The organism is Rhizobium sp. Leaf262, assembly GCF_001422245.1.
GTDB lineage: Bacteria > Pseudomonadota > Alphaproteobacteria > Rhizobiales > Rhizobiaceae > Agrobacterium.
This window is the reverse complement of sequence record NZ_LMMM01000016.1, coordinates 111,624-224,090: the sequence shown is the minus strand read 5'-3', so window position 1 is coordinate 224,090 and position 112,467 is coordinate 111,624. Positions and strand designations below refer to the sequence as shown.

The window sequence follows — 112,467 nt, the reverse complement described above, 5'->3', positions numbered from 1 at the left end:
GACGTCCTTACGCCAACATCGCTGAACTGGGCGAGCGTATTGCTGCGGCGGCTGCTCAGACGGGCATCGCGCTGACGTTGCTTCCTGTTCTCTATGCACATTCGGGCTTTGGTGGGTCGGAGCCGGTGGATGGCCAGCGCCGCTTCACTAACTCGATGGATGACTTTCACAGATTGTTCGAGGGGTGCAGGGCGGCCGTGTCGTCCGTGCCACACAGTATTGTCGGTGTCGCTCCCCATAGCCTGCGGGCCGTCACGCCCCAGGAATTGCAATTCGCCTCGGAGCTTTCACCGCTGTCGCCGTTGCACATCCACATCGCCGAACAGGTCAGGGAGGTCGAAGATTGTTTGGCGTGGTCCGGCAGGCGTCCGGTGGAATGGCTGCTGGACAATGCCGAGGTGACGGACCGCTGGTGCCTGATCCACGCGACACATATGACGGCTGAGGAAACTGCTGGTGTGGCGAAACACGGCGCAGTGGCGGGACTTTGCCCCATTACCGAAGCCAATCTGGGCGACGGCATTTTCCCTGCGGTCGATTTTCGAAAGCATGGCGGCCTTTTCGGTGTCGGATCGGATGGCAATGTGCTGATCGGCTTGGCCGATGAATTGCGCCAGTTGGAATATTCCCAACGTCTGCTGCACCGTGCCCGTAACGTTATCGCTCCCCAGAACGGCTCCACGGGCCGCACGCTTTTCGAGGGCGCTCTGGGAGGCGGCGCCAAGGCTCTGGGTGCCTCTGCGGGCATCATGGAAGGCAATCCTGCCGACTTCGTCTCGCTCGATAGTTCAAAGGCACCCTATCTGGACGGCGATGATCTGCTGGATGGCTGGATTTTCGGCGCATTGCTGAGGCCGGATACGGTCTGGATCAACGGAGATACCGTGGTGCGTGACGGCAGGCATAGAGACCGCGAAGCCATAACGCGCAGGTTCCATAAGACGATGGCGGGTCTTTTGTCTGCATAGTCGATGTGGCAAGCCCGAACCGGTCAGCGTCGGGCTTGACTTGCGGCGCGACGTCGCGGAGTCATGGACGTTGAGGGGAGTTCACGTCAAGATGTCCAATTTCATTCGCCAGCTCTCGCCCACGGGGCAGGGCGTCGCCATCATGCTGCTTGGCATGTTCCTGTTCGCGCTCAACGACGCGATGGGAAAACTGCTGGTATCGACCTATAGTCTCGGACAGGTGGTCATGGTTCGCAGCGGTGCGGCCGTCATCGTTCTGCTGATCCTCCTGTGGCGTTCTGGCCTGGATAAGGTCGTGCGCGTCGAACGGCCCGCTTTGCAGGCTGCGCGCGTCTTTTTTTCGACAGCGGAACTTTTCTGTTTCTATTTCGCCGTAGCGGCGCTGCCGCTGGCCGACGTCATGACCTATTGGCTGGCGGCGCCGATCTATGTGGCGGCGCTCTCCCCGTTTCTTCTGGGTGAAAAAGTGGGCTGGCGTCGGTGGACGGCCATCGCCATCGGCTTTATCGGCGTTCTCGTCGCTCTTCAGCCGAGTTCCGCTTCGCTCACGTCAGCGGCCCTCTTTTCCATTCTCGGAAGTGCTGCTTTTGCCTTCATGATGTTGTCGGGGCGGCAGTTGCGCAATACGCCCGATACCGTGCTGGCATTCTGGCAGGTCGTCGGCGCGGGGGTTGCGGGTGTGCTGGCGATCGCAGTCGTACCGTCAGGTTGGGTGCCGTTGAAGTCGGCATTCGACCTGTCGCTTCTGTGCCTTCTGGGCATCGTGGCGATGACTGCGCATATACTGGTCAATCGTGCCCTGAAACTGGCCGACGCCGCAACGGTGGCCCCGCTTCAATACACATTGCTGCTGTGGGCCGTTGTTTTCGGCTGGCTCATGTTCGGCGATATTCCACAAACCGGCATCGTCGTCGGCGCAGGCCTGATCGTGGTGTCCGGCCTTTATATCTTCTTCCGCGAGAATGCCCTGAAGCGCAAGGCGGACAGATCGGCTCGCCCGCCTCTGGACGACGTGGTCTGACCCGCCGCCCTCATCTGCGCACCATGCTGCCTATCGGGCCAGCCAGCCACCATCGACGGGCAGAACCGTCCCGTGAATATAATCCGACGCCTGGGACGCCAGAAACACGGCTGCTCCGCCGAGCTCTTCCGGCTTGCCCCAGTGACCGGCGGGGATACGGGCGAGAATAGCCGCGCTCCGCTCTGGGTCGTTGCGCAGCGCCTCGGTATTGTTGGTGTCGAAATAGCCCGGCGCTATGGCGTTGACGTTGATGCCTTTCGAAGCCCATTCGCACGCCAGAAGGCGGGTGAGGCCTGCCAGTCCGCTCTTAGACGCGGTGTAGGAGGGGATGCGGATGCCGCCCTGGAAGGAAAGAAGCGAGGCGATGTTGATGATCTTGCCCGGCTTGTTTTCCGCAACGAGATGGCGGGCAAATGCCTGTGAGAGGAAAAACACCGTCTTGAGATTGACGTCCATCACCGCGTCCCAATCGGCCTCGGTAAAGTCAAGGGAATCTGCGCGCTTGATGATGCCCGCATTGTTGACGAGAATATCGACGGTTCCAGAAAAACGCACCGCTTCCGCTATCACGTCACCGACGGGCGCAATTGTGGAAAGATCGGCTTTGATGCTGTGGCTTTTCCCGCCAATGGCGGCAATGGCGTCTTCGGTTTCCGTCATCGACGAGCGTCCGACGAGTGCTACGGTCGCGCCTGCGCCAGCAAGGGCCTTCGCAACGCCCTGTCCCAAACCAGTGTTTGCACCGGTGACGATGGCCGTTTTGCCGGTCAAGTCGAAGGAAATCGTCATCAAGCTCTCCGTCAGAAATTATTGCAGTTCTGCTCGTTATCTAACGCAAGCGCCACCAAGTCGCAACAAACAAATAATATCTATTTTTGAAATGGTACTATGACATGGTCCTTACACAACTCCTGTTTTGTAAATGCAGCTTTATTTCCCGATGAAACGCCTCTCGCGAGCCCCAAAAACAACTTTCAACTTGACGAAATCACAAAGTTGAGAGACTAAAGAGGCATTCCCAGCCCCTGACATCGGGCTATGGGTAAGGAACTTTGGTGCCGGGCCCCTCTGGCGAGAGTTTTACGGCGCTCTCGCGATGTCGGTACCGCCTGCTTATTACGCCGGCGGATTTAAACCCATGAGAAATCTGACCATGCATTCTGTGCGTGCGCTTTCTGCCACGCCTGCTCCGCGTTTCCCTGTTCGCAAGACGATTCTGGGAGCGCTGTGATGACCACTTCGACGAAATCCACACTGACCTATTTCAAATGGGCATTCATCGTGACGGTTGTCGGCCTGCTGCTCGGCGGCTATCTCGGCTGGCAGATGACCGGTACGGTCAGCGGTACGGCCACGATCTTCTTCATCTGCGCGGTTCTGGCCGTGCTGGAAATATCGCTTTCTTTCGATAACGCCATCGTCAATGCCAACAAGCTGAAAGAAATGACGCCGGAATGGCAGCATCGCTTTTTGACCTGGGGCATCCTCATCGCCGTTTTCGGCATGCGTATCGTCTTTCCTTTGCTCATCGTCGTCGTTGCGGCCAATGTCGGCCCCTGGACGGCTATGGTCATGGCGGCAACTGAGCCAGACCGCTATGCGCAGATCATGAAGGATGCGCATCTGCCAATCGCCGCCTTTGGCGGCACCTTCCTGATGATGGTGGGCCTCAGCTTCTTCTTCGACCACGAAAAGGACATTCACTGGGTCCGCTGGGTTGAAGAAAAGATTGCGACCTATTCCTCGATCAAGGGCATCGAAATTGCCTTCGTTCTGGTCATCATGCTGGTGTTTTCCCGCATCATCGCCAACAGCGACGATCCCGCGCTCGGACCGGAAGCAGCCAATGTCTTCTTCAGCGCCGCGATCTGGGGCCTGCTCACCTTCCTTCTTGTCGAAGTTCTGGGCGGTATTCTCGATCGCAGCCAGCAGATGCTGGAAGGAGCGGCAAAAGGCGGTTTCGGAGCGTTTCTCTATCTCGAAGTGCTGGATGCCAGCTTCTCGTTCGATGGCGTCATCGGCGCTTTTGCGCTGACGTCCAATCTCTTCATCATCGCCATCGGCCTTGGCATCGGCGCAATGTATGTACGCTCCATGACCATCATGTTGGTCGAAAAGGGGACGCTGGCGGAATACCGCTATCTCGAGCATGGCGCCTTCTACGCCATCCTCATCCTGTCGGTCATCATGTATGTCCAGAGCCTGTTTCACATCCCCGAGGTTATCACGGGTCTGGGTGGCGCAACGCTCATCGGCATCTCGCTCTGGTCTTCGATCCGCTACAACAAGCGCGAAAGAGCCAATGAGATCGAAGCCGGACATGCTGCGAAAGTGTGACCTCTGCCAAACATGGTCTCCAATCGGCAGCGCTTAAAATTTAGCGGGCCGCTTAAAAAATCAGCCTCGGCATGTCCTGTGCCGAGGCAATTCTGCAGAATAGGCCTGGTTTGCTGTCCGCCAAGCAGGTGGATATGATCTGGCACGCTTTATGCATCTTCTTCTGTAAGTCCAGAGGGGACGCATAGCTCGCAAAGGGCATGAAAAGCCGCCGACGTCATTCGGGCTCCAAGCTTGAAGGATGTCGGCGATTTTGTTTTGTTCACTGATTTGAGCCAAGATGTGCTTTTCTTGTCGAAATGAGAGAGCAAAATCGCGTGTCTGTCGAGTTATCCCCTTCACAAGCACTCAGTCTTTGGCATCGTGTCGTGCTTGCGCAGGTCGAAGAGGATGCACCGGATCTGACGCTGCGACAGATGGCGATCCTCCTGCATATCTATTTCGTGCCGCCACCCCACACCGTCAGAGGATTGGCTTCCGTGCTTGGCGTGACCAAACCCGTTATCACACGTGCGCTCGATAGTATGGGCCTTATGGGTCTGGTGGAGCGCGAGCGCGATCAACGCGATCGCCGCAACGTGATTATCAAGCGCACGGTCGCAGGTGCCCTCTATCTGGAAAAATTCGGTGACCTGATTATCGATCAGGCAAGAGAGACCTGATCTTCCCGTCTGCTGGATATCCATGATAGGTTCGACCAGATGCCATTCGACATGTGAGCAGGGTAGCGCTGATGACAGCCATGGATACGACACTCGACCGCCGACTGAATGTTTTTCGGGCAGACCTAGCAAATGAAGCGCTGGAAGGCCAGGTGACGGCGGAGCGCTTCACCCGTGGCACGCCAGCCCAGGTTGCCATCCCTGTCGTCGGTTTGCGACCCCAACCGGCACTTTCGAGCGGGATCGATACCGAATTGCTGCTTGGTGAAACACTGCGCGTCTTCGACCGGGCTGATGGTTGGGCGTGGGTACAGGCGGACGCTGACGGATATGCCGGATATGTGCCGGAGGATGCCGTCGCGGAGATCGTGGCACCCACCCATCGCATCATCAGCACCCGCACGTTTCTCTACCCGGAGGCCGAGTTGCGAAAGCCCCCCATTGCGGCGCTGTCCATGGGCAGCAGTCTGACCTTCGTTGGTGAAGAAGAGACACGCGGCACGCGCTATCTGATGACGGCCAAGGGCGAAGGCGTCATCGCTGCCCACTGCATTGCTATCGGGGATGTGGTTGCCAGCGATTATGTCTCCGTCGCACTGCGCTTTCTGGAAACGCCATATCTTTGGGGCGGACGCTCCGGCTTCGGCATAGACTGTTCAGGCCTTGTGCAACTATCCGCCGCCATGACTGGGAAATCCGTCCTGCGCGATACGGACATGCAGTTTCGCACTCTCGGCACCGACATAAGCCGGGAAGAACTGGGGCGTGGGGATCTCGTCTTCTGGAAGGGGCATGTCGGCATCATGGAAGACCCGGACACGCTGCTGCACGCCAATGGACATACGATGAATGTCTCGCGGGAAAATCTCGATGACGCCGTCAAGCGGATCGGATGGCTATATGAAAGGCCAACGGCCTTTCGTCACGTTCCGCTGTTTCACGAAAACGTTTGACGTGACGGCTGTTTTGCCGCCTTCGCGGAACTATATGTGAGGGCAGGTTACGGTTAGGACAAAATGGACATGGCAACATCGGCAAGACGCATCGCAACATTTGTGTTCGCCGTTCTGTCGTTTGCCGCGACCGGGCATGCGCAAACAATCTACGAGAACGGTTTCCTGCCCGCACCGGATGCTTATGCGAACCTTCCCGGTGTGAAGGACCCCAAAACCCTTCAGCCGAAAGAGCGCTATAACTGCCATTCGACCACCGTCATATCAGGCTATTCTGATGGGCCCTATCGGGACGTGTTCGGCAATAGCGGCCTGCCGGTACAGGGATATCGCTGCACCGGGTCTGCAGGTGCTTCCGCAACGGGAACGGGCAACCCGATATCCAAGGATTGGTATCCTGGTATCAATCCTCCCGCGGTCGATTTCTGAGACGGTTGCGAACCGTGTTGACCGCGACCGGTCTGGACTTGAGTGTTTTTTCAGATAAGTCTTTGTCCCTGGAGCGGATCAGGCTCTCGAAGGCGTCATGCCTAAAGACAATGCGGAAGGACGTCGGCTTCACCGGCGTGAGGGATTTCAGCAGCAATGACGAAGACAGATATCGCAACCCGTGTCCACAACCACACCTGGAAGCTGGACCCCATCGTCCGCAGCCTGATAGATACGGATTTTTACAAGCTTCTGATGTTGCAAATGATCTGGAAGCTTTACCCCGAGGTCAATGCCACCTTCTCGCTGATCAATCGCACCAAGACCGTTAAACTGGCCGATGAAATCGATGAGATGGAGCTGCGCGAACAGCTCGACCATGCCCGCAGCCTCAGGCTGTCGAAAAAGGAAAGCATCTGGCTTGCCGGTAATACCTTTTATGGTCGCGCACAGATCTTCGAGCCGGAGTTTCTGTCATGGCTGGACAGCTACCAGCTTCCGGAATACGAGCTTTTCAAACGGGACGGTCAGTACGAGCTCAATTTCCACGGTCGCTGGATGGATACCACGCTATGGGAAATCCCGGCGCTGGCCATCATCAACGAACTGCGCTCACGCAGCGCCATGCGTTCGCTCGGTTACTTTACGCTTGACGTTCTCTACGCTCGCGCCAAGGCCAAGATGTGGGCCAAGGTCGAGCGTTTGCGCGAATTGCCGGGATTGCGGATTTCCGATTTCGGCACGCGTCGTCGCCACAGCTTCCTGTGGCAGCGCTGGTGCGTAGAGGCGTTGAAGGAAGGTATTGGTCCTGCCTTTACGGGGACCAGCAACGTTTTGCTGGCCATGGATTCCGATCTTGAAGCGGTGGGCACCAATGCGCATGAACTGCCGATGGTCGTCGCCGCCCTTGCGGAAAACGACGAGGCCCTTGCGGCAGCTCCCTATCAGGTCATGAAGGACTGGAACCGCCTCTATGGTGGCAACCTGCTGATCGTCCTGCCGGACGCCTTCGGCACGGCCGCCTTCCTGCGCAACGCGCCGGAGTGGGTGGCCGACTGGACGGGTTTTCGTCCTGACAGCGCGCCGCCTATCGAAGGCGGTGAGAAGATCATCGACTGGTGGCAGAAGATGGACCGCGACCCGAAGAAGAAACTGCTGATCTTCTCCGATGGCCTGGATGTCGATGCCATCATCGATACCTACAAGCATTTCGAGGGGCGGGTCAGGATGAGTTTCGGCTGGGGCACGAACCTCACCAATGATTTCGCGGGATGTGCACCCAAAACCATCGAAAGCCTGAAGCCGATTTCCATCGTATGCAAGGTCATCGATGCCAACGGTCGTCCGGCCGTCAAGCTGTCCGATAATCCGCAAAAAGCAACGGGAGAGGCGCGGGAAGTTCAGCGTTACCTGAAGTTCTTTGGTCATGAAGACCGTCACGATCAGGACGTGCGCGTCTAAGAAAGCCGAATGGGTGCATGCATGCTTTGAAAGGGGCGGTAAACCGCCCCTTTCAGGTTCATTTCTTGGCGAAGTTGCGCGAGATGTAGTGAAACAGGGCGCGAATGGCCTGCGCTTCGCCGCCGATCGACGAATGTGGGCGCTCGCTTAGCGACCAGCCATAAATGTCGAAATGCGCCCATTTCTTCGTCTGCGTGACGAATCGCTTGAGAAATAGCGCAGCGGTGATCGATCCGGCCATGCCGCCGGCAGGCGCATTGGTGATATCGGCGGCGCGAGAGCGGATATCCTTGTCGTAACCCATGTAAAGCGGCAGGCGCCATACCGGGTCGTCCACATCCATGCTCGCATCGCTGATGCTATGCGCAAGGTCTTCGTCATCCGTAAAGAAAGGTGGAACATCGGGGCCAAGCGCCACGCGGGCTGCACCGGTCAGTGTCGCCATATCGATCATCAGGTCCGGCGCATCCTCGTCGGCATAGGCCAGCGCGTCGGCCAGCACGAGGCGTCCTTCCGCATCGGTATTGTCGATCTGAACGGTCAATCCTTTTCGGCTCTGGTAGATGTCGCCCGGACGGAAGGCGTTGGACGAGATCGAGTTTTCGACGGCGGGCACGATGACGCGCAGATCGATGGGCAGGCGGGCATCCATAATCATCAGCGCCAGACCCAGCACATTGGCCGCGCCACCCATATCCTTCTTCATCAGCGCCATGGACGAAGACGGCTTGATGTCGAGACCGCCGGTGTCGAAGCATACCCCCTTGCCAACAAGCGTCAGACGCGGATTGCCCTTCTTGCCCCAAGTCATTTCCAAAAGACGCGGCGCGCTTTCGCTGGCGCGACCGACGGCGTGAACCAGCGGAAAGTTTTCTTTCAGAAGATCCTCGCCGGTTACCACCGAGACCTTTGCCTTGTAACAAGCAGCCAGACTGCGGAACGCAATCTCAAGCTGGTCCGGTCCCATGTCGTTTGCCGGGACATTGATGAGGTCACGCGCCAGATAGACACCCGCAAGAATGCGCTTGATTTCCGCATCTTCCGCATCCCGGGGAATGAGCAGTTTGGCACCGTTGCTTTTCAGCGTGCGATACTTGTCGAAGCGATAGGCCCCCAGACCGAAACCGAGCATCAGGCGGTTGACCGTCAGCGGAGCCGTTTCGATATGCCAGTCTCCTTCCGGCAGTTCGCGTGCCAGCTTGCCGGTGATGAAGGGCAGTTCCGATGGATTGGTGCCGAGCCCGAGAAGGGCGCCGCCGAGAGCGCCTTCTGCCGATGGTATCAGAAGTATTGCTCCCGCATCTCCCTTGAAGCCGGCCTTTCGTGCCCAGTCGAGAGCGATAGGGTCAATTGCACCCTGCTCGATATGGGCGGGTGTGACCGCAAAAACTGGCAGCGTTTTCCCTGCTTTTGAACTGAAAGGCGTGTCTCGGTCAATAAATTGATAGGAAGGCATGGGGTGCTTTCATAAAGGCGGGAATCGGCAAATTAACACTCTGTTAGGGTTAACAGATTATTGCTGGAGCGAGGGTTGCGTCGAGCAGAATCGCGTCGCTTCGCCTGTTTCGACCATAACAGAGAGCCGGGGGCAATGTCGTGATTGCTGTTTCTTCCCTTCATGCCCGCCAAAAGATGCTGGTACGGGGCGTCTGCGCGGCGGTGCTTGTGCTTGCATTGACCGGTTGTTCGACCAGCAAGCCGGATCGGATGTCGACAGGTTCCATTGCTCCGGTTTCCAGATCCTACGACCAGATGAACATGGAGCAGTTGCGACAGGCCGAAGCCTCCACCGGCAGAGCCTATGAGCACAATCCCAAGGATCGCAATACGGGGCTAAACTATGCCAACCTGTTGATGATGACAGGCAAGAATACGCAGGCGCTTGCGGTCATGCAGCAGGTCGCTATTGCCTATCCATCCGACCGCGAAGTTCTGGCATCCTATGGCAAGGCGCAGGCCGCTGCCGGCCAGTTGGAGCAGGCACTTAACACCATCAATCGCGCACAGACCCCGGATCGCCCGGATTGGCGTCTTTATTCCGCCGAGGGTGCGGTGCTGGACCAGCTTGGCCGTTCGGCCGAGGCGCGGGCGAAGTATCGTCAGGCGCTCGACCTCAAGCCGAATGATCCCAGCATCCTTTCCAATCTGGGCATGTCCTACGTCCTCCAGAGCGATCCGCGCACGGCCGAGACCTACATGCGATCAGCGGCGTCTCAGCCAGGTGCAGACAGCCGTATCAGACAGAACCTTGCCTTGGTCGTGGGCCTTCAGGGCCGGTTCGAGGAAGCCGAGCGCATAGCGATGCAGGAGCTTTCCGCCCAGCAGGCGCAGGCCAATCTGACCTATCTTCGCGGCATGCTGTCCCAGCAGAACGCATGGTCGCAGCTGTCCGACAAGAACAAGAAGACGGCGACCAACTAACGAATGGGCTTGGTATGTGCAACGGAGGCGACCATCGCGGTCGCCTTTTCTGTCTGGCCCTTGCTCAAAACGAATCCGAAATACGAATGCCTGCCGGTCCCAGAATGACGGCAATCAGCACCGGCAGGAAGAACAGGATCATCGGCACCGTCAGCTTGGGTGGGAGTGCGGAGGCTTTCTTCTCCGCCTCATTCATGCGCTCGTCGCGACCCTCCTGGGCCAGAACCCGCAGCGCCTGTGCCAGCGGAGTGCCGTAACGTTCTGCCTGGATGAGCGCCTGCACAACGCTCTTGACGCCATCCAGCTGCGTGCGAAGCCCCAGATTTTCGAGCGCCGTGCGCCTGTCCTGCAGAAATGACAACTCCGCCGTGGTCAGCACCATTTCTTCGGCAAGCTCGGGCGATTGATCGGCCATCTCTTCCGCGACCCGGCGCATGGCCGCCTCCATCGAAACGCCCGATTCCACGCAGATCAGCATCAAGTCCAGCGCATCCGGCCATGCTCTTTTGATGGATTTCTGGCGCTTCGACATCTGGTTCGAAATGAAGATATTGGGCGCATAGAATCCCAGATAACCGAAACCGAGCACCGCCATCAGACGAATCCCGAAGGGTCTGGTGTCCAGATTGCCCATCACGAATACCCACAGAAAGGCCAGCAGCAGAAACACGAAGGGCAGAATGAAACGTGCGGCAAGGAACGTATTCAGGGCATTCTGGGATCGATAGCCAGCCGCACGAAGCTTGTTGACCGTGTTGGCATCGACCAGCGCCTCACGCAGGTTGAAGCGCTCGACAATCCGCGTGGCAGATTTGTTGTTGGTGGCGCGTAAGGAGGCTTTTTCACCCTTAGTCGCCTCGCTCATGCGGCTGCGTTCCCGGCTTCTGATCTGGTCGCGCTCGGTCGAGACAGCCTTCATGCGCTTGTTGAGATCGCCCTTTTCGAAATAGGGAATAGCCAACGTGTAAAATGTCGCAAAGACGGCTACCGCGACAAGGATGGCTATGATCAGGTGCGGATTGTTAAAGCTGGATACGAGCTGCTGTGACATGGTTTCCGCCTCAAATATCGAAATTGATCATCTGACGCATGACGACGATGCCTATGGACATCCAGATGGCGGATGCTCCCAGAACCAGGTGACCGCGCGGATCTGTGAACAACACCATGATGTAGTCCGGTGACGTAAGGTAGACGAGGGTCGCCACGATGAAGGGCAGGGCACCGATAATCACTGCGGACGCCTTGGCCTCCATGGAGAGCGCGCTGACCTTGGCCTTCATTTTCTTGCGCTCGCGCAGGACCTTGGAAAGGTTGGCCAGCGCTTCGGAGAGATTTCCGCCAGCCTGTGCCTGAATGGTGATGACGGTGCCGAAGAAGTTCACTTCCGGCAGCGGCATGGTCAGCATCATGCGGTTGATGCCTTCGGGAATGGTCATGCCGACCTGCTGCGCCTCGACGACCCGTTGAAACTCCGTCTTGACCGGCTCCTGCCCGTCCGATGCGATCAATCTCACGGAATCATTCAGTGGCAACCCCGATTTGATGGACCGATACATCACGTCCAGCGCATTGGGGAATTCTTCGAGAAACTTGTTCTGGCGGCGTTTGACCAGAAAGTTCAGAATCCAGCGCGGCAGTCCCAGCGCACCGACGAAGCCGATACCCAGGGCCAGAAAGATGTGTGCGCCGTAGAGCAGGGCAACCAGAAACATGGCCAGCCCGAGCCCGGTGCCCATCAGATAGAACTTCTGGATGGAGATCGACAGGCCAGCCTGAACGAGCTTGCCACGCACCGTCGCGTCGCGTCGATCCTTCGATTTCTCGTTCTGTTTCTTCTCTAGGTCCTTGAGCGTGTCCTGAACGGACTTGCGCCGTTTGCTCAATTCCTGAACGCGGTCTCGCGCAGCCTTGATCTTGGTGTGATCTGTTTCCGCTGCCTTGACCCGGCTCACGCGGTTTGCGGTCTTCTTCTCGACCTCGATCTGCGAAAACAGGAAGACATAGGCCATCGCTCCTGCCGAGACGGCGACGAGGATTACGAGCAACACGACCGTCATGTTCATTACCGTTCCGCCCTGGCCTTGCTTATTGGGATTGAATTTCCATTTCATCGAGAGCGGCAGCCAGCCGCCTGTCCTCGTTGAAATAGCGCGCACGATCCCAGAAGTGTGGTTTGCTGATCCCGGTGGAGACATGGCGACCGATGATCCGGCCGTTTGCGTCCTCGCCTTCCATTTCGTAACGCATCAGATCCTGCGTGATGATGACGTCGCCTTCCATGCCGAGCACTTCCGTGACCTGCGTGATCCGGCGGGAGCCGTCCCGGAGGCGTGCGGCCTGAATGATGACATCGACAGAGGATGAGATGATTTCACGCACGGTCTTGGCGGGAAGGCTGAAGCCACCCATGGCAATCATCGATTCCATACGGCTCAGGCACTCACGCGGCGTATTGGCGTGGATCGTGCCCATGGAACCGTCATGGCCGGTGTTCATCGCCTGCAACAGGTCGAAAACTTCAGGGCCACGGACTTCGCCGACGATGATGCGTTCAGGGCGCATACGCAGGCAGTTCTTGACGAGATCACGCATGGTGATTTCGCCTTCGCCCTCGATATTGGGCGGACGCGTTTCCAGACGCACCACATGCGGCTGCTGAAGCTGCAGTTCGGCAGTGTCTTCGCAGGTGATGACGCGTTCGGTCTTGTCGATATAGCTTGTCAGGCAGTTCAGAAGCGTGGTCTTTCCCGAACCTGTTCCGCCGGAAATAACCACGTTGCAGCGCACCCGCCCGATGATCTGGAGCAGAACCGCACCTTCCGGCGTGATTGCGCCGAAGCGTACAAGCTGGTCGAGCGTCAGCTTGTCTTTCTTGAACTTGCGGATCGTCAGTGCCGGGCCATCGATGGCAAGCGGCGGGGCGATGACGTTGACGCGCGAACCGTCTGGCAGACGCGCGTCGCAGATCGGGCTCGATTCATCCACGCGGCGACCGACCTGGCTGACGATGCGCTGGCAGATCGACAGAAGCTGGGCATTGTCGCGAAACCGGATATCGGATTCGATCGTCTTGCCGCCGACTTCGATGAAAGTCTGGCCGGAGCCATTGACCATGATGTCGGCGATGTCGTCACGCGCCAGTAGCGGCTCCAGCGGGCCATAGCCCAAAACGTCGTTGCAAATGTCCTCCAGCAGCTCTTCCTGCTCGGAAATCGACATCGCGAAATTCTTGATGGTGATGATATCGTTGACGATATCGCGGATTTCCTCACGCGCGCTCTCGGTGTCGAGCTTGGCCAGCTGCGACAGATCGATGGTGTCGATCAGGGCGGAGAAGACCTGCGCCTTCGTCTGGTAATAATCGTCGGTGCGCACGCGCTTTCGCGCCTGTGCAGGCGGTGCATGTGTGGGCGGCGCCGGTGGCGCGAGCACCATGGTGTCGGCAGGTTCGGCCCGTGGCGTGGTGACGACGGGAGACGGGGCAGGAGCGGAAGCTGCCTGCCCTGAGGGTGTGGCTCTGGAGAAGCCTTCGTTGCCACGTTTTCCGAACATATGTTTCTTCCGGCAGGCCGCTGCAGTGGCAGCGCTGCATTACTTGCGTTTTATAAGGTCCATGATTTTGCCGAGCCCTGCGCGCTTTGCCTTGCGCGTTGAAGAACGGCCCGTCACGATATGGGATATTTGCGAGAAGGTTTCGGCAATCGGGGATTTTGCATCGATTTCGCTGATCATACGCCCGCTATTGGCCGCATTGCCGAAGAGCTGGACGTCGAAGGGAATGATCGCAATCGGCTCGATTTCCAGCGGCTCGAAGAAATCTGCAGGAGCGATCTCCGGGCGCTTGACCATACCGACCTGATTGAGCACCAGATGCGGAACCTTGTCGTTTGGCCGCAGCTTCTTGAGCGCATCCAGAAGGTTCTTGGTGTTGCGAAGATTGGCGAGATCGGGCACGGCGGTGATCACCACCTCGTCTGCCTCTGACAGTACGGTCTGCGTCCACTCCGACCAGATATGCGGGACGTCCAGCACGGCCACGGGTGTACTTCGCTGAAGAAGCTCGAGAAGTGGCTGGAAGGTCAAACGCTCGAAGTCATAGGGGCGGTCGAGAAGCGACGGTGCGGCAAGCAGCGACAAATGCTCCGAGCATTTCGTCAGCAAACGATCGAGAAAAACCTCATCCAGGCGCTCTGGCGCAAAGACCGCTTCGGCAATGCCCTGTGCCGGGTCCTGATCGAAATCGATATTGGCTGTCCCGAAAGGCAGGTCCAGATCGGCCAGGATCGTTTCGGTCGAAAACAGGTTGGAAATGCCGAAAGCGCAATTATGCGCTATCGTAGACGAGCCCACGCCGCCCTTTGCACCGATGAAGGCGATGTTGCGGCCAAGCGGCTCGGCTTCCGGGTCGACGAAGATCGCCGAAATGGAGGCCAGCAGATCCGGCATCTTGACGGGCGCGACGAGGTATTCGGAAATGCCGTTGCGGATCAGATCGCGGTACAGGGTGATATCGTTATGGCGACCGACGATGATGACACGTGTCGTCGGATCGCAGACCTCGGCCAGCGGTGCCAAGTCATTCAGGAGAGTGGACGGGTCGCGTGCCGTCTCGAGTATGATGAGGTTCGGCGTGGGACTGGATGAGAACATCGTCGCTGCCGCCTGGATTTCGCCATTGGTCACACGAAGGCTGACCTTATTCATCCGCCGGTCGCTGGATAGCCGCTCCATCAGCCGTTGCATGCCCTCGCTCTCACAGAATGTGTGGATCGAGATGCGGGGCAAAGGTCTCAGACTATCCAGATCGCCCGTTCGTAAAGGCTCATCGGCATAGGTCTCGTCCGGATTTGTGTGTTGAATGTCGTAATTTACCGGGTTCATCGTGTTTCCTGTTGCCGCTTGCGGTCGCGCTTCACGTCACTCTGTCGTCGCGGTGGTTTTGCCTGCGCGGTAATTGCCGATCACCACCGAGCGGCGTTCTGCATCGATCGGGCTCATGCCGCGCGGTCCAACGAGATCCATCGGATTTGCGACCTGTGCTGCCAGATTGTTTTGCGAGGCGCAGCCGAAATTGTACCAGTTCTTGTTGGAGTAGGTGTTGTTCGACAAATCCTCAGGCCACTGCCCGCATTGCCCGGTCATGGCAGTGATCGCGACATAGCTGAGCCGTATTGGGGCGGCATCGCCCGACGGCGCCGCGCCATAATGCGTTTCCACGACCTTGGCCGCAGGAATGCCGGAGGAGGCCAGAACCGAACGTATCTGCCTTTTCAGGATGGAAGCAGCCGCCGAATTCGCAGAGCCCGTTGGTATCTGCATTTGCACGACACCGGATGAGGTGGCGGAATAGCTCTGGGCAAATCCCTTGATGCTGTCGGCCATGCCGACCGTCAGGCGGTTGTCACCTGCAGAGACGGGAATATCCAGCGAATGCTGCGCTTCCGAAAGCGTGATGGGATGGCGTGTGCGATAGTCGTCGGGAATGGCGCCGGTCGACATCGGATCGCGGGCGCAGCCCTGCGCTAGCGCCGCCGTTGCCAACAGTGCGGTAATCAGCGCGGTCTTGCGAAAGGATGTGCAGCGGTTCATCGAAGCTGTTTTCGTCATTTGTAAATAAACCCTACCGAGCCCTGATAGGGCTGTGTGTGAGCCTGCTGCCGGTTGCCGTAAACCTTGTTGACGCGGTTCATGAAATACATGGCGGCATCGTTTTCCGGATTGAAATTGTCGTCGGGCCGGGCGATTTCACTGCGGGCGACGGGACGAACCAGATAAGGTGTGGCGATGATGACGAGTTCGGTCTCGTTACGAATGAAGTCCTTGCTGCGAAACAGCGTACCCAGCACCGGCACCTTGGAAACGCCTGGGAGACCTGACATCGCCTGACGCACATTGTCCTGCACCAGACCAGCAATAACGATGGAGCCGCCCGAAGGAAGCTCGACGCTGGTGGAGGCTTCGCGCTTGCGGATCGAAAGATAGGTGCTGCCTGGAACCCTCGTAGAGCTGCCATTGCCGGTCACGGCACTGCCTTCGTAGGTCGGCTCGGAAACATTCGTTTCGATTTTCAGGCTGATGCGCCCGGGCGACAGCACGACAGGACGGAAATTCAGTTCGATACCATAATCTACCGTATCTGTGGCGCGTGTGACGGTCGGTTGCCCGGTTGTGCTGTCGAAGGCCACTTCCTGTTCGGCAGGAAGGCGGAATTCTCCGCCGACATAGAACTTGGCCTGCTCGCCGGAAATCGCCGTCAGGCTCGGTTCGGCCAATGTGCGCATGACGCCGGCCTGCTCCATGGCGTTGAAGTAGCTGCCGAGGGTCAGCTTGCCGATGGTGCCGGTTATGTTGCCTGTTCCCGCAAGTCCTATTGCGTTGCCGAGGTTCGCCGGATTGGAGAACGCAATTCCTCCGGACGGATTGCTGCCCGAGGCGGTGCTGAGGGAGCCATTGAAACCAAGCTGCTTCAAGACCTGGCGGCTGACCTCCGCCACCGTCACCTTCAAGGTCACCTGGTCTTCACCTTCAATCGTCAGCATATTGACGATAGATGACTGCTGGCGGTCTTCGGCAAAGATGGCGACCGCCCCATCGCCGTTGCTCTGGCTGGTCTCGGTAATGTTGCGCGTGGTCGCTTCACCACCTTTCAGGAATGCGGATGCAAGCTGAACGGCACGGGCGGAGTCTTGCGGTGTCCGAACACTTCCGGACAGCACGATATTGTCCGACACGATCTCTACGCGAATGTCGGATTCGGGGATAAAGCGGCGCAAATTTGCCTGCAGTCCGGAAATATCGCGTTCGACTTCGAGGTCGAGACTGACGATTTCCTGGCCCTGATCCCCGAAGATGAAGATGTTGGTCTGGCCTACGGCCTTTCCAAACAGATAGATACGGCGCGAACTGCGGGTGACCGCGTCCGCCATAGAGGGATCGGCAACGAGAATGTCGTGTGCATCCTGCGGCAGATCGATGACCAGCGCCTTGTTCAGACCCAGCTTCACCCGTTTGCGAACGCCTTGGCCGCTTTCGTTGATGCGGACGATGCTCGCGCTTTGGGCAAGAGCTTCGCGGGTCGAGAGGCCAAACGGTACATGCGTTCCGGGAAAGCCTGAAAAAGCAATGCAAAATACCAACCCGCCCGTGACGGATGAGCGCATAGCCTTTTGAAAACGATCGAGCGCGTGATGTCTGATCATTGTGCCAACCCTCCTTGTCCGTCCTTGACGATAGAACCGGATTTGATGACCTGAATGGCCGGTCTTCCGGCGCCGCCGCTCAAAAGATAGTCGGCCGATGTCGTATCGCTGTCCTGAGCATCGGCAACCGAGCGCAGCGACAGCGTCAGACGATCCGCCATCTGTTGCGCAACGGTCATGATTTTTGCCTGTTCCGGTGTCAGTTCCAGTGTTGCAGTTGCGCCGACAACTGCAGTGGTGCCGTCTTCACCTTCTTTGATCTGCTGATCGATCGCGAGGACGCGCACGTTGTTGAGAACATTTTCCGTTAGAAACGTTCCTGAATCACCTTTTCGAACCATGATCACATCCACACGGTCGTTGGGCAGCACGAAGCCGCCTGCTCCGGTTGCGACCGAAATTTCCGTCGCCACGGCGCGCTTGCCGGCTGGCAGCAGTGCAGACATAATGCGGGTGCTGGAATCGACAACCTTTTCCGGCCGTAGTGGCTCACCCTCGAAGAGGGGCAGTCGCACGACCGAGCCCGTCAGTTCGGTTACGGCATCCGGTCGCTTGGCCTCTGTCACGAAGTTCTCGTTGATACTGCCTTGGGGCCAGGGTGCCCAACGCACCGAATCGGCGCTCAGCCTGCTTCCGACAGGAAGGTTGACGGCAGACACCAATACGTTGACCGTCGGTTCTTTCTGGATGATGGCCTCGGCCTGTTCAACCACCTGTTGAGGGGCGCCCAGCTGCATGGCAAGCAAACCGGCAAGACCGGCGGCAACCACAGCTACGGAAAGAATGACGACACGCGACGGTTTCATGCTCAGGCCTTGAAGGAGTCAGAATCTCTGCCCTCACCATGGCCCGCCATTGGTGTAATTATGGTTAATAAAATCTGTCTGCTTGTGGTTAATGAGAAATAAACGCGGCTGTTTTTGTAAGAAAAGCTTTACATCATGTGTTGCATTGCAAGTTGCACGATGGGTGCTTCAGGATACGTCACCAGTCCGCCGATGGCGATTGCGATGCCGTAGGGGACCTTTTTGGCGACCAGCAGGGAGTCGGGAATGGGCAAGCCGCTTGCCATGATTTCCTGGGACCGGGAGCGCAGCATGAGGATCGCGATGGTCAGCAAGCCTCCAAATACGGCGACGCTCAGGACAAAGACCGCGAGAGAGAGATTGAGGCCGAACCATACAGAACATGCCGTCAGTAACTTGGCGTCGCCGCCGCCCATGACGTTGAGAGCAAACAGCGAGAAGCAGATCGAGAAAACAAGCATTGCCGCCAAAAAGCTTAGCCCGATATCCCCCCAACTCAGGGACGTGAAGGGACTTATCGCGAAGAAAGAAACAAGGAGAATTGCTGATACCCTGTTCGATATCTTCATACTGATCAAATCAGTCAAAGCCGCAAAAGCCAAGCATAGAGGCAAAATCGAGAAGATCGCAAAGTCCAGCAAATCTTTTCTCCTGGCAGTTCATATGCTCGGAAGCCGTGGTGACGCCTCCGGGTGAGTGGCGTCACCAAATTACAGAGTATTTTACTGGGCAGAACGCGTCGCCGCTGTAGTCATCCGTGTGCCGAGATTGGTGAAGAGAATACCAATCTGCGTTCCGACAACGCCAGCACCAGTGATAATAGCAACGGAAATCAGAGCTGCGATCAGGCCGTATTCGATGGCGGTCGCGCCGGACTCGTCTTTCAGGAAACGAGTGAAAATCTGTGTCATGCGGGTTCTCCTAAACTTTTCAATTGTTGTTCAGCACGCCGACAACTGTTTTCCGTTGTTCGGTTGCCCACAAACTAGCGAAAGTGGATTTCCAACCACTTAAAAAAACTGATTAAAAAATGATTAAGCAGTAGTGAAATCCAGCATAGTAAACAATAAATCAAAGTAGAAATTCAAATTTTATGGGATGTCGCAGCGCCTTATTCTTAAGGGTTTCGGAGAATTTTGAGGTCGCTCATGCCTTTTAATGAGACGTTTTTTCTGTTCTGTTTTGAGGCATGACGCATAATGGCGCAGGCTGGTTCAATAAAAATTCGAGCCTGTGAGCCATTATGAGATTCTTGCTTAACGCTTCGTTCACCAATCCCGCGCATGGTGTTTTGGATCATCATAATGACCGCATCAATCAAGGCTGCTCATATCCATGCTGTCCGTTTCAATGGCGAGAATTGCTGTTACCGTGACGCTGCTGCTCGCAACGTCGGCGGTGAGCGCTTCGGCCGAGGACGAAATGTTGCGCGTCTCGATGAACCATGCCCGAGTCCTGAAACTGGACAGGCCAGTCAGCAAAGTCATTATCGGCAATTCGAAGGTGGCCGACGCCACCGTTGCAGACGCAACGACCATCGTTCTCACCGGTCGCAGCTTCGGTACCACCAATCTTGTTCTTCTGGATGCCGACGGCAACGCCATTGTCGATGAGCGTGTGCTCGTCTCCATCGATGAAGGAAACACCGTCCGCGTCTTCCGCCAGACGGCCCGCACCGTGCTGTCCTGCACGCCCAATTGTGAAGAGCATTCACCCAATGAAGGTGCTTCGGCAACGACCGGGCAGTAACCGCACCTGTTTTCCCGAAAACAAACAAAGCCCTGATAACGAGCTCGTCTCACGTGCCTTAGCGGGTGCCGTCGTCGCATGGACAAAGGCGTGACAGACACATCGATGCATCGCCCAAGGGGCGAAAATTCTGTTATTTTTTTGCTAAGTGATTGATCTGGCTAAGATCAAAAATGGAATGGTGCCCAGAAGAGGACTCGAACCTCCACACCCTTTCGAGTACCAGCACCTGAAGCTGGCGCGTCTACCAATTCCGCCATCTGGGCGACGAGGAGCGATGTACGGGGGGAGCCGTTCGGTGTCAACAGCCATTTTGAAGTTTTATGACGATCTTTGATTTTTCTGCAGAAAAATCTTGGATGCCCGAACCGGGCGCCTGAGCGGCGGGACCTTGGGAGAGTATTTTGGTCCATTTCAGAGGGCGCGATTCGAGAATCAGCTATCGAGACCTTCATTCTTTGAACGGTCGAGATGGCCAAGATCGCGGTCGGGATCGATGACATCACGCACGCGCTGTTTGAGTTCTTTCGGCCCAGGAAATCCGCCGTCGCGCTTTCGCTCCCAGATCGGGGTGCCGTTTACGAGAATCTCGAACCGTCCGCCTGTCGCCGGCACCAGCGATACCTCCGCAAGACTATCGGCGAATGTGTGCAGCAGTTCCTGCGCCATCCATGAGGATCGCAGGAGCCAGTTGCATTGGGTGCAATAGATAATGGAGATGCGCGGCTTATCGGTTCGATCTGTATCTGCCATCATGTCCTCACGGGTGCGGTCGAGAAACTGTCGAGACATGTTCGGTCAGCAGCGGCACGTTTGCAAGCGCTGCTCTATGTCGATGGCTGCGCTGCGTGCACATCGGCATCAACCGATTTTCTTGTAGAAGAACGTCGTGCTGCAATGGCGACCATCGGGATGCAGCGCGTAATCCGGGATTACACCGACACGTTGCCAGCCCAATCGAGGGTAGATCGATTCCGCAAGGCTGCCTGTTGAAGTGTCCAGAACCAGAAGCGTTTTCCCCCGTTTCGCGGCCTCCGTCTCGATCCTATCCATCAGCTTGCGTGAAAGACCCAAGCCGCGGGCATCACGATGCACCAGAAGTTTCATCAGGTCGCCGCGGTGAGGCTGGTTGGTTTTGGTTGAAAACCCGACCTGGACGGTTCCAACGATTTTGCCATCCACCTGCGCGACCATATGAAGAGTGTCACCCTTCGTCACGGACTGAGCAACGCCCTGCCAGAAGGGTATCGCATCAGGTGGCGCAAATGGCAGCATGAAGCCGACAGAGGCGTCGCCATTGACGCAATCGGATAGGACGTCGCAAAGGTCGGGTAGAGCGGCAAGGGTCTCTTCGCCGTTCAGCATTCGAATATCTGTCATTCAAAACTCCTGATGTGTCAGCGCTTTCGCTGGTCCAGTACGACTGCGTAGCGGGCGGGCTGGCCGGACGGATTGTGAAATCTGTGCCCTTCGCCCACGGGCATGAACAGGCAGTCTCCCGGTTCCATACGGAAGACCTCCCCACCGGTGGTCATCTCCAAGCATCCCTCCAGCAGCCAGACATATTGCGTCATGCCATGGCTGGCGGTGTGCGGTGGAAAGCTGACGCTGGCGTGAGGCGGAAAATCAACCTCGACGATATCGACCTCGGATCCCGTTCCTGCTGGTGAGACGGCACGCCGCACATAGCCCGTTTCGGGGTCTTTCCATGTGGGTTGATCGCGTTTTCGCACCAAGGGCGAAATATCGGTTTCGTCTTCGGCAAAGAAGCCGGAGAGGGAAAGCCCCAGTGCGGCGCAAATTCGTGCAAGAAGCGCTGCGGTAGGGCTGGCCTCTCCCCGTTCGATGCGTGATATCATGGCTCGACTGACACCCGAAGCGCTGGCCAGCTGGTCGAGCGTGAGTTGAGCCGAGGTCCGCAAATGCCTGATACGATCTGCGATTGACCGCTCGAAAATTTCCTGATCATTTTCCATCATCTAAGATTATATTTCTCAGATGATGGAGTCAATGGGCATGTCCCCGAATTTGAGACGAGCCCGACCATGGAAATAGCAATGTTTGAAACGGCAAGCTCATCAAGACCACCGTCTTGCCTGCTGAAAAGCCCGATTTAAAAGACTTTTAGCCAAATTCCCGCTTTTCCAGCGCAAGAGCCCCTGCTATAGCGCGGGGCATGAGCACACATTCGACCCGCACTCCGCTTGACCATATCCGCAACTTCTCCATCGTTGCCCATATCGACCATGGCAAATCGACCCTGGCAGACCGGTTGATCCAGTCTACCGGCGGCCTTGCCGAGCGCGATATGTCCGAGCAGGTGCTCGACAATATGGATATCGAGCGCGAACGCGGCATCACCATCAAGGCACAGACCGTGCGCCTGCATTACATGGCGAATAACGGCGAAACCTATGTGTTGAACCTCATCGACACGCCCGGCCACGTCGACTTTGCTTACGAAGTCTCGCGTTCGCTGTCCGCCTGCGAAGGCTCGCTGCTGGTCGTGGATGCATCCCAGGGCGTGGAAGCGCAGACATTGGCCAACGTTTATCAGGCCATCGACAACGACCACGAACTGGTCACGGTTCTGAACAAGATCGATCTGCCCGCTGCCGAGCCGGAGCGCATCAAGGAGCAGATCGAAGAAGTCATCGGCATCGATGCATCTCAGGCCGTGCTGATTTCGGCAAAGACCGGTCTCGGTATTCCCGACGTTTTGGAAGCCATCGTCCACCAGTTGCCGCCACCAAAGAGCGAGCTTGGCGAAAAGGGTCCGTTGAAGGCTCTGCTGGTCGATAGCTGGTACGATACCTATCTCGGCGTCATGGTTCTCGTGCGCGTGCTCGATGGTGTGCTGACCAAGGGCCAGACGATCCGCATGATGGGCACGGACGCGAAATATCAGGTGGAGCGCGTTGGCGTGCTCACACCGAAGATGGTGGCTGTCGATAGCCTCGGTCCGGGCGAAATCGGTTTTATTACCGGCTCGATCAAGGAAGTGGCCGATACCCGCGTCGGCGATACCATCACCGAAGACAAGCGCCCAACCGCGCAGGCTCTGCCCGGCTTCAAGCCTGCCCAGCCCGTGGTGTTCTGCGGCCTGTTCCCGGTCGATGCCGCCGACTTTGAAGATCTGCGCGCCGCCATGGGTAAGCTGCGACTCAACGATGCGTCGTTCTCTTTCGAGATGGAATCATCCGCCGCTCTCGGCTTCGGTTTCCGCTGCGGCTTCCTTGGCCTCTTGCATCTCGAAATCATTCAGGAGCGCCTCGAGCGTGAATTCGATCTCGATCTGATCGCGACCGCCCCATCGGTGGTCTATCAGTTGACGATGACGGATGGTTCGGAGCGCGAGCTGCACAACCCGGCTGATATGCCTGACGTCGTCAAGATTTCCGAGATCCGCGAACCGTGGATCAAGGCGACCATTCTGACACCAGACGATTATCTCGGTGGTATTCTAAAGCTCTGTCAGGACCGTCGCGGCATTCAGACCGAGTTGACCTATGTCGGCAAGCGCGCCATGATCACCTATGAGCTGCCGCTCAACGAAGTGGTCTTTGATTTCTACGACCGTCTGAAATCCATTTCCAAGGGCTATGCATCCTTCGATTACCATCTCGATGGTTATCGCGAAGGCAATCTTGTGAAGATGTCGATCATGGTCAATGGGGAGCCGGTGGATGCGCTTTCCATGCTGGTGCACCGTATGGCTGCCGAAAAGCGTGGCCGTGACATGTGCGAAAAGCTGAAAGACCTCATTCCGCGCCACATGTTCAAAATTCCGATCCAGGCCGCCATCGGCAGCAACGTGATCGCGCGCGAAACCATTTCGGCCATGCGCAAGGATGTGACCGCCAAGTGTTACGGCGGCGATGCCACCCGTAAGCGCAAACTTCTGGACAAGCAGAAGGAAGGCAAGAAGCGCATGCGCCAGTTCGGTAAGGTGGACATCCCACAGGAAGCCTTCATCGCGGCGCTGAAGATGAAGGACGATTGATCCGAACGTCTTATTTTAATACAAAAAAAGACCGCTTGCCCGAAGGACAAGCGGTCTTTTTATTTAGACAATCATGACCCTTAAGGCTGGGTCTGCGTGCCATTTGTCGTTGGCGAAGCAGGGGCCGTGTTGTTGGCTGGTGCTTCCGGCGTCATTGGCGCAGGCGCTGGTGCCTGGTCAGATACCGCTGGCGGTGTCGTGGACGATGTCGTCGTCGGATCGGTCGTGGACGGCGCGCTCATCTGCATCCAGATGAAGCCACCGACCAGGAGGACCGCGATAACGGCAACCCATGGTGCCCATCCGGCGGACTTGCGAGCGGCTTCCGGTGTGGTGCGCAGCTCTGGACGGTCTGGGCGAAGATTAGGGTCGCGGGGCAGGTTTGGATCGAATGTCATGGTGTTTTCTCCTCTTGCTACTGGGGAGGAAATGCAAATCTGCGTGATTGGTTCCGACCATGTAAGAAAGACATAATAGACTAAAAAATCACTTTGCCGTTTCGGCAAGTGCTCCGTGCAGAATTTCGATCAATCTGGGATCGTCGCATTGAGAGACATTGAAGCGCATGAAGTTGGATGCAGCCTGCGCCTGGCTGAAGATATTTCCTGGCGCAAGCACCACATTTCGGGTCAGGGCGTGGCGGGCAACGGTCGCAGCGTCTGCGCCGTTTGGCAACCTACACCAGAGAAAGATGCCGGCATCCGGCTCGATCCACGGTACGATTCCAAGCGTGCCGAGGCTCGCTACAGCGGCTTGTCTGGCCCGTGCCAGCCTCGCCTTGACCGCATCTATATGACGTCGGTACTGGATGTCTCTTAGAGCGGAATAGACCAATACCTCCGATAGCTGGCTGCCGGAAAAGCCGGTCGCGATCTTCATGTCCGTCAACGGCTCCACCCAGTGTTTCGGCGCGGCGATGTAACCGCAGCGCACGGAGGCCGAGAGCGTCTTCGAAAAGCTGCCGATCTGGACGACATGCTGCAAGCCATCGAAAGCGGCGAGCCGGGGCGCTTTATCCTCTTCGAAATCCGCAAAAATATCATCTTCGATGATTGTCATGTTTGAACGCCCGGCCAGCATCAGGACACGATGTGCTGTCGCTGGCGACAGCACCGCCCCCGTTGGATTGTGGATTGCAGAATTTGTGATGTAGAGCCGAGGGTGGTGGTCTTCCAAAGCCTGCTCGAACCGCGTCAGATCCGGTCCGGTCGGCGCGTAGGGCACGCCGACGATCTTGACGCGGTGGGCGCGCAGAAGGGCATGGAAGTTGAAGTAACAGGGGTCGTCGACCAGCACTGTCTGTCCCGGCTCCAGCAGAAAACGGCACAGGTGGTCTATGGCCTGTGTCCCCGACTCAACCAGCATGATTTGCTCGGCGCCCGCATGAATACCCTGATCGGCAAGGCGTCCTGACAGAAACTGACGAAACGGTGCGTAGCCCAGGGGCGTGCTGTAGTCCGTCAGATGGTGGGCATCGCTTCGCCCCAGAGTGCGCATCGCACGGCGGAGAACCTCCTGCGGCATCCAGGAGGCGGGCATCCATCCGCAGCCAGGTTTGGCAAGGTCGGGCCCGTCTTCCAGTGCCAGCCGCGAAACCCAGAACGGGTCCACCGCACGGTCGAGCCTGGGTCCGATATCGGCAAGGGACAATGGAGCGACCGCATTGGCAACATAGAAACCGGAGCCCGGGCGCGAGCGGATGGCCCCGTCCGCCGCAAGCCGCTCATAGGCTTCGACAACCGTTGAGGTGGAAACCTGCATGACTTTCGCAAAGGCTCGTACGGATGGCAGCCTCGCCCCCTGTGTCAGTTGGCGCGATGCGATGCGACGGCGAATTTCCACCATCACGCGGTCTATCCGGGGTGAGGTGCTCTCCCGCACCGCAGCCGATATGTCCATCTGTACTGCTCCATGAACCAATACGGTTTTGAGTAACTGTATCGCACTGTTGCTGGTCACGCCATCGTCGGCAGGGCATAGCTGCGTGAAATTGGAGCGACGGCATGGACAAGGCGACAGGCGGCTGGTGGAGCGGTCTCATAGGGGTTATGATATTCAGCGGATCATTGCCCGCGACGCGGCTTGCTGTCGCGGGCTTTGACCCCACTTTTCTAACCGTTGCACGTGCCAGTATTGCCGGGTTGATGGCGGGCGTGTTGCTGATGGTTTTCTGTCAGGCGCGTCCGGCAAGGCGTGATCTCCTGCCGCTCGCCGTCGTTTCGCTTGGTGTCGTCGTCGGCTTTCCGCTGCTGACCGCACTCGCCCTCAAGCACATCACATCGGCTCATTCCATCGTTTTCATTGGGCTATTGCCGTTAGCAACTGCCCTCTTTGCGGTTCTGCGTGGTGGAGAGCGGCCGAGACCCGTGTTCTGGCTTTTCTCCTGCCTCGGCAGCCTCCTCGTTGCCGGCTTCGCCTTCATGCAGGATGGGGTCGCATCGCTGACCGGCGATCTCCTGATGCTCGCGGCCATCGCCGCATGCGGGCTCGGTTATGCCGAAGGTGCCGCCCTGTCTCGGCGTCTGGGCGGCTGGCAGGTTATTTCCTGGGCGCTGGTTCTGTCGCTGCCCGTCATGCTTCCGCTTGCAATGTTCACCATGCCCGCATCTTTGGCCAACATCACCGGCACGGCTTGGGGCGGCCTGTTCTACGTGTCGCTGTTCAGCATGCTGATAGGCTTTATCTTCTGGTATCGCGGGCTGGCGCTTGGTGGCATTGCAGCCGTGGGACAGTTACAATTGCTCCAGCCATTCTTCGGCCTCACACTTGCCGCCACGCTTTTGGGCGAGCCAGTGAGTGCGGCGATGATGGTCGTCACACTCGGTGTTGTGGCCTGCGTGGCGGGGGCCAGGAGATTTTCGAACTAGGCCGTCGGCCTCGATATCAGCCGTTACCGCGTGTCCAGCGGTGCCAGGCCTCTTCACTGCCTCCGAAGACGTTCAGGTCGATCTTGCCTTCCACACCATGCGACAGGCCAGAGCCGGAATATTGCCAGAACAGCCACTTGCGGTCGGGATAGACCTTGGACGGGTGCTGAGCCACGGCCCGCAGCCAGAAAGGATAGTTCTTGAACTCACCCGACAGGTGATCCTTGTAGAAATCCGGGGCGGTGTAGATGATGGGTCGCTGACCGTAGTGGCGTTCCAGCATGTCCATGAAGACCTGCATCTTTTCCAGAACCTTGGCGCGCGGCAGGCGCATCTTGCAGCTGGATTCGCCGTTATATTCCACGTCGATGACCGGTGGCAGTGCATCCGGGTCACGCGGTACATTGCGAATGAACCATTCCGCCTGGTGGCTGGCAGGGCGGCACCAGTAGAAGAAATGATAGGCACCCCGGCGCACGCCGGCGGCCTTGGCGCGGTTCCAGTTTGTCTTGAACATCGGGTCCAGATGGTCTCCGCCATCCGTTGCCTTGATGAAGGCGAAGTTGGCGCCCCGCGACCTCAGCCGTTCCCAATCGATATTGCCCTGCCAACGCGACACATCCACGCCATGCACGGGGAAATGCCGGGGGGTTACCTTGCCGAAGTTGATCGGCTTGGCATCGCTGAAATTGGACCTGAAGATGCGGGAACGGACCGCTGGTCCGGCATTGACCGCAGGGGCTGCAGCCATCGCCATCTGTACGGGCCGTTCATTCGGCATGGCAACGCCTGCCTGCGGTGCAATCGGCGCTTCGATCTGCGGCATGGAGCGTGGCGCAGCGGTCTGGTGATCGACGGCTGCAAAGGCAGGGGACTCCGCTGGCATTGGTCCACCCCAGGCCAGAACGTTCTGGGCAGGTTCGGCCCGAAGCGGTGCACCGACACTGGCTTGAGGCACCGGTGCAGAAGGTGTGACGGAACTCGTCGTTTCCTTCGATGGAATACCGGCCATGAGACCATCCGGTCCGGAACTGGACGTACAGCCCACGAGGGATAGGCAGGCGAGTATAATGGCTGGCGCTGTCGATCGATGCATGAGAACCCGTACGCAAAACAAGCGGATAAGCACGAAATGCGCCATCCTGAGACCATGAAAAAATATGACTAACGACAAATTATCAAAAAAGGCTGAATCCAATCTTTACGGCGGGCAGAGGATAAAGGAAGGCCGATCACAGCTGCGCGAGGATTGTTTGATCGCGTTGAATGCAAAACGCGCGGGCGAAACCGCCCGCGCGTCTGGAAAGTCTGGATAAGACCCGATCAGGCCGCGATGCGGTTGTCGCGCTGGCCGCTTTCGATGTGGAACTGCTCGAGCAGATGCAACAGCTGATCCGTTTCCTCGTTCAGCTGTTCGCTGGCCGCGCTGGTCTCTTCCACCATCGCTGCGTTCTGCTGCGTCAGCAGATCGACTTCCCCGACGGAGCTGTTGATCTGTTGCAGCGCGACGGCCTGATCCTGTGTTGCCTGGGTGATCTTTTCGACATGTTCGCTGACATGGGCAATCTGGGAGCCGATCTGCGCCAGTGCGTCACCCGTCTGGTTCACAAGGCTGGAGCCGGCTGCCACCTCTGTGGAGGAGACCGAGATCAACTGTCGGATTTCCTTGGCTGCAGAGGCTGACCGCTGCGCAAGCTCGCGCACCTCGTGGGCAACAACGGCAAAGCCCTTGCCTGCTTCGCCGGCGCGGGCGGCTTCCACCCCTGCGTTGAGCGCCAGAAGATTGGTCTGGAAGGAGATGGAGTCGATGACCTCGGTAATATTGCCGATCGTCTGGGACGCGTTTTCGATACGCTGCATGGCCAAAACCGCATTGCGCACGATGACGAGCGATTCTTCCGTATTGCGGCGTGTCTTGTCGACGATTGTGTTGGCTTCGCGGGCGCGATCAACGGCATTGCGCATATTGGAGTTGACCTCGTCAACCGCTGCTGCGGTTTCTTCCAGCGATGCCGCCTGTCGTTCGGTACGGCGAGAAAGGTCGACTGCAGACTCCGACATCTGCTGGGCATTGCCCCTGATGACACTGACGTTCTCCTGAATGCCGCCGATGGTTTCGCGCAGGCGCAACATCGACTGGTTGAAGTCGACGCGCAGTTGCTCGAGACGATCGTTGAAAGGCGTGTCGATCGTGGTGGAGATGTCACCGGAGGAGAGCCGCTTGAGACCGCCTGCCAGCGCGTTGACGGCAAACTGGATCTGGCGATCCAGTTGCTCGCGTTCAGACTCGTTGGACTGCCGTTGAGCTTCCGCTGACGCGCGCTGTTCTTGCGTCGCCGCTTCCAGGCGAATGCGCTCTTCGGCGGTTTCCTTGAAGACTTCGAGAGCACGGGCCATATCGCCAATTTCGTCATGACGGTTCTTGCCGTTCAGCGCAATATCGATGTCGCCCTTGGCCAGTCGCTTCATGGCGCTGACGATGCCGAGGATCGGCCCCTTGAAGGTCATCACCAGACCGATGCCCGCGAAAATCGCGACCAGAACACCGATCACCATGGCGGAAAGCGAGATGCCATCGGCCTTGCTGCGTTCACTGTCGGCTGCGGTTCTCTGCTTCCCGGCAAAGTCCGTCAGGCTGATCCACACCCGGCGAATTTCCTCTTCCGCCATTCCGAAGGCGACTTTACGCTGCTCGGACACCGCAAGGAGGTCGGACGCCGAGCGGTCCAGCTTGGTTGCCATATCGTCGATGGCTTTGGCGCTTTTGCGGGTCGTTTCGGACATGGTGGCATCGGCCGTCATGGCGCCCGCAGATACATTGAGCCGGAAGGCGGCATCGCTGAATTTTTCGAGCGCAGCCTTGCTGGGTTGCGCCACATAGCCTGCCATTTCAAGCTCGAGGTTCTTGGCGTCGTCGCCAATCTGGCGTGCCGTTGCAAGAAAGCTGGTTGCCTGTTCGATGGGCTGATCCAGCTGTCCGAATACTTCCGTCGCCTGTCTCGACTTGACGGTCGCAAACCCCTGGAGGCGAATGGTGGCCGGGCGCATGAGATTGACGACGCGATCGATGGTACCCACCGTACTGTCGTTGATCATGCCGATGTTGAGCTGGGTACGAATCTGCGCTACCGCATCTGCGATTTGCTCGATCAGCACCTTCTGGTCGATGGAGGCGATGGCGACGAGTTCCTTGGCTGTAGCCTCGAGGTTATCGATAGCTGCCTTGACCACCGCGATCTTTTCTTCCGGTACCGTCACCTTGTTGAAGTCGGTCACAACGGTTGCGATGAGTGTCGCACCACGATTGAGCTTGTCGGCTTCGCGCAACAGAAGCTTGGCTCTCGCCTCATCCGTCTGGAGCGTATTGCGGGTGTTGGTGGCATTCGACAGGAGACCGTTCAGTTCTTTGAGAACGACCGACAGGTCGGTGTTCATGCCCGTCCGAAGCACCTGCTCTTTCTGATGGCTCGACCACAACTCGTTCACCTGATCATCGATAATTTTCGTGCGGTCGATGGCATCTTTTATTTCAGGCGAAGCGCTGTCTGCCGTCGAGCGAAGAAAATTGGCCTGCTCGGACAATTGGCGATGCAAAGCTGTGCGTGTTTCATCATTAGTATTGTTGAGAAACGACGTCATGCCGCCATAGACTTCCTTGAAGCCCGTGAGCGATTGCAGAATGGTGTTGGAAACATCCATCCGACTCTGCAGCAAATTCGATGCGTATAGTCCTGAAAGTCCGACTGCAAGAATGCTTGCAATGAACGGAGCGATGAAAACAATGACTTTGGTTTGTATCTTGAAGCGCGCTAGCAAACTATCGATAATCATAATTTTCCCCAAGGCCCGGTCTTGATTTTTAATTTGCTTTTTGTCGGCTTGAACGCCGCTCCTAACTTCTGCGATTGAGGTTTGAAAAAACAGTTAAGAGGCTCGCCACCGAAGATCAGACCAGGAAGAAGACCGGCACGATAATGCCGGTCTGTTCTGTTCAGATGGGCGGGCAGGCGAGATGTCAGTGGCTGGACTTCAATGACCTGTCGAAAGCACCCACGATCAACGCGGCGAGTTCCCTGTGAATGTCCGCCCTGTCGCGTGGTCCGGCAGGCTCGCAGATTGGATCGATCTCGCCCACTGACTTCAAAAACGCGGCAGCGTCATCCTTGCAGAGCGGCAAAAAGCTGAAATGGTTGGCATCGTCGACTTGCGCATAAGTCGCTCCGGGCACGTCCTTCGCCAACTGATCGGACAGCACGGAAACGGGTATCTGGCCAACGCTACCCAGATTGATGAAGGACAGGGGAATAGCGATGGCCTTCAGGCTCTCCTTTTGGAATGCAACCTCCAGCCCTGGATCGACAAGCACGGCAGCCCGCAGGCGTGGGTCGCGGTTGGATTGTTCAAATCGCGCCTTGTCAACACTGCGCAGATCGAAGGGCGGCACATCGATCCTTTGATTGTTGCGGTAGCCCCGCCCGCCGGAGAACCAAGTGCAGTCCATGGATGTTGAATAGTCCACGCAATATTGCACATAGGCGTCGAGATCGGCGCGTGCGCCTGCCAGTTCCAGCGCCGCGCTACCACCCAGCGAGAAACCCAGAACGCCGATCCGGTCTACATCTATCACTTTCGACCACTGGGCGTCGGTTGAAAGTGCGGTGATGATCGTCGAGAGATCATCTGTGCGTTCCCAGATTTTTGGCGTGTCTTCAGGCGTGGAATCGCCGCTCGTCGTGCCGGGATGATCTGGTGCCGCAACGAAGAAACCGGCTTTCGCCAATTCCGTTGCGATCCACGCCATTCCGATGCCGCGAGAGCCGGAACCGTGCGACAGGAGTACCAATGGCCTGCGCGTAGGCTGAATGCCTGCATTCCTGAAGCCGGCGGCACCTTTGAAAATCCTGTTTTCGCCGACCTTGACCGTCTCGCCCTGGCCATCAGATGGATACCAGACGGTCACGGCCAATTCCTTGGCGCGGGCAGGGGAGTGGATGGTGACATCACGAGTGCCGACACTTTCACCCGCAAGAGCAGATTGCAGGGTAAATGCCGACAGAAGAAGGGTTGCGGAGATGATGGAGCGCATGGAAAAGCCTCATGGTTTGTAACAACGAGGTTGGTTTCGACCCATCGCAATTTTTCCACGCCCTGAAACATGTTTGAGGTCGTCCGCAAACGCGATCTGGTCCATGTAGGAGGCAGCACTCTCGTTATGTCAGGTCGCTTGCCGTGGTTTTCATTCCCCTGCCCATCGTCGTCGCGCTGTTGCTGTTTCTGATGCTGGCATCGATCCTTCGCGGCAATGGCGAAGGTAAAGCCAACCGACCGTTTCTGGCCTTGATTGCACTCAGCGCCGTGCAATCCACCCTCGTCGGCCTGCGTTGGGGGTATCAGATCGACTCACTGAAATTTGCGCTGCCGATCATGGCGTCATTCTTGCCGCCGCTCGCCTACGCCAGTTTCCGCAGCCTGATGAAGGACTGGAACGTCAAGAGTGCTGCAAACATCGCCAGCATCGCGGGGCCGCCCATTGTTCTCGCCTTCGCGATCGTCGTGTTTCCTTTCGCCATCGATCTCATGCTGATCATTCTCTTCGTCGGCTATGCAATTGCCATCGTGCTGCTCGGGCGTCGAGGTCCGGATGGGCTGGAGGAGGTGCAGTTTGCCAGCGTCACTTCTGTACATCGCGCGCTCTACATCGCTGCCGCTGCTCTCTGCCTGTCGGCAGTATTCGACATTCTCGTCCTGCTCGATTTTCACTGGGCGCGGGGTGAAAATGCAGGCGTGATCGTCAGCAACGGCAATCTGCTCGGTCTTCTCCTCATCGGCCTCACCGCATGGGTCGCCGGAGACAGCAAGCCGGATACATTGCCAAACGCCAACGATCCGGCCACGGAAGCACCCAGTCCGACCGCTGAAGATCACGAGATCATGTCACGGCTGGATGATCTGATGGCGCGGCAAAAATTTTATCGCGACGAAAATCTCACTCTGACCCGGCTGGCGCGCAAGCTGTCTTTACCCAGCCGTCAGCTTTCCAATGCCATCAATCGCGCCACCGGCGGCAACGTATCGCAATATATCAACCAGTTGCGGATCAGGGATGCCTGCCGTCTGCTGGAGGAAACGGATCAATCCGTGACCTCGATCATGCTTGAAAGCGGGTTTCAGACCAAATCCAACTTCAATCGCGAATTCCGCCGCATCACCGGCATGAGCCCGGTGGCATGGCGAGAGCGGGAAGTGTGGAAGCTTGTCGCGGCCACCAACAAAAATGGCCACCCGGCTTAGTCGGGTGGCCATTCGATGCGATCAGAAGCGGATGATTACAGATTGCCGTTGCGCTGCTGGATCATCATGTAGGTGTCATATGTGTATTCAGCGATCTGCGCCCAGAGATATGCGTCTTTCTTGAATGCCTGCTGGCTTTCGTAGATCTTCTTGAAGTTCTCGTTGACGGCGGAAATCTCCGCGTAGGTCTCCAGCGCCGCCTTGTGGCAGACGTCGAGGATTTCCTGGCTGAAAGGCCGCAGGATGGCGCCCTGGGCGACCAGTTCTTTCAACGCCTTGGGATTGCGGGCGTCGTACCGCTCCAGCATGGACGCGCTGCCTGCAGCACAGGCATCCTTGAGGATGCGTTTGTAATTCTCCGGCAGGCTGTTGAACTTTTCGAGGTTGACGAAGGCGTGGCATGCGGGGCCACCTTCCCACCATGCGGGATAGTAGTAGTATTTCGCGACCTTGTAGAAGCCCAGCTTCTGGTCGTCGTAAGGACCGACGAATTCGGTTGCGTCGATCGTGCCCTTTTCCAGCGCGGCATAGACGTCGCCACCGGCAATCTGCTGCGGCGTGATGCCGACCTTCTGCATGACCTGACCGGTGAGGCCGGCGATGCGCATCTTCAGGCCCTTCAGGTCGTCGATGGTGTTGATTTCCTTGCGGAACCAGCCGCCCATCTGCGCGCCGGTGTTGCCCAGCAGAATGGAGTAGATGTTGTGCTTGGCCAGAAACTCGTTCAACAGCTCGTTGCCGCCCGCCTGATTGAACCATGCGTTGGTCTGGCGTGCATTGAGGCCGAAGGGAACGGATGTGCCGAGTGCAAAGGTCGGGTCTTTACCGACATAATAATAAGAGCAGGTATGGGCCATTTCGACCGTTCCGGAGGTCACCGCGTCTGCGGCCTGAAGGGCAGGCACGATTTCGCCACCGGCAAAATGCTGGATGGTAAAATTGCCGCCGGAAGCTTCCTTCACATGATCCGCAACGATCTGGCCCGCACCGAAGAGGATGTCGAGGCCCTTGGTGAAGGATGACGTCATGCGCCAGGTGATCTTGGGATTTTCCTGCGCAATGGCAGGCGCTGCAAGAGCGGTTGCGGTCACGCCAGCGCCCATGGCACCAGCGTTGCGGATGAATGATCTGCGATCCATGTCGATTTAGCCCTAACTCTTAGGATTTAAGGCGAACCGCCTGGTACGCCTCCCGCGAACTACTAATCATGTCCGGTGGAAGCCTTCAAGAAAATCTTGGTGATAATGCGTCGCGGCCCAGCGTTTTCCAGAAGCGAAACCTGTGATGTCAGCGCCTGAGTGAAGGGTCGTCCAGTGCTGGGTTGTAAAACAGGGAAAGGGTCAGGCTGCGTGCGATCCGCTCGGCGGTAACCATGAACCAGTCATGGGCTGCCTGTGTTGGGGCAATCTCGTCCAGCGTGCTTGAAAACAGCGCCAGCCATTGCCGGAAAAGGTCCTCATTCAACCCACTTACGCCGTGGTGCGCCTGTACGGGTTTCCCACCATAGGCTCCAGTCTTGAAGGCGATGGCCGACCAGAAGCCTTTCATCTTCTCCAGATGATCTGGCCACTTTCCCGCCAGCCGGTTTTCGAAGACGGGGCCAAGTGCCTCATGAGCTCTGATGCGCGCGTAAAAGACGTTCACCAGCTTCTCCAGGAAGGCAGGGTCCACTCCCATACGCGCCATATCGGCTTCGGCACGCATTTGTATCTCGGCACTGTGGGCGGCGCGACCGCGTATGTGTTCGTTCATGGAGTACCCTTCGATCCGCGTCCATTATGTGTCTGTTCCAACCCTTTGCGCAATGCGACCTTTTAACCGGTATATGTGTTATTAGAATGGTTCTAAACTGACTTGCGTCCTCACGGAATTCGATTTATTTAGAATTATTCTAAAGGAGCATTCCATGTTTCGCAGCCTGTTCTCTCTGTCCAAGCGTCCATTCACATCCCTCAACGAGCAGGAAATTCTCGCTCTTGCCATCTCGTCCGAAGAGGATGATGCGCGGATTTATCGTTCCTATGCGGGGCATCTGCGTGCCCAGTATCCGCAATCGGCCAAAGTGTTCGAGGATATGGCCGAAGTCGAGCAGGCGCATCGCAACATGCTCATCGGCATGCATCAGGACAGGTTCGGCGATATCATCCCGCTGATCCGCCGCGAGCATGTGCGCGGTTTTTACGAGCGCAAGCCCGATTGGCTGGTCCAGAATCTATCTCTCGAAACCATCCGTGAGCAGGCTGAACTGATGGAGGCACAGGCCATTCGTTTCTACGAAGAGGCGATGAAGCATGTCTCTGACGCGTCCACGCGCAAACTTCTGGGCGATCTGGCAGAGGCCGAACGCGGCCACGAAGACATTGCCGCCATGCTGGACGGCAAGCATTTGCCGCAGGAGGTGAAATCTGAGGAGGAGGAAACCGCCAAACGGCAGTTCCTGCTGACCTATATTCAGCCCGGCCTCGCGGGACTGATGGATGGTTCGGTGTCTACACTTGCTCCCATCTTTGCAGCCGCTTTCGCCACCCAGGATACATGGCAGACCTTCCTCATCGGCCTTTCGGCATCGGTGGGTGCAGGCATTTCCATGGGCTTTACCGAGGCGGCGCATGACGATGGCAAGCTGTCCGGCCGAGGTTCGCCGTTCAAGCGTGGCCTTGCCTCCGGCATCATGACGGCCATCGGCGGCCTGGGGCATACGCTGCCCTATCTCATCCCGCATTTCTGGACAGCAACCGCCGTTGCAGCCATCATCGTTTTCGTTGAACTCTGGGCCATCGCCTTCATCCAGAACCGGTTCATGGAAACGCCGTTCCTACGCGCGGTCTTCCAGGTCGTTCTGGGCGGATCGCTGGTTCTCGCCGCAGGCATTCTCATCGGCAATGGCTGACGGAGGGCAGGGGAATACCCCCTCCCTCTGCCTGTACATCAAGCGGCGTGTGGAACACGGGCGATCACCTTGATTTCGAAATCGAACCCGGCCAGCCAGTTTACACCGACTGCAGTCCAGTTCGGATAGGGCTTTTCGCTGAAGGCCTTCTCCTTGATAGCCATGATCGTTTCGAACTGGTTTTCAGGGTCGGTATGAAAGGTGGTGACATCGATGATGTCGTCATAGGTCGCACCGGCAGCGGCAAGCACCGCCTTCAGATTGTCGAAAGCAAGCTGCACCTGCTTTGCGAAATCAGGCTCGGCGGAGCCATCGTCGCGGCTCCCGACCTGACCTGACACAAACAGAAGGTCGCCGGAGCGGATGGCGGCCGAATAGCCATGCTTCTCATAGAGTGCATGTCGATGGGCCGGAAAAACTGCTTCGCGTGTGCTCATTGTCATCATCCTTTGCATTGGGCAGCCGCCTCCTGTTCCGCTCAACGTGTCATGCGATGAGCGAAGATCGAACTGAACGGCCTTTGAATGTTTTCCTTTTGGGCGATATTTGATATACGCGCCGTATGTTCAAATAGTATACATACGGCATGTATGTCAATAAGCATACGGAGTGTATGTTAAAAGGGGTACGAAATGGCGGCAAGAACAAGAGCACAGATGGTGGAGGAGACCCGCGAAAAACTCATCAGCGCGGCTCGAAAAGCCTTTGCCACAAAGGGTTACGCCGCATCGTCCATGGATGACATCACTGCGGATGCGGGCCTTACGCGTGGCGCTCTCTACCATAACTTTGGTGACAAGAAGGGCCTGTTCCAGGCGGTAATCGACCAGATCGATGCCGAAATGCTGGCGCGTCTGCGCGTCGTGCAGGAGGGCGCGGAAACACCGTGGCTTGGTCTGCTCTCGGAAAGCGCGGCCTATATCGAGATGGCGCTGGAGCCGGAAATTCAGCGCGTGATGCTGCTCGACGGACCGGCAGTCCTGGGCGATCCAGCCAAATGGCCCAACCAGACCGCTTGTCTGCGCCGCATCGAGACAACAGTACAGGCACTTGTTGATGACGGGACACTCAAACCCGTGGATGCAAGGGCTGCGACATGGCTGCTGAATGGTGCCGTATTGAACGCTGCGCTATGGATTGCCGCAGCCGACGATCCGCGTGAGGCTTTCCCGAAGGCCATCGAGGCCTTCAGATCGATGGCCTCTGGCTTGTTGGCCAAAGGCTGAGGCGCAACCTATTTCAGCGCGCCGACCAGAACGTCGCGACCGTCTTCGATGGAGACCCAGCGACCCGTATTGAACGACGCCTGACGCTTGAGATAGGTGTAGTTCGTATCGGTCCAGAGCTTCACGTCATCCGACAGGTTGTCGAGGATGAAATCACCCTCGTTGGTGCGCAGCGTCAGCACCGCGTGGCCTTCGCCATCCGGCTTGCGAACAACAGTGATCAAGAGATCGGACACGGCGAAACCGCGCTCCATGAGCTTGCGGCGCTTCAGCAGCACGAAATCCTCGCAGTCGCCAGCGGTCTTGGGATATTCCCAGACTTCGTCCTTGCCGTAAACTTCCAGATCGGTCATTGCGACGATGGTGGAGTTGACCTCCTTGTTGACGTCGCGAACGACCTGCCAGCCATATTCCGTCACGCGCGGCGGCGGGGTCAGCTTGCTGCGAATGTCGCACTCGGACACGTATTTCTGGCAAAATTCGTAGTGACCGATGGGTTGGGACGTTATGCCTCCGGTGACCATGGACAGGCTGCCCTTGTTTTCCGCCTGCGCAGAGGCCGCAGAAAGTATTCCGGTCGCAAGTGCTACAAGCAGAGCACGCGCCCACGGTGCGTTCTTCATGAAACCCGTCCCTTAAAATCTTAATGAAAAGTTAAGAGAGGAAGGGGGTGCAAGTCAATCGGAACTCGGCGTCATGAATGCAAGATGAATAATATGGTTAAGATCGTTGCGTTTTTCCCGACGACACAAGGCTTCTGGCCGCTGCCAGCATGCGTTCTATGTCCTGTGGACGAGACAGTCTGTGGTCTCCATCGCGCACGAGACTGAGCACGACATCGTCGGCAGGCAGGTGATTGAGCAGCTTGAGCGCATGGTTATAAGGAACGTCGTCGTCTTGCATACCCTGTAGAATATGCACCGGGCACCCTGTTTCGATGATCCCTTTCAAGACGAGATTGTCGCGACCGTCCTCGATCAGCGCTCGGGTGAAGATATTGGGCTCGCTGCTATACTCTGATGGCTCTTCGAAATAGCCGCGCTCTATCAGCGAGGCCTTTTCCATCTCTGACAGATTGGGTTCGATGAGGTCTGCCGTGAAATCCGGGGCGGGCGCTATGAGAAGCAGACCCGCGACATGCGGCCCCTCCTTGCTCCTGCGAAGTTCCTCGATTGCTCTGAGGGCGATCCATCCCCCCATCGATGAGCCGATGAGGATGATGCGCCGTGCTGTCTTGTGACGCAGAACCGCAAGCGTCTCTTCAAGCCAGCGCGAGATCGTGCCCCTGTTGAAGTCGCCACCCGATGCACCATGGCCGGAATAATCGAGGCGGATGCATCCCAGCCCGTTCTCTGCAGCGAAGCGATCGAGTTCCACGGCCTTTGTGCCGGTCATGTCGGAGCGGTAGCCGCCGAGCCACACCAGCACCGGGGCATCGTCGCTGCTGCTCGCGTCGCGGGAAAGAATGGCGATCTTGCGCGCATCATCATCTGTGCCGACCACGATATACTCGATGCTTTGCTCAGTCATGGCGATGTGATTCTCCTCATGTTTGCTGTCCATGTAGTGCAAATTCAGAAAAAGCACGACAGGAGGTGATTTTTTTGACGGGCTGTGCTATTGACTTCGCGGCGGCATTCACGACATTTCCGCCATTTGCACCGACAAGCTGGTTTTTGCCGACGCGATCCCGAAACAGATCAGGAGAATACGACCATTCGCAGACCGTTCAAAGCCGATGCCCCCGTCAAAGAGGGCCCGCGCTCCAACAGGGAAATTCGAATTCCCAAAATTCAGCTTATTGATGAAGAGGGCCAGAACCTCGGCGTGATGCCGACGGACCAGGCCTTGAAGATGGCGGAAGACGCCGGTCTCGATCTCGTTGAGATTTCGCCGAACGCGGAACCGCCGGTCTGTAAGATTCTCGATCTCGGCAAGCTGAAGTATTCGACCCAGAAAAAAGCGGCCGAAGCGCGTAAGAAGCAGAAGATCGTCGAAGTCAAAGAAATCAAGATGCGTCCCAACATCGACACCCACGACTACGAGGTGAAGATGAAGGCGATGAACCGTTTCTTCGACGAAGGCGACAAGGTAAAGGTAACACTGAAGTTCCGTGGCCGCGAAATGGCCCACCAGGAACTCGGCATGAAGCTTCTTCTTCAGGTCAAGGAAGACACTCTGGCGATTGCCAAGGTTGAAGCCGAACCGAAGTTGGAAGGCCGTCAGATGATGATGGTTCTGGCGCCAAAATAAGTCTGAAACGTCTGAATCGCAGGCGTTTACGTCCCGTCGCAGGGGAATTTATCATTCCCCGTTGCTCTTTTTCATAACTGCGGTTATAGGAGCGCGTCCGAACGGTCCGGCAGGGCATGCCGTGGCCGTTCTAGAATAGCTTGAAAGCAGGCCTCGTCTGCCTGCCTTTCGATACAAAATAATGGAGTAGCAAAATGCCCAAGATGAAGACGAAGTCCGCCGCAAAAAAGCGGTTCAAGATCACAGGCACCGGCAAGGTTCTCGCAGCCGCCGCTGGTAAGCGCCACGGCATGATCAAGCGTTCCAACAAGTTCATTCGCGACGCGCGCGGAACCATGGTTCTGGCCGAAGCTGACGGCAAGAAAGTCGTCAAGAACTACCTGCCGAACGGTCTCTAAGACTTTTCCGCACATTTGGACATTTTAAGGAGATCATGACATGGCACGCGTAAAACGTGGCGTAACTTCCCGCGCCAAGCACACCAAGACACTCAAGGCAGCCAAGGGCTTCTACGGCCGTCGCAAGAACACCATCCGCGCAGCCAAGGCTGCTGTGGACCGTTCCAAGCAGTACGCTTACCGCGACCGTAAGGTCAACAAGCGCAACTTTCGCGCTCTGTGGATTCAGCGTATCAACGCTGCTGTTCGCGAATTCGGCCTGACCTATGGCCGCTTCATCGACGGCCTGAACAAGGCTGGCATCGAAGTCGACCGCAAGGTTTTGTCCGACATGGCTATCCATGAGCCAGCAGCGTTCGGCGTTCTCGTCGACACAGCAAAGAAGGCTCTTGAGTATCTCAAGGACGCAGGCACGACCAACGAATTTGAAGCTGCTGTAAAGTAATTACGGCGCGGACAAACTGTTGTTCATTTTGAAACCCGCGCCGGGCTACCGGTGCGGGTTTTGTTATTGTCGCTTTCCGCCGTGCGGAACAAAAGGGGCGGGTGCGACGATCCGCAAAGGTATGGCGATCATGCTGGCAGCCAATGCAGATGAAATAGCGCAAGGCTTCGAGGTGCATCTCGAGGACGAAGACGTGACTGCGGTGATGCACGCTCTGCTCAACAGCGAGCGCCGCATTCAGAAAATCAATCTGTCCACCGGCTCGGTCTGGATCAAGCGGCAAGGCACAGAAAAGCCGTCCTGGGGTCCGAAAGCACAGTCCTTTCTAGCGAAGCTTCTGCCCTATTCCTTCATGCGGCCATCCCCGATGCTAGACCCTATCGGTATGATGCGCCGGGAGGTCGATACGATGCGGCTGTTTGAAGCGCGCGGTTTCCCGGTGCCGCAAATCATCTATGCATCGCCAACCGCAGTTGTCCTTGAAGATGTCGGACTGACCATCGCTCAGCAACTGGATCGTTTAGAAAAGACTGACGTGGAAGCGCACGACGCGTTGCTCATCGGTGTGGCGGCCGGGCTTGGCGATCTGCATGCCGCCGGTCTGTGTCACGGGCGTCCGCACGTGCGCGACTTCTATATGCTTGACGGGCGGCTTGGTTTTATGGATTTCGAAGAGACGCCGCAAGCCGTCATGCCGCTTGAAACCGCGCAGGCGCGTGATCTGTGGCTACTGTTTTTGCCCCTGTCGCAGAGGGCCATCAAAGGAAAGCCATCCCTCGATGCTGCCTATGCCGCATGGGCATCGCGCGCGCCACATGCGACGATTGTCGAATTGCGGCGCTTGGTGCGTATTCTCAGTCGTTTTTTGCCGCTCGCCCGGTTGATTGGGCGCGTGCGGATGGGTAGTGATCTGCAACGCTTTATCGAGGCGACCGACTATCTGAAGAACGCCGTTGAAACCGAAGCCGCAGGCTAAAGCCCGGCGAGGCAGGAAAATATGACCGAACTGGATACTTTGAAATCGCAATTGATGTCGGACATCGCCGCCACTGGGGATGAAGCGTCCATCGAAGCCGTGCGCGTGTCTGCGCTGGGCAAAAAGGGTTCGGTCTCCGAGCTTCTGAAAACACTGGGCTCTATGACACCAGAGGAGCGCCAGACGCGCGGTGCAGCCATCAATCAGCTCAAGAATGAGGTGACGGATCTCATCACCGCTCGCAAGGCCGAACTCAAGGACGCCGCCATTACCGCGCGCCTGAAGGCGGAAACGCTGGATATCAGCCTGCCGGTGCGCCAGTCCCCTGCCGAGCGTGGCCGTATCCATCCGATCAGCCAGATCGTTGACGAGATCACCGCCATTTTCGCCGATATGGGTTTCTCCATTGCCGAAGGCCCGGATATCGAAACCGACTATTACAACTTCACGGCCCTAAACTTTCCCGAGGGGCATCCGGCCCGCGAAATGCACGACACTTTCTTTTTCCAGCCGGATGAGAATGGTGAGCGCAAGGTGCTGCGCACTCACACCTCGCCGGTGCAGGTGCGCACCATGGAAGCCCAAAAGCCGCCGATCCGCATCGTCATTCCCGGCAAGACCTACCGTCAGGACTCGGATGCCACGCATTCGCCGATGTTCCATCAGGTCGAAGGCCTCGTCATCGACAAGACGTCGAATGTCGGCAATCTGCGCTGGGTTCTGGAAGAATTCTGCAAAACCTTCTTCGAAGTCGACAGCGTCGTCATGCGCTTCCGCCCCTCCTTCTTCCCCTTCACGGAACCGTCTTTCGAGGTGGATATCCAGTGCGACCGCTCCGGCCCCATCGTCAAGTTCGGCGAAGGCAAGGACTGGATGGAAATCCTCGGCTGCGGCATGGTCCACCCTAATGTGCTGCGCGCCGGTGGTCTCGATCCGGATGAATATCAGGGCTTCGCCTGGGGCATGGGTCTCGACCGCATCGCCATGCTGAAATACGGCATGCCCGACCTGCGCGATTTCTTCAACGCCGACGTCCGCTGGATGACCCACTACGGCTTCCGCCCGCTCGACATGCCGACCTTGTTTGGTGGCTTGAGCAGTTAAGGAGATAAACAATGAAATTCACACTCTCCTGGCTGAAAGAGCATCTGGAAACTGATGCGTCTCTCGAACAGATTTGCGAACGCCTGACCGCCATCGGTCTCGAAGTCGAGGACGTGAATGACAAGGCAGCTTACAAGCCTTTCGTCATTGCCAAGATATTGACGGCTGAAAAGCACCCGGAGGCGGACCGCCTCAAGGTGCTGTCCGTCGATGCGGGGGACGGCAAGCCGGTGCAGATCGTGTGTGGAGCGCCCAATGCGCGTGCCGGTCTCGTCGGTGCTCTCGCGCGTCCGGGCGACTACGTTCCGGGCATCGATGTGACGCTGGCCGTTGGCAAGATTCGCGGTGTGGAAAGCCACGGCATGATGTGCTCCGAAAAAGAGCTCAACATGTCCGACAGTCATGATGGCATCATCGACCTGCCGCAGGATGCGCCGGTGGGCACGTCCTTTGCGACCTATGCCGGTCTCGATGATCCCATGATCGAAATCAACCTCACGCCTAACCGTCCGGATTGCACCTCGATCTACGGCATCGCGCGCGATCTGGCCGCCTCTGGTCTCGGCACACTGAAGACAAAGCCAGCGCCGGCCTTCAAGGTCGAAGGCGCGACATCGGTCGACGTAAGCCTCGATCTGGACGACGCCGCACTCTGCCCCGGTTTCGGCCTGCGCCTCGTGCGCGGCGTGAAGAACGGCCCCAGCCCTAAATGGATGCAGCAGCGCCTGTTGGCCATCGGCCTGCGCCCCATCAACGCGCTGGTGGATATCACCAACTACATGACCTTCGATCAGGGTCGCCCCATGCACGTCTTCGACGCGGCCAAGGTCAAGGGCAACCTCGTCGTTCGTCGCGCGAAAGACGGCGAAACCATCCTCGCGCTCGATCAGCGCGAATACAAGCTCGGCCCGACCAATGTCGTCATTGCCGATGATAACGGTATCGAATCTATCGGCGGCGTCATGGGTGGCGAGCATTCCGGCTGCGATGAAAACACTGTGGACGTGCTGATCGAATCCGCGCTCTGGGACCCGATCAACATCGCCAAGACCGGCCGCTCGCTCGGCATCATCACCGATGCTCGTTACCGTTTCGAGCGTGGCGTCGATCCTCAATATATGGTGCCGGGACTGGAGCGCACGACCGAACTGGTTCTGGAGCTGTGCGGCGGCATGGCAGCCGAAGCAAAGGTCGTGGGTTACAAAGGCTTCGAACCCAAGTGGATCGATTTCCCGCTGTCGGAAGTCAAGCGCCTGACGGGTCTGGATGTGTCCGCACAGGAAACGCTCGATATCCTCAAGGGTCTCGGCTTCGGCATTGAAGGTTCTGGCGAGCGCGTCAGCGTCTCGGCGCCCTCGTGGCGTCCTGATGTTGATGGCAAGGCCGATCTGGTTGAAGAGGTCATGCGCATCCATGGCGTCGATAACATCAAGCCGGAGCCGCTGGAAAGCCTTGGCGGGGTCAATGGCCGTATCCTGACCACGCTGCAAATCCGCACCCGCACGGCCAAGCGTTCGCTTGCCAGCCGTGGCATGCTGGAAGCGGTGACATGGTCGTTCATCCCGGAAGCGCAGGCCAAGCTCTTCGGTGGTGGTTCACCTGCGCTGAAGCTCGCCAACCCCATCGCTGCCGATATGTCGGACATGCGCCCGTCGCTGCTGCCCGGCCTGCTGGCGGCAGCCCAGCGCAATGCCGACAAGGGCCACGGCGATGTGGCGATTTTCGAAGTCTCCGGCACCTACGAAGGTGACACACCGGAGGCACAACGTCGCGTGGCCGGTGGCGTTCGCCGTGGCACGGCATCGCTGGCTGGCTCCGGTCGCATGTGGTCCAACACGGCCAAGGGCGGCGGCAAGCCGGTGGATGTCTATGATGCCAAGGCCGATGCGCTGGCCGTCATCGAAGCCTGCGGTCTGCCGATGAGCAATGTGCAGATCGAAGCAGGCGCGCCGAACTGGTATCACCCGGGCCGATCCGCCACCATCAAGATGGGCCCGAAGGTCATCTTGGGTTACTTCGGTGAATTCCACCCGAAGACGCTCTCCGAACTGGATGTCTCCGGCGCTTACGCAGGCTTTGAAATCTATCTCGACGCCATGCCCGAGCCGAAGAAGAAGGCGACCCGCACCAAGCCTGCGCTGGAGCTGTCACCGTTCCAGGCCGTCAAGCGCGACTTCGCCTTCGTGGTGGACCGCTCCGTCGAAGCCGGCTCCATCATCAAGGCCGCAACCAGCGCCGACCGCAAACTCGTTACCGGCGTCAATGTCTTCGACGTCTTCGAAGGCGCATCCGTCGGCGAAAACAAGAAGTCCATCGCCATCGAAGTCCAGATCCAGCCGGTCGACAGGACGCTGACGGATGAGGACTTCGAAGCCCTGACGGCCAAGATCGTCGGCAATGTCGAGAAATCGACGGGTGGCGTGCTGCGCGCTTAAGCGTTCTGCATCATGTGAAAGTAGAAAGGCCGAGGAAAACTTCCTCGGCCTTTTGTATTCAGCGGTTCGCCATCGCCGCCATCTGCTCCGGATACCGCCCACCGGCAACCTTCGCCGGAGACAGCAACTCACCCAGTTTCGCCGCTTCCTCCGCACTCAGCATAACATCAGCCGCTGCCACGTTCTTCTCCAGATTGGCAATCTTCGTGGTGCCGGGAATGGGAACGATGAAATCGCCCTGGGCCAGTACCCATGCCAAGGCCAGTTGTCCGGCCTCAACGCCTTTTTCTGCGGCCATCTCTTCCAGAAGCGTGATCAGCGCCAGATTGGCGTCGAAGTTCTCGGCCTGGAAACGGGGCAGGGAGCGACGGAAGTCGGTGTCGGAGAGGCCGTCAAGCTTCTTCAGGGCGCCGGTCAGCACACCACGGCCCAGCGGGCTGAAGGGTACGAAGCCGATGCCGAGTTCGCGGCATGTGTCGAGCACGCCATTCGTTTCGACATCGCGGGTCCACAGCGAATATTCGCTCTGAAGTGCCGTGATGGGGTGGGTGGCGTGCGCCTTACGGATCGTCTCCGCATTGGCTTCTGAAAGGCCGAGATGGCGGATTTTGCCGGCCTGCACCAGTTCGGCCATGTCACCGACCGTGTCTTCAATAGGTACGTTGGGGTCGACGCGGTGCTGGTAGAAGAGATCGATGACATCGACGCCCAAACGCTTAAGCGATGCATCGGCCACGGCACGGACATTTTCCGGCCTGCTGTCAGTGCCCACCATCATCTGTCCGGCTGGCTTACTGGCATCGATCTTGAAGCCGAATTTGGTGGCGATGGTGACCTTGTCGCGGTGGGGCTTCAAGCCTTTGCCGACAAGAACTTCGTTGGTGAAGGGGCCGTAGACTTCTGCCGTATCGAAGAAGGTCACGCCGAGTTCGACAGCGCGGTGCAGTGTCGCGATGGAGGCACTTTCGTCTGCGGATGGGCTGTAAGCGTGGCTCATGCCCATGCAGCCGAGGCCGAGCGCTGAGACGGAGAGATTGTTTCCAAGAATTCTGTTTTGCATCTGTCTGCCTTCCATAAAGGAACCGCCCGTCAATACGGGCATAGGGTCAAGATAGCGCGGCAAGACGGCAAAAATAATCGCTGTTATTCGCGCCGGGTTGTTCTATCATTTGGAACAATGAACCGTATTCAACTCTCCCAACTGGCCGTTCTGGCCGCCGTCGCCGAAGGACGCAGCTTTCGCAAGGCGGCGGCGGAACTGGGCATTGCGCCCTCTGCCGTCAGCCACGCCGTATCCTCGCTGGAGCTCAGCCTCGGCCTGCGCCTGCTTCACCGCACCACGCGTAGCGTTTCTCCCACGGAAGAGGGCAGGCGGCTGCTGGAAACGCTGGCTCCGGCGCTTGCCGATATCGATGCCGTCATCGGCGCGCTGGCCGAACAGGGTGGTCGCCTCGCCGGGCCGCTGCGCATCACCATGCCGCGTCTTGCGGCGGAAGACATCGTCGTGCCACGGCTGGGCGAGTTTCTTGCGCGCTACCCGGATATATCGCTCGAGATTTCCACGGATGACCGCTTCGAGGATATCGTCGCCAAGGGGTTCGATGCCGGTTTGCGGCTGGGTGAAAATCTGGAAGCGGATATGATTGCGGTTCGCGCCAGCGCCGCATGGCGCGGTGCGATCGTCGGCTCACCTGGATATTTCCAGAAGCACCCGTTACCACAGCATCCGCGCGATCTCATGCAGCACCGCTGCATTCGCCGCCGCTTTTCAAGCGGGCTGATCTACCGCTGGGAACTGGAGAAGGATGGCAAGCCGCTGGTGGTCGATGTGCAGGGCCCGCTGATCCTTTCCGATCAAAGCCTCATACGCTCAGCGGCAATCGATGGCGCAGGTCTGGCCTTCGTGTTCGAGCAGCGCATCGAGAGCGATGTAAAAGAAGGACGGCTGGTGAAGGTGCTGGAAGACTGGTGCGCACCCTTCGATGGCTTTTACATCTATTATCCCTCGCGCCGGCAGATGCGACCGGCGCTGAGGGCTTTCGTGGATTTCTTCCGTGTCAGAACTTGATCCGATAGCGAATGTGGCCGTCGCTTTGGACATAGCTGTCATAGAGTTTGCGGGCCTGAGCATTGTCTTCATTGGTATGCCAATAAAGGCGTGACCAGCCTTTGTCCTTGCAGATCGATATCAGGTCATCGATCAGCGCCCGGCCTATGCCCTTGCCGCGAATGTTGGCATCAATGAACAGGTCTTCCAGATAACAATCCGGCGTCTTGACCCAGGTACTGTCATGGCAGTGGTGGATGGCAAAGCCAACCACCGTTCCATCCAGCATCGCAAGACGCGCAGACACGCGCGATGCGGGGTCGATGATGCGCTCCCACGTATGGTCGGTCACGTCGTCGGGCAGATCGAGATTGTAAAAAGCGAGGTAGTCGTTCCACAGACCAAGCCATTCCGCCTGATCCTTGCTGGTGGCATCGCGAATGCTGAGATCCATTATGCGCCAGCCTTGTCCAGAAGGGCCACCATCTCGTCCGTCAGTTTCAACTCCGTTGCGCGCTTGAAGCTTTCCAGCTGTGAGAGGCTGGTTGCGCTGGCGATGGGTGCAGTCACGGCCTTTTTGCGCAGAAGCCAGGCGAGCGCGATATCGGCCAGCTTTGCCCCGGTTTCGGCAGCAATCGTGTCCATGGCACCCAGAATGGCCAGACCGCGCGTGTTGACGTAATCGCCAACCCGGTAGGAGCGCGCAACACCCTCCGTATCCGCCTTGCTGCGATATTTGCCGGTCAGGAAGCCTGCGGCAAGGCTGTAGTAGTTGATGACGCCGATGTCTTCCTTCGTTGTCAGCTCGGCAAGCGGGCCTTCGAACCTCTCGCGGGTGTAGAGGTTGTATTCCGGCTGAACGACATCGAAGCGCGCCAGCCCCGTTTTCGCGGAGACAGCAAGCGCTTCTTGCAGCTCCGGTGCATCATAGTTGGAGCAGCCAATGGCGCGCACCTTGCCTTGTTCCTTCAGTTTGGTGAAGGCACCCAGAGTTTCCTCGATGGGTGTACCGGCATCTGGCTTATGGGCGAGATAAAGGTCAATGTAATCGGTCTGCAACCGGCGCAGCGATGCCTCTACTGCTTCCGCGATGCGCTCGGCCTTGAGGCCTTTGTCATAGCCAACCTTGGAAACAATGATCGCCTTGTCACGGGCCACGCTGCCGCGTTTCAGCCATTTGCCGATTATGGTTTCGGACTCGCCACCCTGATGGCCATCCACCCATGCGGAATAGACATCCGCCGTGTCGATGGTGTTGAAACCTGCATCGAAGAAGGCGTCCAGCAAATCGAAAGACGTCTTTTCATCCGCAGTCCAACCGAAGACGTTGCCGCCAAAGACGATGGGGGCGATGGAAAGGCCGGTTCGGCCAAGCGCGCGTTTCTCCACGGATGATACTCCCTTTGTTTTTTCTGATGTGTCGCAACAGTAGCAAGCGGACGGAGCCATAACCATTGAATTTCGTTGATGTCAGGCCACGGCTTGCGTGATGCAAACGACGTTCAGGAGGAAAGGGTTCGGTAAAAACTGGGCGGCTCTTTATGATGCTGCTGCCACACGCGGCGAAGATGTCGGGCAGAAGCAAAGCCGGAGCGCTCGGCAACCGCTTCCATATCCAGCCGGGAGTGCGCCAGAATATCGCGGGCGAGATTGACGCGCATCAGGTTGATGTAATCCACCACGCTGACGCCGGTATGCTCCCGAAACAGCCGCGAAAGATGCCGCTCGCTCAAGGCCGCCGTGCCCGCTAGCCGTGCCAGCGACCATTCGGCCGCGGGATCGGCCACAATGGCGTCCTGTGCCTTGTGGACGGAAGGGTGAATGTGATTGCGGCCTGAAAGCCAGGGCGAGATTTGCGGGTCATTCGCCGTGCGCCTGATGTAGATGACCATGGTCTGTGCAATGCGTGCGGCAATCACCGGGTTGGTCAGCGTCGAGACGATATGCAGCAGAAGATCGATGCCGGTGGAAATGCCAGCGCTGGAAAAGCACCGGCCATCTTCCACGAACAGCCGGTTCTCAAGCACATGGGCCAAGGGCGCAAGCCGCCGCAATTCACCCATGCAATCGGCATGGGTGGTGCAATGGTGACCATCGAAGACACCGGCCTCGGCGGCAATCAGTGCGCCGGAGCAGATGGACACGATGGTGGTATCGTCCCGCACTGTCTTGCGCAGCCAGTCCGCGAGAATGCGCCGTTCGGATCGGCCGTGCTTCGTTTCCACCAGAGAGCCGCCGGACATCAGCACCATGGCGTTGTCGGGTAGGGCCTCTGGCAAGGCTTCCAGCCCGGCCAGCGAAAGACCTATCGTTGTCGTCTGCATGTCGGTCGCTGCAATATACTTGCAATCAAACCGGATGTCGTTCTGCTGCTGGTTGGCATAGCGCAGCACCTCCAGCGGCCCCGCGACATCCAGCAGCAGCGTTTGCGGCGGCAGCACCACGAAAACCGGGATGATCTTGGTTGGTGTGCTGCCAGTCGTCATCATGCGGCCTCTTTGCGTGTCTGCAACGCCTCGTCCACCGTTAAGATGCGTGCAAAGCGGCCAGACAAAACCAGTTCCGTGCGTGTCGCGATATCCTCCGCTGAGAACACCTTCCCGGATGCGTGCGTCATGGGAAAAGTCAGCGTTGCCTCGGTTACAAAATCGACCGTGTAGCCCAGATCGGACCCTTGCCTCGTGGTGGTTTCGCAGCACTGCTCGGTGCGAATGCCGGAGATGATCAGCCGGTTGATGCCGTGCTGGGTCAGCCACACATCGAGACCGGTGCCGATGAAGGCAGAATGCCGGTTCTTGCGAAAGGTCACGGCAGGCTGGATGCGGATACCGTCCAGTGCGCGGATGAAACCGCTCTCCTCGGCAAAGGCCCGGTCGCCATCGACATGGAAAATCTGGATGACGGGAATTCCCGCCGCTTCAGCGCCATCGATCAGCTTTTGCTGCGCGGCGAGATAGGCAGGCAGGCCGCTTTCCTCGAAGTAAGGCGCGTGCCGAAAGGATTCTTGCACATCGATAACCAGAAGCGCTGTATTCGAATGGGACATTTTCTGTATCTCCAGTTTTTGATGATTACAGTTTTTCCTATTTGGTAGGAAGCCGAAAGTACGCAGAGCGCCGAAGAGAGGACATTTTCAGCCGTCACGCTTGTCGGGTCGGCCACGCGTTTCGAACGGTTGCTTGTCAGTTGCAGCATGGTAAGGTGCGGCCCATTACAGTGGAGGCAAGCATGTTGCGTTTTGGAATTCTATCGACGGCGAAAATCGGCCGGGAACTCGTCATACCCGCCATTCAGGATGCGGAAAACGCTGTCGTCACCGCCATTGCCAGCCGGGATATGAGCAAGGCGCGGCAACTGGCCGACCGTTTCTCCGTGCCGCATGCCTTCGGCTCCTACGAGGAGATGCTGGCGTCCGACGTCATCGATGCCGTCTATATTCCGCTGCCAACAGCCCAGCATGTGGAATGGTCCATCAAGGCCGCCGATGCGGGCAAGCATGTACTCTGCGAAAAGCCGATCGCGCTCAAGGCCGACGAAATCGATAGCCTGATTGCCGCACGAGACCGTAACAAGGTGCTGATATCGGAAGCCTATATGGTGACCTATGCGCCGGTCTGGCTGAAGGTGCGCGAGTTGCTCGCCTCCGGTGCTATCGGCACGCTGAAACATGTTCAGGGCTCTTTCACCTATTTCAACCGTGATCCCGGCAATATGCGCAATATTCCCGAACTCGGTGGCGGTGCGCTTCCGGATATCGGCGTTTACCCCACCATCACAACCCGCTTTGCTACCGGCAAGGAGCCGACGCGCGTTCAGGCCGTTGTCGAGCGTGACCCGGAATTCGGCACCGATATCTATGCCAGCGTGAAGGCGGATTTTGGTGATTTCGAACTGAGCTTCTATATCTCCACCCAGCTTGCGGGCCGGCAACTGATGGTTCTGCACGGTACTGAAGGTTACATCGAGGTCAACTCGCCCTTCAATGCCGACCGCTGGGGTGCCGAAGAGGTGGAGCTGACCAACCAGAACCACGGCCAGTCGCAAATCTTCCGCTTTCAGGACAGCCGCCAGTACCGTCGAGAGATCGAAGCTTTCGCCAAGGCCGCGAGCGGTGAAGAGGCAGAAATCGTTTCGCTGGAAAGCTCGAAGAACAGCCAGCGTTTTATCGATGCGATTTATCGTGCTGCTGAAAAGGATGGCTGGGAAACGGTTTAATCCCGGGACTTCAGAGCCCGCGCATAACCAAAACCACCCAGCACAAGCGCGGCAACTGATGTTGCCGCGAAAACCACTGGCCATTGCAATTGCGGATTTCGCACCATCATCAGCGCGAAAAGTGCGTAGCTGACGATGGATATGGTTGCGCTGATAGTGAGGGGTAAGGTGCTGTTGAGGCGGCTGGAGTTACGCCGCCGCCGAATGGCGTAGGCCACCACTACAAAAGCAGTGGATGCACCAATCAATCTGGAAACTAATAGGTCAATATTCGCAGCGGTGGCGAAAGCCCACGTCACAGCAAAGTCGATGATCGCACAGATGGAATGCAGTAGAATGAAGAACACAAGCGTCACTGGTTAGTCTCGTTCCACGTCAGGGAAACGGCACTATAGCGCAAACGCTACGTTCGCCCAGAGGTCAGGCCGTGCCTAACCGGCGCATTGCCATCATCCCGACAAAACCGCCTGCCAATCCAGCATTGTAACCGGCAACAGCAATCACCAGCGGCAAGAACTGGATGCCATGGGCGGAAAAGAGAGCTGCGCCCAGAAATGCGGTCACGATCAGAATGCCAACGCCTGCCATAGCAATGGCGGATCGCAGCATAAGAGCGGTAAAACCAAGTGAGATTCCGAGAATAAATACCATGATGCCGCTCCTCCTCCAGTGGGCCTGAGGAAAGGCATCGTCATCCTCAAAAACCCTTATTTCTCCTCCAGGCATGCACTTTCAACGACGGACCTTAGCAGATTGTTGCAATTTTGTGAAATTTATTCGTCCGAAGATTGTCAAAGGCGTGTCATCAAGCGGATTTGCGAATCGCGGGCCATGGGTTAGAAACAGGCATGAGCGATATTTTCAGCCAGCCACTCACCAACCTCGCCGAATTTTCGGTTTCGGAGCTTTCCGGCTCCATCAAACGCACGGTCGAAACCGCTTTCGACCAAGTGCGGGTGCGCGGTGAGATTTCGGGTTATCGCGGCCAGCACACATCCGGCCACGCATATTTTTCGCTGAAGGACGACCGGGCCCGCATCGATGCCGTGATCTGGAAGGGCAGTTTCTCCAAGCTGAAATTCCGCCCGGAAGAGGGCATGGAGGTCATCGCCACCGGCAAGATCACCACCTTCCCCGGCTCTTCCAAATATCAGATCGTCATCGAAAGCCTCGAGCCAGCCGGTGCCGGTGCGCTGATGGCGTTGCTCGAGGAGCGCCGCCGCAAGCTGGCCGCCGAGGGTCTGTTCGATCAGGCACGCAAGCGCCGTCTGCCCTATATGCCAAGGGTCATCGGCGTCGTCACCTCGCCAACCGGTGCCGTCATCCGCGATATTCTGCACCGCATTTCAGATCGTTTCCCCGTGCATGTGCTTGTCTGGCCGGTCAAAGTGCAGGGCGAAGGTTCTGGCGAAGAGGTGGCCAACGCTATCAGAGGCTTCAATGCACTTGAGGTCGGTGGTGCCATTCCGCGTCCCGACGTGCTAATCGTCGCGCGCGGCGGCGGCAGTCTGGAAGACCTGTGGAGCTTCAACGATGAAATCGTCGTGCGCGCTGCTGCCGAAAGCCAGATACCGCTGATCTCAGCCGTCGGCCACGAAACCGATACGACGCTGATCGACCACGCCGCCGATGTGCGCGCGCCCACACCCACGGGTGCCGCCGAAATGGCCGTGCCTGTTAGGGCCGATCTGGAAGCCCAGCTCGCGGGCCTTTCCGCCCGTCTCTCCGGCTCCATGTCCCGCCAGATGGACAACCGCCGCCAGGGCGTGCGGGCACTCGTGCGCGCCCTTCCGTCGCTCGATCAGCTGCTGGCCCTGCCACGCCGCCGTTTCGATGAGGCAGCCAGCGGCCTCGGTCGCGGGCTGGAATTGAACACGCTCAACAAGCGCCGCAGCTTCGAGCGTACCGCGTCGGGCCTTCGCCCGGATGTGCTGGCCCATGGCCTCAAGCAGCAACGCCAGCGCATTCAGGAGCGCATGCAACGCGCCGAAAGTCTGGTGGAGCGCCGCCTGTTGCAAGCGCAATCGCGTGTCTCATCGTCGGACTCGTCGCTGCGCTCTCTTCCCGCACGGCTTCTCGGCCAGTTGGAGCGTCAGAAGGAGAGGGTGGCCAGCGCCACGCGCCGCACCGATACCGCCGTTCTGCACCGCATGTCGCAAAACCGCTCCGGCCTCGCTTCGCATGACCGCATCCTGCAATCGCTCTCCTACAAAAACGTGCTGAACCGCGGCTACGCCGTTATCCGCGATGAGGACAACCGCCCGCTGACCCGCGCCGCTGCCGTTGCCTCGGGTGCTGTTGTATCGATGGAGTTTGCGGATGGCCGCGTCTCTGCCGTGGCTGGCGGTGCGGATGTTCAGCCGATCGAGCCGACGCCCTCGGCACCCAAGAAGAAGCCGGTGAAATCGACCACGTCCGGCCCGGTCGATCAGGGCAGTTTGTTTTAAAAACATCTCTCTTCCGTCATTCCGGCCTTGAGCCGGAATCCAGTTGTCTGCGTGGCAAGAAGGTCTTTGCCTCGTATCAAATGCTGGGTGACGGAGGAGCCCTCACTCCAAATCCGCCAGAAACACCTTCAGCAACCGGTTGAACTCCCGCCTGTCATCCTCGCTCACCGCTGCTATCAGCCGATGCTGGTTCGCCACATGCGCCGTTACCGCCTCATCCACGACAGCAAAACCCTTATCCGTCAGAGCAATCAGCACACTGCGCCGGTCTTCCGGGTTATTGATGCGCTCTACAAGACCCGCCTTTTCCAGCTGGTCGATGCGGTTGGTCATGGTTCCGGAGCTGACCATTGTCATGGCTAGCAGCTCGCCGGGGGAAAGGCGATAGGGCCTGCCCGCCCGGCGTAAGGTCGCAAGCACATCAAAGGCGGAGGATGACAGGCCGTGTTGCAGAAGGACTGCCTCCACCTCGCGCCCGAGATGAGTGGACAGCCTGTGCAGGCGGCCCATGATGCCCATGGGTTCGACATCGAGGTCGGGGCGTGCCTTCGCCCATTGCGCCAGAATTCTATCGACGTGATCATCTGCGGGTTTTTCACTCATGGGAAAGAGATAACATCAGGTATCTTGACGTCAAGATAAAAGCGCGTATCATGCATTTATCTTGATATAGAGATTCTTGAAATGAAGAAAAATCCAAGTTATATCGCCGACGTCGTCATGACGGGCATTGCTCCGGCCATCTGGGGCAGCACTTACATCGTCACCACATCGTTTTTGCCGCTGGGTTACCCCATGCATGTCGCCATGCTGCGGGCACTGCCTGCTGGTCTGTTGTTGCTGCTTCTGGTGCGCAAGTTGCCATTCGGCATCTGGTGGGCCCGTGCCTTCATTCTGGGCGCGCTGAACTTCGCCTTCTTCTGGGCCATGCTGTTCGTTTCGGCTTATCGCTTGCCGGGCGGCGTCGCTGCCACCGTGGGCGCGGTGCAGCCATTGATCGTTATTGCCCTGTCGCGGCTTTTTCTGGGAAGAGATATTCGCGCACTCACCATCGTCGCGGGCCTCATCGGCATGGCGGGCGTGGCGTTTCTGGTGCTGACACCGCATGCCACGCTTGATCCTGTCGGTATTGCCGCCGCCCTTGCTGGTGCGGTGTCTATGGCTTTCGGAACGGTGTTGACCCGCCGCTGGCAGCCGCCGGTTTCCAACCTCACCTTTACGGCGTGGCAACTGACGGCGGGTGGGCTTCTGCTGGTGCCGGTGGCGCTGTTTATGGAGCCAGCATTGCCTGCTCTCACGAGCCAGAACGTGCTGGGCATGGCCTATCTCGGGTTGATCGGTGCGGCTTTCACCTATCTCCTGTGGTTCCGCGGACTGGCCCGCATAGAACCTTCGGTGGCGGCATCGCTCGGGTTTCTAAGCCCCGTCACCGCCACGCTTCTGGGCTGGCTGGCGCTCGGCCAAAACCTCGCGCCGGCACAGATTGCCGGTTTCATCATGGTGCTGTTCAGCGTCTGGCTCAGCCAGAAAAGCCAGGCACCCCGATAGCGCCTATCAGGCCCACTCGCCCTTGCGCATCACAGGTACCTTCGAGCCATCGGCTCTGACGCCGTCGATATCCACCTTGTCGGAGCCGATCATCCAGTCGATGTGGATGAGACTGGAATTGCCGCCCTGTGCCTTGATCTGGTCTTGGCTCAGCGAAGCACCATCGAGGAAGCACTTGGAATAGCACTGTCCCAACGCAATGTGGCAGGAGGCATTCTCATCGAACAGCGTGTTATAAAACAGAATGCCGCTGGCCGAGATGGGCGAGGAATGCGGCACCAGCGCCACTTCGCCCAGACGCCGCGCGCCCTCATCCGTATCCAGCACCTTGTTCAGCACGGCCTCACCCTTGGAAGCCTTGGCCTCCACGATGCGACCTGCCTCAAACTTGACCTGAATATTGTCGATCAGCGTGCCCTGATGCGACAGCGGCTTGGTGCTGGAGACGTAACCATCCACCCGCAGCGCATGCGGCGTTGTAAAGACCTCTTCGGTTGGAATGTTCGGGTTGCAGGTCACGCCATTCTTGGCCATGGACGCGCCGCCATGCCATTCATGGCTGTCGGCCAGGCCGATGGTCACATCCGTGCCGGGGCCGGTGAAATGCAGCGCGGCGAAACGCTCGCCGTTGAGCCACTTGGAGCGCTTGGCGAGGTTGGCATTGTGCTGCGCCCACGCCGCCACCGGATCGGCCAGATCGACGCGGGATGCAGCGAAAATCGCATCCGCCAGCTTCTTTACGGCCTCGTCTTCGGGAATTCCGGGAAACACCTGTTTGGCCCAGGAGGGGTTGGGGTAGGAGATGATGTTCCAGTTAATGTCGAAATTGGAAATCTTCTCCAGCGCTGGCTTGTAAGCCGTGGAATTGGCCTTGTTGGCGCGCGCCACCTTGGCCGGATCTGCATCCGCCAGCAACATCGGGTTGTCACCGGAAATCGCGAGACGTGCCGCGCCATTGGCATAGGCCTTCGCCATGCCCTCATAGAGCCAACTGGATGCCTTGTCGAAATTGGCATCGCTGGCGTGGGCGTAACGGGCCAGCGTCGTCTCTTCGTCGGAATAGAAGGTCGTCACCAGACCGCTGCCCGCCATATAGGCATGCTTGGTCAGAAACCGCACCAGCGGCAGAGCTGCCAGCGGCGCGGTGATGACTAGATCCTGATCCTTCTGCAATTGCAGCCCGACCTTGATGGCAACTTCGGCCAGTTTTTCGAGTTTGACGGGATCGATGGGAGAAACTGTCATGATGCGCCTTCATATGCTTCAATAGGAGGCGCAAAACATAGCCCATTCGCGGCGAAAGCCAACCGGCTTTCTCGCTATTCGCTCACCAGCGGTGCAGCGATGGCTTTCAAAACGGACAACGCATCCCGAGGCGAAAGGCGCACCTGCAACCCACGCTGCCCGCCATTCATATAGACGAGATCATGGCCCATGGCCTGGATCTCGATGGCCGTCGGCATCTGCTTTTTCTGACCAAAAGGGCTGATGCCGCCGACATGGTAGCCGGTTGCCCGCTCGGCATTGTCAGGCTTCATCATCTGCGCAGATTTGCCGCCAAAGGCCGCCGCCAGCTTCTTCATGCTGACCTCATGGTCGGATGGCACGACAACGCAGACCGCCTTGCCATCCACCTCGGCCATCAAGGTTTTCAGCACCAGATGCGGCTCGGCCCCGATGGCCTCTGCCGCCTGAAGGCCGATGCGCTCGGCATTCGGATCGTAGTCATAGGTCGCGGTTGTGAAGGAAATACCAGCCTTGGTCAGCACCTGCGTCGCACGCGTCGTTTTCGACATGGCGCTGCCCTAACCGAACAGCGTTGCATAGGTGTCAGGCTTGAAGCCAACCGTGATCTTGCCCTTGGCCTCCAGAACCGGCCGCTTGATCATGGAAGGCTGCGCCGACATCAGCCCAATCGCCTTTTCGCGGTTGAGGTCAGCCTTTTCGGTCTCGTCCAGCTTCTTGAAGGTGGTGCCAGCGCGGTTCAGCACCGTTTCCCAACCGGCAGCATCGCACCAGGCATTGAGATGGGCCGCATCGATCCCGGCGCTTTTATAGTCATGAAACGCATAATCGATACCTTCAGCGTCCAGCCAGCTGCGCACCTTCTTCATCGTGTCGCAGTTCTTGATGCCGTAAATCGTAATCGTCATATCATCAGCCTTTTCATGCCCTTCCCAATGAATAGCAAAATAGCGGCCGCGTTCAACATCCAATGAGCTATGCAAAGTTGCATGGGCTGTCATCCAAACGAGTTCGAGCTAAGCTGCATGGCTTGTCTGCTATATCATGAGTTGTGCAAAAGTCTCCGAATGCTCATATTCTGGGCAACACGAAGGAGAAACCCACATGCGTAACGTTGCTAAGACATCCCGTAAATTCTTTGGCGAAACCTTTGCCGTTTTCGGTGCGGCTCTTGCAGTTTCCGCAGCTGTCCGTTCCCACCGCAAGCCAGCTGGCGCAGACCTCGACGCGCTCGGCATCGACCGCAAGGCTTTCGACAAGGTTCAGCTCTAATCTTGAACTGACGCTGGCGAGGCATGATGGCCTCGCCTTGGCATGAGGCGGGATGCGCCTGTGTTTTACGAGCTGCAGTATTTTGCAGCAATGACGCTTCGCAATATATCGATGACAGGCGGCCTCTGCTGCCTTTGTGACATGATCTACGGGTCAAACGTCCTTGTGGCTTCGGCTTGCTTCCGCCAGAACAGCCTGATCCATATCATCCAACGTTTTTGCCATTCCATTGAACGCTAGCATCCCAAAGACCTCTTGCGGTTTTGTGAGCGGGAACGCCATCGGCGCTTCGTGAGCGGGAACCCGTCCCGTTAAAGACGTCGTTTCGATAATGTTTTTATTCTCTGACACCATTTTCCCCAAATGAAAATCAGGACCGCCGATAGTGTAGCCTGTGTGGGCATCATTTCAACGCCCAAACAAAAGCCGGGCTCTGTCTTTAGACGGAACCCGGCCAAATCACGCCATCAAACCGGCCTTATTCCCATTCGATAGTACCCGGTGGCTTGCTCGTCACGTCATACACCACGCGGTTGATGCCCTTGACTTCGTTGATGATGCGGGTTGCCGCACGGCCCAGGAAGTTCATGTCGTAGGGGTAGAAATCCGCTGTCATGCCGTCCACGGAAGTTACGGCGCGGAGCGCGCAGACGAAGTCGTAGGTGCGGTAATCGCCCATGACGCCAACGGTCTGCACCGGCAGCAGAACGGCGAAGGCCTGCCAGATGGTGTCGTAGAGACCGGCCTTGCGGATTTCATCCAGATAGATGGCGTCAGCCTTGCGCAGAATGTCGAGCTTTTCGCGCGTGACGACGCCGGGGCATCGGATCGCGAGACCCGGGCCCGGGAAGGGGTGGCGGCCGATGAAGCTCTCGGGTAGGCCGAGTTCGCGGCCCAGCGCCCGGACTTCGTCCTTGAACAACTCACGCAGCGGCTCTACCAGCTTCATGTTCATGCGCTCTGGAAGACCGCCGACATTGTGGTGGCTCTTGATGGTGACCGAAGGACCACCGGAGAAGGACACGCTTTCGATGACGTCAGGGTACAGCGTACCCTGTGCGAGGAAAGCCGGTGCGCCCCTGCCGTCGGAGGCGATCTTGGCGGCTTCGGCCTCGAACGTCTCGATGAATAGACGGCCGATGGTCTTGCGCTTGGTTTCGGGGTCGGAAACACCGTCGAGTTCGCCGAGGAACAGATCGGACGCATCCACATGCACCAGCGGAATGTTGTAGTGGTCGCGGAACATGCTGACGACCTGCTGGCTCTCGGCCAGACGCATCATGCCGTGGTCGACATAGATGCAGGTCAGCTGGTCGCCGATGGCTTCATGGATCAGGACAGCAGCAACCGAGGAATCGACTCCACCGGACAGGCCGCAGATGACGCGCCCGGTGCCAACCTGCTCGCGGATTTTGCGGATCATTTCGGCGCGGTAGGCAGCCATGGTCCAGTCGGATTTCAGGCCGACGATCTTGTGCACGAAGTTGGACAGAAGTTTTGCACCATCAGGCGTGTGCATGACCTCCGGGTGGAACATCGTGGTGTAATAGCGGCGCTCTTCATTGACGGCGATGGCAAAGGGCGCGTTTTCAGAGGTCGCGGCCACTTCGAAGCCTGCGGGCAGCTTCGTCACGCGGTCGCCATGGCTCATCCACACCGGGTAACGTCCGCCCAGTTCCCAGAAACCGTCGAATAGCGGGCTTGCCTTCTTGATCTCGATATCGGCGCGACCGAATTCCGCCGCATGGCCACCCTCAACAGCACCACCCAGCTGCGTGCACAGCGTCTGCTGGCCGTAGCAGATGCCGAGGATCGGAATGCCTGCATCGAACACCGCCTGCGGTGCGCGCGGGCTTCCCTCTGCGGTCACCGATGCTGGGCCGCCGGAGAAGATCACGCCTTTTGGCGCCAGCTTCTCGAATGCCTCTGCGGCGTTCTGGAACGGGTGGATTTCGCAATAGACTCCGGCTTCGCGAACACGGCGCGCAATAAGCTGCGTCACCTGGCTGCCGAAATCGATGATGAGGATGCTGTCGGGATGGGCTATATGGGTCATGGCGAGCCTTTAAAGAAATCCGGGGCTTTAGGCAACCCGTGACATGGCCTGAAAAGCCAGAAAATAAGCGGCTACGCAAGAGTTTTAGAGCGAAATGCTGCCATCTTCTATTGCGCTGCACAGCCTGTCCACAGCGTCGGCCAGCTTCTCATCGATCACATGCAGATACTCCGTCCAGTCATCGATATGATGCACATCCGCCTTGCCATCGGAGATTCCGCGCAGACCGATCAGCGCCACATCGAACCGCTGACAGGCGCGCAAAATAGCGAATGTCTCCATCTCCACCATCTCAGCATCCACCCCGTCATAGGCAGCACCGGAGACGACATTGGCACCGGTAGAGAGCCGCGCCTCAGCCACGCCGGGAATGCGCAGCGGCAGTGGAATCTCTGCGGGCAGATCGAGAAACGGTGTGCAGCCCTTCTGAAAACCGAAGGCGGACGCATCCATATCGCGGTAGGAGACAGAGGTGGCCTGATAGACCTCCGCCTGCTCCAGCACACGAGACCCGGCAGAACCAAGCGATACGACGAGATGGGGCAGGTGACCGGCGGCTTGCAGCTCGCTCAGAGTCATCGTCAGCGATACCGCTGCCTCCACCGGGCCGACACCTGTCATCAGCGGCTTGAAACGCGCCTTCAGGTGCGGGCCATATTCGGCATCTGCTGCCATAACGAACAGCAGGCGCTTGCCCGCCACATCCACGATCTCATAGCTCATTCGTCAAAACCTTCGCGGCCCTTCATCACCATCATCGTACCGGTCATGGAGGCAATCAGCTTGGCTGGTCCATCGGACAGCGCATAGGCCCGGCCATCTGCCACGATGATGTTGCTGCCCGGCTTGGTGATTTCTCCGCGAAACAGAAACCGCTCTCCGCGCCCCGGCGACATCAGGTTGACCTTGAACTCGATGGTCAGCAGCGAAGCGTCCGGCTCGATGATCGTATAGGCGGCATAGGTGCAGGCGGTATCGAGGGCTGCGGCAATGACGCCTGCGTGGAGAATACCGTGCTGTTGCGTCAACTTGGGATGAAACGGCAGCTCGATTTCCACCAGCCGGTGCTCGATGCGCGAAATCTCGGCGTTGATGGCCTGAACGACGCCCTGGCGTGCGAAGCTCTTTTCTATCCGCTGGCGAAAATCGCCGGGATCGGTGAAATCCATTCCCCTGCCTTTCCTGTTCTTTGACAAGACATGGCGCGTTGATCACGACATGGCAAGGGGAGGACGTGTGCTAATTCAGATAAACGATGCTGGCATTCAGCAGCGTGGCGAAGGACACCCACGCCGCATAGGGTACGAAAAGCCACATCGAGATCCGGTCGCGCGTCGATGTCATGATGATAAAGGCGATGACGCAGATCAGCATTGGCACGATGAGAATGAGCGCGCCGACGGGGCTTTCCATGGTGAAAAAGATCGGCGACCACATGAAGTTCAGCAGCATCTGGCTGCCCCAAAGCTGCATGCGCCCGCCCATGCGGCTCTGCAGCCATGTGCGCGCACCGGCAATGGCGATCATGATGTAGAGTGCGGTCCAGACCGGCCCGAAAATCCAGTTGGGCGGGTTGAAGAACGGTTTGTTGAGCGATTGATACCATTCGCCCGGCACATTGTTCATGCCGATGAGGGCGCCGATGGTAACGACGGCGAGGATGAAAACGAGATAAACCAGCGCTTTTTTCATGTGACATGAAAGGCGCAGAAGATGCTTTGGTTCCAGCGCTATTTCAATAATTTAGCCGGCAAGCCTGACGATGTGCTGGTCCCACGCCACAGCACTGGTTTTCGCCCCGAATTGCCCGTCATAAGACGAGGTAACGATGCCTTTTGCGGCAGCGGCAACACCCGCCGCTTCGCGAAGCGTAGTTTCGCCAACGACTCTGCCAGTTTTCTCGTCTAGCGTCACGCTGGCGTTGCCATTGGGCGATGTCAGCCCCACCACGCCATCGCGCCGGTTGATGGCGATAGCCCCGACATAATTGGCCAGCCTTGCGGTGGTTTCCTCCGGCAGATCGATGAAACGCAGATCGTCGCCCTTGGAGAAATGCCCCACCAAGGGCGGCAGGTCGTTGCGTGGTCCCTCATACTGGCAGGCAAACCAGATGCGCCCGTCGCGGCCCAGATCGACGTGCCGGGTCGAAAGCTGGCGCAAATTTTTCGCAAGCCCATGCCGCTGGATCAGCCGTCCCGTCGCCGCATCCAGCAGCACCAGCGATGGCTCCATCGCGTCGATGTTGAGCTTGGTGCGGCCAAAGTCCGGGTGGGTCTCGATGCCACCATTGGCAATGATGATCATCCGACCGTCATCGCTGACCGTCATGTCGTGGGTGCCGATGCCGCGTGCATCATATTCGCCAATGCGCCTGAAGCCATCACGGGCATCGTAGAGGCCGATCACACCGCGATTGCGGTCGAAGTCGTTTTCGCTGGCGTAAAGGATCGATCCATCAGGTGAAAACTGCCCATGGCCGTAGAAATGCCGGTTCTCCGGCGTGTGCATGACGATGGGTTCGCGGCGTTTCGCCGGGTCGAAGGCCATGAAGAAGGTGCCGGGCCTGCGTGCAAAAGCGACAGTTACCCCGGTGGCACGGCTAGTCGCCATGCCATGGGCGCGGGCAGGCAGAACCAGCCGGTCGATGATCTCGCCTGCCTCGCTCACCGTCGCCACGCCGTATGCGCCATCACGGTCGCGGAAGGCTGAAGCGAAAACCGCGTCCGTGCGCTCCAACGCATAAAGAGACCGAGGCGCAAGCGACGCCAGAAACGGCAATCCCGCGGCCTTGATAAAGGCGCGCCGATCGATCAGCAGCCGTTTGTCGCGCGCCACCGCTCAATCTCCATCCGAAAAGGAAAAACCGGAGCTGAGGCCAATGGCCCCGCCATACTGGTCGTTGATGCGGTAGATCAAATCCTTGCCGTTCAGCAGCAGATAATCCACCTTGGCCCGCTCCTTGTCATCATCAAGCGCCTTTTCGACGTCAGGCTCGATGGTGCCCGCTACGCGGACCATGGATTTGGCAATGAAATCGATGGAGCCGATGATGGAGCGCTGGTCGGGCGGCAGAAGATCGCTCATGCCAGCCTTGTGCAACAGGCCCTGCACGGCAGCCACATTGTCGCCAATGCTTTTCCATGTCAGGCCGGAGCGCCAGTAGATCGCGGTGCGCGGAAACTTCACGTTGTCCGGGCCCTTGTAGAAGGTCTCGATGCGTTGGTCGCGAATGGCTTCGGAGCCGTGCACCAAGATGCCCAGCAGCGCCACAAGAGCCTCGCGCTCGTCACGGAACACCGGATTATCAGGACCCGGTTCCTTCCAGTTCTTTGCGGTACCATCCGGCGCGTCCCAGAGATCGGAAAGCTCTTGGCCGATATTGGCGACATTGCCTGCAATGGCCGCGCCATAGCGGCAACGGAAACCGTTCTTGTCGGTCATAATCTCGTCCGCACCGGTGCCGTACAGCACATATTCCAGCGCCCCAAAGCCCTGCGCGGCGACACTCTTCGCTCGCAGACCCTGTGGTGTCGCTACGCTCTCGTCTTTTTCCGAGAGGTAACGCTGCACCTGCTTGAGACCAAGACCCTTTTTGTCGGGATAATACAGCACCCGCTCGAACCGGTTCTGCTCGATGACAGGACCGACGCGGACGATTTCGATACCCGACCATGCGTGGGTCGCATCTGCAAAGCCTGCCTTCGCCGCCGCCATCGTGTCAGCGGAAGGGGCGGCACACAGCGCCTGCATCTTGCGCTCAAGCGCCCTGGCACTATCGCGAAAGCCATCATAGCCGGGGCGGATGAAGCCATCCACGGCCTTTGCCATCACGCTGCGCACCTTCACCGGGTCGAGCGGCGGTGGTGGCATCAGTTCGACATCCTGCGCCAGCGCGGTGCCGAAGCTCATCAGAAAGGCGAGCGGCAGAAGGGCATGAAATTTTCGCATCGCGTTTTCCATCACAGAGACTCCAGAAATGTCAGCAAAGCCTGCCGGTCGGACTTTTGCAAGGCGGCAAAAGCATCGCGCGCCTTTTGCGCCTCGCCGCCATGCCACAGGATTGCTTCGGTCAGGCTGCGCGCCCGTCCGTCATGCAGGTAAAAGCCATTACCGTTGACCGCTTGCGTCAGCCCGATGCCCCAGAGCGGCTGGGTGCGCCAGTCACGCCCGCCAGCCTCGCCCACCTGCTGCCCATCCGCTAGGCCTTCGCCCATGTCGTGTAGCAGAAAATCGGAATAGGGCCAGATCAGCTGGAAGGAATGCAGCGGGTCGTTGGTATCGCGTTTCGTCACGAATTTCGGCATGTGACAGGATGCGCATCCCGCCTCGTAGAACTGCTGCTTGCCGCGCAGAACATGGGGGTCATCGACATTGCGCCGCGCCGGCACGGCCAGATTTTCGGTGTAGAAGGTCATGAGATCGACAACAGGCGAAGGCGCTTCCACATCGCCCAGCCGCTTCTGCACACCGGTCGGCATGGAAAGACAGTCAGTTTCCTTGTCCGTGCAGTCGCCAAAGGCGTTGGGCGCATCCGGTGAGGATATGCCGATATCGTGAGACAGGGCACTCGCAGCCTGATCCCGCACACTGGCATTCTGCGCCTTCCAGCCGAAACGGCCCAGCTTCAGCGCGCCATTGCGGTGGTCCCGCACCCATGCCGGTCTGCCACCGTGAGGCCTGGCATTGGCCAGAATATCCTCTTCCGCAATGGCCTCGATCAAGCCCAACCCCAGCGTCGGCTGGGCGATGCGGGCAGACAGCGTCGTGTCACGTTCCAGCGGCCCGTCATTCAGCCCTTCGATGCTATAGCTTGGCTTGCGCAGCGACACGGTCTCGCCATCACCAAGCGTCACCGTCTGCTCCTCATAGGAAACGGCAAGCCTGCCCTCAGGATTGAGGCCGGGGACGGCAAGGTTCTGAAGCTGCCTGCCATAGGTCGCATCGGGGAAGTTCAGCACATCATGGTCACCGATGGCCTTCGCTTCCTCCGGCGTGCGGGCAGGCCGGGCAAGACGCAGAAACATCGACACCGCATCTTCATTCCCCTCCGGCGGTCGCCCGCGCCCATCCTTGATGTGGCAGGTCTGGCAAGACCGCGCATTATAGAGCGGCCCCAGCCCGTCGGACGCCTGCGTGGATGACGGCGACGACACCCACAATTTCTGAAACAGCGCATTGCCCAGCTTGAAATCCTGGCCGCGCTCGAAGCTCATATTGGCGGATGGTTGCGAGAAGGGATCGCTTGTGGCCGTCGTCGTTGCCGCCCCGGCAGACATGGCCTCGAAGGGCTCCGCTTTCGAGAAATCCGCTGTGGGGCGCGTGATCCGGGTTACGCGCGCAAGGTCTGCGGTGGAGAGATCGTTGCGGGTGGTGGTTTCGGCTTCGGTGCCGCCCAATACACCATGGTGCGCTTGGCTTACCCCCCTCTGTCCTGCCGGACATCTCCCCCACAGGTGGGGAGATCGACAAGCGGCGACCTCTCGCACATCTTCAACGTCGCGTATGAAGCGGAGAGCGTGAGGCTGGCCGATCTCCCCACCTGTGGGGGAGATGTCTGGCAGGACAGAGGGGGGTGAGCCAAGAGCACTGTCGTGGGTTATGGCAATACTGCCAGCTGCCAATATAAACAGAAGACAGAAAAGGCGTAGCTGCCGCAAATGTCTCATGAAACCTTACACATCGGGTTTAGGGGAACGGTCGCGCCACTGCCACGCAGTTCGTGGCCTGAATGATGGAAGTAAACCGCATTCGTCGCAAAGCAGTAGACAGGCCGCATGTCACCCACGCGGCCTGCAAAAAAGGCCTTACTTGAACACCGCGTTCGGGCTGTCCAGGCTGTCGGAACCCTCCAGCTGAATCTTGCCCAGATCGAGCGCCGCAATCACGCGTTCAATCGTCTTGGTCTGATCCAGCAGCCCGTCAATCGCCGTCTGCACAACGGCATTGCCGTCCTTGTTGCCTTCGGCAATCATCTGGTCGTAAGCCTCGACGGTCTGGCCGCGTTTTTCCATGGCATGCATGGCGTCCAGCGTCTTGTTCAGCTTGGCCTTCATTTCCGCATCCAGCGTCTTGTCGCTGGCGGCGACCAGTTCGGAAAGCGAAGGGCCGGTCAGCTTCTTGCCGTCTAACGTCGTGTACTCACCGCTATAGGCAGCGGCGATGCCGATGGCGTCGTTGAGGTGCGAGTTGTAGGTGTTGTCGGAGAAGCAATCATGTTCTTCTTCGGGATCATGCAGCAGAAGGCCGAGCTTCATGCGCTCGCCTGCCAATTCACCGTAGGACAGAGAGCCCATGCCGGTCAGAATGGCAGTCAGACCCTTCTTCGGGTCGGCTTCCACGGTCTTTGTCGCTTCGCCATCCGGTGCCCAGTTGTCGGTCATTTCCTTGAGGTCGGCCACCAGAAGCGTCGATGCCGCCTTAAGGTAATCGGCGCGGCGGTCGCAATTGCCGCCGGTGCAATTCTTGGTGTCATAGTCGGTGTAAGGACGGTTGCCCGCACCCGGTCCGGTGCCATTCAGATCCTGGCCCCACAGCAGAAACTCAATGGCGTGGTAACCGGTGGTCACATTGGCTTCCACTTCGCCCGCTTCCGCAAGGCTCTGGATCAGTTCCGGCGTGATCTTCGAGGCATCCACCTCTTCACCACCAACCTTGATCTTTTTGTTGGCGATGATGTTGGCTGTGTAAAGCTCGTTCTCGTCGCTTTCCGTGCCGTAGGAGCCATCGACATAGTCGATCAGGCCTTCATCTAGCGGCCAGGCATTGACCTTGCCTTCCCACTCATCGACGATGGGGTTGCCGAAGCGGTAGACTTCCGTCTGCTGGTAGGGAACGCGGGCCTTGATCCAGGCTTCGCGCGCAGCCTTCAGCGTGGCGTCGCTGGGGGTCGCGATCAGCGCGTCGATGGCTTTATCCAGTGTTTCCGCTGTCGTCAGCGCATCCTGATATTTCGCATGGCCCAGTTCCGCATAATGCTTGACCACGGCTGCCGGATCGGTCGCAGCGCGGACGGGAAGTGCGGTGAGGGTCACGGATGTGGCCAGAAGCGCAAGACTTGCGCCTAAAACGGTTTTGCGGAACATGATCTCTCCTTGGGCTCTCTCGTAACGAGGCCGTGAAGGCGAGTTCTGAACCAATCACAAACTTGTGTCAAACATTCTAGTTTAGAAGCTTTCCAAGCAGACTGCCGGATTTTGACATCCCTCAAATACAGCAGTCCTGTTGGCTGTAAAACGCTCAGGCATCCCGCTTCATGGCGCAGAAAAAGAAGCCGTCCGTATCGGTCGTGGCAGGCGTCAGCGTTATCGTTTCGCCGTCGGCAGAATGCGGCTTCACGGCATCGGCACCGAAGATACCCGTCCAGCGATCCAGTGCGGACCGAATGGAAAATTCCGGGTTGTCGGCGCAGAAACGGCGCACCTGACGTTCGTTTTCTTCCGGCAGAACGGAGCACGTCACGTAGAGCAACTCGCCGCCGGGACGCACGAAGGCTTTGGCCTGATCCAACGCCTGTGCCTGCTGTTCAACGCGCTCTTCCAGATTGCGCTGCGTCAACCGCCATTTTGTGTCCGGGCGACGTCTCCACGTGCCGGTGCCGGTGCAGGGTGCGTCGACCAGCACGCGGTCGAATTTGCCCGCATAACGCTCCAGCCCTTCGGCGCGGTCATGCACCTGCACATTGCGTGTGCCCGCCCGCTTCAGCCGCTCGATGATCGGTGCCAGCCGCTTGCGGTCGGCGTCGAAGGCATGCACCTGTCCCTTGTTGTTCATGGTCGCAGCCATGGCCAGCGTCTTGCCGCCGCCACCTGCACAATAATCGAGGATTTGTTCGGCTTCCTGTGCGCCAGCCAGATCGGCGACGATCTGCGATCCCTCGTCCTGCACCTCGAACCAGCCCTTCTGGAAGGACAGTTCGGCAGTGACATTGGGCAGGCGTGACGGGCCTTCGCCAGCCGCGATCCGCACACCCTGACGGGCAATGCGCGTGGCCTCGGCCTTGGCATCTTCCAAGGCCTTGATAACCTTGGTGCGGTTGGCCTTCAACGTGTTGGCACGCAGGTCCAGCGTCGGGCGCTCGTTCAGCGCCTTGGCCTGGCGTAGCCAGTCTTCCCCGAAGGTGGCCTCAAAGGAGGCCTGCACCCATTCGGGAATGTCGCCCTGCACATAGGCGGGCGCGTCGTCGAGCGAGCGGGATGTGAAGGCGGCAAGTGCAGCCTCGCTCAGCGGCTCCGGCGCAAACTTGTCGCCATCGAATTCGGCGCTCAGCTGTTCGGCGGATTTGCCCCATTGGCGCAGCATCACGGCATAACCCAGCGCGGTCGCGCTTTCGTCATCCATCAGCCATGCGTGGGAAAGTTTCATGCGCAGGGCATCGTAAACGATGTTGCCGATGGCGGCCCTGTCGCCGGAACCAGCGAAACGATGCGCCAGTCCCCAGTCCTTCAGTGCGTCGGCGACGGGGCGTCTGCGCGCCTCGATATCCGCCAACACTTCGATAGCCCCGGCCAAACGTCCGCCCAAACGCATTTTCTACCTCATTCACAATGTGTCCGGGTTGGTAGACGCGAATGGTGGCGAGGGCAAGCCTTCACCAAGAATTCCCTAAAAAACGGCTTCCAGGGAAACGGTCAGTTGGAAGCGAGGATTTCGTAGCAGACCTTGGCCGTGCCGGAGCTGACCATGCCGATGTTCTTGGCGGCTGCCTTGGAAAGATCGAGAACGCGTCCCTTGATGAACGGGCCACGGTCGTTGATGCGAACGACGACGGCCTTGCCGTTGCGTGCATTGGTGACCTTGACCTTGGTGCCGAAGCGCAAGGAGCGATGCGCCGCCGTCAGGTTGGAAGGATTCATACGCTCGCCCGAAGCAGTCTTGGAGGTCAGTGCATACCAGGATGCGCCGCCGCAGCCGGTACCGGCATTTGCCTGAAGTGGAGCGATGATGGAACAGGCGGCTATAGTTGCAGCCGCAAGAGTGATGCGTCGGATATTCGTCAAACTGTGCTTCCCTGATACTCGGCCCCGCGCCGATAAAACTTAGGCGAATTGAATTGAGGTGAGTGTAGAGCGAGCGAAAAATGGCAAAAAATGGCCAAGGCAATATCACGAACTGTTACAGACTGTAACATTCGTGATGAATTCGTAACCCCTGAATTCCCATAGCCTTCGATCAATCTGGAAAAATTTCATTTGGAATCAAGGCCAAACGAAAAATCCTCGCAGATCCGCAGCAAAGTCGGCGGGATCACGAATTCACTATGAAATAATTTTCCAAAGCATGAAATTTTTAGCCAAATTGCGCCTTAACAAAGGGTTAAAATGGCCAAAACACGATTAAAACATTCCTGAAAAGAGCCTTTGGATGGATTTTTCACCGTTGCGAATATGAACGGTTATTCATCTCGCCAAATGCCTTCATCCCACATCTGTCGCAGCGATGTGCGGTAGTCGGGGTGGGCGAAGGTGAAGCCCAGCTCCTTGAGTTTACGGTTGGAGACGCGTTTGTTCTCGCCATAGAAGGAGCGCGCCATCTCGCTTAGCTGCGCGGTCTCGAAGGATTGCTCCTCCGGTGGCTCCATATCCATCAGGTCGGCGGCAAAGGAAACGACATCCTGTGGCGGCGCGGGCTCGTCGTCGGTCACGTTGAAAATGCCGCTGGCCTCGTGTTCGATCAGAAACTGCGTGGCCGCACCGATGTCTTCGACACGAATGCGGTTGAACACCTGGTTCTTCTTCACCAGCCGCCGCGCCGTGCCTTTTTCCAGGTTGATAAGACCGTTGCGACCGGGACCGTAGATGCCTGATAGCCGCAATATGCACAGCTTGACGCCAGCCTGCCGGGACGCGGTCGTCCACGCCTCTTCCGCCTCCACCCGCTCGACAGAGCGAACCGAAACAGGGCGACAGGGGGTGTCCTCATCCACCCAGTCGCCGTCATGGTTGCCATAAACGCCAACGGTGGAGAGATAGGCGACCCACTGCAAATCCGGCATCAGGCTTCTCAAGTCGCCCTTCAACAGGCGCAGCAGCGGATCGCCGGAGGCGCTCGGCGCAATGGACTGCACCAGATGCGTGACGCTGCGCAATTCGGCACGCAAGTCTTCATTGATCGCCTCGCCGGTAAAGATGAAGGGCGCGATGGCCTGACACTGCAAAGTGGAAATCTTGTCTTCATCGCGCGTGGTACCAGAGATGCGGTCCATATCGGTCTGGAGTGCTCTGGCGATAGCCTTGCCGGAATATCCGGCCCCGAAAATCATCAGATGCGACATTTACACTCCTGCAATCAACCACTCGTTCAGCACGTCCGAATCGTCCTCGGCGGCACGGGTGCAAGCGTAGGCATTGAAGCTTGGCCTGTCCATCAATCTTGACAGCGCCCACACCGCCATGCCGCGCACCTCAGGCGATGCATCCTGCGCAAGTATTTGACATTGCGTAATGAATTTGGCGTCGCCGGAGTTTCCCGCCGCCATCAGAACGTTGCGAACGAAGCGGTTGCGACCGATCCGCTTAACCGGCGATCCGCTGAAAAAGGCGCGAAAAGCCGCGTCATCCAGCGTCAGCAGAAAGGCGATATCCGGCTCTTTCAGCTCGTTGCGCGCCTGCAATTTCATTTCGGACGCACTGGCCGCAAACTTGTTCCACGGGCACGCCGCAAGACAGTCGTCGCAGCCATAGATGCGGTTGCCGATCATCGGCCGGAATTCGTGCGGAATCGGTCCCTTGTGCTCGATGGTCAGATAGGAAATGCAGCGCCGCGCATCGAGCTTATAGGGTGCTGGAAACGCGTCGGTCGGGCAGGCATCGAGACAGGCCCGGCACGAGCCGCAATGGTCGCGCTCGGCCTCATCGAGACAGAGGTCGGCAGTGGTGAACATGCTGCCTAAAAACAGCCACGAGCCATGGCTGCGGCTGACAAGATTGGTGTGCTTGCCCTGCCAGCCAAGCCCGGCAGCCTCCGCCAGCGGTTTTTCCATCACCGGCGCGGTATCGACAAAGACCTTCACGTCTTCACCCGCGCGGGCCGCAAAGCGGGTGGCGATCTCCTTCAGCCGCCCCTTGATGACATCATGATAATCGCGGTTGCGCGCATAGACGGAAATCGCCGCCTTGTCGGGCTTGTTCAGAATGCCGCGTGGGTCCTCGTCCGGGCCATAGTTCAGGCCGAACATCACCACGGAGCGCACCTCGCTCCACAACGTCTTCGGGCTGGCCCGCCGTTCCTGCGTCTCTTCCATCCAGCCCATCGTGCCGTGGAAGCCATTGCCGATGAATTCTCGCAGGCGTTCCGGCGCAAGCGGAATACTGTCAGGGGAGGTGATACGACAGAGATCGAAGCCAAGCGAGGCCGCTTCCGCGCGAACGAAATCCGTCAGCTTGGCGGCGCGAACCTGTTGCTTCTGCAATGCCGTATCGATGGCGTGTCTCCTGATGCGAACGGCAGAAAGCCTGCCATTAGCATCATTATATATAAAGCCAATGTCTCAGGCTTAAAAATCAAGATCCGCATAATGGGAGGAGGGCGCAAGGCGCGGCACGCGCTCTGCCAGAAGCGGACGGAAGGAGGGGCGCGATTTGACGCGCTGGTACCATTCCTTGGCAATTGGCGCTTCCAGCCAGTTGATCTCGCCGAGATAGTCGAGAATGGAAACCGATGCACCGGCGGCCAGATCGGCATAGCTCAACCGGTCGCCTGCAAGCCACGTGCGCGAGCCTGCCAGCCACTCCAGATATTTCATATGCTGATGAACGTTGGAACGGGCCGTGCGCAGCAGCTTGCTGTCTGGTGGGCCGCCGCCCTGGGCCGTCGACATTTGCAGCTTGTAGGCACGTTCGCGCACCAGAGGCCGCGTCACGTCGGTCTCCATCTTCTGCAGAAACCACTCCGTCAACCGGCGGATTTCAGCGCGCTGGAACGGGTCTTCCGCCAGAAGCCGCCTGTCGCGTTTCAGCACACCATGGGTCTCGTCCAGAAACTCAGCCAGAACATAGGGTCCACAGAGAGAGCGCATATTGTCATCGAGATAGACCGGCAACGTGCCGGCGGGATTGAGTGCCAGAAACTCGCGCCGTTTTTCCCAGGGCTGCTCTTCGACCAGATCCGCCTGAAAACCATATTCGGTCAGGATCAGCCGAACGAATCGGGAAGCCGTCGACATGGGAGAATGAAAAAGGGTTGGCATAGGCACTCAAATTTTTGATGAAAGGAAAGGTTGTCTTCATCGCCAGAGGGCGGACAAGGTATGGCCTGTGCAGAAACTATAAGTTCAGCTTTTTTAAGACAAGTTTAACATGGGCGCGTTTGCCACGTCACTTTCATGCTGAAAACCCGCCTTTACCATGAAAAAAAGCGCCTTCGATGGACCCGATGGCGCTTTTTTGAAATCAGAACACAAGCGCTCTGCTTGAAATCGATCAGTTTGCCGAGATCGAACTCGTTGCGCATGGATCGACGCCATAGGCTGGCGAACAACCGGTCTTGCCAGCTGCAACCGTGCCCGGCGCCATGAACGAACCTGCCAGAACAACCAACGCCGCACACGCAAAAAAGAGTGCGATAGACTTGCCCATTTTATATTTGCCTTTCAGACGATGACCGCAACGACCCAAGCCGTCGCACGATGATTTTTAGGTTCTGGATTGTGTGTAGGATGTGGCGTTTAGCAATAAAGGACCTTGCTGAACACCGGGTTAATGCGAACTCTTGTCCACAGTTGCCCTTGTGCCACGCTTGCGACGATGATCTGCTGTTTTCATGATGTGCCCCCACATACAAACGAAAAGGCAGCGAACTTGATCGCTGCCCGTTGGGTGCATAACTCACGAGTTTGAATTTGGTTGCACGCCTAATTCAAAAGCATTTCACGAAAAAGCGGATGCCGCTTTTCCGCACGGAAAGACGATAAAAGCTCAAGCAGCCTTGCCCGCATTGCTGAATTGTCCGTGCGTACGGTAGCTCACCATATAGGATGGCAGAACGGATGCGACGCGTACCGGCGTGATGCCCAGACCATCGAGCGTCAACCCGGAATTTGCCGCTTCTGAAGACACGACATTGTCGTTTCGCAGCATGGTGACTTGATCGGATGTCAAAGGCGGTGTGATCAGCGGCACCATCGAGGCAATCTTGCCCATCATCGAGGCAATACCAAACGGCAGGTTGACCAGCGGGCGCTGACGATAGGTGGCAGCCAGAACCGCCTCGAGACAGTCACGGAACGTCATGACGTCCTGACCGCCCAGTTCATACGTCGCACCCGGTTTCAACGCGCCATCGACGCTGCGGGCAACGACTTCAGCCACGTCTTCCACGTAAACCGGCTGGAATTTGGTGTGGCCGCCGCCGATCAGCGGCAGGAACGGCAGACGCTGTGCCATACCCGCAAACTTGTTGAAGAAATCGTCTTCCGGTCCGAAAACGATCGAAGGGCGCAGAATGATGGCATCCGGCAAAACGGAGCGGATGGCAGCTTCGGCGCGGCCCTTGGTGCGGGCGTAGCCGACAGACGAGTTTGCGTCGGCACCGATGGCGGAAATATGCGTCAGCGTCGCACCGGCATTCTTGGCGGCTTCCGCCACGGCACGTGCACCGAATTCCTGTACGGCGTCGAATGTGTTGCGACCGCTTTCGAACAGAATGCCAACACAGTTGACCACATGGTCCGCACCTTCAACGGCCTTGTTGACGGAATCCTTATAGCGCAGGTTGGCCTGCGCAAAGGAGATTTGCCCGACATTACCCAGCGGCTGCAAGAAGCCCGCCAGATCAGGGCGACGAACGGCGACGCGAATGCGGTAACCGCGCTTTGCAAGGAACCGCACCACATGCCGTCCGACGAAGCCCGAACCGCCAAAAACGGTGACGAGAGGGGGGAGGTTGGCCAATGGCATGGGAGGCTCCTGCGAAGCGTTGAATATAGCGTTTCCGTCTCTTAGCTCAAAGCCGGGACAACGGGAAGAGAGAACAGCATCCGCTCTAAACCAGAATGAACGGATGCTTGACGATGATCAAACGCCGTCCATGATCATTAGTTCGGTATCGGCCACTTCCTTGCGGATTTTCAGTGCCTGTTGGTATTCTTCCGAATTGTAGCAGTCGAGTGCATGCTGCATCGATGGAAATTCGATGACGACATTGCGCGCCCGGCCCTTGCCTTCGAGCTGCGTCACGGAACCGCCACGCGCCAGAAAATTTGCACCGTAGCGTTCGAAGGCCGGTTTTGCGGTGGAGATATAGTCCTTGTAACGCTCGGCATCGCGCACATCCACCTGTGCAATCCAGTAACCCTTGGCCATGATATCTCCTCTCAGATTGCCTTTGACATTTCATCCAGAATGGCGCGCGCAGCAGCCTTTGGATCCGCCGCCTTGACGACGGGGCGGCCCACGACCAGATGACTGGAGCCTGCCTTGATCGCATCGAACGGGGTAACCACCCGTTTCTGGTCGCCCGCATCGCCGCCGGTGGGGCGAATGCCGGGGGTCACGACCGCCATGTCCGCGCCAACGATTTCACGCACGGCGGCGGATTCTTCCGCAGAGCAGACGATGCCGCCCATGCCCGCATCCCGCGCTTGAGCTGCCCGTTTCAGCACCAGCGAGCGTGCGTCGCCCTGATATCCGGCCTCCACCAGATCGGCATCATCCATGGAAGTCAGCACCGTCACGCCCAGCAGGCAAAGCCCAGAGCCTTCCGCCGCCTTCACTGCCGCCCGCATCGCCTTGGGGTAGGCGTGCAGCGTCAGCATGGTCATGCCCATTTTGGCAATGTTTTCCACGCCGGACGCCACCGTGTTGTCAATGTCGAGAAGCTTCATGTCGAGGAAGATTTTCTTGCCGCTTGCGGCCAGTTCTCTGGCGAACTCAAGCCCACCGGCAAAGGCCAGTTGATGGCCGATCTTGTAGAAAAGAACATCGTCGCCCAATGCGTTGACGATGTTTTCGGCCTCAGCCACGGTTGGAAGATCAAGCCCGACGATCAGGCGCTCGCGTGCGGTCATTTCATCATCCCCTGCCAAGTTTCCATTGCCGTCCAGTCGCATGTGAGGCTGCGGTCTGCAAGAGTAAAACAGAAGATATTACCACCGCCGACGGGCTGGTCGCCGCGGCGGCTGATGACGTCATGCGCAAGGTGTGATTTCAGCAGCGTCCCGACCGCGCCGTGGCCGGTAAAGGCAATGGGTTCCGCCGGATCGTGGCTGGCGAGAACGGCCTCGATGGCACCGACGATCCGCCTTTGCGCATCCACTGCCGTCTCCCAACCCTTGTAGCTTGCCTGCGGGTGGGCAAAGAAGCAGTCTGCGGCGCGTTCGAACTCATCGGGCGGAAGAAATCCGGTGGCACTCCGGTCATTCTCGTGCATGTCGGCAGCGGTCTCGACCTCGACACCAGCGGCGCGCGCCAAAATCCGTGCCGTTTCAACGGCCTTTTTCTCGCTGCTGGAAACGATGCGCCGCAATGCCTTGGCCCAGGGAAAGGCGGCAGCCCTGCGAACGCGCTGCGCACCGATGTCGGAAAGAGACCAGTCGGGAACCGACACATTGGCCTCGATCCGAACCTGCGGATGGGTGATGTAAAGCGCGTACATGCGCGAAAGACTAGCTCAGGCGCGGGTATAGGTCCACAGTTGGGCCGGTGGAATGTTGCGCACCACAAAGTCGAAATGGCGGATGTGGTAAAGGTGCGGCTGGGCAACGATAGGCGATACCGGACCGTAGGAAATCTGAATGACCGGGCGGCCATGCGGAACGCGCTTCAATAACTCGTCCAGCAAGTTGATACGCGCTGCCATCGGGAAATTCAGCATCGGCACGGCGGAGATGACGCAATCGAACATCTGGTCCTTCTGCGCACCCAGCGTCTTGTCCAGATCGAAGGCGTCGCCATTGATGAAGTTGACGCCGGGATAGCTACGCAGAAGCTGCTGGTAGAAATCAGTCGAATATTCGATGGCTGTAATGTTTTCCGGCTTCACGCCGCGTCCGAGAATAGCCTTGGTTATGCAGCCTGTGCCCGGTCCCAGTTCCAGCACGGGAAGGCCCGATTGCGGGGTGATGACACTCGCCATGCGCCGCGCGGTCACGCCAGAGGTCGGAACGATGGCGCCCACCTTCTTCGGCTGGTTCACCATTCCCTTGAAGAAACGGATTTCCTCTTCGAATTTTCTGCCGAAGCGCTCTTTCAGGCTCAGTCCCATCCGCGTCCCCTCTGTTCACGTCGAAACAACATTTGTTGAAACTATGGCGATATGTTGTTTCGCTTCGTCGTAAAGACAATGAAAAATGTCGCAACTGGAAAATCTTAACAAACTATAAAAAATCTGCAAACAAAAATGCCGGTGAGGGTGTCACCGGCATTCTGCATTTTTCTAAGATGGGAGCGTCCTAAACGCGCATCGGCATCAGCACGTAAAGCGCGTCGTCGCCTGCCGTGTCGCGCACCAGTGTCGGAGACCCGGCATCGGCCAGAAGAAAGATCGCGTCTTCTCCGGAAAGCTGCGCGGTGATATCCAGCAGGTACTTGGCATTGAAGCCGATTTCCATGCCGTCATGCTCGTAGCCCACGGCCACTTCTTCCGTCGCACTGCCCGAATCCGGGTTGTTGACGGTCAGCGTCAGTTGTCCTTCTGTAATCGCAAGCTTAACCGCACGGCCACGCTCGGACGAAATCGTCGAAACGCGGTCAACCGCCTTGGCGAAGGACTGGCAATCGACGCGCATTTCCTTGTCGTTGCCAGTCGGGATCACGCGCTGGTAATCCGGGAACGTTCCGTCGATCAGCTTGGAGGTCATGACGATGTCGCCGATGGTCATGCGGATCTTGGCGTCGGAGACCTCAACGGTCACTTCCAGCTCGGGATTGTCGACCAGCTTCTGCAATTCGCCAACGGTCTTGCGCGGAATGATGATGCCCGGCATGCCTTCCGAACCCGAGGGCGCCTTCACATCGGCGCGCGCCAAACGGTGACCGTCGGTTGCTACGGCGCGCAGCTTAAGGTCATTGTCGCTTTCGATGGTGTGGAAGAAAATGCCGTTGAGGTAATAACGCGTCTCTTCGGTCGAGATCGCAAACTGCGTGCGGTCGATCAGCATCTTCAGATCGGCTGCCTTCAGCTTGAAGCTGTGGCTGAACGTGCCCGCCGTCAGGTCGGGAAAGTCGGTTTCCGGCAGGCACTGCAACGAGAACTTCGAACGACCGGAGGCAACCGTCATGCTCGAACCGTCAGGGTTGGTCGCCAGAAGCACTTCCGAGCCGTCGGGCAGCTTGCGCACGATTTCATAGAGCAGATGCGCAGGCACGGTGGTGGAGCCCGCCTGTTCCACCATGGCCGGTGTGGCCTCGGTGATCTCGAGATCGAGGTCGGTCGCCTTCATGTCGAGCTTGGCGTCGGATGCGCGCAGCAGCACGTTGGAGAGAATAGGGATCGTGTTGCGCCGTTCCACCACGCGATGAACGTGGTTCAGCGATTTCAGAAGGTTCGACCGCTCGAGAGTAATACGCATGGACACTACCGCTTTCAACCGTTGCGAACCGTATCATTCGGCTCGCCAAGATAGTCTTGTCCGGCTGGGAGCCGGATAATGTGGACGGGCAAAATGGCAGAGTTATCGAGGAAAATGCAAGAGGCCATACCACTTCATTCCCGTATTTCCACGCAATACAACACGGTCCACAGCCCGGCATGCCAGAACTGCCCTTGTTCACGGGCGTCGTCTTGCCCATAAAGGCTTGGCATAGACATGACGGGAATGAAGCAGTGACAGATGAAGCACCTGTTGGTGAGAACGTGGAAGGCCCTGATGGCAACGGGCGGGGCTTCAAGGTTGGCGGCCATACCATACCGGCCCGGCCGATAGAGGTAGCGCTCTATCTGGTGGCGACCCCCATCGGCAATCTGGGCGATATCACCGTGCGGGCGCTGGAAACGCTGGCGTCAGCCGATGTGCTGGCCTGCGAGGACACGCGCGTCACCCGCATTTTGCTCGACCGTTACGGCATCCGCAACCGGCCCTATTCCTATCACGAACACAATGCCGAAGAGGCTGGCCCCAAGCTCATCGCCGCACTCGACGCCGGAAAATCCGTGGCGCTGGTATCGGATGCAGGAACGCCGCTGGTGTCGGACCCCGGCTATCGCCTGGGCCAGATGGCGCTGGACGCAGGCCACCGCGTCGTCCCCATCCCCGGTGCGTCTGCACCGCTTGCAGCCCTTGTCGGCTCGGGCATGCCGAGCGATGCCTTCATGTTTGCAGGCTTCCTGCCCGTCAAGGACAAGGGCAAGCGCGACCGCTTCTCGGACCTGTCGAAGATCCCGGCCACCATGATGTTCTTCGAATCCCCGCACCGCATCTGCGCCACAATCAAGGTTGCCTGCGAAGTGCTTGGCCCGAACCGCCGCGCCGTCGTGTGCCGGGAACTCACCAAGACCTTCGAGGAATTTCGTCGCGGCACGCTGGGTGAACTCACGGAATTCTACAATGAAGACCGCATCGTCAAAGGCGAGATCGTGCTCCTCATCGAGCCACCTTCCTATGATGAAATTCCCGATATGGAAGATGTCGAAAAGCTGTTGAAGGACCTCGTTTCCACCATGTCCGCCGCCAAGGCGGCAGGGGAGGCGGCAAAGCTCACCGGCCTGCCGCGCAAGGAACTCTACCAGCGCTTGCTGGACATGAAGGGCAGCGATGGCGGCTGAGGGGCGAACGGGGCAAAGACGCAAGGCCGAACGGCGCGGCCATGCAGCGGAATACTGGGCAGCCCTTTATCTTATGCTTAAGGGCTACCGCATTCTCGCTCTGCGCCACCGCACGCCGCTTGGCGAGATCGACCTCATCGCCCGCAAAAACAATGTCATCGCTTTCGTTGAGGTCAAGGCGCGGGCAACTGCAACAGGTGCGGTCGACGCCGTCAGCCACGCATCGCAACATCGCATCCGCGCCGCCGCAGACCTCTGGCTGTCGCGCCGTAAGGATGCCGCGCTCCTCTCATCGCGCTTCGATATCGTCGCGGTCCTGCCGCGCCGCATTCCCAAACATTTCATTGATGCCTTCTGAAAGGGTAGCTGATGCGCAGCGAGCGGGAGAAGATGGCTGCTGGAGACTGGTATTGCTGTCTCGACGATGAACTCGATGCTCTGCGCGCCACCGCGCGACGCGCTGTCCACCAGCATGCCACCATGCCGCCGGATACCCGCGCAGCCATGGCACCGCTGTTGCGCTCCCTTTTCGCTTCGGTGGCGGAAGGCGTCTTCATCGAAGCGCCATTCCATTGCAGCTACGGCTTCAACATCAGGCTGGGCAAAAACGTTTACCTCAACGCAGGCTGCGTCATTCTGGATTCCGCTCCCGTCGACATCGGCGATGGCGTGATGCTCGGCCCCGGCGTGCAGATCTACTGCGCCGATCATCACAGAGATCCGCCGCTCCGCGCAGAAGGTATCGAGATCGCAAAGCCGGTCACCATCGGTGCCAACGCCTGGATCGGCGGTGGTGCCATCATCCTGCCCGGCATCACCATTGGACCCGGCGCGATCGTCGGCGCAGGTTCTGTCGTGACGAAGGACGTGGCACCCGGCCATACTGTTGCTGGAAACCCGGCGCGACAGGTCGGTCGCAAGCGCTCGGATACTCCCGGTTGAGTCGATCCGGGGCGGGACGATTGATCAGCTTGTACCGTAACAAATCTGCCATAAAACTGTAAAAGGCCCGTCATCGAAGGAGCCTATTCGCATCCTCACCCAAACAAGGGCGGTAAAGGATCGAAACCATGATCAAGAAGTTTTCCATGGCTGCAATGGCCATCACATTTTCGGCGACATCGTCCATGGCGGCAACCAACATTACGTGGTGGCACGGCATGGGCGGTCGCAACGGTGAAGTCATCAATGAAGTTTCGCAGAAGTTCAACGCCGCGCAGACCAATTGCGCGCTGACTCCTGTGTCCAAGGGCACCTATGAAGAAGCGCTGGCCAGCGGCATCGCTGCCTTCCGTTCCGGCGAACAGCCCAACATCCTTCAGGTCTTCGATGCCGGTGCCGCCACCATCATCAATGCCAAAGGCGCTGTCATTCCTGCCGAAGACATCATCACCAAGGCCGGTTACAAGTTCGACCGCGAAGCCTTCATTCCCGGTGTGCGCAGCTTCTTCGCTGCCGCTGACGGTAAGTTCGTCGGCATGCCGTTCAACTCTTCCGCGCCCATCATGTACTACAACACCGAAGCCCTGAAAAAGGCCGGTGTCGAAGCACCGAAGACCTGGGAAGAATTTGAAGCCGCTGCACCGAAGCTGAAGGAAGCCGGTTTCATCCCGCTCGTTCAGGCCCAGCTGACATGGCAGTTCACTGAGAACTTCTTCTCGCGCAACAACATTCAGTTCGCCACCAACAACAATGGTTACGACAGCGTTGTCGACACCAAGTTGAAGGTCACCGACCCGAACCTCGTCATGATGTTCGAAAAGCTGAAGTCCTGGAAGGATCAGGGCTACTTCGCCTATTACGGCGCAGGCTGGAACGATAACCAGAAGCCATTCGAAGAAAACAAGGTTGCTCTGTGGATCGGTTCGTCCGGCTCCTTCGGCGGCCTGCAGAAGACGGCACAGATGCCGTTCTCGGCAACGTTCCTTCCTTACTGGGGCTCCATCAAGGGCGCTGGCACCAACTCCTTCATCGGCGGCGCTGCCCTGTTTGCCATGTCCGGCAAGTCGGAAGCCGAAAACAAGTGCGTTGCGGACTTCTTCCAGTTCCTGACATCGCCTGAAATCCAGAAGTTCTACCATGAGGCCACCGGCTACGTCGCCATCACCAAGGCCGCATACGAGCTGACCAAGAAGGAAGGCTATTACGAAAAGCAGCCGGTTGCCGAAGTCGGCATCAAGCAGCTTTCCCTTCCAGGCGGCGAATGGTCCAAGGGCTACCGCCTCGGCTTCTACCCGCAGATCCGCGCCATCATGGAACGTGAATACGGCCGCATCTTCTCCGGCGAAGTTCAGCCAAAGGAAGCCTTCGAGATCATCGAAAAAGAAGGCAACGACCTTCTGGCCCGTTTTGCCAAGACCGCTGGCTGATTGAACGACTTGTGAAAATAGATGGGCCTCCCTTCCTGATGAGGGGAGGTTCGTTGGTTGTCAGCATGGCTTGCCCCACACTCGGACGTCATCCTCGGGCTTGTCCCGAGGATGACGTCGAATAAGGATGTGAAGCCCCAACCCAAAAAGGTTTGCGCGCGTGGCCTATACCTCGTCCCAGCCGGGTCTCGTCCGGCCCATTCCCGGCGTCGCCACCAAGGCGAAGAAGCCTGTCGCGATAGCGGAGCCCGCCAAACGGGTGCAGTTTTCGTCGTCCGCGCTTCCCTATCTCTTGATCGCGCCGCAGCTCATCGTCATTTTCGTCTTCTTCTACTGGCCGTCTGTGCAGGCGGTGCAGTCTTCCTTCTATATCGAAGACCCCTTCGGCTTCGGCTCCACCTTCGTCGGACTTGCCAATTACACCGACGTCCTGTTCAGCGCCGAATATCTCAACATCGCCAAGTTCACGGTGCTGTTCACCACGCTGGTAACGGTGTTTTCGCTCGCACTCGGCCTGTTGCTGGCGGTCAAGGCGGATGCAATTATCAGGGGCAGCGCCGCCTATAAGACCATATTGATTTCAGTCTATGCCATCGCGCCGCCGGTGGCCGGCCTTATCGGCATGATGTTTTTCGATCAGCACATCGGCTCCTTCGTCAAGATGGCCGCCTTCTTCGGCTGGCACATGCAGGTCGGCGTCAATTACTTCGATACCGCCTTTGCCATGATCTTCGTCTCGGTGTGGAAGCAGATCCCCTACAATTTCATCTTCTTCCTGTCGGGCCTGCAAAGCGTGCCCGTTTCGGTGCGCGAAGCCGCCTTCATCGATTGCCGCTCCGGTTTTCGCCGGTTCTGGACGGTCATCATGCCGCTGCTGGCACCCACCGCCTTCTTCCTGCTGATCATCAACATCACCTATGCGCTGTTCGATACCTTTGCGGTGATCGACGTCATGGTGAAGGACAAGGCCGCCAACAATCCGATTACCCTTGTCTACAAGGTCTATCTCGATGGTTTCCGCGGCAATGATATCGGCGGTTCATCGGCACAATCGGTCATTCTCATGCTCGTTGTCTTCGTGCTGACGGTCATCCAGTTCCGTTTCCTCGAAAAACGCATCCATTACGGTTGAGGGATATCCGACATGTACAAGACGAAACCCCTCGATCACCTGATCCTCATCATCGGCTCGCTGTTTCTCATCATGCCGGTCCTCGTCGCTTTCATGACCTCGACCCACACGGCAGCCCAGATTCATATGAACGGCCTGACCCTTATGCCGGGCGATAATTTCATCGGCACCTATGAGAAGGTCCTGACCCAGAAGGGCGGGTTCACCGGTCAGGTGACCGGGTTGAACATGGTCATCAACTCGCTGATCCTCGGCGTCGGCTTTGCCGTCGGCAAGATCGTGCTGTCCATGCTGGCGGCCTATGCCATCGTCTATTTCCGCTTTCGGTTTGCGACATTCGCCTTCTGGATCATCTTTACCACGCTGCTTTTGCCGCTCGAAGTGCGCATCATGCCGTCCTACGAGGTCATGAGCAAACTGGGACTGTTGAACTCCTATACCGGCCTCATCGTGCCGCTTCTGGCGTCTGCCACCGGCACATTCTACTTCCGCCAGTTCTTCAAATCCGTGCCGGATGAAATTTTGGAAGCAGCCCGGATCGACGGCGCAGGCCCCGTCAAGTTCTTCATCGATATTCTGCTGCCCCTGTCGCGCACCATGATGGCCGCCATCTTCATCATCATGTTCGTCTATGGCTGGAACCAGTATCTCTGGCCCATGCTGATGACCAATGATGAAAGCTTCTTCACCATCATGCGCGGCATCAAATCGATCCTGCAAGTCTGGGTCGGTGCACAAATTCCCGATTACAACGAAGCCTTCGCGCTCGCCGTTCTGGCCATGCTGCCGCCCGTTCTGATGGTCGTGATCTTCCAGAGCTGGTTCATCAAGGGCCTCACCGAAAGCGATAAATAAGGAAAACGACAATGGCCGAGATCGAAATCAGTCAGGTCTGCAAGGATTATTCCAACGGCATGCGCGCCGTCCATGATGTGGATATCTCCATCAAGGATGGCGAATTCATCGTGCTCGTGGGTCCCTCGGGCTGCGGCAAGTCCACGCTTTTGCGTATGGTCGCAGGTCTGGAAGAAATTTCCGATGGCAAGGTCAGCATCGGCAACCGCGTCGTCAATGACGTGGAACCCGCCGATCGTGACATCGCCATGGTCTTCCAGAACTATGCGCTCTACCCGCATATGTCGGTGCGCCAGAATCTGGAATATGGCCTGAAGAACCGCAAGACGCCTAGGGACGAGATCGATGCCCGCGTCGCGGAAGCCGCCCGCATGCTGGAACTTCAGCCCTATCTGGATCGCAAACCCCGCCAATTGTCGGGCGGTCAGCGCCAGCGTGTCGCCATGGGCCGCGCCATCGTCCGCAAGCCCGCCGCCTTCCTGTTCGATGAACCATTGTCCAACCTCGACGCCAAGCTGCGGGTCTCCATGCGCGGCGAAATCAAGCGCCTGCAACGCCGCCTCGGCACCACCTCCATCTATGTGACGCACGACCAGCTGGAAGCCATGACGCTGGCCGACCGTCTGGTGGTGCTCAATGCCGGCCGTATCGAACAGATCGGCGCGCCGCTGGAGGTCTATCACAAGCCCGCCTCCACCTTCGTCGCCAGCTTCATCGGTTCGCCTGCCATGAACCTTCTGGCAGGTGAACTGCATGGTGACAGTCTGGCCATCGGGCCTGTCCTCCTGTCCCTCAATGGCTACGCCCCGACCTCCGGTCCTGTTACCGTTGGCATGCGCGCAGAAGATCTGCGTATCGCCCGTGCCGATGAACAGGGCCTGCCTTTCCGCGTGGATTACATCGAAGAACTCGGCTCGCAGCGCCTTGTCCATGGTATGGTGGCGGATCAGGCCCTGACAGTCGCGTGCTCCGCCGAAACGGACATGCCGCAGGACATGGTGCTGGCCATTGCGCTGGAGAAGCTCCACTTCTTCGACAAGGAAACTGGCAAGCGCATCGAAGGGTCGGTAAGCAGCACGGCGCATCAGCCAGCCGAGCAACTGGCCGTCGCCCACTGAAAACGGCCTGAAATGCACTTTCGTTACAATTGATTCAATTTATGGAAGAGCATTCTTACCCGTTTTGTGTTACAGCGTTCCCGTTACGAGATGGGGACGCTCGATGGTTTTGCATGTTGTGATCGCAAGTGTGGCCGCCATGGCCGGTCGCGCCGTACCTCTGGTGCCACGCGCAAAAAGACGTGCCGTGGCGCAGACGGTGGTGTCCGCTGCCGCGCACGCGCTGGACATGCAGCCCGCTCCGATCAACCCGGACTGGATCATTGCAGGCGATCCGCAGGCCCGCATGGCCGACCATTCCCGCAGCGGAGACCGCGCCGCTTATACCGCTTTGTGGGATTGCACCGCAGGCACATTCCGCTGGTTCTTCGCCTGGGACGAAACTGTCCATATTCTAGAAGGCGGCGTGCATGTCACGGCGCAAGATGGCTCGGTGCATCACCTCAATGCGGGTGACGTCGCCTATTTCAAGGCGGGCACCTGGGCCACATGGCGGGTGGACAATTACGTCCGCAAGGTTGCCTTTCTGCGCCGTCCGTTCCCGGCACCCATCGCCTTTGCCTATCGCTTGAAGAACAAGCTGTTGCCCTCCAAAACGCCATCTCTTTAAGCCCTGATAACGTCAATAAAACTCATAGATACGCCACCCCGTAGCAGTTGCCTTTGAAGCTTGCCTGCCCTACACATTTCGGGCTTTCAAAAGGAAATTGCGCATGGCCAAAATCAAGAACGTCGCGATCCAGATGGATCATGTCTCCGGCATCAACATTGCGGGCGATAGCACCTTCGCGATCAGCCTTGAGGCGCAGGCGCGTGGTTACCGCCTGTTCCATTACACGCCGGACCGCCTGTCCATGCGCGATGGCAAGATTTACGCCACCGTCGAACAGATGCAGCTGCGCGACATCAACGGCGACCACTTCTCTCTGTCGGAACCGGAACGCGTTGACCTTGCCACCATGGATGTCATCCATCTGCGCCAGGACCCGCCCTTCGACATGGCCTACATCACCTCCACCCATCTCTTGGAGCGCATTCACCCCAAGACGCTGGTCGTGAATGACCCCGCCTGGGTGCGCAATTCGCCGGAAAAGATTTTCGTCACCGAATTCGCCGACCTCATGCCCACAACGCTGATCACCAAGGACGTGGCCGAAATCTCCCGCTTCCGTGAGGAAATGGGCGATATCATCTTGAAACCGCTTTACGGCAATGGCGGCGCTGGCGTCTTTCATTCCACCCGCGATGACCGCAACTTCTCCTCGCTTTTGGAAATGTTCGGCCAGATGTTCCGCGAGCCCTATATCGCCCAGCAATATCTGCCCGACGTCCGCAAGGGCGACAAGCGCATCCTGCTGGTGGATGGAGAACCCGTCGGCGCCATCAACCGCGTGCCTGCGGAAAACGACGCCCGCTCCAACATGCACGCCGGCGGCCGCCCCGAGCCGACGGAACTGACGGCGCGCGAAAAAGAAATCTGCCAGCGCATCGGCCCGGCCTTGCGCGAACGCGGCTTCCTCTTCGTCGGCATCGATGTCATCGGTGACTATATGACGGAAATCAACGTCACGTCTCCAACCGGCATTCGCGAAGTCAAGAAGTTCGGCGGTGCCGATGTCGCGAGCCTGCTGTGGGACGCGATAGAGCGCAAACGCGACGCTCAGGGCTGAGTCGAAAAGCGGCATGCGGCAGTGGGTGGGGCTTCCCCCCTCTGTCCTGCCGGACATCTCCCCCACAGGTGGGGAGATCGACTCTTGGAGACCTTTCGCCCATCTCAAAGGCTGCGGATAGAGCGAGGAGCAAGCGTCTAGCCGATCTCCCCACCTGAGGGGGAGATGCCCGGCAGGGCAGAGGGGGGTAAGCCCCACCCACTGCCGCCAACCAACTACCCAATCGCAAACATCACGCCGCCTTGGCGACATGATACTCCTTGATCGCCGCCATCTTGATGGCCGGATACCGTTCCGCCTCGTAGCGCAGCGAGAACGCATCCTGCGCCAGAAACACCGGATCGCCATCCAGATCGCGGGCAATATCGCCGCGCTTCACGGTCAGGAACTTGTCCATATCCGCCGCCTGATCCGCCGAAATCCAGCGGCAAATCGAAAAGCGCGACATTTCGAACGAAACCGGCAGGCCATATTCGCCCATCAGCCGTTCCTTCAGCACGTCGAGCTGCAATGCACCGACCACGCCGACGATGGCAGGTGAGCCGTCTTCAGGCGAAAACAGCTGCACGACGCCCTCTTCGGCCATCTGGTGCAGCGCTTCCTTCAGTTTCTTGGCCTTCATCGCATCTTCCAGCCGCACGCGGCGCAGAATTTCCGGCGAAAAGTTCGGCACACCCTGGAAGACGAGGTTTTCACCCTCGGTCAGCGTGTCACCGATGCGCAACGTGCCGTGGTTGGGAATGCCAACCACATCGCCCGCAAAGGCCGTATCGGCAATGTGGCGCTGCGAGGCGAAGAAGAATTGCGGTGCAGTCAGGCCCATCTGCTTGCCGGTGCGGGCAAGCCTTGCCTTCATGCCGCGCTCCAGCTTGCCGGAGCAGATGCGCGCAAAGGCGATACGGTCGCGGTGGTTCGGGTCCATGTTGGCCTGAATCTTGAAGACGAAGGCCGTCATCTTGTCTTCGTCGGCATGCACGGTGCGCGTATCGGCCACCTGGTTGCGCGGCGGCGGCGCAATGTCGCCGAGAGCATTGATCAGATCGCGAACGCCGAAGTTACGCAAAGCCGAACCGAAGAACACCGGCGTCAGATGCCCCTCCAGAAACGCCGTGCGATCGAACGGGCGGCAGGCTTCCAGCGCCAGTTCCGTCTCCTCGATAAAGGCATCGCGCTCGTTTTCCGGCAGTCGGCTCGCCACGGCCTGCGGCCCGTTGACCTGCGTCGCCTCGACCTCGTTGTCGGACCCACGTACCCGGTTGCTGGCCAGATGGTAGGAGCCGCAGAAGCTCTTGGAACGACCGATCGGCCAGGTGATCGGAGCCGTGTCCAGCGCCAGCTTCTCTTCGACCTCGTCCAGAATCTCGAAGATATCCCGGCTTTCGCGGTCCATCTTGTTGACGAAGGTGATGATCGGAATGTCGCGCATACGGCAGACCTCGAACAGCTTCAGCGTCCGTGGCTCAATACCCTTGGCAGCATCGATCACCATGATGGCCGCATCCACCGCCGTCAGTGTGCGGTAGGTATCGTCGGCAAAGTCTTCGTGGCCGGGCGTATCGAGAATATTGAAGACCTTATCATCATATTCGAACGTCATCACCGAGGTGACGACCGAAATGCCGCGCTCGCGCTCGATCTTCATCCAGTCGGACCGCGTCTGGATGCGGTCCTTCTTCGCCTTCACCTCACCGGCCAGCTGAATGGCACCGCCGAACAGCAGCAGCTTTTCGGTCAGCGTCGTCTTACCGGCATCCGGGTGCGCGATGATAGCAAAGGTACGGCGGCGGGAGACCGCCTCGGCAAGCGTTTCAGCCATTCTCAGAAATTCCTGTTGATTGGGGCCGTCTTTATAGATTTGGGGCCGGATATGCAATTGACCAAGACCATCACCGCGCAGCAAATGCGCCACATGAACACACGCGCCTCATCTCAGCCGTCGCTCAAGCTCGTTCGTCTCGAAAACGGCACGGGCATAGACCTGCCGTCCTATGAGACCAGCGGTGCCGCCGGAATGGATTTGCGCGCCGCCGTCCCTGCCGAAGAACCGCTCACTTTGAAGCCCGGCGCCCGCGCACTGGTGCCAACCGGCTTTGTCTTCGAAGTGCCGCAGGGGTACGAGGCGCAGATCCGCCCACGCTCCGGCCTTGCCATCAAGAACGGCATCACCTGCCTCAACACGCCGGGCACTGTCGATAGCGATTATCGCGGCGAGGTCAAAGTCATCCTCGCCAATCTGGGCCAGGAGGATTTCGTGATCGAACGCGGCATGCGCATCGCCCAGATGGTCATCGCCCCCGTCACACAGGTCGCGATCTTCGAGGTCACGGAAACCTCCGAGACTACACGAGGCACCGGCGGCTTCGGCTCCACCGGCGTGTGAGGCATCACAACCGCGCCGAATTTTTCTGCGCGGTATAAGTGAAATTGTTCACTTCCTGTTCTTGTTTTCCGTATCGTGTTGTGCAAGGTTGCATGGGCGGATATTTACACGCTTGATTGCGTATTGTCTAAAGTCCGCACATTGGGGGCTTGCATGGTTGCGCGTGTCAATACGGTGGCATTTCAGGGCATAGAGGGCGTGCCCGTCGAGGTTCAGGTCATGGTCGCGCCCGGCAAGGTCGGCATGCAGATCGTCGGCCTGCCGGATAAGGCCGTGGCCGAAAGCCGCGAAAGGGTGCAGGCCGCTCTCCACGCCTCCGGTCTGGCACTGCCCGCCAAAAAAGTCACCGTCAATCTGGCACCAGCTGATTTACCCAAAGAGGGCAGTCATTTTGATCTCCCAATTGCGCTCGGCCTCATGGCTGCCTTGGGTGCCATTCCGGCAGAAGCGCTGAATGCCTATGTTGTCTTGGGCGAGCTCAATCTGGATGGCACCATCGGTGCCGTCTCCGGTGCGCTTCCGGCTGCCATCGGTGCCAATGGGCAAGGCAAGGGCCTCATCTGCCCGGCAGATAGTGGCGGCGAAGCAGCATGGGCAGGGGCCGAGTTCGATATTCTCGCCCCCCGCAGCCTCATCGCCCTCGTCAATCATTTTCGCGGCACGCAACGCCTGTCGCGCCCGGTCGCCGCCATCCGCGCCAATCCCGCCAACCTGCCGGATCTCGCCGATATCAAGGGTCAGGAAAGCGCCAAGCGCGCGCTGGAGGTCGCCGCCGCCGGTGGCCACAATCTGCTGATGGTCGGCCCGCCCGGTTCAGGCAAATCCATGCTCGCCTCACGCCTGCCCTCCATTCTGCCGCCGCTCTCGGCTGCGGAATTGCTGGAAGTCTCCATGGTCCACTCCATCGCCGGTCAACTCTCCGGCGGCAAGCTGTCGGATCGTCGCCCTTTCCGCACCCCGCATCATTCCGCCACCATGGCAGCCCTTGTCGGTGGCGGCCTGCGCGCTAGACCCGGGGAAGCCTCGCTCGCGCATCATGGAGTGCTCTTTCTCGATGAATTCCCGGAATTTTCACCACAGGCTCTGGATGCCCTGCGCCAGCCGCTGGAAACCGGCGAATGCATCATCGCCCGCGCCAATCACCGCGTCAGCTATCCTGCCGAAATCCAGCTCGTTGCTGCCATGAACCCGTGCAAATGCGGCATGGCCGGCGAACCCGGCTTCACCTGCGCGCGCGGTCCGCGCTGTGTTACGGATTATCAGCAACGCATTTCCGGCCCGCTGATGGACCGCATCGATATCCGCATCGAAGTCCCCGCCGTCTCGGCCGCAGACCTCATCCGCCCCATGGCCGCCGAAGCCAGCGCCGATGTCGCCACACGTGTTGCCCGCGCCCGGCAAAAGCAGGAGGACCGTTACGCCCATGCTGGTTTCACCGGCATCCGCACCAACGCCCGCTGCTCCACCGCCCTCGTCGAAAAATTCGCCGAACCCGACGCGCCGGGCCTGCAACTGTTGCGCGACGCCGCCGAAAAACTGAAATTCTCCGCCCGCGGCTACCACCGCATCCTCAAAGTCGCCCGCACGCTCGCCGACCTCGACGACAAGGCAACGGTCACCCGCATTCATCTGGCGGAAGCGATTTCTTACAGGATAGCTGGGGAGCGGCTGACGGCTGCGGCGTGAGCAGGGGCGGGGACGGTAGTATACGGTAACAGCCGCGCCAGCCGCTCACCCCCCTCTGCCTTGCCAGGCATCTCCCCCTCAAGGGGGGGAGATCGACTCGTGGATGGCGCCCGGCCACATCAAAGGCTGCGGATAAAGCGGGGAGAGCGCGCCCAGCCGATCTCCCTCCTTGTGGGGGAGATGGCCGGCAGGCCAGAGGGGGGTAAGCCCCACCCTCCAACCTCACGATGCGCACCCCAAAACGCCCACGCCGAAAATACTTTCCAACCAAATCAATCCCTTACCCAAAACCCCGCGAAAAACACCAGAAATCCCCCCGCAACTTTCTCAATGGCGCGCGAATCACCCGCACACTGCTGACGTTCCGCCCTCGGATACACCGCAAGGCGTTGCGGCGAGGCGGAACCGGCGCTGGGGTTGGGAGGGTGACGCAAACCTTTCAACCTCGGGGTCGGGCAGCGATCTCCCCGGTGGGACGGGAGAAAGGCGGCGGCGGTTTCGGACCGGCTGTCGNGGTTGGGAGGGTGACGCAAACCTTTCAACCTCGGGGTCGGGCAGCGATCTCCCCGGTGGGACGGGAGAAAGGCGGCGGCGGTTTCGGACCGGCTGTCGTTGCCTTTCCAATGTCCGGACCGGCCCGGCATGTCTTTGYYSCAAAACACCGTTTCGGGTTTTGCGGGTGAGGTCATGGCGGTCCGGTTTGCCCACCACCGGGTGTACCGACAGCTCATCGTCCTCTGGTCGAACGCGRCCATGGGGATTGAAGCGAAAGTCAGGCGGTACACAGGAACACGCTGCATNGCCCACCACCGGGTGTACCGACAGCTCATCGTCCTCTGGTCGAACGCGACCATGGGGATTGAAGCGAAAGTCAGGCGGTACACAGGAACACGCTGCATCTGCCCYGCACCGTTGTGAAACGGCGCGGACGGATCGCAAGGSAAACCGCAGCCATSTGCGCTGTGGATCGCCCTTGCGGAGAACGGATCGATGGCTGCGGGCGCTTCGTCAGAATGAAGCCTCKCATCYTCGAGGGCAGATGTGGCCGAACTGGCAGGCGGCGGCTTTGGCAACGAAGCTGCCGTCACCCGGAGGGGTAAGGGTCGGACCTTGAACATGTCCGACCGTTCCAACGGCAAGGCCCCCTTGCCCTCCCGGGTTCTGCCAGCCGTGGCAAGAGGATCGCTGTTTGGCCAAACCAACGGCAAGGCCCCCTTGCCCTCCCGGGTTCTGCCAGCCGTGGCAAGAGGATCGCTGTTTGGCCAAAAGAGCTGAACGGGGCGCTGCGAGGTGCCATTCTCAGACTACCCAACGAGGCAACTTACAGCGCCCCGTCCGAATACCCATGGCCGAAAATGGCGATGGACACTGAGAGAAGGTCATGCCACGGGCAGGTGCTGCCGCGTGAACGGCGAAGCTTGGCTGAGCGGTGGCCGGGGTTTTTGACAGGATTGGGTTTGGAGGGTGTGGCTGGATGCTTCGAGGCCCCTGCGGGGCGCCTCAGCATGAGGGCGGTGGGTGTGGCAGCCTATTGCTGCAAATGACGTTGAAAGCACGGCACAACAGAGCAACCCTCATCCTGAGGCGCGGAGGCGCAGCCGGAGCCTCGAAGGACGGGGGTTGCGGGCTTGAGGCAGGAGTGCGTGGCTGGATGCTTCGAGGCCCCTGCGGGGCGCCTCAGCATGAGGGCGGCGGGTGTGGCGGGCCTCACCGAACCAACGTGGCATGCAAGCAGGTATGAATAATGCTTTGGATGATGATGCGGGGCAAAACGCAGCGACCCTCATCCTGAGGTGCCCCGCAGGGGCCTCGAAGGACGGGGGTTGCGGGCTTGGGGCAGGAGTGCGCGGCGGATGCTTCGAGGCTTTGCCCTTCGGCCAAAGCGCCTCAGCATGAGGTTGGTGGGTGTGGCGCCGCTCACCTACGAGAGGTCAGAGAGTAAGCCCCATCCGGTGCCCTCACCAAAACCCTCACAGCCTTCAAAACCCAAGCGCGACACCCCAAGCAACCGCTCTCACAAATCCCGCTCCAGCCGCACCTTCTGCAACTCCACCTGCATCGGTTCCGACCACTGCGCACCGCGCCACACAATCCCAAAACCACAGCGCTCATAAAGCCTGATAGCGTTCACGTTCCGGGCATGGGTCGCAATCTTGGCGATGGAAATGCCTGAACTGCGCATCTCATCGAGAAAGTGCTCGACCAGCACCCGGCCGATGCCCCTGCCCTGAAAAGCGGGATCGATCCAGATGTCGGAGATGTAATCGGGCGCGCCAGCGCGGGCACCCCACCCAGCCAGCGCACCGTCGATTTCAGCGATGGCGATGTCGCATTGGGTCTCGGCGGCAAAGCTTTCGAATTCGCCGCGCACGCGCTCGATCACCACGGGATCGAGATAGGCATCGTCAAAAGCGCTGCTGGATGTCCAGGCAGCAAAACCAACGAGGCCGACCGCTGTGCGATCGGCCTCGGTCATGGCTCGAATGGTTAGTCCGCTTACCACCACTTGGCAGGCGTAAACTTGCCCGCCGCCTGTTCAATCGCGTAAGCCGTCTTGAACAGCGTCTCTTCCTCGAACGGCTTGCCGATGAGCTGGAGGCCGAGTGGCAGGCCCTTACCGTCGAGACCGGCGGGGACCGATAGGCCCGGCAGGCCGGCCATGTTGACCGTGATTGTAAAAACGTCCTGAAGGTACATTTTAACCGGGTCGGCGGCCAGTTCCTTGTCGCCGATTTCAAACGCCGAGGATGGCGTGATCGGGGCCAGGACGGCATCGACACCTTCGTGGAAAACGTTCTCGAAATCGCGCTTGATCAGCGTGCGGACCTTCTGGGCCTTGAGGTAATAGGCATCGTAATAACCGGCAGACAGCACGTAAGTGCCGACCATGATGCGGCGCTTGACCTCGGAGCCGAAACCGGCGGCGCGGCTCTTTTCGTACATGTCTGCAATGTCCTTGCCATCGATGCGCAGGCCGTAGCGAACGCCGTCATAACGGGCAAGGTTGGACGACGCCTCAGCGGGTGCCACGATGTAATAAGCTGGCAGCGCATATTTCGTGTGCGGCAGCGAGATATCGACCACTTCGGCACCGGCGTCCTTCAGCCATGCCACGCCCTGCGCCCAGAGCTTTTCGATCTCTTCCGGCATGCCATCGACGCGGTATTCCTTGGGAATACCGATCTTCAGGCCCTTGAGAGACTGGCCGATGGCCTTCTCGTAATCCGGCACCGGCAGATCGACGGAGGTCGTGTCCTTGGCATCGACACTGGCCATGGATGTCAGCAAAATCGCGGCATCACGCACGTCGCGGGCGATAGGACCGGCCTGATCGAGCGAGGACGCGTATGCAGCGATGCCCCAACGCGAGACGCGGCCATAGGTTGGCTTGATGCCGACGGTGCCGGTGAAGGCTGCAGGCTGGCGGATGGAGCCGCCCGTATCGGTGGCCGTGGCACCGGCGCACAGATGCGCGGCAACGGCAGCAGCCGAACCGCCCGAGGAGCCGCCGGGCACGAGATTCTTGTCCGAACCCGTGGCGCGCCATGGGTTGACCGCTGGGCCGTAATAGGAGCTTTCATTGGACGAGCCCATGGCGAATTCGTCCATGTTGAGCTTGCCAAGCATGACAGCGCCCGCGTCCCACAGGTTCTGCGTGACAGTGGATTCGTATTTCGGCTTGAAGCCATCGAGCACATGGGAGCACGCCTGGGTGTGGACATCGCGAACGGCGAACAGATCCTTGACGCCCAGCGGAATGCCTTCCAGGGCACCGGCGTTGCCAGCGGCCAGCTTCTCGTCGGAGGCCTTGGCCATGTCGCGGGCCTTTTCAGGCGTGACCGCGACATAGGTGTTCAGCGCTTCATTGGCGGCATCGACTGCGGCGAGATAGGCGTCCGTCAGTTCGACGGCGGAAAAATCCTTGGCTTTCAGCTTGTCGCGCGCTTCGGCAATGGTCAGGCTGGTAAGATCGGTCATATCGGCAACGGCTTTCGAAATATTTCAAGATCGGACGGGCAGGAGCAAAGCTTAAAGGCTTACTCGACCACCTTCGGGACGAGGAAGAAATTGCGGTCGGTATTGGGAGCATTGGCGACGATATCCTCCGCCTTGCTGCCGTCGCTCACCACGTCCGTGCGCTTCTTCATGGCAACCGGCGTCACCGAGGTCATCGGCTCGACGCCATCGACATTCACTTCCGAAAGCTGCTCCACGAAACCAAGAATGCCATTCAACTGGCCAAGCATGACATTGGCCTCTTCGTCGTCAACGGCAATACGGGCAAGGCGCGCAACGCGCTTCACGGTGGCAAGATCAACGGACATGGGTCTACTCCGGACAAGAATTTTCCTACCCGCTATAATGACCGCGCCCGCAGTTCGCAACCATCATCGCCGCCAGAAACAGCGGCGAAAATAATATTCGCCTTATACGGGAACATTTTTTCACGACGCGAGTTTTCGCGCAGGGAAATTCCGTCCCTTCATTACAGACAAAGTCATTGCAGCAGGAAGCGGGGTTGGGGCCTGTTCGATTTATCAAGCGCCGTCGCGCTTCTCGATCATGCTGTTTTAACGGGGGTTAAACATGAATTTCGACATGTCAAAAGTGCGTCATAGCAAAGAGAAAATTTACGGATTTCTCACCCTGCTGATAGGATCGCTGGTCTGGCTGGGTCTTGCCGCGGCAATCCTCCACATTGCAACGACGGACAGCATAGCAATCCTTTTTGTTGTCCTGTTTTACATTCTCGTCATCTGGTTCTTCTCTTACGTCGCCAGATCGTTAGTCCGTGCGTACATGATCGGCCACTATGTTCTTGTCAGCGAAAAGCAGTTTCCGCATCTTCACAAAATGGTGGCAGACGGCGCGCAGAAGCTGGGCCTGAAAGAAGTGCCGCAGGCCTTCGTCTACAATTCCAGCGGCGTGATGAATGCGATGGCGCTTACGCTGGTCGGGCGCTCACGTTATATCTGGGTGACATCGGCCCTGATCGATTCTGACGATGAGGAGCAGGTGCGGTTCGTGATCGGTCACGAGCTGGGCCATCACGTCGCGGGCCATCTGGACGAACCTTGGAATTTTCTGCGTCTGCCCGGCCTGATCGTTCCGTTTCTGGGACAGGCCTATTCCCGCGCCCGCGAACTGACCTGCGACCGCGTCGGGCTTGTCGTTTCCGGTGACATGAAGGCTTCGCGCACCGCCCTTCAGATGCTGGCCTGTGGCAGCGCCAAGCTGAATGCCCAGATGAACCCGAATGCCTTTGAAGAGCAGGACAAGATGGTGCCGTCGATTGCCGGTTTTTTCCTGAAAATCTTTTCGCTCTACCCACGCCACACGCGCCGGGTAGCGGCACTGAGTGAGTGGAGAAGTGCGCTGAGTGGAATTTCGTCTGCGCCATCCCGCCCTGTTGAGACCGGACGGGTCGAACCGCAGGTCGCTTGAGGCGAACAGATAAAGAAAAGCCCGATATGCCATGCGCATATCGGGCTTTTCTGTTTTAGAACGTCAGCGTATGTCCGACGCTTGGCGTATCCACACGGCTCTCCGAGCCTTCCATGCCGGTGACGAATTTTTCCGGGGTCTGGTCGATTATGGGGAAGGAGCCGTAGTGGCAGGGAATGACATTGCGGAACTTGAAGAAGCGCTGGCAGGCAAGAGCCGCAACCGCGCCGCCCATGGTGAAGCGGTCACCGATGGGAACGAGGCCGATATCGGGTTCGTGCAGCTCGTTGATGAGCGCCATGTCGGAGAAGATATCCGTATCGCCCATGTGATAGACGGTCGGGCCGTCTTCGAAATGCAGCATCAGGCCGTTGGCGCTACCCAAAGAGTGGGAGACGCCATCTTCGGTGATCTGGGCAGATGAGTGCAAGGCGTTGGTCAAGGTGGCGGAGAAGCCATCGAAGGTTACCGTGCCGCCGGTCCCGGCCATTTCGATTTTCGATACGCCTCTGAAGTTCAGCCACGCAGCGAGATCGGCATTGGCCAGCACGGTCGCACCGCTTTCCTTGGCCAGCTTGATGGTATCGCCCACATGGTCGCCGTGGCCATGAGTCAGGAGAATATGGGTGATGCCGCTGGCGGCATCCTTGGCATCCTGGCCCGCAAAGGCGGGATTTCCGGTGAAGAATGGGTCTATGAGGATTTTTGCCTTGCCGGTTTCGAGGCGAAATGCGGAATGGCCGAGCCAGGTGAGTTTCATGGAAGTTCTCCTTTGTATTACCGATATATTATGACATAGGACGGGCCATACAACCGCCCTCGATAGAATTTGGAATTGCGAACATGGCCGCTGATGATGACGAATATGTGTATGACGAAGCGACCGGTGAATGGCGCCCGGCCTCAGAGATAGCGGCGCAGGCGGCAAAGGCCAATGAGGTTCGCGATGCCAGCGGTACGCTTCTGGTCGATGGTGATTCCGTGACCTTGATCAAGGATCTGAAGGTCAAGGGGGCGGGAACAACATTGAAGCAGGGCACGGTCATCAAGTCCATTCGCCTGACCGACAATCCAGAAGAAATCGACTGCCGCCACGATGCCATCAAGGGCCTCGTGCTGCGCACCGAATTCGTGCGCAAACGCTGAGACGAGCACATGGCGACACTGACGATAGAGGAACTGGCGGATTTTCTGCAAACGGGACAGGCCATTGCCGGGCTGGACCTGGGCACAAAGACCATCGGCCTTGCCATGTCCGATCTGTCAAGGCGCTTCGCCACCCCTCGCCCGGTCATCAAGCGGATCAAATTCACGCCGGATGCGCAGACGCTTCTGGAGTTTGCGCAGAGGGAAAAGGTCGCCGCCTTCATCATCGGCCTACCCGTCAATATGGATGGATCATCCGGGCCGCGCGTTCAGGCAACCCGCGCCTTCGTGCGGGCCATGAGCGAGAAAACCGACATGCCCTTCGTCTATTGGGATGAACGTCTTTCGACGGTTGCGGCCGAACGGGCGCTGCTGGAAATGGATGTGTCCCGGGCCAAGCGCGCCGAACGGATCGATTCGGCTGCTGCCAGCTTCATCCTTCAGGGTGCGCTGGACAGGCTATCTGCTCTCGGCAGAGACGGAACTTCGGTCGAGGACTGACGACCACACCACCATGCGGCGATGGCCTTGCGCTTGCGAAACCCGATGAGGGCGAAGACGATGAGGCTATCCACCGCTATGGCGCGCATGACCAGAGGCGGGATGGTTTCAGGCGGAATGCCCAGCACATTGCCGTAAATCTGGAACACCAGATCATGGGCCTGACGGGTGAGCATGAAAATGCCGAAGCTCATGTCGTAGTAAGACAGGCTGTACCAGCTGCCCAGCAGCGCGATCGGCCCGGCCCAGAGAATGAGAAACCACTTCATGCCATCTGCTCCCGCGCAAAAACGGTGTCAGGCGCGACAGCAAGGACAGCCCAGCGCAGGCACGCCATAAGGCACAGGTTCACTGTCGGGACATCGATGTCCAACGGCAGCATGGCAAAGAACGTCATCATGACGATCAAGGATATCCATCGGGTCACGGCGGTTCCTTTTCATACGCCCACAGGCGCATGGTTAATGATTTATTAACACAATGATCTCGTCCCTCCGAACGGGCAAATAAAACTTATGGATATGGTTAACAACGACGACGGGGCTGTGGATAACACAGTGGCGCTAGGCAACAACGCGTGTGCGCCCACAAAAGCGTCAAATATTATTAGAAAAATCTAAGGTTTGCTAATCAGCTATAAACGCCACGCACGATACGCTTCACGGCTGTGCCGATTTTATCCCAATCCTTCGCGCTTTTCAGCGCAACGCCAGCAAACTGCCCACTTATGACCGATGAAATGACGAGATGCTGAATGGCCGCGAAAATCACGGCGTTGACTGTGGCGGTATCCACGCCCTTCGGCGCTTCGAGCGAACCGCGCATGCGCTCCAGCCACTTGGCCAGCGCTTTGGCGCGGGCATCGGCCAGTTGCTTGACCTGCGGCGTGTTCTCGGACACCTCCCAGGCGATGATCTTGCACACCAAGGGATCGCTGCGCAGCGCTTCGATGTAATAAAGCGCGAGCTTTTCCATCAGGTCGCCATAGGTCAACAGAAACATGCCGCCGGTATCTTCTGGAATGCGATCCTTGACCCACGAACCGAGGTCTTCGCCAATGGCCGAGACCAGCCCTTCCAGCCCACCGAAATAGCGATAGATCAACTGCTTGTCACACCCCGCACGCCGGGCGACCGCGTTGATGCCGAACCCCTGAAACCCCTCCTCCGCCAGCAAACCCTTCGCCGCCGCAAAAATCGCCTTCTCCGTCGCAGCGCGGTCCTTGATACGCTTTTCGGGAGCAACGGCGGCAGCAGTTTCAACGATGGCCAGCATGATCGCGCGATTCTCCGTGTGGTGACGTGATCAACGGAGTTAGCAAAGGGTTAATTTATCGGCAATGCGGGGGACGGTTGGGAGATGAAGGTAGTTGTGGATGATTGGAACGGCTCAGTAAATTCGGCTTTATAGGCTGGCATAATCATCCGGTAGATGCCGTTCTAGTTCCATCGCATCATAGAGGACGCGACTAACACCCAGAAGCTTGGGCTCTATTTCTTTAAACAGGATTAGATGACGAGGACTTCGCACCACAAATCCATCGTGTCTTGCCCTATCCCGGCTGTGACGCAGATGGTAACTCCAAACACCCTCACCACATTCGGGACGGTTCTTGACCCCAATGCGCTTGGGATCAGACGCGATATCGCGCAAAGCGACGACCAGCAGTTTTTCGTAACGTTGCCGCGCCTCGGCCCCGAAAGTTTCGTTTGTCGTGTCAAGGATAGCAGCGATATCGTCCTGCGCCGCCTGCGAAAGCCGGATATTCGCCATTATTTGTCAGGCCCGATCTCGCTTGCCTAGTGTAGATATGACGTTCTCAAGCTCTTCATCCGCAACATCCAGAAAGCGCCCCTGATCGAGATCGCTAAAGCCGACTTTTGCTGCTTCCTGCAACGCTTGTAGCTTGGCCAGCTCAAAAGTCTCGCGTTGCTCGACTAGCCTCAAGCCGTCCCGCAGGACTTCGCTGGCATTTTGATAACGGCCAGACTTCACCAGCCCATCGATAACGCTTTCATGATGTGGGGTCAGCACTACATTACGTGTCGGCATGGATACCTCCGTCAGTTTGTGCGACAGAGGATAATCCGATTGGCATAATCTGCCAATCGGATTCTACCACCAAAATTTTCGATAGAATTAAGCCGCAGGCGGATACAGCAGATCGATAATATAGGTCGGGTCGAACCGGCTATCCAGCATGCCATAGGTATGACGCCATCCGCCGGCCAGGCGTGTCTCGAGGAAAGCGTCGGCGATGCGGCCGGCCCCGATGCGGCAGAGTTCGGCGGCGGCGGCGGCGAGAGCGAATTGTTCGACCAGCAGGCGGGCTGCACCTTCGTCGCGTTCGCACAGAGCAATGGCCGCGCGCAGGACTTCGGTGGTTTTCTTGCCGGATGGGCCGAGATCACGCTCGAGCGTTTCGAAGACGAGGTCGAACAGATCCTTGCCGCGCTGGAGAACGCGCAGCACATCGAGCGCCATGACGTTGCCGGAGCCTTCCCAGATGGCGTTGACAGGGGCTTCGCGGTAGTGCCGGGCAATAGGGCGGTCTTCGACGTAGCCGCTACCGCCGAGGCTTTCCATCGCTTCATAGATCAAGGCAGGCGCAATCTTGCAGCACCAGTATTTGACGATGGGCGTCATGACTCGAGCGTAAGCCGCTTCCGCCGGATTGTTGCGGGCGCTATCGAAGGCAGCAGCAAGGCGGAAGGAGAGAGCGGTTGCTGCCGCGACATCCAGCGCCATATCGGCCAGAACGCGCGTCATCACTGGCTGGGTAACCAAAGGTTTGCCGAAGACGTTGCGGCCACGGGCGAAATGCACAGCTTCCGCCAGCGAGGCGCGCATCATGCCGGACGAGGCAAGCGCGCAGTCCAGTCGCGTCAATGTCACCATGTCGAGAATTGTGCGGATGCCGGCACCGGGTTCTCCGAGCAGATAGCCGAAGGCATCCGTGAATTCGACTTCGGCAGAGGCGTTTGAGCGGTTGCCGAGCTTGTCCTTCAGGCGCTGGAAATGCAGGCCGTTGGCCGAACCATCTTCCAGAAAACGCGGCACGAGGAAGCAGCCCATGCCATCGCCCATCTGGGCCAGCATGACGAAGCCGTCGCTCATGGGTGCGGACAGGAACCATTTGTGGCCGGAGAGGCGATAGATGCCCTCACCTACCCGCTCCGCCGTGGTGCGGTTGGCGCGAACATCGGTGCCGCCCTGCTTTTCCGTCATGCCCATGCCGATGGTGACGGCGGTCTTCTGCATGGCGGGTTTTTGCGAGGAATCATATTTGCGCGACAGGATTTTCGGCGCCCATTCCTGCTGCACGCGCGGCGATGTCATCATGGCGGCAACCGAGGCGTGCGTCATGGTCAGTGGGCAGAGGTGTCCTGCCTCGAGCTGCGATGTCAGATAGAACTTTGTCGCGCGGGCCTTGTGTTCGTTGCCGCGCGTTTCAGGCGTGTTTTCCCAGGCGCTGCTGTGCAGGCCGGATGACATGGAACGGCGCATCAGCGCGTGCCATGCGGGGTGGAATTCCACCTGATCCAGCCGCTCGCCGCGTGGGCCATGGGTATGGAGTTTGGGCGTGCTGACATTGGCCATGCGCGCCAGTTCCTGCGCTTCCGCCGATGTCACATAGCGACCAATCTGGTCGAATTCATCGCGCATAGGGCGCGAAAGACTGGAGGTCAAATCCACGATCAACGGGTCTGAGCGATAGGCATTGATGCCGGACCAGAGGTTGGGCTGGTTCAATTCGGCAAGCTGTTCTTCGGTCCGGTTCATATTCGTCATCGCGTGGCTATATCGGGATTCGCATTTTATTGCATGTATTAGGTCTGGCACGGCTTATCGCATGCTTGCCGACAAAGCCACCTGTCTTTATAGACCCGGTGACTAAAGCCAGAGCCGTGCCACACGCTCTATTGCGACCCGGAGGACATTTTCCATGGTCTATTATCCCCACCGCCACCTGCTTGGCATCAAGGGGCTTTCCCATCAGGATATCACCACTCTTCTCGACAAGGCCGATGAGGCGGTGAAAATCAGCCGACAGCGGGAAAAGAAGACATCGACCCTGCGCGGGCTGACCCAGATCAACCTGTTCTTCGAAGCCTCCACCCGCACGCAATCGTCCTTCGAACTGGCCGGCAAGCGGCTGGGCGCTGACGTGATGAACATGTCGGTGGGCAATTCATCGGTCAAAAAGGGTGAGACGCTGATCGATACGGCCATGACGCTGAACGCCATGCGCCCGGACGTGCTGGTTGTGCGCCACTCCTCGGCAGGCGCTGCGGCGCTTCTGGCGCAAAAGGTGGCTTGCTCCGTGGTCAATGCGGGAGATGGCCAGCACGAACATCCGACACAGGCGCTTCTGGATGCGCTGACGATCCGCCGCGCCAAGGGTACGCTGTCTGGTATAACGGTGGCGATTTGCGGTGACGTGCTGCATTCGCGCGTGGCGCGCTCCAACATCATTCTCCTGAACCAGATGGGTGCGCGCGTTCGCGTCGTTGCGCCGCCGACGCTTCTGCCATCGGGCATCGCGGATATGAGCGTGGAAGTGTACCACGACATGAAGGAAGGCTTGAAAGGTGCCGACGTCGTCATGATGCTGCGCTTGCAGCGCGAGCGCATGTCCGGCTCCTTCGTGCCTTCGGTGCGCGAATATTTCCATTATTACGGGCTTGATGCCGAAAAGCTGAAAGCCGCCAAGGAGGATGCACTCGTGATGCACCCCGGCCCGATGAACCGGGGCGTGGAAATCTCATCCGAAGTGGCAGATGGCCCGCAGAGCGTGATCGAAAGCCAGGTGGAAATGGGGGTGGCCGTTCGCATGGCCGTTATGGAAACGCTTCTTCTTTCACAAAATCAGGGAGAGCGCGTATGAGCACCGTTCTCAAGAACGTTCGCATCATCGATCCGTCCCGCAATCTGGACGAGGTCGGAACGATCATCATTGGTGCCGATGGCACCATCCTCGCCGCGGGCAAGGATGCGCAGAACCAGGGCGCACCTGAAGGCGCGACGGTGCGCGATGCCAAGGGGCTTGTCGCCACACCGGGTCTGGTGGACGCCCGCGTCTTCGTCGGCGAACCGGGTGCCGAACACCGCGAAACCATCGAATCCGCCTCGCGTGCAGCGGCAGCGGGTGGCGTGACCAGCATGATCGTGATGCCGGATACCGACCCTGTCATCGATGACATTGCGCTGGTGGAATTCGTGAAGAAGACCGCGCGCGACAAGGCGCTGGTCAATATCTACCCGGCAGCGGCCCTGACCAAGGGCCTGCGCGGCGAGGAGATGACCGAGTTCGGCATGTTGAAAGAAGCCGGTGCCGTTGCCTTCACCAATGGCCGCAAGGCGCTGTCCGATACGCTGGTACTGCGACGTGCGATGACCTATGCGCGTGAACTGGACGCGGTAATCTCGCTGGAAACCCGCGATCAATATATCGGCCATGGCGACATGAATGAGGGGCTGTTTGCGAGTTGGCTCGGACTATCGGGCATTCCGAAAGAAGCCGAGATCATTCCACTGGAGCGGGATCTGCGCATCGCAGCGCTGACGCGTGCCAACTACCATGCCGCCAAGATCTCCGTGCGCGAATCCGCCGAGGCGATCAGCCAAGCGAAAGCACGTGGCGTGAAAGCGACCTGCGGCATTTCCATCAACCATCTGACGCTCAACGAAAACGACATCGGCGAGTACCGCACCTTCTTCAAGCTTTCCCCACCGCTGCGTTCAGAAGACGACCGCATGTCGATGGTGGATGCGCTGAAGGACGGCACCATCGACATTATCGTTTCCTCGCACGACCCGCAGGACGTTGACACCAAGCGCCTGCCGTTTTCGGATGCGGCCAGCGGTGCCGTCGGGCTCGAGACCATGCTGGCGGCAGCATTGCGCCTCTACCATAGCGACCAGGTGCCGCTGATGCGCCTGATCGACGCGCTCTCCACCCGCCCGGCGCAAATCTTCGGGCTGGATGCGGGAACGCTGAAGCCGGGTGCCAAGGCCGATATCACGCTGATCGATCTAGACGAGCCATGGCTGGTTTCCGAGAAAAATCTGGTTTCGAGGTCCAAGAACACGCCATTCGAAGACGCCCGCTTTACCGGCCGCGCCGTTGCAACCTATGTTGCGGGCAAGCTGGTATATTCCGTATAAGAAAACGACACGCAGGACCGAGGGGACCCCGCAATGACCGCATTGACTGACTGGCAGACAGCGCCTGCGCTTCTCGCCCTTGCTGCCCTCATCGGCTATCTGCTGGGGTCGATTCCCTTCGGGTTGATCCTTACGCGGGCGGCGGGTCTGGGGGATGTTCGCAATATCGGGTCCGGCAATATCGGTGCGACCAATGTGCTGCGCACCGGCAACAAGAAACTGGCGGCGGCGACGCTGTTGCTGGATGCCTTGAAGGGTACGGCTGCGGTTTTGGTTGCTCATGCGCTCTGGGGATACGAAGCCTCTCTGATCGCCGGGTTCTTCGCGTTTCTCGGACACCTGTTTCCGGTGTGGCTGGGCTTCAAAGGTGGCAAGGGCGTTGCGGTCTATATCGGCGTGCTGCTGGGAGCAGCACCGTTGATGATGCTGGCCTTTGCGGCGATCTGGATCGCCATTGCCTTCATCACCAAATACTCCTCTCTCTCCGCACTGGTTGCAATGCTTGTCATTCCGGTTGCATTGTGGATAGTAGGGCCTGAAAAGACGGCTCTGCTGGTGACGCTGCTCAGCGTCATCTCCTGGTACATGCACCGGGAAAACATCAAGCGTCTTCTGGCGGGGACTGAAAGCAAGATCGGTAAAAAGGGCTAAGGCATTCGTCCAGCCCTGATGGGGGCGAGACATGCCACATGATGGCGAAACGAAGCGCGGCATCGCGCTGACAGACAGGCAACGCGTTGCGTGGCTGCGGCTGATCCGCAGCGACAATATCGGTCCCGTCACCTTCCGCGAACTCATCAATCACTTCGGCAGCGCTGAAAAGGCGCTGGATGCCCTGCCCGACCTTTCGCGCCGGGGTGGGTCGGCCCGTAGCCCGCGCATCACGACTGTAGCCGAGGCAGAGCGGGAAATCGAGGCGGCGACACAATTCGGTGCGCGTTTCGTTGGTATCGGTGAGCCGGATTATCCACCTGCGCTGCGCGAAATCGACGGTGCACCGCCGATCATCTCCATGAAGGGATCGGGCCGCACGGCAATCCGCCCCTCCATCGGCATTGTCGGGTCGCGCAACTCCTCCATCAACGGTTCGAAGTTTGCGGCCATGCTGGCGCGGCAGTGCGGACAGGCGGGTTACACCATCGCCTCTGGTCTCGCGCGGGGGATCGATGCGGCCGCACATGCTGCCAGCCTTACGACCGGCACCGTGGCAATGCTGGCGGGTGGGTTGGATAAGCCCTACCCGCCGGACAATCTGCGCTTGCTGGGCGAAATCTACGACAATGACGGTGCCAGCATCAGCGAGATGCCGTTTGGATGGGAGCCGCGTGCGCGGGACTTTCCGCGTCGCAACCGGCTGATCGCTGGTGTTTCCATGGGCGTGCTGATCGTGGAGGCGGCCGACAGGTCCGGCTCGCTGATTACGGCACGGCTGGCGGGTGAGTTCGGGCGGCTCGTCTTTGCCGTGCCGGGCTCGCCGCTCGATGCGCGCTGCCACGGTACGAACCGGCTGATCAAGGACGGAGCGATGCTGGTGACGGAGGCTGCCGACATTCTGGATGCGCTGCGCCCCCTGATGGAGCCGACCCTGCCCGTTCAGCAGATTGCCAAGGAAAGTCCTGACGAGATGGACATATCGCCACCGCGAGATGACGACCGCAGCATTATCGCATCCGCGCTCGGGCCATCGCCTGTTGAGACTGACGACATCATCCGCCATACGGGACTGCCCGCCTCGACCGTCTATCTCGTGCTTCTGGAACTCGACATAGCGGGGCGGTTAAATCGGCATTCCGCGGGGCGGGTTTCTCTGGTCATGGCCGACTGAGAGCTTGCGGCGGCCCGACTGAATGTCGCCCGCCTCAATATAAGCCATTTCTATCAGGTAACATAGCATGTCCGCTCCCTCGCGTTCTGCAACGATGCGCAGTTCGGCGAGGATTTGCCTGATATAGGCGAGATTTTCCGCTGTCTGTTGATCCCTGCTCTGGCTGCTGTTTTGTGCACTCACGACGATAGTCACCTCGGTTGAACTCATGGAATGCAGTGTTCGGATAAGAGCACCGCTTAAGTTGAGCAACCATAACTTGTTTATCTTTAATTGCAAATGAGAATTCAATCCCCAATAGGTTGCATCTTGGTGTAATGGCAGAAAAACGCCCTTGGCCTCTTGACCCGAACGCATTACCTGTCCATGTCGAAATAAAGGTCGCCCTGTTGCAGGTTGAAAAGTGGCAGGGCATGTTAACGGGCAAGTTCCGAAAGAAGAAAATATGAATGTCGTCGTCGTAGAATCACCGGCAAAAGCCAAGACGATCAACAAGTATCTTGGCCCAGGCTATAAGGTACTCGCATCGTTCGGCCACGTTCGCGATCTTCCCGCAAAGGACGGCTCGGTGCTTCCCGATCAGGATTTCGAAATGTCCTGGGAGGTCGATCCCGCCTCGCAAAAGCGCATGAAGGAAATCGCCGATGCCGTGAAGGCATCCGACGGATTGTTTCTCGCGACCGACCCGGATCGCGAAGGGGAAGCCATTTCCTGGCACGTTCTCGATCTGCTGCGAAAGAAGAAGGTCCTGGGCGACAAGCCGGTGAAGCGCGTCGTGTTCAACGCCATCACCAAAAAGGCCGTACTCGACGCGATGGCCGATCCGCGCGACATCGACATTCCGCTGGTGGACGCGTACCTCGCGCGCCGTGCGCTGGACTACCTCGTCGGCTTCAATCTCTCTCCCGTTTTGTGGCGCAAGCTGCCGGGTGCGCGTTCGGCTGGCCGTGTTCAGTCGGTATCGCTGCGACTGGTGTGCGACCGTGAATCGGAAATCGAGCGGTTCGTCTCCGAGGAATACTGGAACATCTCGGCGCTGTTGAAGACGCCGCGTGGCGATGACTTCGAGGCCAAGCTGGTGTCTGCCGATGGCAAGCGCCTGCAGGGCCGGTCGGTGAAAACCGGCGACGATGCCAACCGTTTGAAGGCATTGCTGGAAGGCGCGACCTATACCGTCGACACGGTCGAGGCCAAGCCCGTCAAGCGCAACCCGGGCCCTCCCTTCACCACGTCCACGCTTCAGCAGGCCGCATCGTCTCGCATGGGCTTTGGCGCATCACGCACCATGCAGGTGGCGCAGCGTCTTTATGAAGGTATCGACATCGGCGGTGAGACCGTGGGTCTTATTACCTATATGCGTACCGACGGTGTGCAGATGGCACCCGAAGCCATCGATGCTGCGCGCAGCGCCATTGGCGATCAGTTCGGTGCCCGATACGTGCCGGAAAAGGCGCGCTTCTATTCCACCAAGGCCAAGAATGCCCAGGAAGCGCACGAAGCCATTCGCCCGACCGATTTCAGCCGTACGCCGGATCAGGTGAAGAAATACCTCGATGCCGACCAGTTGCGGCTTTATGAACTGGTCTGGAAGCGCGGCATCGCCAGCCAGATGGCGTCTGCCGAGATAGAGCGCACGACCGTTGAAATTCTCGCCGAAAACAAGGGCGAGAAGGCAGGTCTTCGTGCCGTCGGTTCCGTCATTCGTTTCGACGGCTTCATTGCCGCCTATACCGACCAGAAGGAAGACGGCGAGCAGAGCGAGGATGGCGATGAAGATGGCCGTCTGCCGCAGATCAATGCCCGCGAAGCCCTCGCCAAGCAGAAGATCAATGCCAGCCAGCACTTTACCGAGCCGCCACCGCGCTACTCGGAAGCCTCGCTCATCAAGAAGATGGAAGAGCTCGGCATTGGCCGTCCTTCCACCTACGCCGCGACACTGAAGACGCTGAGCGACCGTGAATACATCATCGTCGACAAGCGCAAGCTGGTGCCGCATTCGCGTGGACGGCTGGTGACGGCGTTCCTCGAAAGCTTCTTCACCAAGTACGTCGAATACGACTTCACTGCCGATCTGGAAGAAAAGCTCGACCGGATTTCTGCGGGTGAACTGGACTGGAAACAGGTTCTCCGCGATTTCTGGAAGGACTTCTTCGCTCAGATCGAAGACACCAAGGAACTGCGCGTCACCAACGTGCTGGATGCGCTGAACGAGGTTCTGGCACCGCTGGTGTTCCCGACCCGCGAAGACGGCTCCGATCCGCGCATTTGTCAGGTCTGCGGCACGGGCAACCTGTCGCTCAAGCTCGGCAAGTACGGCGCTTTCGTCGGCTGCTCGAACTATCCCGAATGCAATTTCACCCGCCAGCTGAACTCGGATGGTGCGGAAGCCGAAGCCGCTGCCCTGAACGAGCCGAAGGCGCTGGGTGCTGACCCGCATACCGGTGAAGAATTGACACTGCGTTCCGGTCGTTTCGGACCTTACATTCAGCGTGGCGACGGCAAGGAAGCCAAGCGTTCGTCGCTGCCCAAGGGCTGGAAGCCTGAAGATATCGACCACGAAAAGGCGCTGGCGCTCATCAACCTGCCGCGCGACATTGGCAAGCACCCGGAATCGGGCAAGATGATTTCGGCAGGTCTTGGTCGTTACGGGCCGTTCCTGCTGCATGATGGTGGTTACGCCAATCTGGAAAGCATCGAGGACGTGTTCTCGATTGGCCTCAACCGCGCCGTGACTGTGATTGCCGAAAAGAAGGCATCGCCGGGGCGTGGACGCTCCTCCACGCCTGCCGCACTGAAGGAACTGGGTGACCACCCCGATGGCGGCGCGATTACCGTTCGCGACGGCAAGTATGGTCCCTACGTCAATTGGGGCAAGGTCAATGCGACCATTCCAAAGGCGCAGGCGCCTGACACGGTTACGCTGGACGAAGCATTGGTTCTGATTGCCGAGCGTATTGCCAAAACCGGCACCGGCAGCAACGGCAAGCCCGTGAAGGCCAAGAAGGCGGCAGCGCCGAAAAAGACCACCAAGGCCGCAAGCGCCGATGGCGAGACAAAAGCCAAGGCGAAGCCTAAGGCTGCGGCGAAACCAAAAGCGGCTGCAAAGCCCAAAACAGCGGCCAAGGCAAAGGCTGCTCCTAAAGCGAAGAAGGCAGAATCTTGAGCAAAGCACCGCGCAAAACATCCGGTTCGGCGGGCGATGGCTTCGGCCGTACCGGTCGCGGGAAAAAAGTTCTCGAATCTGCTGGCATCATCCACGGCGAAGTTCCGCCGCGCGATGTGCTGCTGAAATTCATTGCCGAACATCCCGATCAGGCCTCCAAGCGCGAAATCGCCAAGGCCTTCGGCTTGAAGGGTGAAACGCGCATCGTGCTGAAGGCTCTGTTGAAGGAGCTTGAGACCGACGGCATGGTGCACAAGAGCCGCAAGTCGCTGATGCGTCCGGGCGGTCTTCCGCCTGTCACGGTTCTCGACATCACGACGCGCGACAAGGATGGCGGCCTGATCGGTCGTCCCGCAGAATGGCCGGAAGAGAACGGGGCGGCGCCTGCCGTCATCATTCGCCAGTCCTCTGCCGACCGCCAAAAGGGCAAGGCCCCGGTGGGCGGCATTGGCGACCGTGTGCTGGCCAAGATTTTCCCATCCAAGGAAGCGAGCGGCCCCGCCTATACCGCGCGCATCATCAAGCTGATCGACAGACGTCAGGGCGGATCGCTCGGCGTGTTCAAGGAAACGCCGGGTGGCGGTGGCCGGTTGATGCCGATCGAGCGTCGCGGCGATGAGATGGTCATTGATCCCGATGGCGTGGGCGATGCCAAGGACGGCGATCTGGTGGAGGTGGAAACCTCGCGCAACAGCGGCCGTTATGGCCTGCCGCGCGCCAAGGTTCTCTCAGTCGTCGGTTCTGTGGCATCGGAAAAGGCGATCTCTATGATCGCCATTCATGCGCACGGCATTCCGCACATCTTCCCATCCGACGTGCTGGCGGCAGCGGATGCGGCGAAGCCAGCGACGATGGCGCACCGTGAAGACTGGCGCAAACTGCCGCTGATCACCATCGACCCAGCGGATGCCAAGGACCATGACGACGCCGTTTATGCGGAGTTGGATCCCTCGCCCGATAACCCGGATGGCGTGATCGTCACCGTCGCGATTGCCGATGTTTCCTATTACATCCGTTCCGGCTCACCGCTGGACCGCGAAGCGCTGAAGCGCGGCAACTCGGTCTATTTTCCCGACCGCGTCGTGCCGATGCTGCCGGAGCGTATTTCCAACGATCTCTGCTCGCTGAAGGAAGGCGTGGACCGCCCAGCGCTGGCCGTGCGGATGGTCTTTTCCAAGGAAGGCCGCAAGGCCAGCCACACCTTCCATCGCATCATGATGAAGAGTGCAGCCAAGCTTTCCTACCAGCAGGCCCAAGCCGCGATTGACGGCAACCCGGATGACAAGACCGGCCCGATGCTGGAGCCCATCCTGCGGCCTCTGTGGCACGCCTATGAGGTGATGAAGATCGGTCGCGACCGTCGCCAGCCGCTTGAGCTGGACATGCCGGAACGCAAGATCATTCTGAAAGCGGATGGCACGGTTGACCGTGTGCATGTTCCCGACCGTCTCGACGCGCACAAGCTGATCGAAGAGATGATGATTCAGGCCAATGTCTGTGCCGCCGAAACGCTGGAGCAGAAGAAACAGCGTCTGGTCTACCGCGTGCATGATGCGCCGACCATTGCCAAGCAGGAAGTGCTGCGCGAATTCCTCAACACCATAGGCTATTCGCTGGTCAAGGGCGGGCAGGTTCGCGCCAATTCCTTCAACGGCATTCTGGCGCGTGCGCTGGATACGCCGCATCAGATCATCGTCAACGAGATGGTGCTGCGTTCACAGAGCCAGGCGATCTACAGCCCGGACAATATCGGCCACTTCGGCCTGAACCTGATGAAATACGCGCATTTCACCTCTCCCATCCGTCGTTACGCCGACCTTATCGTGCACCGTGCGCTGGTGGGTTCGCTGGGCCTCGGTGAAGGCGGCATCACGCCGCAGGAAGAAGCGACGCTGGCCGATGTGGCTGCCGAAATCTCCACCTTCGAGCGGCGCGCCATGGCGGCGGAACGCGATACGGTCAACCGGCTGATTGCGCACCATCTTTCGCAGCGCGTGGGCGAAGAATTCGAAGGCCGGGTCGGCGGTGTCACCAAGGCGGGACTATTTGTCGCGCTGCCGCAGTTTGGCGCTGACGGGTTCGTTCCTATATCTACGATGGGTACGGACTATTACATCTATGACGAGGCGCATCAGGCTCTGACGGGTGAAAAGACCGGACTTGGCTATCAGCTTGGCGATACGGTTCAGGTTCGTCTGGCTGAAGCCGTGCCGCTTGCCGGTGCCTTGAGGTTCGAGGTGTTGAACGAGGGCAAGAAGATGCCTGCGGCGACACGCTCCTTCCACAAGACCACGCGCCGAACGAGTGGCCCGACACCCGGCACAAGACCGCCACGCAGACGCAGATAACAAGTCCAGAGGACACGCGCATGACCACGACCGAGACGCAGACAGTGCAGTATGGTGGCAAACCGGAAGACCGTCCGCTCGGTCGCTCGATCATGCGCGGCATGTTGAGCCGATGCCCGGCTTGCGGCAACGGCCATCTCTTTCGCGCCTGGCTGAAGCCGGTCGATGAATGCGCATCCTGTGGCGCAGACATGCACCACCAGCGCTCCGACGACCTGCCGCCCTATATCTCCATCATGATCCTCGGTCACGTCGCCGTTGGCGGCTTCATGATGACCGATACGGTGTTTCTGGTGCCGATGTGGGTTCACTTCGCCATCTGGGTGCCGATTACCATTCTCGTCGCGCTGTTGACCATCCAGCCAATCAAGGGTGGCGTCATCGGTCTGCAATGGGCCTTGAAGATGCATGGCTTCAGCAATGAACCCGTCAAAGAACAGATAGACGGCTCCTCGCATTAAACCGAGTGATCGATTTGCTCACCCAAAAGCCTGATGACAAACCAAAGACAATGCGTCCCCGCGATGCGGCCTCAATTATTCTTCTGGACCGATCAACGGCGCGGATACGCGTTCTGGTGGGCAAGCGCAGCAGCGCCCATGTTTTCATGCCCGATGTCTTCGTGTTTCCGGGCGGGCGTCGTGATCCGCGAGACCATGCCTTACCCTATAGCGGCGATCTCCATCCTGTCGTCCTGGCAAAACTCGTGCGCTCCGCATCGCGCCCGCTGACGGCGGCTGGTGCAAGGGCACTGGCGCTGGCGGCCATTCGCGAGTTGCGGGAGGAAACGGGACTGAACTTCGGCGTTGAGAGCGCGCAGGCACCAGATCTGTCGCTGCTGCGTTTCGTAGCGCGAGCGGTGACACCGCCTGGGCGCGTGAGACGTTACGATACGCGCTTCTTTAGCTGTTTTGCCGACGAAGCAGGCATCGATCCCAATCGTATTGTCGATTCGGACGAGCTGCTGGAGCTCCAGTGGCTTGACATTAATGACTATTCCAGTCTGAACATGGCGCCTATTACACGCATGGTTCTCGAAGATGTCACAAAGTTCATGATAGGTGGGCGCTCATTACAATTCGAAAGCCCGGTGCGACAATATTTCGAGCGTCGCGGCATATTTACTCGTGGCTTTCTATAAAAGGTTTCCATGTCACATCCCACTAGCGACGCCGACGATATTCACTGGCCATCGCTGATTGCCGCCATTTCCGCCATCAGCGCCGTGGGCATCGCCATCGGCCTGGGCCTTCCGCTTTTGAGCATCATCCTCGAAAAGCGCGGCATATCTTCCACCATGATCGGCCTGAACACGGCCATGGCGGGTGTTGCGGCAATGATCGCTGCGCCGATCACCAGCAAGCTGGCACATGACTGCGGCGTAGCGCGGACCATGATGACCGCCGTGGTCGTCTCCGCCATCAGCGCGCTTGGCTTCTATTTCGCCGATGCCTTCTGGATGTGGTTTCCTCTGCGCATCGTGTTCCACGGCGCAACAACGATGCTGTTCATCCTGTCGGAATTCTGGATCAATGCCGCTGCACCTCCCAAGCGGCGCGGCATGGTGCTGGGCATGTATGCAACGGGCATGGCCGTCGGCTTTGCAGGCGGCCCCCTGTTGTTTTCCGCCATCGGCAGCGAGGGAATCACGCCCTTCCTCGTCGGCTCCGCCATCATTCTTCTTGCCGCCATTCCCATCTATCTGGCCCGGCACGAAAGCCCGGACCTCGATGAAAAACCCAACCACCATTTCGTTCGCTACATCTGGCTCGTCCCGATGGCCTCTGCTGCCGCCTTCGTTTACGGTTCGGTACAGGCAGGCGGACTTTCGCTTTTCCCAGTTTATGCGACCAGAGAAGGCTTCAGCGAATCGCAGGCTGCGCTGCTCCTGACCGTCATGGCCATCGGCAATATGGCGTTCCAAATTCCCATCGGCATGCTGTCTGATCGCATGAAGGACCGGCGTGTTCTGCTGGGCCTGATGGCGCTGACAGGTGTCATAGGCACCATGGCTTTGCCCTTGCTGGTGGATAACTGGTTGCTGCTCTCATCCCTGCTTCTGCTCTGGGGCGGGTGCGTTTCCGGCATGTACACGGTGGGACTCACGCATCTGGGCTCGCGCCTCACCGGTTCCGATCTGGTGGCCGCCAATGCCGCCTTCATCTTCTGTTACGCCATGGGTACCATTGCCGGTCCGCAAACCGTCGGCATCTCCATGGATGTTGCAGGCACCAACGG

At 58.6% G+C, this 112,467-nt stretch carries 117 protein-coding genes and 1 tRNA gene (2 of these 118 running past the window's edge); 49 read left to right on the top strand and 69 right to left on the bottom strand.

Annotated features, from left to right (window positions below; genetic code table 11):
• Together ASF29_RS15250 and ASF29_RS15245 are read left to right on the top strand one after the other, a co-directional pair.
• Positions 1-968, top strand: the 3' portion of a protein-coding gene (locus ASF29_RS15250) for a formimidoylglutamate deiminase (protein ID WP_062451507.1). It extends 376 nt beyond the left edge of the window; the window shows 968 of its 1,344 coding nt (coding positions 377-1,344); the start codon falls outside the window, past its left edge; it ends in the stop codon at positions 966-968.
• Positions 969-1,059: 91 nt separating this feature from the next.
• Entirely contained in the window at positions 1,060-1,989 is a 930-nt protein-coding gene (locus ASF29_RS15245; RefSeq protein ID WP_062451506.1) for a DMT family transporter, read from the top strand.
• 30 nt (positions 1,990-2,019) lie between these two features.
• Here the strand turns inward: ASF29_RS15245 and kduD are convergent, their stop codons facing one another.
• The gene (gene kduD, locus ASF29_RS15240; protein WP_062451505.1) at positions 2,020-2,778 is read right to left on the bottom strand and encodes a 2-dehydro-3-deoxy-D-gluconate 5-dehydrogenase KduD; all 759 of its coding nucleotides are present in this window, start codon (positions 2,776-2,778) and stop codon (positions 2,020-2,022) included.
• 441 nt (positions 2,779-3,219) lie between these two features.
• On the opposite strand from kduD, the gene ASF29_RS15235 reads away from it, so the two are divergent.
• The 5 genes from ASF29_RS15235 to pncB all read left to right on the top strand — a co-directional run bounded on the left by ASF29_RS15235 (position 3,220) and on the right by pncB (position 7,831).
• Positions 3,220-4,326 (top strand): DUF475 domain-containing protein, encoded by a 1,107-nt coding sequence (locus ASF29_RS15235; protein WP_062451504.1) that lies wholly within the window; start codon positions 3,220-3,222, stop codon positions 4,324-4,326.
• Positions 4,327-4,643: 317 nt separating this feature from the next.
• On the top strand, positions 4,644-4,988 hold the full coding sequence (locus ASF29_RS15230; RefSeq protein WP_062451503.1) for a MarR family winged helix-turn-helix transcriptional regulator: 345 nt from the start codon (positions 4,644-4,646) through the stop codon (positions 4,986-4,988).
• A gap of 71 nt (positions 4,989-5,059) precedes the next feature.
• The gene (locus tag ASF29_RS15225; RefSeq protein WP_244473570.1) at positions 5,060-5,941 is read left to right on the top strand and encodes an NlpC/P60 family protein; all 882 of its coding nucleotides are present in this window, start codon (positions 5,060-5,062) and stop codon (positions 5,939-5,941) included.
• Positions 5,942-6,010: 69 nt separating this feature from the next.
• Positions 6,011-6,370 (top strand): hypothetical protein, encoded by a 360-nt coding sequence (locus tag ASF29_RS15220; protein ID WP_156462688.1) that lies wholly within the window; start codon positions 6,011-6,013, stop codon positions 6,368-6,370.
• Positions 6,371-6,526: 156 nt separating this feature from the next.
• Entirely contained in the window at positions 6,527-7,831 is a 1,305-nt protein-coding gene (gene pncB, locus ASF29_RS15215) for a nicotinate phosphoribosyltransferase (RefSeq protein WP_062451501.1), read from the top strand.
• 58 nt (positions 7,832-7,889) lie between these two features.
• On the opposite strand, the gene ASF29_RS15210 is transcribed toward pncB, so the two are convergent.
• Positions 7,890-9,287 carry a M17 family metallopeptidase gene (locus ASF29_RS15210; protein WP_062451500.1) on the bottom strand — a complete coding sequence of 466 codons (1,398 nt, stop codon included), beginning with the start codon at positions 9,285-9,287 and terminating at the stop codon, positions 7,890-7,892.
• A 176-nt stretch (positions 9,288-9,463) separates the two neighbouring features.
• On the opposite strand from ASF29_RS15210, the gene ASF29_RS15205 reads away from it, so the two are divergent.
• A complete protein-coding gene (locus tag ASF29_RS15205; RefSeq protein ID WP_062451687.1) occupies positions 9,464-10,252 on the top strand; it encodes a tetratricopeptide repeat protein in 789 nt (262 codons plus the stop codon).
• 64 nt (positions 10,253-10,316) lie between these two features.
• On the opposite strand, the gene ASF29_RS15200 is transcribed toward ASF29_RS15205, so the two are convergent.
• The 10 genes from ASF29_RS15200 to ASF29_RS24435 form a co-directional block, all read right to left on the bottom strand.
• Complete coding sequence (locus ASF29_RS15200; protein ID WP_062451499.1) at positions 10,317-11,303, bottom strand: type II secretion system F family protein; 987 nt, start codon at positions 11,301-11,303, stop codon at positions 10,317-10,319.
• A 10-nt stretch (positions 11,304-11,313) separates the two neighbouring features.
• Entirely contained in the window at positions 11,314-12,318 is a 1,005-nt protein-coding gene (locus ASF29_RS15195) for a type II secretion system F family protein (protein ID WP_062451498.1), read from the bottom strand.
• Between the two features lie 22 nt (positions 12,319-12,340).
• Positions 12,341-13,807 (bottom strand): CpaF family protein, encoded by a 1,467-nt coding sequence (locus ASF29_RS15190; RefSeq protein WP_062451497.1) that lies wholly within the window; start codon positions 13,805-13,807, stop codon positions 12,341-12,343.
• Between the two features lie 39 nt (positions 13,808-13,846).
• On the bottom strand, positions 13,847-15,136 hold the full coding sequence (locus ASF29_RS15185) for a CpaE family protein (protein ID WP_062451496.1): 1,290 nt from the start codon (positions 15,134-15,136) through the stop codon (positions 13,847-13,849).
• A 36-nt stretch (positions 15,137-15,172) separates the two neighbouring features.
• Positions 15,173-15,862 (bottom strand): CpaD family pilus assembly protein, encoded by a 690-nt coding sequence (locus ASF29_RS15180; RefSeq protein ID WP_062451495.1) that lies wholly within the window; start codon positions 15,860-15,862, stop codon positions 15,173-15,175.
• On the bottom strand, positions 15,859-17,454 hold the full coding sequence (locus ASF29_RS15175; protein ID WP_062451494.1) for a type II and III secretion system protein family protein: 1,596 nt from the start codon (positions 17,452-17,454) through the stop codon (positions 15,859-15,861). Before ASF29_RS15175 ends, ASF29_RS15180 begins: the two co-directional genes overlap by 4 nt.
• Positions 17,451-18,260, bottom strand: a complete 810-nt coding sequence (cpaB, locus tag ASF29_RS15170; RefSeq protein WP_062451493.1) for a Flp pilus assembly protein CpaB — start codon at positions 18,258-18,260, stop codon at positions 17,451-17,453. Before cpaB ends, ASF29_RS15175 begins: the two co-directional genes overlap by 4 nt.
• 128 nt (positions 18,261-18,388) lie before the next feature.
• The gene (locus ASF29_RS15165) at positions 18,389-18,901 is read right to left on the bottom strand and encodes a prepilin peptidase (RefSeq protein ID WP_062451492.1); all 513 of its coding nucleotides are present in this window, start codon (positions 18,899-18,901) and stop codon (positions 18,389-18,391) included.
• An 81-nt stretch (positions 18,902-18,982) separates the two neighbouring features.
• Positions 18,983-19,171, bottom strand: a complete 189-nt coding sequence (locus ASF29_RS15160; protein ID WP_062451491.1) for a Flp family type IVb pilin — start codon at positions 19,169-19,171, stop codon at positions 18,983-18,985.
• Positions 19,172-19,377: 206 nt separating this feature from the next.
• Complete coding sequence (locus ASF29_RS24435; RefSeq protein ID WP_156462687.1) at positions 19,378-19,581, bottom strand: hypothetical protein; 204 nt, start codon at positions 19,579-19,581, stop codon at positions 19,378-19,380.
• A 29-nt stretch (positions 19,582-19,610) separates the two neighbouring features.
• On the opposite strand from ASF29_RS24435, the gene ASF29_RS15155 reads away from it, so the two are divergent.
• A complete protein-coding gene (locus tag ASF29_RS15155; RefSeq protein ID WP_156462698.1) occupies positions 19,611-20,009 on the top strand; it encodes a pilus assembly protein N-terminal domain-containing protein in 399 nt (132 codons plus the stop codon).
• Between the two features lie 179 nt (positions 20,010-20,188).
• Here ASF29_RS15155 and ASF29_RS15150 read toward each other — a convergent pair.
• The 4 genes from ASF29_RS15150 to ASF29_RS15135 all read right to left on the bottom strand — a co-directional run bounded on the left by ASF29_RS15150 (position 20,189) and on the right by ASF29_RS15135 (position 21,988).
• Positions 20,189-20,275 (bottom strand) — tRNA-Leu (locus ASF29_RS15150).
• Between the two features lie 169 nt (positions 20,276-20,444).
• A complete protein-coding gene (locus ASF29_RS15145) occupies positions 20,445-20,762 on the bottom strand; it encodes a SelT/SelW/SelH family protein (protein ID WP_062451489.1) in 318 nt (105 codons plus the stop codon).
• A gap of 108 nt (positions 20,763-20,870) precedes the next feature.
• Positions 20,871-21,389 carry a GNAT family N-acetyltransferase gene (locus ASF29_RS15140; protein ID WP_062451488.1) on the bottom strand — a complete coding sequence of 173 codons (519 nt, stop codon included), beginning with the start codon at positions 21,387-21,389 and terminating at the stop codon, positions 20,871-20,873.
• Positions 21,390-21,406: 17 nt separating this feature from the next.
• Positions 21,407-21,988, bottom strand: coding sequence for a helix-turn-helix domain-containing protein (locus ASF29_RS15135; protein WP_062451487.1), 582 nt, complete (start codon positions 21,986-21,988; stop codon positions 21,407-21,409).
• Positions 21,989-22,173: 185 nt separating this feature from the next.
• On the opposite strand from ASF29_RS15135, the gene lepA reads away from it, so the two are divergent.
• Entirely contained in the window at positions 22,174-24,012 is a 1,839-nt protein-coding gene (gene lepA, locus ASF29_RS15130) for a translation elongation factor 4 (RefSeq protein WP_062451486.1), read from the top strand.
• Between the two features lie 80 nt (positions 24,013-24,092).
• On the opposite strand, the gene ASF29_RS15125 is transcribed toward lepA, so the two are convergent.
• Both ASF29_RS15125 and ASF29_RS15120 read right to left on the bottom strand, forming a co-directional pair.
• Positions 24,093-24,410, bottom strand: a complete 318-nt coding sequence (locus ASF29_RS15125; RefSeq protein ID WP_062451485.1) for a hypothetical protein — start codon at positions 24,408-24,410, stop codon at positions 24,093-24,095.
• Between the two features lie 88 nt (positions 24,411-24,498).
• On the bottom strand, positions 24,499-25,911 hold the full coding sequence (locus tag ASF29_RS15120) for a PLP-dependent aminotransferase family protein (protein ID WP_062451484.1): 1,413 nt from the start codon (positions 25,909-25,911) through the stop codon (positions 24,499-24,501).
• Positions 25,912-26,015: 104 nt separating this feature from the next.
• Between ASF29_RS15120 and ASF29_RS15115 the strand changes: the two genes are divergently transcribed.
• Entirely contained in the window at positions 26,016-26,879 is an 864-nt protein-coding gene (locus tag ASF29_RS15115) for a DMT family transporter (protein ID WP_062451483.1), read from the top strand.
• Between the two features lie 16 nt (positions 26,880-26,895).
• On the opposite strand, the gene ASF29_RS15110 is transcribed toward ASF29_RS15115, so the two are convergent.
• From ASF29_RS15110 to ASF29_RS15100, 3 genes are all read right to left on the bottom strand, one after another.
• The gene (locus ASF29_RS15110; protein WP_062451686.1) at positions 26,896-27,975 is read right to left on the bottom strand and encodes a GH25 family lysozyme; all 1,080 of its coding nucleotides are present in this window, start codon (positions 27,973-27,975) and stop codon (positions 26,896-26,898) included.
• 227 nt (positions 27,976-28,202) lie between these two features.
• Entirely contained in the window at positions 28,203-30,578 is a 2,376-nt protein-coding gene (locus tag ASF29_RS24715; protein ID WP_200925542.1) for a HAMP domain-containing methyl-accepting chemotaxis protein, read from the bottom strand.
• Between the two features lie 316 nt (positions 30,579-30,894).
• Entirely contained in the window at positions 30,895-31,965 is a 1,071-nt protein-coding gene (locus tag ASF29_RS15100) for an alpha/beta fold hydrolase (RefSeq protein WP_062451481.1), read from the bottom strand.
• Positions 31,966-32,108: 143 nt separating this feature from the next.
• On the opposite strand from ASF29_RS15100, the gene ASF29_RS15095 reads away from it, so the two are divergent.
• The gene (locus tag ASF29_RS15095) at positions 32,109-33,170 is read left to right on the top strand and encodes an AraC family transcriptional regulator (RefSeq protein ID WP_062451480.1); all 1,062 of its coding nucleotides are present in this window, start codon (positions 32,109-32,111) and stop codon (positions 33,168-33,170) included.
• Positions 33,171-33,205: 35 nt separating this feature from the next.
• On the opposite strand, the gene ASF29_RS15090 is transcribed toward ASF29_RS15095, so the two are convergent.
• Entirely contained in the window at positions 33,206-34,309 is a 1,104-nt protein-coding gene (locus ASF29_RS15090; RefSeq protein WP_062451479.1) for a TRAP transporter substrate-binding protein, read from the bottom strand.
• A gap of 148 nt (positions 34,310-34,457) precedes the next feature.
• On the bottom strand, positions 34,458-34,922 hold the full coding sequence (locus ASF29_RS15085) for a truncated hemoglobin (protein ID WP_062451478.1): 465 nt from the start codon (positions 34,920-34,922) through the stop codon (positions 34,458-34,460).
• A 154-nt stretch (positions 34,923-35,076) separates the two neighbouring features.
• On the opposite strand from ASF29_RS15085, the gene mbfA reads away from it, so the two are divergent.
• Entirely contained in the window at positions 35,077-36,060 is a 984-nt protein-coding gene (gene mbfA / locus ASF29_RS15080) for an iron exporter MbfA (protein ID WP_062451477.1), read from the top strand.
• A 38-nt stretch (positions 36,061-36,098) separates the two neighbouring features.
• Here mbfA and ASF29_RS15075 read toward each other — a convergent pair whose 3' ends face one another.
• Positions 36,099-36,497 (bottom strand): RidA family protein, encoded by a 399-nt coding sequence (locus ASF29_RS15075; protein ID WP_062451476.1) that lies wholly within the window; start codon positions 36,495-36,497, stop codon positions 36,099-36,101.
• Between the two features lie 195 nt (positions 36,498-36,692).
• Between ASF29_RS15075 and ASF29_RS15070 the strand changes: the two genes are divergently transcribed.
• A complete protein-coding gene (locus ASF29_RS15070) occupies positions 36,693-37,286 on the top strand; it encodes a TetR/AcrR family transcriptional regulator (RefSeq protein WP_062451475.1) in 594 nt (197 codons plus the stop codon).
• 8 nt (positions 37,287-37,294) lie between these two features.
• Here ASF29_RS15070 and ASF29_RS15065 read toward each other — a convergent pair whose 3' ends face one another.
• Positions 37,295-37,909 (bottom strand): transglutaminase-like cysteine peptidase, encoded by a 615-nt coding sequence (locus ASF29_RS15065; RefSeq protein ID WP_062451474.1) that lies wholly within the window; start codon positions 37,907-37,909, stop codon positions 37,295-37,297.
• A gap of 97 nt (positions 37,910-38,006) precedes the next feature.
• Positions 38,007-38,816, bottom strand: coding sequence for an alpha/beta hydrolase (locus tag ASF29_RS15060; RefSeq protein WP_062451685.1), 810 nt, complete (start codon positions 38,814-38,816; stop codon positions 38,007-38,009).
• Positions 38,817-39,002: 186 nt separating this feature from the next.
• Between ASF29_RS15060 and infC the strand changes: the two genes are divergently transcribed.
• The 6 genes from infC to pheT all read left to right on the top strand — a co-directional run bounded on the left by infC (position 39,003) and on the right by pheT (position 44,897).
• A complete protein-coding gene (infC, locus tag ASF29_RS15055; protein WP_062587745.1) occupies positions 39,003-39,539 on the top strand; it encodes a translation initiation factor IF-3 in 537 nt (178 codons plus the stop codon).
• Positions 39,540-39,733: 194 nt separating this feature from the next.
• Positions 39,734-39,937, top strand: coding sequence for a 50S ribosomal protein L35 (gene rpmI / locus ASF29_RS15050; protein WP_027674722.1), 204 nt, complete (start codon positions 39,734-39,736; stop codon positions 39,935-39,937).
• Between the two features lie 40 nt (positions 39,938-39,977).
• Positions 39,978-40,382 (top strand): 50S ribosomal protein L20, encoded by a 405-nt coding sequence (rplT, locus tag ASF29_RS15045; protein ID WP_062451472.1) that lies wholly within the window; start codon positions 39,978-39,980, stop codon positions 40,380-40,382.
• Positions 40,383-40,512: 130 nt separating this feature from the next.
• A complete protein-coding gene (locus ASF29_RS15040; RefSeq protein WP_244473569.1) occupies positions 40,513-41,358 on the top strand; it encodes a lipopolysaccharide kinase InaA family protein in 846 nt (281 codons plus the stop codon).
• 21 nt (positions 41,359-41,379) lie between these two features.
• Complete coding sequence (gene pheS / locus ASF29_RS15035) at positions 41,380-42,462, top strand: phenylalanine--tRNA ligase subunit alpha (RefSeq protein WP_062451471.1); 1,083 nt, start codon at positions 41,380-41,382, stop codon at positions 42,460-42,462.
• Positions 42,463-42,473: 11 nt separating this feature from the next.
• Entirely contained in the window at positions 42,474-44,897 is a 2,424-nt protein-coding gene (gene pheT, locus ASF29_RS15030; RefSeq protein ID WP_062451470.1) for a phenylalanine--tRNA ligase subunit beta, read from the top strand.
• Positions 44,898-44,955: 58 nt separating this feature from the next.
• On the opposite strand, the gene ASF29_RS15025 is transcribed toward pheT, so the two are convergent.
• Positions 44,956-45,957 (bottom strand): aldo/keto reductase, encoded by a 1,002-nt coding sequence (locus ASF29_RS15025; RefSeq protein ID WP_062451469.1) that lies wholly within the window; start codon positions 45,955-45,957, stop codon positions 44,956-44,958.
• A 117-nt stretch (positions 45,958-46,074) separates the two neighbouring features.
• Between ASF29_RS15025 and ASF29_RS15020 the strand changes: the two genes are divergently transcribed.
• Positions 46,075-46,965 (top strand): LysR family transcriptional regulator, encoded by an 891-nt coding sequence (locus ASF29_RS15020; RefSeq protein WP_062451468.1) that lies wholly within the window; start codon positions 46,075-46,077, stop codon positions 46,963-46,965.
• On the opposite strand, the gene ASF29_RS15015 is transcribed toward ASF29_RS15020, so the two are convergent.
• From ASF29_RS15015 to ASF29_RS15000, 4 genes are all read right to left on the bottom strand, one after another.
• A complete protein-coding gene (locus ASF29_RS15015; protein WP_062451467.1) occupies positions 46,955-47,398 on the bottom strand; it encodes a GNAT family N-acetyltransferase in 444 nt (147 codons plus the stop codon). The two genes, ASF29_RS15020 and ASF29_RS15015, sit on opposite strands and share 11 nt — an antisense overlap.
• Positions 47,398-48,333, bottom strand: coding sequence for an aldo/keto reductase (locus ASF29_RS15010; protein ID WP_062451466.1), 936 nt, complete (start codon positions 48,331-48,333; stop codon positions 47,398-47,400). The genes ASF29_RS15015 and ASF29_RS15010 overlap by 1 nt, the downstream gene beginning before the upstream one ends.
• Before the next feature lie 113 nt (positions 48,334-48,446).
• Positions 48,447-49,430, bottom strand: coding sequence for a helix-turn-helix domain-containing protein (locus ASF29_RS15005; protein WP_062451684.1), 984 nt, complete (start codon positions 49,428-49,430; stop codon positions 48,447-48,449).
• Positions 49,430-49,990 carry an isochorismatase family protein gene (locus tag ASF29_RS15000; protein WP_062451465.1) on the bottom strand — a complete coding sequence of 187 codons (561 nt, stop codon included), beginning with the start codon at positions 49,988-49,990 and terminating at the stop codon, positions 49,430-49,432. Before ASF29_RS15000 ends, ASF29_RS15005 begins: the two co-directional genes overlap by 1 nt.
• Positions 49,991-50,172: 182 nt before the next feature.
• Between ASF29_RS15000 and ASF29_RS14995 the strand changes: the two genes are divergently transcribed.
• Positions 50,173-51,159 (top strand): Gfo/Idh/MocA family oxidoreductase, encoded by a 987-nt coding sequence (locus ASF29_RS14995; RefSeq protein WP_062451464.1) that lies wholly within the window; start codon positions 50,173-50,175, stop codon positions 51,157-51,159.
• Here the strand turns inward: ASF29_RS14995 and ASF29_RS14990 are convergent.
• Both ASF29_RS14990 and ASF29_RS14985 read right to left on the bottom strand, forming a co-directional pair.
• Positions 51,156-51,515 carry a hypothetical protein gene (locus tag ASF29_RS14990; protein WP_062451463.1) on the bottom strand — a complete coding sequence of 120 codons (360 nt, stop codon included), beginning with the start codon at positions 51,513-51,515 and terminating at the stop codon, positions 51,156-51,158. The genes ASF29_RS14995 and ASF29_RS14990 overlap by 4 nt on opposite strands.
• A 64-nt stretch (positions 51,516-51,579) precedes the next feature.
• Positions 51,580-51,810, bottom strand: coding sequence for a hypothetical protein (locus ASF29_RS14985; RefSeq protein ID WP_062451462.1), 231 nt, complete (start codon positions 51,808-51,810; stop codon positions 51,580-51,582).
• 197 nt (positions 51,811-52,007) lie between these two features.
• On the opposite strand from ASF29_RS14985, the gene xseA reads away from it, so the two are divergent.
• Positions 52,008-53,606, top strand: a complete 1,599-nt coding sequence (xseA, locus tag ASF29_RS14980) for an exodeoxyribonuclease VII large subunit (protein WP_062451461.1) — start codon at positions 52,008-52,010, stop codon at positions 53,604-53,606.
• Positions 53,607-53,708: 102 nt separating this feature from the next.
• Here the strand turns inward: xseA and ASF29_RS14975 are convergent, their stop codons facing one another.
• Entirely contained in the window at positions 53,709-54,209 is a 501-nt protein-coding gene (locus ASF29_RS14975) for a MarR family transcriptional regulator (protein ID WP_062451460.1), read from the bottom strand.
• 81 nt (positions 54,210-54,290) lie between these two features.
• Here ASF29_RS14975 and ASF29_RS14970 point away from each other — a divergent pair, with 81 nt between their 5' ends.
• Complete coding sequence (locus tag ASF29_RS14970) at positions 54,291-55,154, top strand: EamA family transporter (protein WP_062451459.1); 864 nt, start codon at positions 54,291-54,293, stop codon at positions 55,152-55,154.
• Between the two features lie 6 nt (positions 55,155-55,160).
• On the opposite strand, the gene ASF29_RS14965 is transcribed toward ASF29_RS14970, so the two are convergent.
• The 3 genes from ASF29_RS14965 to ASF29_RS14955 all read right to left on the bottom strand — a co-directional run bounded on the left by ASF29_RS14965 (position 55,161) and on the right by ASF29_RS14955 (position 57,307).
• A complete protein-coding gene (locus ASF29_RS14965) occupies positions 55,161-56,399 on the bottom strand; it encodes an aminopeptidase (protein WP_062451458.1) in 1,239 nt (412 codons plus the stop codon).
• A gap of 74 nt (positions 56,400-56,473) precedes the next feature.
• Positions 56,474-56,950: a Cys-tRNA(Pro) deacylase gene (gene ybaK, locus ASF29_RS14960; protein ID WP_062451457.1), complete on the bottom strand. Its 477-nt coding sequence runs from the start codon at positions 56,948-56,950 to the stop codon at positions 56,474-56,476.
• A gap of 9 nt (positions 56,951-56,959) precedes the next feature.
• The gene (locus tag ASF29_RS14955; RefSeq protein WP_062451683.1) at positions 56,960-57,307 is read right to left on the bottom strand and encodes an ArsC family reductase; all 348 of its coding nucleotides are present in this window, start codon (positions 57,305-57,307) and stop codon (positions 56,960-56,962) included.
• 196 nt (positions 57,308-57,503) lie between these two features.
• On the opposite strand from ASF29_RS14955, the gene ASF29_RS24710 reads away from it, so the two are divergent.
• Positions 57,504-57,671 carry a hypothetical protein gene (locus ASF29_RS24710; protein ID WP_164470680.1) on the top strand — a complete coding sequence of 56 codons (168 nt, stop codon included), beginning with the start codon at positions 57,504-57,506 and terminating at the stop codon, positions 57,669-57,671.
• Positions 57,672-58,149: 478 nt separating this feature from the next.
• Here the strand turns inward: ASF29_RS24710 and guaA are convergent, their stop codons facing one another.
• The 20 genes from guaA to dnaN all read right to left on the bottom strand — a co-directional run bounded on the left by guaA (position 58,150) and on the right by dnaN (position 77,230).
• A complete protein-coding gene (guaA, locus tag ASF29_RS14945) occupies positions 58,150-59,727 on the bottom strand; it encodes a glutamine-hydrolyzing GMP synthase (RefSeq protein ID WP_062451455.1) in 1,578 nt (525 codons plus the stop codon).
• Between the two features lie 84 nt (positions 59,728-59,811).
• On the bottom strand, positions 59,812-60,450 hold the full coding sequence (locus ASF29_RS14940; RefSeq protein ID WP_062451454.1) for a 5'-methylthioadenosine/S-adenosylhomocysteine nucleosidase: 639 nt from the start codon (positions 60,448-60,450) through the stop codon (positions 59,812-59,814).
• Positions 60,447-60,896 carry a PaaI family thioesterase gene (locus ASF29_RS14935; protein ID WP_062451453.1) on the bottom strand — a complete coding sequence of 150 codons (450 nt, stop codon included), beginning with the start codon at positions 60,894-60,896 and terminating at the stop codon, positions 60,447-60,449. The genes ASF29_RS14940 and ASF29_RS14935 overlap by 4 nt, the downstream gene beginning before the upstream one ends.
• A gap of 70 nt (positions 60,897-60,966) precedes the next feature.
• Complete coding sequence (locus ASF29_RS14930; RefSeq protein WP_062451452.1) at positions 60,967-61,419, bottom strand: TspO/MBR family protein; 453 nt, start codon at positions 61,417-61,419, stop codon at positions 60,967-60,969.
• A 51-nt stretch (positions 61,420-61,470) separates the two neighbouring features.
• On the bottom strand, positions 61,471-62,562 hold the full coding sequence (locus ASF29_RS14925; protein ID WP_062451451.1) for a DUF1513 domain-containing protein: 1,092 nt from the start codon (positions 62,560-62,562) through the stop codon (positions 61,471-61,473).
• Between the two features lie 3 nt (positions 62,563-62,565).
• The gene (locus ASF29_RS14920; RefSeq protein ID WP_062451450.1) at positions 62,566-63,687 is read right to left on the bottom strand and encodes an imelysin family protein; all 1,122 of its coding nucleotides are present in this window, start codon (positions 63,685-63,687) and stop codon (positions 62,566-62,568) included.
• Complete coding sequence (locus ASF29_RS14915) at positions 63,687-65,123, bottom strand: di-heme oxidoredictase family protein (protein WP_062451449.1); 1,437 nt, start codon at positions 65,121-65,123, stop codon at positions 63,687-63,689. Before ASF29_RS14915 ends, ASF29_RS14920 begins: the two co-directional genes overlap by 1 nt.
• A gap of 408 nt (positions 65,124-65,531) precedes the next feature.
• A complete protein-coding gene (locus tag ASF29_RS14910) occupies positions 65,532-66,809 on the bottom strand; it encodes an imelysin family protein (RefSeq protein WP_062451448.1) in 1,278 nt (425 codons plus the stop codon).
• A 154-nt stretch (positions 66,810-66,963) separates the two neighbouring features.
• Positions 66,964-68,253: an RsmB/NOP family class I SAM-dependent RNA methyltransferase gene (locus ASF29_RS14905; protein WP_062451447.1), complete on the bottom strand. Its 1,290-nt coding sequence runs from the start codon at positions 68,251-68,253 to the stop codon at positions 66,964-66,966.
• Between the two features lie 101 nt (positions 68,254-68,354).
• On the bottom strand, positions 68,355-68,723 hold the full coding sequence (locus ASF29_RS14900; RefSeq protein ID WP_062451446.1) for a septal ring lytic transglycosylase RlpA family protein: 369 nt from the start codon (positions 68,721-68,723) through the stop codon (positions 68,355-68,357).
• Positions 68,724-69,118: 395 nt separating this feature from the next.
• Positions 69,119-69,997 (bottom strand): SDR family oxidoreductase, encoded by an 879-nt coding sequence (locus tag ASF29_RS14895; RefSeq protein WP_062451445.1) that lies wholly within the window; start codon positions 69,995-69,997, stop codon positions 69,119-69,121.
• Positions 69,998-71,134 carry a tRNA epoxyqueuosine(34) reductase QueG gene (gene queG, locus ASF29_RS14890; RefSeq protein ID WP_244473568.1) on the bottom strand — a complete coding sequence of 379 codons (1,137 nt, stop codon included), beginning with the start codon at positions 71,132-71,134 and terminating at the stop codon, positions 69,998-70,000. It abuts the gene before it with no gap.
• A gap of 84 nt (positions 71,135-71,218) precedes the next feature.
• On the bottom strand, positions 71,219-71,911 hold the full coding sequence (locus ASF29_RS14885) for a glutathione S-transferase family protein (protein WP_045229994.1): 693 nt from the start codon (positions 71,909-71,911) through the stop codon (positions 71,219-71,221).
• A 232-nt stretch (positions 71,912-72,143) separates the two neighbouring features.
• Positions 72,144-72,299, bottom strand: a complete 156-nt coding sequence (locus ASF29_RS24705) for a hypothetical protein (RefSeq protein WP_164470679.1) — start codon at positions 72,297-72,299, stop codon at positions 72,144-72,146.
• 339 nt (positions 72,300-72,638) lie between these two features.
• Complete coding sequence (locus ASF29_RS14880) at positions 72,639-73,619, bottom strand: complex I NDUFA9 subunit family protein (protein WP_062451443.1); 981 nt, start codon at positions 73,617-73,619, stop codon at positions 72,639-72,641.
• A gap of 117 nt (positions 73,620-73,736) precedes the next feature.
• Entirely contained in the window at positions 73,737-74,024 is a 288-nt protein-coding gene (locus ASF29_RS14875) for a DUF1330 domain-containing protein (protein WP_062451442.1), read from the bottom strand.
• 11 nt (positions 74,025-74,035) lie between these two features.
• A complete protein-coding gene (gene pyrF, locus ASF29_RS14870; RefSeq protein ID WP_062451441.1) occupies positions 74,036-74,728 on the bottom strand; it encodes an orotidine-5'-phosphate decarboxylase in 693 nt (230 codons plus the stop codon).
• A complete protein-coding gene (locus tag ASF29_RS14865; RefSeq protein WP_062451440.1) occupies positions 74,725-75,315 on the bottom strand; it encodes a histidine phosphatase family protein in 591 nt (196 codons plus the stop codon). Before ASF29_RS14865 ends, pyrF begins: the two co-directional genes overlap by 4 nt.
• Before the next feature lie 15 nt (positions 75,316-75,330).
• Positions 75,331-75,924 carry a phospholipid N-methyltransferase PmtA gene (gene pmtA / locus ASF29_RS14860; protein WP_062451439.1) on the bottom strand — a complete coding sequence of 198 codons (594 nt, stop codon included), beginning with the start codon at positions 75,922-75,924 and terminating at the stop codon, positions 75,331-75,333.
• Between the two features lie 187 nt (positions 75,925-76,111).
• Positions 76,112-77,230, bottom strand: coding sequence for a DNA polymerase III subunit beta (dnaN, locus tag ASF29_RS14855; RefSeq protein ID WP_062451438.1), 1,119 nt, complete (start codon positions 77,228-77,230; stop codon positions 76,112-76,114).
• A gap of 284 nt (positions 77,231-77,514) precedes the next feature.
• On the opposite strand from dnaN, the gene rsmI reads away from it, so the two are divergent.
• From rsmI to gshB, 9 genes are all read left to right on the top strand, one after another.
• The gene (gene rsmI / locus ASF29_RS14850; protein WP_244473575.1) at positions 77,515-78,423 is read left to right on the top strand and encodes a 16S rRNA (cytidine(1402)-2'-O)-methyltransferase; all 909 of its coding nucleotides are present in this window, start codon (positions 77,515-77,517) and stop codon (positions 78,421-78,423) included.
• A complete protein-coding gene (locus ASF29_RS14845) occupies positions 78,413-78,781 on the top strand; it encodes a YraN family protein (protein WP_062451437.1) in 369 nt (122 codons plus the stop codon). The genes rsmI and ASF29_RS14845 overlap by 11 nt, the downstream gene beginning before the upstream one ends.
• 11 nt (positions 78,782-78,792) lie before the next feature.
• Complete coding sequence (locus ASF29_RS14840; RefSeq protein WP_062451436.1) at positions 78,793-79,365, top strand: sugar O-acetyltransferase; 573 nt, start codon at positions 78,793-78,795, stop codon at positions 79,363-79,365.
• 128 nt (positions 79,366-79,493) lie between these two features.
• Positions 79,494-80,792, top strand: coding sequence for an extracellular solute-binding protein (locus ASF29_RS14835; RefSeq protein WP_062451435.1), 1,299 nt, complete (start codon positions 79,494-79,496; stop codon positions 80,790-80,792).
• A gap of 160 nt (positions 80,793-80,952) precedes the next feature.
• Positions 80,953-81,924: an ABC transporter permease subunit gene (locus ASF29_RS14830; RefSeq protein ID WP_082453520.1), complete on the top strand. Its 972-nt coding sequence runs from the start codon at positions 80,953-80,955 to the stop codon at positions 81,922-81,924.
• A 12-nt stretch (positions 81,925-81,936) separates the two neighbouring features.
• Positions 81,937-82,779, top strand: a complete 843-nt coding sequence (ugpE, locus tag ASF29_RS14825; protein ID WP_062451434.1) for a sn-glycerol-3-phosphate ABC transporter permease UgpE — start codon at positions 81,937-81,939, stop codon at positions 82,777-82,779.
• An 11-nt stretch (positions 82,780-82,790) separates the two neighbouring features.
• Positions 82,791-83,897 carry a sn-glycerol-3-phosphate import ATP-binding protein UgpC gene (locus ASF29_RS14820; protein WP_062451433.1) on the top strand — a complete coding sequence of 369 codons (1,107 nt, stop codon included), beginning with the start codon at positions 82,791-82,793 and terminating at the stop codon, positions 83,895-83,897.
• Between the two features lie 103 nt (positions 83,898-84,000).
• Entirely contained in the window at positions 84,001-84,507 is a 507-nt protein-coding gene (locus ASF29_RS14815; RefSeq protein ID WP_062451432.1) for a cupin domain-containing protein, read from the top strand.
• A gap of 103 nt (positions 84,508-84,610) precedes the next feature.
• Positions 84,611-85,567: a glutathione synthase gene (gene gshB / locus ASF29_RS14810; protein WP_062451431.1), complete on the top strand. Its 957-nt coding sequence runs from the start codon at positions 84,611-84,613 to the stop codon at positions 85,565-85,567.
• 232 nt (positions 85,568-85,799) lie between these two features.
• On the opposite strand, the gene ASF29_RS14805 is transcribed toward gshB, so the two are convergent.
• A complete protein-coding gene (locus ASF29_RS14805) occupies positions 85,800-87,383 on the bottom strand; it encodes a peptide chain release factor 3 (protein ID WP_062451430.1) in 1,584 nt (527 codons plus the stop codon).
• A gap of 93 nt (positions 87,384-87,476) precedes the next feature.
• Between ASF29_RS14805 and dut the strand changes: the two genes are divergently transcribed.
• The 3 genes from dut (at position 87,477) to ASF29_RS14790 (ending at position 90,908) form a co-directional block, all read left to right on the top strand.
• Positions 87,477-87,947 (top strand): dUTP diphosphatase, encoded by a 471-nt coding sequence (gene dut / locus ASF29_RS14800; RefSeq protein WP_062451680.1) that lies wholly within the window; start codon positions 87,477-87,479, stop codon positions 87,945-87,947.
• Positions 87,948-88,100: 153 nt separating this feature from the next.
• Positions 88,101-89,633, top strand: a complete 1,533-nt coding sequence (locus tag ASF29_RS14795) for a YifB family Mg chelatase-like AAA ATPase (protein ID WP_062451429.1) — start codon at positions 88,101-88,103, stop codon at positions 89,631-89,633.
• A gap of 1,041 nt (positions 89,634-90,674) precedes the next feature.
• Positions 90,675-90,908 carry a hypothetical protein gene (locus ASF29_RS14790; RefSeq protein ID WP_062451428.1) on the top strand — a complete coding sequence of 78 codons (234 nt, stop codon included), beginning with the start codon at positions 90,675-90,677 and terminating at the stop codon, positions 90,906-90,908.
• A 739-nt stretch (positions 90,909-91,647) separates the two neighbouring features.
• Here the strand turns inward: ASF29_RS14790 and ASF29_RS14785 are convergent.
• From ASF29_RS14785 to gatC, 3 genes are read right to left on the bottom strand one after another with little or no spacing between them, the layout of a single operon-like run.
• On the bottom strand, positions 91,648-92,139 hold the full coding sequence (locus ASF29_RS14785; RefSeq protein WP_280136428.1) for a GNAT family N-acetyltransferase: 492 nt from the start codon (positions 92,137-92,139) through the stop codon (positions 91,648-91,650).
• A complete protein-coding gene (gene gatA / locus ASF29_RS14780; RefSeq protein ID WP_062451426.1) occupies positions 92,130-93,611 on the bottom strand; it encodes an Asp-tRNA(Asn)/Glu-tRNA(Gln) amidotransferase subunit GatA in 1,482 nt (493 codons plus the stop codon). The genes ASF29_RS14785 and gatA overlap by 10 nt, the downstream gene beginning before the upstream one ends.
• Before the next feature lie 59 nt (positions 93,612-93,670).
• Positions 93,671-93,958 carry an Asp-tRNA(Asn)/Glu-tRNA(Gln) amidotransferase subunit GatC gene (gene gatC / locus ASF29_RS14775; protein ID WP_062451425.1) on the bottom strand — a complete coding sequence of 96 codons (288 nt, stop codon included), beginning with the start codon at positions 93,956-93,958 and terminating at the stop codon, positions 93,671-93,673.
• Positions 93,959-94,220: 262 nt separating this feature from the next.
• Between gatC and ASF29_RS14770 the strand changes: the two genes are divergently transcribed.
• Positions 94,221-95,078, top strand: coding sequence for a M48 family metallopeptidase (locus ASF29_RS14770; protein WP_062451424.1), 858 nt, complete (start codon positions 94,221-94,223; stop codon positions 95,076-95,078).
• Between the two features lie 55 nt (positions 95,079-95,133).
• On the opposite strand, the gene ASF29_RS14765 is transcribed toward ASF29_RS14770, so the two are convergent.
• Positions 95,134-95,838, bottom strand: a complete 705-nt coding sequence (locus ASF29_RS14765; protein ID WP_062451423.1) for a metal-dependent hydrolase — start codon at positions 95,836-95,838, stop codon at positions 95,134-95,136.
• An 83-nt stretch (positions 95,839-95,921) separates the two neighbouring features.
• Between ASF29_RS14765 and ASF29_RS14760 the strand changes: the two genes are divergently transcribed.
• Positions 95,922-96,224, top strand: a complete 303-nt coding sequence (locus tag ASF29_RS14760; protein WP_062451422.1) for an alkylphosphonate utilization protein — start codon at positions 95,922-95,924, stop codon at positions 96,222-96,224.
• A gap of 9 nt (positions 96,225-96,233) precedes the next feature.
• A complete protein-coding gene (gene ruvX, locus ASF29_RS14755) occupies positions 96,234-96,725 on the top strand; it encodes a Holliday junction resolvase RuvX (RefSeq protein WP_062451421.1) in 492 nt (163 codons plus the stop codon).
• Here the strand turns inward: ruvX and ASF29_RS14750 are convergent.
• The 6 genes from ASF29_RS14750 to ASF29_RS14730 form a co-directional block, all read right to left on the bottom strand.
• Complete coding sequence (locus tag ASF29_RS14750; protein WP_062451420.1) at positions 96,665-96,994, bottom strand: DUF6105 family protein; 330 nt, start codon at positions 96,992-96,994, stop codon at positions 96,665-96,667. The genes ruvX and ASF29_RS14750 overlap by 61 nt on opposite strands.
• Positions 96,991-97,152 (bottom strand): hypothetical protein, encoded by a 162-nt coding sequence (locus ASF29_RS24430; protein WP_156462683.1) that lies wholly within the window; start codon positions 97,150-97,152, stop codon positions 96,991-96,993. The genes ASF29_RS14750 and ASF29_RS24430 overlap by 4 nt, the downstream gene beginning before the upstream one ends.
• Positions 97,153-97,355: 203 nt before the next feature.
• The gene (locus ASF29_RS14745; RefSeq protein WP_062451419.1) at positions 97,356-98,000 is read right to left on the bottom strand and encodes a TetR/AcrR family transcriptional regulator; all 645 of its coding nucleotides are present in this window, start codon (positions 97,998-98,000) and stop codon (positions 97,356-97,358) included.
• 129 nt (positions 98,001-98,129) lie between these two features.
• Positions 98,130-98,498, bottom strand: coding sequence for a type II toxin-antitoxin system RelE/ParE family toxin (locus ASF29_RS14740; protein ID WP_062451418.1), 369 nt, complete (start codon positions 98,496-98,498; stop codon positions 98,130-98,132).
• Positions 98,499-98,504: 6 nt separating this feature from the next.
• Entirely contained in the window at positions 98,505-98,777 is a 273-nt protein-coding gene (locus ASF29_RS14735) for a type II toxin-antitoxin system ParD family antitoxin (protein ID WP_062451417.1), read from the bottom strand.
• Between the two features lie 87 nt (positions 98,778-98,864).
• Positions 98,865-100,517, bottom strand: coding sequence for an acyl-CoA dehydrogenase family protein (locus ASF29_RS14730; protein ID WP_062451416.1), 1,653 nt, complete (start codon positions 100,515-100,517; stop codon positions 98,865-98,867).
• Positions 100,518-100,671: 154 nt separating this feature from the next.
• On the opposite strand from ASF29_RS14730, the gene ASF29_RS14725 reads away from it, so the two are divergent.
• Genes ASF29_RS14725 through dprA form a run of 4 tightly spaced genes read left to right on the top strand, consistent with a single transcriptional unit; the run spans position 100,672 to position 104,718 of the window.
• Positions 100,672-101,613 (top strand): aspartate carbamoyltransferase catalytic subunit, encoded by a 942-nt coding sequence (locus ASF29_RS14725; RefSeq protein ID WP_062451415.1) that lies wholly within the window; start codon positions 100,672-100,674, stop codon positions 101,611-101,613.
• Positions 101,610-102,893 carry a dihydroorotase gene (locus ASF29_RS14720; protein ID WP_062451414.1) on the top strand — a complete coding sequence of 428 codons (1,284 nt, stop codon included), beginning with the start codon at positions 101,610-101,612 and terminating at the stop codon, positions 102,891-102,893. The genes ASF29_RS14725 and ASF29_RS14720 overlap by 4 nt, the downstream gene beginning before the upstream one ends.
• A gap of 33 nt (positions 102,894-102,926) precedes the next feature.
• Entirely contained in the window at positions 102,927-103,544 is a 618-nt protein-coding gene (gene plsY, locus ASF29_RS14715; protein WP_062451413.1) for a glycerol-3-phosphate 1-O-acyltransferase PlsY, read from the top strand.
• 31 nt (positions 103,545-103,575) lie between these two features.
• Positions 103,576-104,718, top strand: coding sequence for a DNA-processing protein DprA (gene dprA, locus ASF29_RS14710; protein WP_062451412.1), 1,143 nt, complete (start codon positions 103,576-103,578; stop codon positions 104,716-104,718).
• Here the strand turns inward: dprA and ASF29_RS14705 are convergent.
• Positions 104,671-104,907: a hypothetical protein gene (locus tag ASF29_RS14705; protein WP_082453530.1), complete on the bottom strand. Its 237-nt coding sequence runs from the start codon at positions 104,905-104,907 to the stop codon at positions 104,671-104,673. The two genes, dprA and ASF29_RS14705, sit on opposite strands and share 48 nt — an antisense overlap.
• Positions 104,908-105,163: 256 nt before the next feature.
• On the opposite strand from ASF29_RS14705, the gene topA reads away from it, so the two are divergent.
• The 5 genes in view from topA to ASF29_RS14680 are tightly spaced (at most 50 nt apart) and all read left to right on the top strand, a layout consistent with a single transcriptional unit that may run on beyond the window.
• Positions 105,164-107,881, top strand: a complete 2,718-nt coding sequence (topA, locus tag ASF29_RS14700; protein WP_062451410.1) for a type I DNA topoisomerase — start codon at positions 105,164-105,166, stop codon at positions 107,879-107,881.
• Positions 107,878-110,229 carry a ribonuclease R gene (gene rnr / locus ASF29_RS14695; protein WP_062451409.1) on the top strand — a complete coding sequence of 784 codons (2,352 nt, stop codon included), beginning with the start codon at positions 107,878-107,880 and terminating at the stop codon, positions 110,227-110,229. The genes topA and rnr overlap by 4 nt, the downstream gene beginning before the upstream one ends.
• Positions 110,230-110,249: 20 nt before the next feature.
• The gene (locus ASF29_RS14690; RefSeq protein WP_062451408.1) at positions 110,250-110,690 is read left to right on the top strand and encodes a DUF983 domain-containing protein; all 441 of its coding nucleotides are present in this window, start codon (positions 110,250-110,252) and stop codon (positions 110,688-110,690) included.
• Between the two features lie 50 nt (positions 110,691-110,740).
• Positions 110,741-111,370 carry an NUDIX domain-containing protein gene (locus ASF29_RS14685; protein WP_062451679.1) on the top strand — a complete coding sequence of 210 codons (630 nt, stop codon included), beginning with the start codon at positions 110,741-110,743 and terminating at the stop codon, positions 111,368-111,370.
• 9 nt (positions 111,371-111,379) lie between these two features.
• Positions 111,380-112,467, top strand: partial view of an MFS transporter gene (locus ASF29_RS14680; RefSeq protein ID WP_062451407.1) — the 5' portion only. The gene runs 85 nt beyond the window's last position; the window shows 1,088 of its 1,173 coding nt (coding positions 1-1,088); it begins with the start codon at positions 111,380-111,382; its stop codon lies beyond the right edge, outside the window.

Excerpts from the sequence above, each read along its gene's own strand:
- ASF29_RS14740 (WP_062451418.1), bottom strand. The coding sequence starts at position 98,498 with ATGGCGAATATCCGGCTTTCGCAGGCGGCGCAGGACGATATCGCTGCT.
- ASF29_RS14885 (WP_045229994.1), bottom strand. The coding sequence starts at position 71,911 with ATGCCAACCCTTTTTCATTCTCCCATGTCGACGGCTTCCCGATTCGTT.
- ASF29_RS15110 (WP_062451686.1), bottom strand. The coding sequence starts at position 27,975 with ATGCATCGATCGACAGCGCCAGCCATTATACTCGCCTGCCTATCCCTC.
- ASF29_RS15065 (WP_062451474.1), bottom strand. The coding sequence starts at position 37,909 with ATGAAGAACGCACCGTGGGCGCGTGCTCTGCTTGTAGCACTTGCGACC.
- ASF29_RS14995 (WP_062451464.1), top strand. The coding sequence starts at position 50,173 with ATGTTGCGTTTTGGAATTCTATCGACGGCGAAAATCGGCCGGGAACTC.
- ASF29_RS15115 (WP_062451483.1), top strand. The coding sequence starts at position 26,016 with ATGGACAAGGCGACAGGCGGCTGGTGGAGCGGTCTCATAGGGGTTATG.
- ASF29_RS15070 (WP_062451475.1), top strand. The coding sequence starts at position 36,693 with ATGGCGGCAAGAACAAGAGCACAGATGGTGGAGGAGACCCGCGAAAAA.
- cpaB (WP_062451493.1), bottom strand. The coding sequence starts at position 18,260 with ATGAAACCGTCGCGTGTCGTCATTCTTTCCGTAGCTGTGGTTGCCGCC.
- ASF29_RS14940 (WP_062451454.1), bottom strand. The coding sequence starts at position 60,450 with ATGAGCTATGAGATCGTGGATGTGGCGGGCAAGCGCCTGCTGTTCGTT.
- ASF29_RS14875 (WP_062451442.1), bottom strand. The coding sequence starts at position 74,024 with ATGGCCAAGGGTTACTGGATTGCACAGGTGGATGTGCGCGATGCCGAG.
- ASF29_RS14840 (WP_062451436.1), top strand. The coding sequence starts at position 78,793 with ATGCGCAGCGAGCGGGAGAAGATGGCTGCTGGAGACTGGTATTGCTGT.
- ASF29_RS15060 (WP_062451685.1), bottom strand. The coding sequence starts at position 38,816 with ATGACTGAGCAAAGCATCGAGTATATCGTGGTCGGCACAGATGATGAT.
- ASF29_RS15140 (WP_062451488.1), bottom strand. The coding sequence starts at position 21,389 with ATGACAGATATTCGAATGCTGAACGGCGAAGAGACCCTTGCCGCTCTA.
- gatC (WP_062451425.1), bottom strand. The coding sequence starts at position 93,958 with ATGTCCGTTGATCTTGCCACCGTGAAGCGCGTTGCGCGCCTTGCCCGT.
- ASF29_RS14725 (WP_062451415.1), top strand. The coding sequence starts at position 100,672 with ATGGTCTATTATCCCCACCGCCACCTGCTTGGCATCAAGGGGCTTTCC.
- ASF29_RS15220 (WP_156462688.1), top strand. The coding sequence starts at position 6,011 with ATGGCAACATCGGCAAGACGCATCGCAACATTTGTGTTCGCCGTTCTG.
- ruvX (WP_062451421.1), top strand. The coding sequence starts at position 96,234 with ATGGCGACACTGACGATAGAGGAACTGGCGGATTTTCTGCAAACGGGA.
- plsY (WP_062451413.1), top strand. The coding sequence starts at position 102,927 with ATGACCGCATTGACTGACTGGCAGACAGCGCCTGCGCTTCTCGCCCTT.
- ASF29_RS14920 (WP_062451450.1), bottom strand. The coding sequence starts at position 63,687 with ATGGAAAACGCGATGCGAAAATTTCATGCCCTTCTGCCGCTCGCCTTT.
- ASF29_RS14970 (WP_062451459.1), top strand. The coding sequence starts at position 54,291 with ATGAAGAAAAATCCAAGTTATATCGCCGACGTCGTCATGACGGGCATT.
- pncB (WP_062451501.1), top strand. The coding sequence starts at position 6,527 with ATGACGAAGACAGATATCGCAACCCGTGTCCACAACCACACCTGGAAG.
- ASF29_RS15205 (WP_062451687.1), top strand. The coding sequence starts at position 9,464 with ATGCTGGTACGGGGCGTCTGCGCGGCGGTGCTTGTGCTTGCATTGACC.
- gatA (WP_062451426.1), bottom strand. The coding sequence starts at position 93,611 with ATGACCGATCTTACCAGCCTGACCATTGCCGAAGCGCGCGACAAGCTG.
- gshB (WP_062451431.1), top strand. The coding sequence starts at position 84,611 with ATGGCCAAAATCAAGAACGTCGCGATCCAGATGGATCATGTCTCCGGC.
- xseA (WP_062451461.1), top strand. The coding sequence starts at position 52,008 with ATGAGCGATATTTTCAGCCAGCCACTCACCAACCTCGCCGAATTTTCG.
- ASF29_RS14735 (WP_062451417.1), bottom strand. The coding sequence starts at position 98,777 with ATGCCGACACGTAATGTAGTGCTGACCCCACATCATGAAAGCGTTATC.
- ASF29_RS14795 (WP_062451429.1), top strand. The coding sequence starts at position 88,101 with ATGGTTGCGCGTGTCAATACGGTGGCATTTCAGGGCATAGAGGGCGTG.
- ASF29_RS15000 (WP_062451465.1), bottom strand. The coding sequence starts at position 49,990 with ATGTCCCATTCGAATACAGCGCTTCTGGTTATCGATGTGCAAGAATCC.
- ASF29_RS15160 (WP_062451491.1), bottom strand. The coding sequence starts at position 19,171 with ATGACACAGATTTTCACTCGTTTCCTGAAAGACGAGTCCGGCGCGACC.
- pyrF (WP_062451441.1), bottom strand. The coding sequence starts at position 74,728 with ATGACCGCACGCGAGCGCCTGATCGTCGGGCTTGATCTTCCAACCGTG.
- ASF29_RS15180 (WP_062451495.1), bottom strand. The coding sequence starts at position 15,862 with ATGACGAAAACAGCTTCGATGAACCGCTGCACATCCTTTCGCAAGACC.
- ASF29_RS14730 (WP_062451416.1), bottom strand. The coding sequence starts at position 100,517 with ATGACGAATATGAACCGGACCGAAGAACAGCTTGCCGAATTGAACCAG.
- ASF29_RS15225 (WP_244473570.1), top strand. The coding sequence starts at position 5,060 with ATGACAGCCATGGATACGACACTCGACCGCCGACTGAATGTTTTTCGG.
- ASF29_RS14905 (WP_062451447.1), bottom strand. The coding sequence starts at position 68,253 with ATGCGTTTGGGCGGACGTTTGGCCGGGGCTATCGAAGTGTTGGCGGAT.
- ASF29_RS14720 (WP_062451414.1), top strand. The coding sequence starts at position 101,610 with ATGAGCACCGTTCTCAAGAACGTTCGCATCATCGATCCGTCCCGCAAT.
- ASF29_RS14880 (WP_062451443.1), bottom strand. The coding sequence starts at position 73,619 with ATGCCATTGGCCAACCTCCCCCCTCTCGTCACCGTTTTTGGCGGTTCG.
- ASF29_RS24705 (WP_164470679.1), bottom strand. The coding sequence starts at position 72,299 with ATGGGCAAGTCTATCGCACTCTTTTTTGCGTGTGCGGCGTTGGTTGTT.
- ASF29_RS14955 (WP_062451683.1), bottom strand. The coding sequence starts at position 57,307 with ATGACGATTACGATTTACGGCATCAAGAACTGCGACACGATGAAGAAG.
- ASF29_RS24715 (WP_200925542.1), bottom strand. The coding sequence starts at position 30,578 with ATGGATGTTTCCAACACCATTCTGCAATCGCTCACGGGCTTCAAGGAA.
- ASF29_RS15200 (WP_062451499.1), bottom strand. The coding sequence starts at position 11,303 with ATGTCACAGCAGCTCGTATCCAGCTTTAACAATCCGCACCTGATCATA.
- kduD (WP_062451505.1), bottom strand. The coding sequence starts at position 2,778 with ATGACGATTTCCTTCGACTTGACCGGCAAAACGGCCATCGTCACCGGT.
- ASF29_RS15015 (WP_062451467.1), bottom strand. The coding sequence starts at position 47,398 with ATGGATCTCAGCATTCGCGATGCCACCAGCAAGGATCAGGCGGAATGG.
- ASF29_RS15195 (WP_062451498.1), bottom strand. The coding sequence starts at position 12,318 with ATGAACATGACGGTCGTGTTGCTCGTAATCCTCGTCGCCGTCTCGGCA.
- ASF29_RS15190 (WP_062451497.1), bottom strand. The coding sequence starts at position 13,807 with ATGTTCGGAAAACGTGGCAACGAAGGCTTCTCCAGAGCCACACCCTCA.
- ASF29_RS15155 (WP_156462698.1), top strand. The coding sequence starts at position 19,611 with ATGGCGAGAATTGCTGTTACCGTGACGCTGCTGCTCGCAACGTCGGCG.
- ASF29_RS15075 (WP_062451476.1), bottom strand. The coding sequence starts at position 36,497 with ATGAGCACACGCGAAGCAGTTTTTCCGGCCCATCGACATGCACTCTAT.
- ASF29_RS24710 (WP_164470680.1), top strand. The coding sequence starts at position 57,504 with ATGCGTAACGTTGCTAAGACATCCCGTAAATTCTTTGGCGAAACCTTT.
- ASF29_RS15085 (WP_062451478.1), bottom strand. The coding sequence starts at position 34,922 with ATGAACGAACACATACGCGGTCGCGCCGCCCACAGTGCCGAGATACAA.
- ASF29_RS15005 (WP_062451684.1), bottom strand. The coding sequence starts at position 49,430 with ATGACGACTGGCAGCACACCAACCAAGATCATCCCGGTTTTCGTGGTG.
- ASF29_RS15125 (WP_062451485.1), bottom strand. The coding sequence starts at position 24,410 with ATGACATTCGATCCAAACCTGCCCCGCGACCCTAATCTTCGCCCAGAC.
- dnaN (WP_062451438.1), bottom strand. The coding sequence starts at position 77,230 with ATGCGTATTACTCTCGAGCGGTCGAACCTTCTGAAATCGCTGAACCAC.
- ASF29_RS14820 (WP_062451433.1), top strand. The coding sequence starts at position 82,791 with ATGGCCGAGATCGAAATCAGTCAGGTCTGCAAGGATTATTCCAACGGC.
- ASF29_RS14760 (WP_062451422.1), top strand. The coding sequence starts at position 95,922 with ATGGCCGCTGATGATGACGAATATGTGTATGACGAAGCGACCGGTGAA.
- ASF29_RS14750 (WP_062451420.1), bottom strand. The coding sequence starts at position 96,994 with ATGAAGTGGTTTCTCATTCTCTGGGCCGGGCCGATCGCGCTGCTGGGC.
- rpmI (WP_027674722.1), top strand. The coding sequence starts at position 39,734 with ATGCCCAAGATGAAGACGAAGTCCGCCGCAAAAAAGCGGTTCAAGATC.
- guaA (WP_062451455.1), bottom strand. The coding sequence starts at position 59,727 with ATGACCCATATAGCCCATCCCGACAGCATCCTCATCATCGATTTCGGC.
- ASF29_RS15145 (WP_062451489.1), bottom strand. The coding sequence starts at position 20,762 with ATGGCAGATACAGATCGAACCGATAAGCCGCGCATCTCCATTATCTAT.
- ASF29_RS14910 (WP_062451448.1), bottom strand. The coding sequence starts at position 66,809 with ATGTTCCGCAAAACCGTTTTAGGCGCAAGTCTTGCGCTTCTGGCCACA.
- ASF29_RS15185 (WP_062451496.1), bottom strand. The coding sequence starts at position 15,136 with ATGAACCCGGTAAATTACGACATTCAACACACAAATCCGGACGAGACC.
- ASF29_RS15040 (WP_244473569.1), top strand. The coding sequence starts at position 40,513 with ATGCTGGCAGCCAATGCAGATGAAATAGCGCAAGGCTTCGAGGTGCAT.
- pheT (WP_062451470.1), top strand. The coding sequence starts at position 42,474 with ATGAAATTCACACTCTCCTGGCTGAAAGAGCATCTGGAAACTGATGCG.
- mbfA (WP_062451477.1), top strand. The coding sequence starts at position 35,077 with ATGTTTCGCAGCCTGTTCTCTCTGTCCAAGCGTCCATTCACATCCCTC.
- pmtA (WP_062451439.1), bottom strand. The coding sequence starts at position 75,924 with ATGGGACTGAGCCTGAAAGAGCGCTTCGGCAGAAAATTCGAAGAGGAA.
- ASF29_RS14930 (WP_062451452.1), bottom strand. The coding sequence starts at position 61,419 with ATGAAAAAAGCGCTGGTTTATCTCGTTTTCATCCTCGCCGTCGTTACC.
- ASF29_RS14835 (WP_062451435.1), top strand. The coding sequence starts at position 79,494 with ATGATCAAGAAGTTTTCCATGGCTGCAATGGCCATCACATTTTCGGCG.
- ASF29_RS14770 (WP_062451424.1), top strand. The coding sequence starts at position 94,221 with ATGAATTTCGACATGTCAAAAGTGCGTCATAGCAAAGAGAAAATTTAC.
- ASF29_RS14985 (WP_062451462.1), bottom strand. The coding sequence starts at position 51,810 with ATGGTATTTATTCTCGGAATCTCACTTGGTTTTACCGCTCTTATGCTG.
- rplT (WP_062451472.1), top strand. The coding sequence starts at position 39,978 with ATGGCACGCGTAAAACGTGGCGTAACTTCCCGCGCCAAGCACACCAAG.
- ASF29_RS15025 (WP_062451469.1), bottom strand. The coding sequence starts at position 45,957 with ATGCAAAACAGAATTCTTGGAAACAATCTCTCCGTCTCAGCGCTCGGC.
- ASF29_RS14765 (WP_062451423.1), bottom strand. The coding sequence starts at position 95,838 with ATGAAACTCACCTGGCTCGGCCATTCCGCATTTCGCCTCGAAACCGGC.
- ASF29_RS14845 (WP_062451437.1), top strand. The coding sequence starts at position 78,413 with ATGGCGGCTGAGGGGCGAACGGGGCAAAGACGCAAGGCCGAACGGCGC.
- ASF29_RS15090 (WP_062451479.1), bottom strand. The coding sequence starts at position 34,309 with ATGGATCGCAGATCATTCATCCGCAACGCTGGTGCCATGGGCGCTGGC.
- ASF29_RS14745 (WP_062451419.1), bottom strand. The coding sequence starts at position 98,000 with ATGCTGGCCATCGTTGAAACTGCTGCCGCCGTTGCTCCCGAAAAGCGT.
- dprA (WP_062451412.1), top strand. The coding sequence starts at position 103,576 with ATGCCACATGATGGCGAAACGAAGCGCGGCATCGCGCTGACAGACAGG.
- ASF29_RS15120 (WP_062451484.1), bottom strand. The coding sequence starts at position 25,911 with ATGGACATATCGGCTGCGGTGCGGGAGAGCACCTCACCCCGGATAGAC.
- ASF29_RS15020 (WP_062451468.1), top strand. The coding sequence starts at position 46,075 with ATGAACCGTATTCAACTCTCCCAACTGGCCGTTCTGGCCGCCGTCGCC.
- ugpE (WP_062451434.1), top strand. The coding sequence starts at position 81,937 with ATGTACAAGACGAAACCCCTCGATCACCTGATCCTCATCATCGGCTCG.
- ASF29_RS14815 (WP_062451432.1), top strand. The coding sequence starts at position 84,001 with ATGGTTTTGCATGTTGTGATCGCAAGTGTGGCCGCCATGGCCGGTCGC.
- ASF29_RS14895 (WP_062451445.1), bottom strand. The coding sequence starts at position 69,997 with ATGTCGCATCTGATGATTTTCGGGGCCGGATATTCCGGCAAGGCTATC.
- ASF29_RS14965 (WP_062451458.1), bottom strand. The coding sequence starts at position 56,399 with ATGACAGTTTCTCCCATCGATCCCGTCAAACTCGAAAAACTGGCCGAA.
- ASF29_RS15245 (WP_062451506.1), top strand. The coding sequence starts at position 1,060 with ATGTCCAATTTCATTCGCCAGCTCTCGCCCACGGGGCAGGGCGTCGCC.
- ASF29_RS15210 (WP_062451500.1), bottom strand. The coding sequence starts at position 9,287 with ATGCCTTCCTATCAATTTATTGACCGAGACACGCCTTTCAGTTCAAAA.
- ybaK (WP_062451457.1), bottom strand. The coding sequence starts at position 56,950 with ATGTCGAAAACGACGCGTGCGACGCAGGTGCTGACCAAGGCTGGTATT.
- ASF29_RS15235 (WP_062451504.1), top strand. The coding sequence starts at position 3,220 with ATGACCACTTCGACGAAATCCACACTGACCTATTTCAAATGGGCATTC.
- ASF29_RS14865 (WP_062451440.1), bottom strand. The coding sequence starts at position 75,315 with ATGTACGCGCTTTACATCACCCATCCGCAGGTTCGGATCGAGGCCAAT.
- ASF29_RS15135 (WP_062451487.1), bottom strand. The coding sequence starts at position 21,988 with ATGATGGAAAATGATCAGGAAATTTTCGAGCGGTCAATCGCAGATCGT.
- pheS (WP_062451471.1), top strand. The coding sequence starts at position 41,380 with ATGACCGAACTGGATACTTTGAAATCGCAATTGATGTCGGACATCGCC.
- ASF29_RS14805 (WP_062451430.1), bottom strand. The coding sequence starts at position 87,383 with ATGGCTGAAACGCTTGCCGAGGCGGTCTCCCGCCGCCGTACCTTTGCT.
- ASF29_RS14685 (WP_062451679.1), top strand. The coding sequence starts at position 110,741 with ATGCGTCCCCGCGATGCGGCCTCAATTATTCTTCTGGACCGATCAACG.
- dut (WP_062451680.1), top strand. The coding sequence starts at position 87,477 with ATGAACACACGCGCCTCATCTCAGCCGTCGCTCAAGCTCGTTCGTCTC.
- topA (WP_062451410.1), top strand. The coding sequence starts at position 105,164 with ATGAATGTCGTCGTCGTAGAATCACCGGCAAAAGCCAAGACGATCAAC.
- ASF29_RS14975 (WP_062451460.1), bottom strand. The coding sequence starts at position 54,209 with ATGAGTGAAAAACCCGCAGATGATCACGTCGATAGAATTCTGGCGCAA.
- ASF29_RS15100 (WP_062451481.1), bottom strand. The coding sequence starts at position 31,965 with ATGCGCTCCATCATCTCCGCAACCCTTCTTCTGTCGGCATTTACCCTG.
- ASF29_RS14935 (WP_062451453.1), bottom strand. The coding sequence starts at position 60,896 with ATGGATTTCACCGATCCCGGCGATTTTCGCCAGCGGATAGAAAAGAGC.
- ASF29_RS14690 (WP_062451408.1), top strand. The coding sequence starts at position 110,250 with ATGACCACGACCGAGACGCAGACAGTGCAGTATGGTGGCAAACCGGAA.
- ASF29_RS15175 (WP_062451494.1), bottom strand. The coding sequence starts at position 17,454 with ATGATCAGACATCACGCGCTCGATCGTTTTCAAAAGGCTATGCGCTCA.